Source organism: Streptomyces sp. NPDC056224, from assembly GCF_042267665.1.
Classification (GTDB): Bacteria; Actinomycetota; Actinomycetes; order Streptomycetales; family Streptomycetaceae; genus Streptomyces.
Map to the genome: position 1 here is coordinate 55,737 of NZ_JBHJTK010000016.1, position 100,099 is coordinate 155,835.

General features: G+C 71.9%; 85 protein-coding genes and 1 riboswitch (1 of these 86 running past the window's edge). Of the genes, 53 read left to right on the forward strand and 32 right to left on the reverse strand.

Translation table 11 applies throughout. The features are described 5' to 3' along the window. The 4 genes from ACFCZ1_RS20190 to ACFCZ1_RS20205 all read left to right on the forward strand — a co-directional run. Nucleotides 1-1,310: the 3' portion of a YifB family Mg chelatase-like AAA ATPase gene (locus tag ACFCZ1_RS20190; protein WP_376679632.1), read on the forward strand. It extends 313 nt beyond the left edge of the window; only the last 1,310 of its 1,623 coding nucleotides appear in the window; its start codon lies beyond the left edge, outside the window; the stop codon is at nucleotides 1,308-1,310. After that, entirely contained in the window at nucleotides 1,307-2,572 is a 1,266-nt protein-coding gene (gene dprA, locus ACFCZ1_RS20195; protein ID WP_376679633.1) for a DNA-processing protein DprA, read from the forward strand. Before ACFCZ1_RS20190 ends, dprA begins: the two co-directional genes overlap by 4 nt. 209 nt (nucleotides 2,573-2,781) lie before the next feature. Beyond that, nucleotides 2,782-3,618, forward strand: coding sequence for an RNA polymerase sigma factor WhiG (gene whiG, locus ACFCZ1_RS20200; RefSeq protein WP_376679634.1), 837 nt, complete (start codon nucleotides 2,782-2,784; stop codon nucleotides 3,616-3,618). Between the two features lie 52 nt (nucleotides 3,619-3,670). Then, nucleotides 3,671-4,228 carry a TetR/AcrR family transcriptional regulator gene (locus ACFCZ1_RS20205; RefSeq protein ID WP_376679705.1) on the forward strand — a complete coding sequence of 186 codons (558 nt, stop codon included), beginning with the start codon at nucleotides 3,671-3,673 and terminating at the stop codon, nucleotides 4,226-4,228. 27 nt (nucleotides 4,229-4,255) lie between these two features. Here the strand turns inward: ACFCZ1_RS20205 and ACFCZ1_RS20210 are convergent, their stop codons facing one another. Continuing rightward, on the reverse strand, nucleotides 4,256-4,717 hold the full coding sequence (locus ACFCZ1_RS20210; protein WP_376679635.1) for a murein hydrolase activator EnvC family protein: 462 nt from the start codon (nucleotides 4,715-4,717) through the stop codon (nucleotides 4,256-4,258). A gap of 249 nt (nucleotides 4,718-4,966) precedes the next feature. Between ACFCZ1_RS20210 and rpsB the strand changes: the two genes are divergently transcribed. The 9 genes from rpsB to ACFCZ1_RS20255 all read left to right on the forward strand — a co-directional run bounded on the left by rpsB (nucleotide 4,967) and on the right by ACFCZ1_RS20255 (nucleotide 14,817). Next, nucleotides 4,967-5,869 (forward strand): 30S ribosomal protein S2, encoded by a 903-nt coding sequence (rpsB, locus tag ACFCZ1_RS20215; protein WP_376679636.1) that lies wholly within the window; start codon nucleotides 4,967-4,969, stop codon nucleotides 5,867-5,869. 135 nt (nucleotides 5,870-6,004) lie between these two features. Next, a complete protein-coding gene (tsf, locus tag ACFCZ1_RS20220; protein ID WP_376679637.1) occupies nucleotides 6,005-6,841 on the forward strand; it encodes a translation elongation factor Ts in 837 nt (278 codons plus the stop codon). A 164-nt stretch (nucleotides 6,842-7,005) separates the two neighbouring features. Continuing rightward, a complete protein-coding gene (pyrH, locus tag ACFCZ1_RS20225) occupies nucleotides 7,006-7,785 on the forward strand; it encodes a UMP kinase (protein WP_073913371.1) in 780 nt (259 codons plus the stop codon). Nucleotides 7,786-7,870: 85 nt separating this feature from the next. Beyond that, on the forward strand, nucleotides 7,871-8,428 hold the full coding sequence (gene frr, locus ACFCZ1_RS20230) for a ribosome recycling factor (protein WP_030016386.1): 558 nt from the start codon (nucleotides 7,871-7,873) through the stop codon (nucleotides 8,426-8,428). Continuing rightward, nucleotides 8,428-9,501, forward strand: coding sequence for a phosphatidate cytidylyltransferase (locus tag ACFCZ1_RS20235; protein ID WP_376679638.1), 1,074 nt, complete (start codon nucleotides 8,428-8,430; stop codon nucleotides 9,499-9,501). Before frr ends, ACFCZ1_RS20235 begins: the two co-directional genes overlap by 1 nt. 94 nt (nucleotides 9,502-9,595) lie before the next feature. After that, nucleotides 9,596-10,708 carry a 23S rRNA (adenine(2503)-C(2))-methyltransferase RlmN gene (gene rlmN / locus ACFCZ1_RS20240; protein ID WP_376679639.1) on the forward strand — a complete coding sequence of 371 codons (1,113 nt, stop codon included), beginning with the start codon at nucleotides 9,596-9,598 and terminating at the stop codon, nucleotides 10,706-10,708. A 58-nt stretch (nucleotides 10,709-10,766) separates the two neighbouring features. Then, nucleotides 10,767-10,876, forward strand: a riboswitch (TPP riboswitch). Between the two features lie 85 nt (nucleotides 10,877-10,961). After that, nucleotides 10,962-12,059: a thiamine ABC transporter substrate binding subunit gene (locus ACFCZ1_RS20245; RefSeq protein WP_376679640.1), complete on the forward strand. Its 1,098-nt coding sequence runs from the start codon at nucleotides 10,962-10,964 to the stop codon at nucleotides 12,057-12,059. A 95-nt stretch (nucleotides 12,060-12,154) separates the two neighbouring features. After that, on the forward strand, nucleotides 12,155-13,771 hold the full coding sequence (locus ACFCZ1_RS20250) for an ABC transporter permease (RefSeq protein WP_376679706.1): 1,617 nt from the start codon (nucleotides 12,155-12,157) through the stop codon (nucleotides 13,769-13,771). Further along, on the forward strand, nucleotides 13,771-14,817 hold the full coding sequence (locus ACFCZ1_RS20255) for an ABC transporter ATP-binding protein (RefSeq protein ID WP_376679641.1): 1,047 nt from the start codon (nucleotides 13,771-13,773) through the stop codon (nucleotides 14,815-14,817). The genes ACFCZ1_RS20250 and ACFCZ1_RS20255 overlap by 1 nt, the downstream gene beginning before the upstream one ends. Nucleotides 14,818-14,845: 28 nt before the next feature. Here the strand turns inward: ACFCZ1_RS20255 and ACFCZ1_RS20260 are convergent, their stop codons facing one another. The 10 genes from ACFCZ1_RS20260 to ACFCZ1_RS20305 all read right to left on the reverse strand — a co-directional run bounded on the left by ACFCZ1_RS20260 (nucleotide 14,846) and on the right by ACFCZ1_RS20305 (nucleotide 24,593). Next, complete coding sequence (locus ACFCZ1_RS20260) at nucleotides 14,846-16,096, reverse strand: cytochrome P450 (protein ID WP_376679642.1); 1,251 nt, start codon at nucleotides 16,094-16,096, stop codon at nucleotides 14,846-14,848. Between the two features lie 39 nt (nucleotides 16,097-16,135). Further along, nucleotides 16,136-17,530: an NAD(P)/FAD-dependent oxidoreductase gene (locus ACFCZ1_RS20265; protein WP_376679643.1), complete on the reverse strand. Its 1,395-nt coding sequence runs from the start codon at nucleotides 17,528-17,530 to the stop codon at nucleotides 16,136-16,138. After that, a complete protein-coding gene (locus tag ACFCZ1_RS20270) occupies nucleotides 17,520-17,756 on the reverse strand; it encodes a ferredoxin (RefSeq protein ID WP_376679644.1) in 237 nt (78 codons plus the stop codon). The genes ACFCZ1_RS20265 and ACFCZ1_RS20270 overlap by 11 nt, the downstream gene beginning before the upstream one ends. Before the next feature lie 133 nt (nucleotides 17,757-17,889). After that, complete coding sequence (locus ACFCZ1_RS20275) at nucleotides 17,890-18,492, reverse strand: hypothetical protein (protein WP_376679645.1); 603 nt, start codon at nucleotides 18,490-18,492, stop codon at nucleotides 17,890-17,892. Between the two features lie 102 nt (nucleotides 18,493-18,594). Further along, complete coding sequence (locus ACFCZ1_RS20280; RefSeq protein ID WP_376679646.1) at nucleotides 18,595-19,500, reverse strand: hypothetical protein; 906 nt, start codon at nucleotides 19,498-19,500, stop codon at nucleotides 18,595-18,597. Nucleotides 19,501-19,580: 80 nt separating this feature from the next. Next, nucleotides 19,581-20,672: an LOG family protein gene (locus tag ACFCZ1_RS20285; RefSeq protein WP_376679647.1), complete on the reverse strand. Its 1,092-nt coding sequence runs from the start codon at nucleotides 20,670-20,672 to the stop codon at nucleotides 19,581-19,583. A gap of 25 nt (nucleotides 20,673-20,697) precedes the next feature. Continuing rightward, nucleotides 20,698-21,777, reverse strand: a complete 1,080-nt coding sequence (locus tag ACFCZ1_RS20290) for a hypothetical protein (protein WP_376679648.1) — start codon at nucleotides 21,775-21,777, stop codon at nucleotides 20,698-20,700. Then, complete coding sequence (locus tag ACFCZ1_RS20295; protein ID WP_376679649.1) at nucleotides 21,759-22,526, reverse strand: ABC transporter ATP-binding protein; 768 nt, start codon at nucleotides 22,524-22,526, stop codon at nucleotides 21,759-21,761. Before ACFCZ1_RS20295 ends, ACFCZ1_RS20290 begins: the two co-directional genes overlap by 19 nt. A 198-nt stretch (nucleotides 22,527-22,724) precedes the next feature. Then, nucleotides 22,725-24,086 (reverse strand): aspartate aminotransferase family protein, encoded by a 1,362-nt coding sequence (locus ACFCZ1_RS20300; protein WP_376679650.1) that lies wholly within the window; start codon nucleotides 24,084-24,086, stop codon nucleotides 22,725-22,727. A 3-nt stretch (nucleotides 24,087-24,089) separates the two neighbouring features. Beyond that, a complete protein-coding gene (locus tag ACFCZ1_RS20305; RefSeq protein ID WP_362131488.1) occupies nucleotides 24,090-24,593 on the reverse strand; it encodes an Lrp/AsnC family transcriptional regulator in 504 nt (167 codons plus the stop codon). 169 nt (nucleotides 24,594-24,762) lie between these two features. Here ACFCZ1_RS20305 and ACFCZ1_RS20310 point away from each other — a divergent pair, with 169 nt between their 5' ends. The 3 genes from ACFCZ1_RS20310 (at nucleotide 24,763) to ACFCZ1_RS20320 (ending at nucleotide 28,017) form a co-directional block, all read left to right on the forward strand. Next, complete coding sequence (locus ACFCZ1_RS20310; protein WP_376679651.1) at nucleotides 24,763-26,202, forward strand: gamma-aminobutyraldehyde dehydrogenase; 1,440 nt, start codon at nucleotides 24,763-24,765, stop codon at nucleotides 26,200-26,202. A 92-nt stretch (nucleotides 26,203-26,294) separates the two neighbouring features. After that, nucleotides 26,295-27,473 (forward strand): PotD/PotF family extracellular solute-binding protein, encoded by a 1,179-nt coding sequence (locus ACFCZ1_RS20315; RefSeq protein ID WP_376679652.1) that lies wholly within the window; start codon nucleotides 26,295-26,297, stop codon nucleotides 27,471-27,473. Between the two features lie 76 nt (nucleotides 27,474-27,549). After that, nucleotides 27,550-28,017: a hypothetical protein gene (locus ACFCZ1_RS20320; RefSeq protein ID WP_376679653.1), complete on the forward strand. Its 468-nt coding sequence runs from the start codon at nucleotides 27,550-27,552 to the stop codon at nucleotides 28,015-28,017. Here ACFCZ1_RS20320 and ACFCZ1_RS20325 read toward each other — a convergent pair. From ACFCZ1_RS20325 to ACFCZ1_RS20345, 5 genes are all read right to left on the reverse strand, one after another. After that, complete coding sequence (locus tag ACFCZ1_RS20325) at nucleotides 27,986-29,260, reverse strand: serine hydrolase domain-containing protein (protein ID WP_376679654.1); 1,275 nt, start codon at nucleotides 29,258-29,260, stop codon at nucleotides 27,986-27,988. The two genes, ACFCZ1_RS20320 and ACFCZ1_RS20325, sit on opposite strands and share 32 nt — an antisense overlap. A 147-nt stretch (nucleotides 29,261-29,407) precedes the next feature. Continuing rightward, a complete protein-coding gene (locus ACFCZ1_RS20330; RefSeq protein WP_376679655.1) occupies nucleotides 29,408-30,085 on the reverse strand; it encodes a response regulator in 678 nt (225 codons plus the stop codon). After that, entirely contained in the window at nucleotides 30,082-31,185 is a 1,104-nt protein-coding gene (locus ACFCZ1_RS20335) for a sensor histidine kinase (RefSeq protein WP_376679707.1), read from the reverse strand. Before ACFCZ1_RS20335 ends, ACFCZ1_RS20330 begins: the two co-directional genes overlap by 4 nt. A gap of 59 nt (nucleotides 31,186-31,244) precedes the next feature. Continuing rightward, nucleotides 31,245-31,940, reverse strand: a complete 696-nt coding sequence (locus ACFCZ1_RS20340; protein WP_376679656.1) for a glycerophosphodiester phosphodiesterase — start codon at nucleotides 31,938-31,940, stop codon at nucleotides 31,245-31,247. Nucleotides 31,941-31,975: 35 nt separating this feature from the next. Further along, nucleotides 31,976-33,001 (reverse strand): adenosine deaminase, encoded by a 1,026-nt coding sequence (locus tag ACFCZ1_RS20345; protein WP_376679657.1) that lies wholly within the window; start codon nucleotides 32,999-33,001, stop codon nucleotides 31,976-31,978. 110 nt (nucleotides 33,002-33,111) lie between these two features. On the opposite strand from ACFCZ1_RS20345, the gene ACFCZ1_RS20350 reads away from it, so the two are divergent. Further along, nucleotides 33,112-33,840 carry a DUF4190 domain-containing protein gene (locus tag ACFCZ1_RS20350; RefSeq protein ID WP_376679658.1) on the forward strand — a complete coding sequence of 243 codons (729 nt, stop codon included), beginning with the start codon at nucleotides 33,112-33,114 and terminating at the stop codon, nucleotides 33,838-33,840. A 14-nt stretch (nucleotides 33,841-33,854) separates the two neighbouring features. On the opposite strand, the gene ACFCZ1_RS20355 is transcribed toward ACFCZ1_RS20350, so the two are convergent. From ACFCZ1_RS20355 to ACFCZ1_RS20365, 3 genes are all read right to left on the reverse strand, one after another. Then, nucleotides 33,855-35,468: a TROVE domain-containing protein gene (locus ACFCZ1_RS20355; RefSeq protein ID WP_376679659.1), complete on the reverse strand. Its 1,614-nt coding sequence runs from the start codon at nucleotides 35,466-35,468 to the stop codon at nucleotides 33,855-33,857. A gap of 465 nt (nucleotides 35,469-35,933) precedes the next feature. Further along, nucleotides 35,934-36,347: an NUDIX domain-containing protein gene (locus ACFCZ1_RS20360; RefSeq protein WP_376679660.1), complete on the reverse strand. Its 414-nt coding sequence runs from the start codon at nucleotides 36,345-36,347 to the stop codon at nucleotides 35,934-35,936. Next, a complete protein-coding gene (locus ACFCZ1_RS20365; protein WP_376679661.1) occupies nucleotides 36,344-36,898 on the reverse strand; it encodes an NADAR family protein in 555 nt (184 codons plus the stop codon). Before ACFCZ1_RS20365 ends, ACFCZ1_RS20360 begins: the two co-directional genes overlap by 4 nt. Nucleotides 36,899-37,092: 194 nt before the next feature. Here ACFCZ1_RS20365 and ACFCZ1_RS20370 point away from each other — a divergent pair, with 194 nt between their 5' ends. The 6 genes from ACFCZ1_RS20370 to ACFCZ1_RS20395 all read left to right on the forward strand — a co-directional run bounded on the left by ACFCZ1_RS20370 (nucleotide 37,093) and on the right by ACFCZ1_RS20395 (nucleotide 44,322). Beyond that, complete coding sequence (locus tag ACFCZ1_RS20370; protein ID WP_376679708.1) at nucleotides 37,093-38,622, forward strand: gamma-aminobutyraldehyde dehydrogenase; 1,530 nt, start codon at nucleotides 37,093-37,095, stop codon at nucleotides 38,620-38,622. Between the two features lie 49 nt (nucleotides 38,623-38,671). Beyond that, the gene (locus tag ACFCZ1_RS20375) at nucleotides 38,672-39,922 is read left to right on the forward strand and encodes a spermidine/putrescine ABC transporter substrate-binding protein (protein ID WP_376679662.1); all 1,251 of its coding nucleotides are present in this window, start codon (nucleotides 38,672-38,674) and stop codon (nucleotides 39,920-39,922) included. Between the two features lie 65 nt (nucleotides 39,923-39,987). Then, nucleotides 39,988-41,139 carry an ABC transporter ATP-binding protein gene (locus ACFCZ1_RS20380; protein ID WP_376679663.1) on the forward strand — a complete coding sequence of 384 codons (1,152 nt, stop codon included), beginning with the start codon at nucleotides 39,988-39,990 and terminating at the stop codon, nucleotides 41,137-41,139. Beyond that, the gene (locus ACFCZ1_RS20385; RefSeq protein ID WP_376679664.1) at nucleotides 41,136-42,074 is read left to right on the forward strand and encodes an ABC transporter permease; all 939 of its coding nucleotides are present in this window, start codon (nucleotides 41,136-41,138) and stop codon (nucleotides 42,072-42,074) included. The genes ACFCZ1_RS20380 and ACFCZ1_RS20385 overlap by 4 nt, the downstream gene beginning before the upstream one ends. Continuing rightward, on the forward strand, nucleotides 42,074-42,880 hold the full coding sequence (locus ACFCZ1_RS20390) for an ABC transporter permease (protein ID WP_376679665.1): 807 nt from the start codon (nucleotides 42,074-42,076) through the stop codon (nucleotides 42,878-42,880). Before ACFCZ1_RS20385 ends, ACFCZ1_RS20390 begins: the two co-directional genes overlap by 1 nt. A gap of 23 nt (nucleotides 42,881-42,903) precedes the next feature. Further along, nucleotides 42,904-44,322 carry an NAD(P)/FAD-dependent oxidoreductase gene (locus ACFCZ1_RS20395; protein WP_376679666.1) on the forward strand — a complete coding sequence of 473 codons (1,419 nt, stop codon included), beginning with the start codon at nucleotides 42,904-42,906 and terminating at the stop codon, nucleotides 44,320-44,322. Nucleotides 44,323-44,490: 168 nt separating this feature from the next. Here the strand turns inward: ACFCZ1_RS20395 and ACFCZ1_RS20400 are convergent, their stop codons facing one another. Both ACFCZ1_RS20400 and gabT read right to left on the reverse strand, forming a co-directional pair. Beyond that, entirely contained in the window at nucleotides 44,491-45,297 is an 807-nt protein-coding gene (locus ACFCZ1_RS20400) for a phosphatase PAP2 family protein (protein ID WP_376679667.1), read from the reverse strand. Between the two features lie 142 nt (nucleotides 45,298-45,439). After that, entirely contained in the window at nucleotides 45,440-46,774 is a 1,335-nt protein-coding gene (gene gabT, locus ACFCZ1_RS20405; RefSeq protein ID WP_376679668.1) for a 4-aminobutyrate--2-oxoglutarate transaminase, read from the reverse strand. Nucleotides 46,775-47,010: 236 nt separating this feature from the next. Here gabT and ACFCZ1_RS20410 point away from each other — a divergent pair, with 236 nt between their 5' ends. From ACFCZ1_RS20410 to ACFCZ1_RS20420, 3 genes are all read left to right on the forward strand, one after another. Next, the gene (locus ACFCZ1_RS20410; protein WP_376679669.1) at nucleotides 47,011-49,146 is read left to right on the forward strand and encodes an ATP-binding protein; all 2,136 of its coding nucleotides are present in this window, start codon (nucleotides 47,011-47,013) and stop codon (nucleotides 49,144-49,146) included. 151 nt (nucleotides 49,147-49,297) lie between these two features. Then, on the forward strand, nucleotides 49,298-50,878 hold the full coding sequence (locus ACFCZ1_RS20415) for a PucR family transcriptional regulator (RefSeq protein ID WP_376679670.1): 1,581 nt from the start codon (nucleotides 49,298-49,300) through the stop codon (nucleotides 50,876-50,878). Between the two features lie 245 nt (nucleotides 50,879-51,123). Then, nucleotides 51,124-52,569 (forward strand): aldehyde dehydrogenase family protein, encoded by a 1,446-nt coding sequence (locus ACFCZ1_RS20420; RefSeq protein ID WP_376679671.1) that lies wholly within the window; start codon nucleotides 51,124-51,126, stop codon nucleotides 52,567-52,569. 139 nt (nucleotides 52,570-52,708) lie between these two features. Here the strand turns inward: ACFCZ1_RS20420 and ACFCZ1_RS20425 are convergent, their stop codons facing one another. Further along, complete coding sequence (locus ACFCZ1_RS20425; protein WP_376679672.1) at nucleotides 52,709-54,001, reverse strand: helix-turn-helix domain-containing protein; 1,293 nt, start codon at nucleotides 53,999-54,001, stop codon at nucleotides 52,709-52,711. 215 nt (nucleotides 54,002-54,216) lie between these two features. On the opposite strand from ACFCZ1_RS20425, the gene rfbB reads away from it, so the two are divergent. From rfbB to ACFCZ1_RS20445, 4 genes are read left to right on the forward strand one after another with little or no spacing between them, the layout of a single operon-like run. Beyond that, nucleotides 54,217-55,248: a dTDP-glucose 4,6-dehydratase gene (rfbB, locus tag ACFCZ1_RS20430; RefSeq protein ID WP_376679673.1), complete on the forward strand. Its 1,032-nt coding sequence runs from the start codon at nucleotides 54,217-54,219 to the stop codon at nucleotides 55,246-55,248. Further along, nucleotides 55,235-56,218 (forward strand): ATP-grasp domain-containing protein, encoded by a 984-nt coding sequence (locus ACFCZ1_RS20435; protein ID WP_376679674.1) that lies wholly within the window; start codon nucleotides 55,235-55,237, stop codon nucleotides 56,216-56,218. Before rfbB ends, ACFCZ1_RS20435 begins: the two co-directional genes overlap by 14 nt. Continuing rightward, nucleotides 56,215-57,354 carry a DegT/DnrJ/EryC1/StrS family aminotransferase gene (locus ACFCZ1_RS20440; protein WP_376679675.1) on the forward strand — a complete coding sequence of 380 codons (1,140 nt, stop codon included), beginning with the start codon at nucleotides 56,215-56,217 and terminating at the stop codon, nucleotides 57,352-57,354. The genes ACFCZ1_RS20435 and ACFCZ1_RS20440 overlap by 4 nt, the downstream gene beginning before the upstream one ends. Then, on the forward strand, nucleotides 57,351-57,782 hold the full coding sequence (locus ACFCZ1_RS20445; RefSeq protein ID WP_376679676.1) for a low molecular weight phosphotyrosine protein phosphatase: 432 nt from the start codon (nucleotides 57,351-57,353) through the stop codon (nucleotides 57,780-57,782). Before ACFCZ1_RS20440 ends, ACFCZ1_RS20445 begins: the two co-directional genes overlap by 4 nt. Nucleotides 57,783-57,792: 10 nt before the next feature. On the opposite strand, the gene ACFCZ1_RS20450 is transcribed toward ACFCZ1_RS20445, so the two are convergent. Next, a complete protein-coding gene (locus tag ACFCZ1_RS20450; protein ID WP_376679677.1) occupies nucleotides 57,793-58,998 on the reverse strand; it encodes a glycosyltransferase in 1,206 nt (401 codons plus the stop codon). A 278-nt stretch (nucleotides 58,999-59,276) separates the two neighbouring features. Between ACFCZ1_RS20450 and ACFCZ1_RS20455 the strand changes: the two genes are divergently transcribed. The 8 genes from ACFCZ1_RS20455 to ACFCZ1_RS20490 all read left to right on the forward strand — a co-directional run bounded on the left by ACFCZ1_RS20455 (nucleotide 59,277) and on the right by ACFCZ1_RS20490 (nucleotide 69,858). Beyond that, entirely contained in the window at nucleotides 59,277-61,229 is a 1,953-nt protein-coding gene (locus ACFCZ1_RS20455; protein ID WP_376679678.1) for an acyl-CoA dehydrogenase family protein, read from the forward strand. Between the two features lie 89 nt (nucleotides 61,230-61,318). Further along, nucleotides 61,319-62,620, forward strand: a complete 1,302-nt coding sequence (locus tag ACFCZ1_RS20460) for a hypothetical protein (protein WP_376679679.1) — start codon at nucleotides 61,319-61,321, stop codon at nucleotides 62,618-62,620. 20 nt (nucleotides 62,621-62,640) lie between these two features. Continuing rightward, nucleotides 62,641-63,894 carry a 1-deoxy-D-xylulose-5-phosphate reductoisomerase gene (gene dxr, locus ACFCZ1_RS20465; RefSeq protein ID WP_376679680.1) on the forward strand — a complete coding sequence of 418 codons (1,254 nt, stop codon included), beginning with the start codon at nucleotides 62,641-62,643 and terminating at the stop codon, nucleotides 63,892-63,894. Further along, a complete protein-coding gene (locus tag ACFCZ1_RS20470; protein WP_376679681.1) occupies nucleotides 63,891-65,192 on the forward strand; it encodes an RIP metalloprotease in 1,302 nt (433 codons plus the stop codon). Before dxr ends, ACFCZ1_RS20470 begins: the two co-directional genes overlap by 4 nt. A 175-nt stretch (nucleotides 65,193-65,367) precedes the next feature. Next, on the forward strand, nucleotides 65,368-66,525 hold the full coding sequence (gene ispG / locus ACFCZ1_RS20475; RefSeq protein ID WP_376679682.1) for a flavodoxin-dependent (E)-4-hydroxy-3-methylbut-2-enyl-diphosphate synthase: 1,158 nt from the start codon (nucleotides 65,368-65,370) through the stop codon (nucleotides 66,523-66,525). A gap of 142 nt (nucleotides 66,526-66,667) precedes the next feature. Further along, nucleotides 66,668-67,513, forward strand: a complete 846-nt coding sequence (locus ACFCZ1_RS20480; protein WP_376679683.1) for a GNAT family N-acetyltransferase — start codon at nucleotides 66,668-66,670, stop codon at nucleotides 67,511-67,513. 62 nt (nucleotides 67,514-67,575) lie between these two features. After that, nucleotides 67,576-68,118 (forward strand): GNAT family N-acetyltransferase, encoded by a 543-nt coding sequence (locus ACFCZ1_RS20485; RefSeq protein WP_376679684.1) that lies wholly within the window; start codon nucleotides 67,576-67,578, stop codon nucleotides 68,116-68,118. Between the two features lie 45 nt (nucleotides 68,119-68,163). Then, on the forward strand, nucleotides 68,164-69,858 hold the full coding sequence (locus ACFCZ1_RS20490) for a proline--tRNA ligase (RefSeq protein ID WP_376679685.1): 1,695 nt from the start codon (nucleotides 68,164-68,166) through the stop codon (nucleotides 69,856-69,858). Between the two features lie 27 nt (nucleotides 69,859-69,885). Here the strand turns inward: ACFCZ1_RS20490 and ACFCZ1_RS20495 are convergent, their stop codons facing one another. From ACFCZ1_RS20495 to ACFCZ1_RS20510, 4 genes are read right to left on the reverse strand one after another with little or no spacing between them, the layout of a single operon-like run. Continuing rightward, the gene (locus ACFCZ1_RS20495) at nucleotides 69,886-70,863 is read right to left on the reverse strand and encodes an SPFH domain-containing protein (protein WP_376679709.1); all 978 of its coding nucleotides are present in this window, start codon (nucleotides 70,861-70,863) and stop codon (nucleotides 69,886-69,888) included. Between the two features lie 44 nt (nucleotides 70,864-70,907). Continuing rightward, nucleotides 70,908-71,810 carry an aminoglycoside phosphotransferase family protein gene (locus tag ACFCZ1_RS20500; protein ID WP_376679686.1) on the reverse strand — a complete coding sequence of 301 codons (903 nt, stop codon included), beginning with the start codon at nucleotides 71,808-71,810 and terminating at the stop codon, nucleotides 70,908-70,910. A gap of 44 nt (nucleotides 71,811-71,854) precedes the next feature. Beyond that, nucleotides 71,855-72,295, reverse strand: a complete 441-nt coding sequence (locus tag ACFCZ1_RS20505; RefSeq protein WP_376679687.1) for a DUF4439 domain-containing protein — start codon at nucleotides 72,293-72,295, stop codon at nucleotides 71,855-71,857. Beyond that, nucleotides 72,292-72,885 carry a hypothetical protein gene (locus tag ACFCZ1_RS20510; RefSeq protein WP_376679688.1) on the reverse strand — a complete coding sequence of 198 codons (594 nt, stop codon included), beginning with the start codon at nucleotides 72,883-72,885 and terminating at the stop codon, nucleotides 72,292-72,294. Before ACFCZ1_RS20510 ends, ACFCZ1_RS20505 begins: the two co-directional genes overlap by 4 nt. 114 nt (nucleotides 72,886-72,999) lie before the next feature. On the opposite strand from ACFCZ1_RS20510, the gene rimP reads away from it, so the two are divergent. The 8 genes from rimP to ACFCZ1_RS20550 all read left to right on the forward strand — a co-directional run bounded on the left by rimP (nucleotide 73,000) and on the right by ACFCZ1_RS20550 (nucleotide 82,318). Further along, nucleotides 73,000-73,497, forward strand: a complete 498-nt coding sequence (rimP, locus tag ACFCZ1_RS20515; RefSeq protein ID WP_376679689.1) for a ribosome maturation factor RimP — start codon at nucleotides 73,000-73,002, stop codon at nucleotides 73,495-73,497. Between the two features lie 2 nt (nucleotides 73,498-73,499). Next, nucleotides 73,500-74,498 (forward strand): transcription termination factor NusA, encoded by a 999-nt coding sequence (gene nusA, locus ACFCZ1_RS20520; protein WP_376679690.1) that lies wholly within the window; start codon nucleotides 73,500-73,502, stop codon nucleotides 74,496-74,498. Between the two features lie 147 nt (nucleotides 74,499-74,645). After that, nucleotides 74,646-74,933: a YlxR family protein gene (locus ACFCZ1_RS20525; RefSeq protein WP_376679691.1), complete on the forward strand. Its 288-nt coding sequence runs from the start codon at nucleotides 74,646-74,648 to the stop codon at nucleotides 74,931-74,933. Nucleotides 74,934-75,081: 148 nt separating this feature from the next. Continuing rightward, complete coding sequence (gene infB, locus ACFCZ1_RS20530) at nucleotides 75,082-78,195, forward strand: translation initiation factor IF-2 (protein ID WP_376679692.1); 3,114 nt, start codon at nucleotides 75,082-75,084, stop codon at nucleotides 78,193-78,195. A gap of 185 nt (nucleotides 78,196-78,380) precedes the next feature. After that, nucleotides 78,381-78,674 (forward strand): DUF503 domain-containing protein, encoded by a 294-nt coding sequence (locus ACFCZ1_RS20535; RefSeq protein WP_030651158.1) that lies wholly within the window; start codon nucleotides 78,381-78,383, stop codon nucleotides 78,672-78,674. A gap of 40 nt (nucleotides 78,675-78,714) precedes the next feature. Then, entirely contained in the window at nucleotides 78,715-79,167 is a 453-nt protein-coding gene (gene rbfA / locus ACFCZ1_RS20540; protein ID WP_030298318.1) for a 30S ribosome-binding factor RbfA, read from the forward strand. Continuing rightward, entirely contained in the window at nucleotides 79,164-80,072 is a 909-nt protein-coding gene (gene truB / locus ACFCZ1_RS20545) for a tRNA pseudouridine(55) synthase TruB (protein ID WP_376679693.1), read from the forward strand. The genes rbfA and truB overlap by 4 nt, the downstream gene beginning before the upstream one ends. A gap of 1,289 nt (nucleotides 80,073-81,361) precedes the next feature. Beyond that, nucleotides 81,362-82,318, forward strand: coding sequence for a bifunctional riboflavin kinase/FAD synthetase (locus ACFCZ1_RS20550; protein ID WP_376679694.1), 957 nt, complete (start codon nucleotides 81,362-81,364; stop codon nucleotides 82,316-82,318). A 78-nt stretch (nucleotides 82,319-82,396) separates the two neighbouring features. On the opposite strand, the gene ACFCZ1_RS20555 is transcribed toward ACFCZ1_RS20550, so the two are convergent. The 3 genes from ACFCZ1_RS20555 to eccE form a co-directional block, all read right to left on the reverse strand. Beyond that, entirely contained in the window at nucleotides 82,397-84,766 is a 2,370-nt protein-coding gene (locus ACFCZ1_RS20555) for an SCO5717 family growth-regulating ATPase (protein ID WP_376679695.1), read from the reverse strand. 111 nt (nucleotides 84,767-84,877) lie between these two features. Then, entirely contained in the window at nucleotides 84,878-85,576 is a 699-nt protein-coding gene (locus ACFCZ1_RS20560; protein WP_376679696.1) for a hypothetical protein, read from the reverse strand. Continuing rightward, a complete protein-coding gene (eccE, locus tag ACFCZ1_RS20565) occupies nucleotides 85,573-86,844 on the reverse strand; it encodes a type VII secretion protein EccE (RefSeq protein WP_376679697.1) in 1,272 nt (423 codons plus the stop codon). Before eccE ends, ACFCZ1_RS20560 begins: the two co-directional genes overlap by 4 nt. Nucleotides 86,845-87,155: 311 nt before the next feature. Here eccE and eccB point away from each other — a divergent pair, with 311 nt between their 5' ends. From eccB to ACFCZ1_RS20585, 4 genes are all read left to right on the forward strand, one after another. Then, the gene (eccB, locus tag ACFCZ1_RS20570) at nucleotides 87,156-88,739 is read left to right on the forward strand and encodes a type VII secretion protein EccB (RefSeq protein ID WP_376679698.1); all 1,584 of its coding nucleotides are present in this window, start codon (nucleotides 87,156-87,158) and stop codon (nucleotides 88,737-88,739) included. Between the two features lie 11 nt (nucleotides 88,740-88,750). Next, nucleotides 88,751-90,016 (forward strand): type VII secretion-associated serine protease mycosin, encoded by a 1,266-nt coding sequence (mycP, locus tag ACFCZ1_RS20575; RefSeq protein ID WP_376679699.1) that lies wholly within the window; start codon nucleotides 88,751-88,753, stop codon nucleotides 90,014-90,016. Nucleotides 90,017-90,230: 214 nt separating this feature from the next. Then, the gene (locus ACFCZ1_RS20580) at nucleotides 90,231-90,581 is read left to right on the forward strand and encodes a hypothetical protein (RefSeq protein WP_376679700.1); all 351 of its coding nucleotides are present in this window, start codon (nucleotides 90,231-90,233) and stop codon (nucleotides 90,579-90,581) included. A 43-nt stretch (nucleotides 90,582-90,624) separates the two neighbouring features. Continuing rightward, nucleotides 90,625-90,933 (forward strand): WXG100 family type VII secretion target, encoded by a 309-nt coding sequence (locus ACFCZ1_RS20585; protein ID WP_362394312.1) that lies wholly within the window; start codon nucleotides 90,625-90,627, stop codon nucleotides 90,931-90,933. 94 nt (nucleotides 90,934-91,027) lie between these two features. Here ACFCZ1_RS20585 and ACFCZ1_RS20590 read toward each other — a convergent pair whose 3' ends face one another. Then, entirely contained in the window at nucleotides 91,028-91,288 is a 261-nt protein-coding gene (locus ACFCZ1_RS20590; protein WP_376679701.1) for a DUF397 domain-containing protein, read from the reverse strand. Nucleotides 91,289-91,363: 75 nt separating this feature from the next. After that, the gene (gene eccCa / locus ACFCZ1_RS20595; protein WP_376679702.1) at nucleotides 91,364-95,332 is read right to left on the reverse strand and encodes a type VII secretion protein EccCa; all 3,969 of its coding nucleotides are present in this window, start codon (nucleotides 95,330-95,332) and stop codon (nucleotides 91,364-91,366) included. 196 nt (nucleotides 95,333-95,528) lie between these two features. On the opposite strand from eccCa, the gene eccD reads away from it, so the two are divergent. The 3 genes from eccD (at nucleotide 95,529) to ACFCZ1_RS20610 (ending at nucleotide 100,050) form a co-directional block, all read left to right on the forward strand. After that, nucleotides 95,529-97,046 carry a type VII secretion integral membrane protein EccD gene (gene eccD, locus ACFCZ1_RS20600; RefSeq protein WP_376679703.1) on the forward strand — a complete coding sequence of 506 codons (1,518 nt, stop codon included), beginning with the start codon at nucleotides 95,529-95,531 and terminating at the stop codon, nucleotides 97,044-97,046. Between the two features lie 182 nt (nucleotides 97,047-97,228). Then, nucleotides 97,229-97,516: a 30S ribosomal protein S15 gene (gene rpsO, locus ACFCZ1_RS20605; protein ID WP_031143997.1), complete on the forward strand. Its 288-nt coding sequence runs from the start codon at nucleotides 97,229-97,231 to the stop codon at nucleotides 97,514-97,516. Between the two features lie 311 nt (nucleotides 97,517-97,827). Next, nucleotides 97,828-100,050: a polyribonucleotide nucleotidyltransferase gene (locus tag ACFCZ1_RS20610; RefSeq protein WP_376679710.1), complete on the forward strand. Its 2,223-nt coding sequence runs from the start codon at nucleotides 97,828-97,830 to the stop codon at nucleotides 100,048-100,050. Nucleotides 100,051-100,099: the final 49 nt, after the last annotated feature.

Consider the following 100,099-nt stretch of genomic DNA (forward strand, 5'->3'; position numbering starts at 1 on the left):
TGCTCATCGGGGAGCTCGGCCTGGACGGCCGGGTGCGGCCGGTCCGGGGGATCCTCCCGGCGGTGCTCGCGGCGGCCGAGGCCGGCTACCGGCAGGTGGTGGTGCCTCAGCAGTGCGCGGCCGAGGCCACACTCGTGCCGGACGTCTCGGTGCTCGGGGTGCGCAGCCTGCGCCAGCTCATCGCCGTACTGACCGACGGCGTGGTCCCCGAGGAGGAACCCCCCGACCCGCCGGGCCGCCCCGATCCGATGCTGGCCGGCCTGGTCCTGCCGGGCGCGGGCCTGGGGACGGGCCTGTCGGGCACCTCCGGCGGCTGGGAGGGAATGGACCTCGCAGACGTCGCCGGGCAGCGACCCGCGCGGCGGGGCCTGGAGGTCGCCGCGGCCGGGGGGCACCACATCCTGCTGAGCGGTCCGCCCGGGGCCGGCAAGACGCTGCTGGCCGAGCGGCTGCCGGGCATCATGCCCCCGCTCACCCGACAGGAGTCCCTGGAGGTCACGGCCGTCCACTCGGTCGCCGGGATCCTCCCGCCCGGCGAACCGCTGGTGACCGTCCCGCCCTACTGCGCCCCGCACCACTCGGCGACGATGCAGGCCCTGGTCGGAGGCGGCAGCGGGCTGCCGAGACCCGGGGCGGTATCGCTGGCCCACAAAGGGGTTCTCTTCCTCGACGAGGCACCCGAGTTCCGCCCCCAGGTGCTGGACGCGCTGAGACAGCCCCTCGAATCGGGGCACATCGTGGTGGCCCGGGCCGCCGGCGTGGTGCGCCTGCCCGCCCGGTTCCTGATGGTTCTCGCAGCCAATCCCTGCCCCTGCGGACGGCACACCCTGCACGGGGCCGGATGCGACTGCGCGCCCTCGTCGATCAGGCGGTACCAGGCACGGTTGTCCGGGCCCCTGCTGGACCGCGTCGACCTGCGCATCGAGGTCGAGCCCGTCACCCGGTCCGACCTGCTCGGCCTCAGCGGACGGGGGGAGACCAGCGACACCGTGGCCGAGCGGGTCGCCCTGGCCCGGGCGCGGGCGGCCCACCGGCTCGGCGACACCCCCTGGCGGATCAACTCCGAGGTCCCCGGGCGGGAGCTGCGCACACGCTGGCAGCCCGCCCCGGGTGCGCTGGCACAGGCCGAGAGGGATCTGGAGCGCGGGCTGCTCACCGCGCGCGGGCTGGACCGGGTCCTCAGGGTCGCCTGGACCGTTGCCGACCTGCGGGGGCGGGACCGGCCCGAGGCGCTGGACGTGGCCGTCGCCCTGGAACTGCGCACCGGAATCGCCCGTGGGGTGCCCCTGGCGGCGGGGGCCGGGTCATGACCGGGGCCGAGACGGGGACCGGGGCCGGGGGCGAGACGGGGGCCGGGTCCGGGGCCGGGGCCGTGGCCGGGGGCGGGGGCGAGGAAGGGGATCGGGAGTGGGAACGGGAACGGCTGGCGCGGGCCGCGCTGACGCGGGTGCTGGAGCCCGGCGAGGAGCGGGGCGGGCGGTGGCTGCGGGAGTACGGGGCGGTCGGGCTGATGCGGATGCTGACCGGGCCGGGGGCGAAGGCGGGCGCTCCCGCGGGGGTGGGGGCCGAGCGGCTCGCGGGGTACCGCAGACGGGCGGCGCTGGCCGACCCCCGGCGGGACCTGGAGCTGGCCGCCGGGTCGGGGGGCCGGTTCGTGTGCCCCGGCTCGGCGGAGTGGCCGACCCAGCTCGACGACCTCGGTGACGCGCGGCCCGTCGGGCTGTGGCTGCGGGGCCGGCCGAACCTGCGGACCTGGGCGCTGCGCTCGGTCGCCGTGGTGGGGGCCCGGGCCTGCACCCCGTACGGCGCGCACATGGCCCAGGCCCTGGCCGCCGGGCTCGCGGAGCGCGGCTGGGTCGTGGTCTCGGGGGCCGCGTACGGGATCGACGCCGCGGCGCACCGAGGGGCCCTCGCCTCGGGCGGCGCCACCGCCGCGGTGCTGGCCTGCGGGGTGGACGTCGCCTATCCCCGCGGACACGCCGGGCTCCTCGGCCGGATCGCCGGGCAGGGACTGGTCCTGGGCGAGCTGCCGCCCGGGAGCCATCCGACACCCAGCCGGTTCGTCCTGCGCAACCGGGTCATCGCGGCCCTCACCCGCGGCACCGTGGTCGTGGAGGCCGCCCACCGCAGCGGTTCCCTGGTCACAGCCCGGCGGGCCCAGCAGCTCGGGAGGTTCACGATAGGTGTCCCGGGCCCCGCCACCAGCGGGCTCTCGGCCGGGGTGCACGAACTGCTGCGGGGCGAGGCCGTGCTCGTCACCGACGCGGCGGAGGTGGCGGAACTGGTCGGCTCCATCGGGGAGCTGGCCCCCGAGCGGCGCGGCCCGGTGCTCGCCAGGGATCTGCTGGACCCGGACACGGCCCGCGTGCTCGAAGCACTGCCGGCCGGCCGCCCGGTCCACGTGGAGGAAGTGTCACTTGCCTCCGGCAACGGCGCCGATGAAGTCATCGGCAGACTGTACGAACTTCACTCTCTGGGGTTCGTCGAACGGCAGGGCGACGGCTGGCAGTTGAGCGGACGAACACCTGAAGGAGGCACACAAACCGGAACCGTCCGGCGAGGCGGTCGTTGACCTGGAGCGTTCCGGTGAAAGAGTGAAACCGATGAGAGACGCGGTCCTCCCGGTGGCAGTTGCCGGGACCGTGCGCCAGGCGCCGGTCCCGGGTCGCCCGCGCGAGCCGGGTCGCTCCTGCGCCCCCGTGCGATCCCGTACTCTTCGCGCACCGCGACACTCCCGTCACGCTACGCTCCCAAGGAATCCCGCTCCGGCAAAGGCGAAGCATGCCCCAGCACACCTCAGGGTCCGACCGCGCTGCGGTGCCCCCCGCTGCCCGAGGCAGCGGGCGGTCCACCGCGCCCTCGTCCCTGGAGGTGCTCTGGCGCTCGTACAAGGAGTCCGGTGACGAGCGGCTGCGGGAGCAGCTGATCCTGCACTACTCGCCGCTGGTCAAGTACGTCGCGGGCCGTGTCAGCGTGGGCCTGCCGCCCAATGTGGAACAGGCCGACTTCGTCTCCTCCGGCGTCTTCGGCCTGATCGACGCCATCGAGAAGTTCGACATCGACCGGTCGATCAAGTTCGAGACCTACGCCATCACCCGGATCCGCGGCGCGATGATCGACGAACTGCGGGCGCTGGACTGGATCCCGCGCTCGGTGCGGCAGAAGGCACGGGCCGTGGAGCGGGCCTACGCCACGCTGGAGGCGCAGCTGCGGCGCACCCCGACGGAGATCGAGGTGGCCGCGGAGATGGGGATCGGGGTGGAGGATCTCCACACGGTCTTCAGCCAGTTGTCCCTGGCCAACGTGGTCGCCCTGGAGGAGCTGCTGCACGTCGGCGGGGAGGGCGGCGACCGCCTCTCGCTGATGGACACGCTGGAGGACACCGCCGCCGACAACCCGGTGGCGGTGGCGGAGGACCGGGAGTTGCGGCGCCTGCTGGCGCGGGCCATCAACACCCTGCCCGAGCGGGAGAAGACGGTGGTCACCCTCTACTACTACGAGGGGCTCACGCTGGCCGAGATCGGCAACGTGCTGGGCGTCACCGAGAGCCGGGTCAGCCAGATCCACACCAAGTCCGTGCTGCAACTGCGGGCGAAGCTCGCGGATGTGGGGCGGTGAGCTTGCGGCACCTCCGTAGAGTGGACGTGTGCCCAGGATTCGAGCGGCCTCCGTGGCCGAGCACCGGTCGATGCAGCGCGGCGCCCTCTTGGACGCCGCACGCTCCCTGTTGTCCGAAGGCGGGACGGAGGCGCTGACCTTCCCCGCCCTCGCGGAGCGGACCGGGCTCGCCCGGTCCTCCGTTTACGAGTACTTCCGCTCCCGCGCGGCCGTGGTCGAAGAGCTGTGCACGGTGGACTTCCCCGTCTGGGCCGCCGAGATCGAGGCCGCGATGGAGCAGGCCGAATCGCCCGAGGCCAAGATCGAGGCCTATGTGCGGAGCCAGCTGGGGCTGGTCGGCGACCGGCGGCACCGCGCGGTCGTGGCGATCTCCGCGAGCGAGCTGGACGCCGGGGCGCGGGAGAAGATCCGTGCGGCCCACGGGGGTCTGGTGGCGATGATCGTCGAGGCGCTGAGCGCCGCGGGGCAGGCGGAGCCGAGGCTGGCCGCCATGCTGCTGCAAGGGGTCGTGGACGCCGCCGTCCGGCGGATCGAGCTCGGGGCCGCCGAGGATCCGGACGTCGTGACGGAGACGGCCGTCGCCATGGCCCTGCGGGGCGCGCGGGGCTGAGGCCCCGCGTCCGGCCTCCCTCCCGTCTCACCCCCCGCCGGGGTCCGGCAGGAGGCGGGGCGTCGGGCGGGGGAGCAGGGCGAGCGGGTTGAGGTAGGCCTCGCCCGCCAGCAGGCCCCAGTGCAGGCACGGGGCCGGACAGTGGGAGCCCTCGGTCAGGACCGCCACCACCTGGCCCGCCGCGACCTGCTCACCCTCCGAGACCAGCGGGCGCACCGGCTCGTACGTCGTGCGCAGTCCGTTCGGCAGGGCGATCGAGAGGACCCCGCGGCCGGCGACCGGGCCCGCGTGGTGGACCCGGCCGGCGGCGACCGCGCGGAGCTCGGCGCCCACCGGCGCGGACAGGTCCACCCCCCGGTGGCCGGCGGCGTAAGGGGTCGGGGGCGGGTCCCACCACCGGGCCACCGAGAGCGGCGCGGGCAGGGGCCGGACCCCGGGAACGGCCGCCTGGACCAGGGTCAGCAGCAGGCTGAGCAACAGTGTCGTCATGGTCTGAAGGGTCCCGGGCCACGCCGTCACGCGCGCGGCCCTGTGGACGGACCGGCCGATGTGGACGACGGCGTCACCCGGCATACCGCCGGGTCCCGTACACTTCTTGTGGCGATCCGGGTCACCGGGTCGACTTCGCACGCCCCAGCACCAAGCCGAAACGGCCAGGTGACAGCGTCTCTCGGTCCCCGATGGGGGCAGGGCGCGGCGGGGCGTCAGGAACCAAACCGAGAAACCAAGGAGATGGCCATGGCCGTCGTCACGATGCGGGAGCTGCTGGAAAGCGGCGTCCACTTCGGTCACCAGACCCGCCGTTGGAACCCGAAGATGAAGCGCTTCATCTTCACGGAGCGCAACGGCATCTACATCATCGACCTGCTGCAGTCGCTGTCGTACATCGACCGCGCCTACGAGTTCGTGAAGGAGACCGTCGCGCACGGTGGCTCCATCATGTTCGTCGGTACCAAGAAGCAGGCCCAGGAGGCCATCGCCGAGCAGGCGACGCGCGTTGGTATGCCGTACGTCAACCAGCGGTGGCTGGGTGGCATGCTCACCAACTTCTCCACCGTCTACAAGCGCCTCCAGCGTCTGAAGGAGCTTGAGGCGATCGACTTCGAGGACGTCGCCGCCTCGGGTCTCACCAAGAAGGAGCTCCTGGTCCTCTCCCGCGAGAAGACCAAGCTGGAGAAGACCCTCGGTGGTATCCGCGAGATGTCGAAGGTCCCCAGCGCCGTCTGGATCGTCGACACCAAGAAGGAGCACATCGCCGTCGGTGAGGCGCGCAAGCTCCACATCCCGGTCGTCGCGATCCTCGACACCAACTGTGACCCCGACGAGGTCGACTACAAGATCCCGGGCAACGACGACGCGATCCGCTCCGTCACCCTGCTCACCCGCGTGATCGCCGACGCCGTCGCCGAGGGCCTCATCGCCCGCTCCGGCGCTGCGACCGGCGACTCGAAGCCGGGCGAGAAGGCCGCCGCCGAGCCGCTCGCCGAGTGGGAGCGCGACCTGCTCGAGGGTGACAAGAAGGCCGACGTCGCCGAGGCCGCTCCGGCCGAGGCCGCCGCCGAGGCCCCGGCCGCCGAGGCCGCTGAGGCCCCGGCCGCCGAGGCCGCTGAGGCCCCGGCCGCCGACGCCGAGCAGGCCTGACCCACTGAGAGCGCCCGGCGTTCACGCGCCGGGCACTCACAGCACGGACGATGACGGCGGGGGAGCCGCGCCCACGGCGCGGCGCCTCCGCCGTTCACCCGTAGATCTACGACTTCGAGAGAGAATCACAGACTCATGGCGAACTACACCGCCGCTGACGTCAAGAAGCTCCGCGAGCTCACCGGCGCCGGCATGCTGGACTGCAAGAACGCGCTGGTCGAGGCTGACGGCGACGTCGAGAAGGCCCAGGAGGCCCTCCGCATCAAGGGTCAGAAGGGCGTCGCCAAGCGCGAGGGCCGTTCTGCCGAGAACGGTGCCGTCGTCTCCCTGATCGCCGATGACAACACCTCCGGTGTGCTCGTCGAGCTGAAGTGCGAGACGGACTTCGTCGCCAAGGGCGAGAAGTTCCTGGCCGTCGCCAACCAGCTGGCCGCGCACGTCGCCGCCACCTCCCCGGCCGACATCGAGGCGCTGCTCGCGTCCGAGATCGAGCCCGGCAAGACCGTCACGGCCTTCGTGGACGAGGCGAACGCCAACCTCGGCGAGAAGATCGTCCTGGACCGCTTCGCGCAGTTCTCCGGCGCCTACGTGGCGTCGTACATGCACCGCACGATGCCCGACCTGCCGTTCCAGATCGGTGTCCTGGTCGAGCTCGACAAGGAGAACGCCGAGGTCGCCCGCGGCATCGCGCAGCACATCGCGGCGTTCGCCCCGCAGTGGCTCTCCAAGGAAGACGTTCCGGCCGAGAAGGTCGAGTCCGAGCGTCGCATCGCCGAAGAGGTCACCCGCGCGGAGGGCAAGCCCGAGGCCGCCCTGCCGAAGATCGTCGAGGGTCGCATCAACGGCTTCTTCAGGGACGCCACCCTGCTGGGCCAGGCGTACGCTCTCGACAACAAGAAGTCCGTCCAGAAGGTTCTGGACGAGGCCGGTGTCACCCTGAAGCGCTTCAGCCGCATCAAGGTCGGCATCTGAGTCCGTCCGTACGCGAACGGACACCGGACCCCGGTAGGGTCTGAAGCAGTCGTCCGCGCTTGCGCGAGGCGACCGCAGATCTGACGAGGAGGCCATTGCCGCAGAGGGAACCGCGAGGACCCACCGGCAATGGCCTTCTTCGTATGTGCACGAGGAGATCTCCCATGAATCAGGGCGTGGACCCCCACACCGCATCCGACGACAAGAGCGACCAGGACAAGAAGGGCCGCCGCTTCATGCTGAAGCTGTCGGGCGAGGCCTTCTCCGGTGGCAGAGGACTGGGCGTCGACCCCGACGTCGTCCACGCCATCGCGCGCGAGATCGCCGCGGTGGTCCGTGACGGCGCGGAGATCGCCGTCGTGATCGGCGGCGGAAACTTCTTCCGCGGCGCCGAACTCCAGCAGCGCGGCATGGACCGGGCCCGGTCCGACTACATGGGCATGCTCGGCACGGTCATGAACTGCCTCGCCCTCCAGGACTTCCTGGAGAAGGAGGGCATCGACTCCCGCGTGCAGACCGCCATCACCATGGGTCAGGTCGCGGAGCCGTACATCCCGCTGCGCGCCGTGCGGCACCTGGAGAAGGGCCGCGTCGTCATCTTCGGCGCCGGCATGGGCATGCCGTACTTCTCCACCGACACCACGGCCGCCCAGCGCGCCCTGGAGATCGACGCCGAGGCCCTGCTCATGGGCAAGAACGGTGTCGACGGGGTCTACGACTCCGACCCGAAGAAGAACCCGGACGCGGTGAAGTTCGACGCGCTGGAGTACGGAGAGGTCCTCTCCCGCGACCTCAAGGTCGCGGACGCGACCGCCATCACGCTGTGCCGTGACAACAAGCTGCCGATCCTCGTCTTCGAGTTGCTCGCCGAGGGCAATATCGCGCGCGCCGTCAAGGGTGAGAAGATCGGCACGCTCGTCAGCGACCAGGGAACCCGGGCCTGAGCAGTCCGCTGCCGGACCGAGCCCGGACCGGACCCGTCCGCCCCGCCCGCCTGACCCATCCATTCAAGACATGCAGGAGCACGTGGTGACCGAAGAGATCCTCCTCGAGGCCGAGGAGAAGATGGAAAAGGCCGTCGTCGTCGCCAAGGAAGACTTCGCCGCGATTCGCACCGGCCGTGCGCACCCGGCGATGTTCAACAAGATCGTGGCGGAATACTACGGCGCCATCACGCCCATCAACCAGCTCGCGTCCTTCTCGGTGCCCGAGCCGCGCATGGCGATCGTGACCCCGTTCGACAAGAGCGCCCTGCGCAACATCGAGCAGGCCATCCGCGACTCCGACCTCGGTGTGAACCCGAGCAACGACGGCAGCATCATCCGGGTGACCTTCCCCGAGCTGACGCAGGACCGCCGCAAGGAGTACATCAAGGTCGCGCGCACCAAGGCCGAGGACTCCAAGATCTCCCTGCGCGCCGTCCGCCGCAAGGCGAAGGACGCCCTTGACAAGCTGGTCAAGGACAAGGAGGCCGGCGAGGACGAGGTGCGCCGCGCGGAGAAGGAGCTCGACGACACCACCGCGAAGTACGTCGCGCAGGTGGACGAGCTGCTCAAGCACAAGGAAGCCGAGCTGCTCGAAGTCTGATGAACGACTCTTCCTGGCAGCCGGAGCCAGTTCCGGCGGGTCCCGCATACGATGCGCAGGTGGGCCCGCACACTCGGCCCATGCCCATCGTGCCCGATGCCGCCGGCCGTGACTTCGACGACCGGGAAGCACGCGATCGGGGGGCCGTCCCGGACGGCGGCCTCCTCTTCCGCGCCGAGACGCCGCCGCAGGAGCCCATGCCCAGCCCCCCGCCCCCGCATGCCCCGCAGCCGCAGGACTCCTCGCCTCCGCCGAAGAAGCGGGCGGGGCGGGACCTGCGTGCCGCCATAGGGGTCGGCGTCGGCCTCGGCGCGGTCATCTTCGCCTCGCTGCTGATCGTCAAGGCGGTCTTCGTCGGCGTCATCGTCGTCGCGGTCGTCGTCGGTCTGTGGGAGCTCACCTCCCGGCTGCAGGAGAAGAAGGGCATCAAGGCCCCGCTGGTCCCGCTCGCCGTCGGTGGCGCGGCCATGGTCATCGCGGGATACGTCCGCGGTGCCGAGGGCGCCTGGGTGGCCATGGCCCTGACCGTGCTGGCGGCCTTGGTCTGGCGGATGACCGAGCCGCCGGAGGACTACCTCAAGGACGTCACGGCGGGTGCCTTCGCGGCGTTCTACGTGCCCTTCCTGGCCACGTTCGTCGCGATGCTGCTCACCGCCGACGACGGGCCGCAGCGGGTGATCACCTTCCTGCTGCTGACCGTGGTCAGCGACACCGGGGCCTACGCGGTCGGCTGGCGCTTCGGCAAGACCAAGCTCGCGCCGCGCATCAGCCCCGGAAAGACCCGCGAGGGCCTGCTCGGCGCGGTGGCGTTCGCGATGGCCGCCGGTGCGCTGTGCATGGAGTTCCTGATCGACGGCGGCTCCTGGTGGCAGGGCCTGCTGCTGGGGCTGGCGGTCGCGGTCAGCGCCACGCTGGGTGACCTCGGCGAGTCGATGATCAAGCGGGACCTGGGCATCAAGGACATGGGCACCCTGCTCCCGGGCCACGGCGGCATCATGGACCGGCTCGACTCGCTGCTGCCGACCGCTCCAGTGGTGTGGCTGCTGCTGGCCGCGTTCGTCGGTACGGGCTGACCTGCGGAAAGGCGTCGTAACACGCCGGGCGGTTTACTCTTGGAAGGCGCGCTGCTTCTGCGGCGCGCCTTTCGTCTTACAAGGAGTACCTGCCATGGCCCGCCCTGTTCCGGGAGAGCTCACCTTCGTCGCCCCGCGCGGAGCCAAGAAGCCGCCCCGGCACCTCGCCGACCTCACTCCCGAGGAGCGCCGTGAGGCGGTCGCCGCGATCGGCGAGAAGCCGTTCCGGGCCAAGCAGCTCTCCCAGCACTACTTCGCGCGCTACGCGCACGACCCGGCCGAGTGGACCGACATCCCCGCCGGGTCCCGCGAGAAGCTCCAGCAGGAGCTCCTCCCGGAGCTGATGAACGTCATCCGGCACATCAGCTGCGACGACGACACCACCCGCAAGACCCTGTGGAAGCTGCACGACGGCACGCTCGTCGAGTCCGTGCTGATGCGCTACCCCGACCGGGTCACCATGTGCATCTCCTCGCAGGCCGGGTGCGGCATGAACTGCCCGTTCTGCGCCACCGGCCAGGCGGGCCTGGACCGCAACCTGTCCACCGCCGAGATCGTGCACCAGATCGTCGACGGCATGCGCGCGCTGCGCGACGGCGAGGTCCCCGGCGGCCCGGCGCGGCTGTCGAACATCGTCTTCATGGGCATGGGTGAGCCGCTGGCGAACTACAACCGCGTGGTCGGTGCCATCCGCCGCCTCACCGACCCGGAGCCCGACGGCCTGGGCCTGTCGCAGCGCGGCATCACCGTCTCCACCGTCGGCCTGGTCCCGGCCATGCTGCGCTTCGCCGACGAGGGCTTCAAGTGCCGCCTCGCGGTCTCGCTGCACGCGCCCGACGACGAGCTGCGCGACACCCTGGTCCCCGTGAACACCCGCTGGAACGTCCGCGAGGTCCTCGGTGCGGCCTGGGAGTACGCGGAGAAGTCCGGCCGCCGGATCTCCATCGAGTACGCCCTGATCCGCGACATCAACGACCAGGCCTGGCGGGGCGACCTGCTGGGCAAGCTGCTCAAGGGCAAGCGCGTCCACGTCAACCTGATCCCGCTGAACCCGACGCCCGGCTCCAAGTGGACCGCCTCGCGGCCCGAGGACGAGAGGGCCTTCGTGGAGGCCATCGCCCGGCACGGGGTCCCCGTGACCGTCCGGGACACCCGCGGCCAGGAGATCGACGGCGCGTGCGGTCAGCTGGCCGCTTCGGAGCGCTAGGTTCCGGTTCTGACCGGTCACGATCGGTCACGGGGTACCCTGTGGCCGAACCAATTTCATATTCCGACAGGGGAGCGCCACAGCGCTGAGAGTGCGGTATCCGTCATCCGCAGACCCTCTGAACCTCGCCCCGGTCATTCGGGGTAGGAAGTTCGGTCACCACTCAAGCTGTTGCGCCCTGCCCGGCGTCCGCTCCCGCAGAGCGCCGGGCGGGGCCGCGTCTTCTCCTGGACATCCCAGGAGGAATTCACCAGTGAGCACCACCAAGAGGATCGCGGGCGCGGCGCTCGCGGCCGCGCTGGGCGTCGCCACGCTCAGCGCCTGCGGCGAGGACGCCAAGGACAAGCCCGCGGGCGCGAGCGACGCCCCGAAGTCCAAGACCGTCACGCTCGTCTCCCACGACTCCTTCAACGTGACCGACACGGTCCTCAAGGAGTTCGAGCAGCAGAGCGGCTACACCGTCAAGGTGCTGAAGTCGGGGGACGCAGGCGCGGCGCTCAACCAGGAGATCCTCACCAAGGGCACCCCTCGCGGCGACGTCTTCTTCGGCGTCGACAACACCCTGCTCTCGCGCGCCCTGGACAACGGCATCTTCACGCCGTACGAGGCCAAGGGCCTGGCCGGGGTCAAGCCGGAGTACGTGCTCGACAAGGAGCACCGGGTGACGCCGATCGACTCGGGTGACATCTGCGTCAACTACGACAAGGCCTACTTCGCCGACAAGAAGCTCGCCCCGCCGCAGACGCTGGACGACCTGGTCAAGCCCGAGTACAAGAACCTGCTGGTCACCGAGAACGCCGCGACCTCCTCGCCCGGCCTCGGTTTCCTGCTCGCCTCCGTCGGCAAGTACGGCGAGGAGGGCTGGAAGGACTACTGGAGCAAGCTCAAGGCCAACGGCGTCGAGGTCGTCGACGGCTGGGAGCAGGCCTACAACGAGCGCTTCTCCGGCTCCGCCGGCGGCAAGAAGGCCAAGGGCGACCGCCCGCTGGTCGTCTCCTACGCCTCCAGCCCGCCGGTCGAGGTGCTGTACGGCGAGCCGCAGCCGGCCGAGGCCCCGACGGGCGTCTCCACCGGCACCTGCTTCCGCCAGATCGAGTTCGCGGGTCTGCTGAAGGGGGCGAAGAACGAAGAGGGCGGCAAGGCGCTCGTGGACTTCCTGATCGGCAAGAAGTTCCAGGAGGACATGCCGCTGCAGATGTTCGTGAACCCGGTGGTGAAGGACGCTTCCCTGCCGGAGCTGTTCACCAAGCACGGTGTGGTGATCGAGAAGCCCGAGAACGTCGCTCCCGAGACCATCGCCAAGAACCGTGAGCAGTGGGTCAAGGCATGGACCGCACTGGTCGTGAAGTAAGCGGTACGAAGGTTCCGCGCGCGGCGCCGGGGGACGCCGCGCCGGTACCCGCCACCCGTGGGTCCGGCCGGGCCACGGCCTCGCACCTCGCCCTGATGGCCGTACCCCTCGTCTTCTTCGGCCTGTTCTTCGCCTATCCCGTCGCCGCGATCGTCGGGCGCGGGCTCAAGACCGACGAAGGCTGGCAGTTCGGCCGGATCGGCGAGGTGCTCGCCCGGCCCGACATCGCCGACGTGCTGTGGTTCACCACCTGGCAGGCGCTCGCCTCCACCGCGCTCACGCTGGTGATCGCACTCCCCGGCGCGTACGTCTTCGCGCGCTTCGACTTCCCCGGCAAACAGCTGCTGCGGGCGGTGGTCACCGTCCCCTTCGTGCTGCCGACCGTGGTGGTCGGTACGGCCTTCCTCGCGCTGGTCGGCCGGGGCGGGCTGCTGGACGAGCTGTGGGGCGTCCGGCTGGACACCACCGTGTGGGCGATCCTGCTGGCGCACGTCTTCTTCAACTACGCCGTCGTCGTCCGGACGGTCGGCGGGCTCTGGGCGCAGCTCGACCCGCGCCAGGAGGAGGCCGCCCGTGTGCTGGGCGCCGGACGGTTCGCCGCCTGGCGGCTGGTGACGCTGCCCGCGCTGGCCCCGGCGGTGGCGGCCGCCACGCTGATGGTGTTCCTGTTCACCTTCAGCTCCTTCGGCGTCGTTCAGATCCTGGGCGGGCCCTCCTACTCCACCCTGGAGGTGGAGGTCTACCGGCAGACCGCGCAGCTCCTGGACCTGTCCACGGCCGCCGTGCTGACGATGGTGCAGTTCGCGGCGATCGGCGGGATCCTCGCCGTGCACGCCCGGACGGTGCGCCGGCGGGAGACCGCGCTGCGGCTCGTGGACCCGGCGCGCACGGCCCACCCGCCGCGCGGTTGGGCGCAGCGCGCCCTGCTGGGCGGAGTGCTGCTGACGGTCGCGCTGCTGATCGTGCTGCCCCTGGGCGTCCTGGTGGAACGGTCCTTCGACGTTCCCGGCGGATACGGTTTCGGCTTCTACCGGGCACTGCAGGAGACGGGCGCCGGTGGCGGAACGTTCCTGGTGCCGCCGCTGGAGGCGGTCTGGAACTCGCTCCAGTACGCGCTCGCCGCCACCGCCATCGCCCTGACCGTCGGAGGCCTCGCCGCCGCCGCGCTGACCAGGCGCGCGGGCCGCTTCGTACGGGGCTTTGACGCGCTGCTGATGCTGCCGCTCGGGGTGTCCGCCGTGACGGTGGGGTTCGGCTTCCTGATCACCCTGGACGAGCCGCCGCTGGACCTGCGGACCTCGTGGATCCTGGTGCCGCTCGCGCAGGCGCTGGTGGGCGTGCCCTTCGTCGTGCGGACCATGCTGCCGGTCCTGCGCGCCGTCGACACGCGGCTGCGGGAGGCGGCCGCCGTCCTCGGCGCCTCCCCGCTGCGGGCGTGGCGGGAGGTGGACCTGCCGCTGGTGAGGCGGGCCCTGCTGATCGCGGCCGGGTTCGCCTTCGCGGTCTCACTGGGCGAGTTCGGCGCGACCGTCTTCATCGCCCGGCCCGACCGGCCGACGCTGCCGGTGGCCGTGGCGCGGCTGCTGGGACGGGCCGGCGAGCTGAACTACGGGCAGGCGATGGCCCTGAGCACGATTCTGATGCTGGTGTGCGCGGTGTCCCTGCTGGTGCTGGAGCGACTGCGACCCGACAAGACCTCCGGAGAATTCTGATGACGCTGCTTCAGCTGGAGGGGGTGTCGGTCCGCTTCGGTGAGCGGACGGGCGGGTACGCCCTGGACCGCGTGGACCTGCGGGTCGCCGCACACGAGATCGTGTGCGTGCTGGGGCCGAGCGGCAGCGGCAAGTCCACGCTGCTGCGGGTCGTCGCCGGTCTCCAGCGGGTGTCCGCGGGGCGGGTGCTGCTGGCGGGCGCGGACCAGGCGGCCGTGCCCGTGCACCGCCGGGGCGTCGGCCTGATGTTCCAGGACCACCAGCTCTTCCCGCACCGGGACGTCGGCGGGAACGTCGCCTTCGGGCTGCGGATGCGGGACTCCTCGAAGAGCGCCCGCGAGGACCGCGTCGCGGAGCTGCTGGAGCTGGTCGGGCTCCCCGGAGCCGGAAAGCGGGCGGTGGCCTCCCTGTCGGGCGGCGAGCAGCAACGGGTCGCGCTGGCCCGGGCGCTGGCCCCGTCCCCGCGGCTGCTGATGCTGGACGAGCCGCTGGGACAGCTGGACCGCGGGCTGCGCGAGCGCCTCGTGGTGGAGCTCCGGGGGCTGTTCTCCCGGCTGGGCACGACCGTGCTGGCCGTCACGCACGACCAGGGGGAGGCCTTCGCGCTGGCCGACCGGGTGGTGGTGATGCGCGACGGGCGGATCGCGCAGGCCGGTACCCCGCTGGAGGTGTGGCAGCGGCCCGCGTCGGAGTTCGTGGCGCGGTTCCTGGGCTTCGAGAACGTGGTGCCGGCCGTGGTGTCGGGCGGCGCGGCGGGGACCCCGTGGGGGAAGGTGCCGGTCCCCGCGGGGGAGGCGGACGGGGAGCGGCAGCTGCTGATCCGCCCGGCGGGGGTCGTGCTGGGGCCGGACGGCCTGCGGTGCGAGGTGGTCTCCCGGACCTTCCGCGGAACGCACGTCGCCCTGCGGCTGCGGCCGCAGACGGGTCCGGTGCTGGAGGCGGAGTGCGGGCTGGCGGGGGCGCCCGCCGTGGGGGACCGGGTCGCGGTGACCTTCGCCCCCGCGGAGGTGGTCGTACTCCCGGCGGACGCCCCGGGCTCCGGTTGACGCGGACGACCTGTCCGGACGACACCCCCTACGGGCGGATGCCGTCGCAGGAGACGGGCAGGTGACGCGGGCCGCGCAGGACCGCGTTCTGACGGTACGGGGGCGGGTCCTCCAGCAGCTGCGGGTTCTCCAGCCTGCGGGCCAGCTCGCTCAGCGCCAGCTGGGCCTCCAGCCGGGCCAGCGGAGCCCCGAAGCAACTGTGGATCCCGCTGCCCAGACCGAGGTGCTGGATGTCCCCGCGGTCCGGGTCGAAGCGGTCCGGGTGGTCGAACCGCTTGGGGTCGCGGTTCCCGGACGCGAGGATCAGCCAGAGCGACGCGCCCTTGGGGATGGTGACTCCGCCGACCTCGATCTCGGCGAGCGGGCTGCGCTGGGGCAGCAGCTGCACCGGCGGTTCGTAGCGGAGCAGTTCCTCGACGATGGGGACGGCCAGGCCCGGGTCCTCGCGCAGCCGCTGGAGGATCTCCGGGTGGCGCAGCAGGGTCAGCATCCCGTTGGTGATGAGGTTGACGGTGGTCTCGTGGCCCGCGATCAGCAGGAGGGCCGAGGTGCTGAGGATCTCCATCGTCGTCATCGTGCCGTCCGGGGTGTCCGCGGTCGCCAGGTGGGACAGCATGTCGTCGCCGGGGTTCTTGCGGCGCTCCTCGATCAGCCCGGCCAGGTACATGCCGAGCTCCATCCGGGTGTCCTGCGAGCCCTTGTGGCGCTGGGAGGGATCGGCGTCCGGGTCGGGGTCCAGGCTGGCCGCGAGGGTGTCGGCCCAGACGTGGAACCGCGGCTCGTCCTCGGGCGGCACACCGAGCAGCCGGCAGATCACCGAGACCGGGAAGGGGTAGGAGAACTGGTCGACCAGGTCGATCCGGTCCAGCCCGTCAGCCGCGACGATGCCGTCGACGAGCCCGGAGACGATGCCCTTGAGCTCGCCGCGCATGTCGTGGACCCGGTGCGGGGAGTGCGGCGGCCCGAAGGGCCGGTTCGTCATCCGGCGCAGCCGGTCGTGCTCCGGGGGGTCGAGGCCCAGGAAGGACGGCGGGAGGGCCGTCTCCCCCTCCTCCTCCCCGGTCTGGGCCAGCGGATCACCCGCCGTCGGCGTCAGGTTGCGCCGGTCGGAGCTGATGCGGGGGTCGTGCAGGAGGCTCTGGATCTCGTAGTACGTGCTGATGACGTACGGCCCGTCCCCGTCGTGGGACACCGGCGTCTTGCGGAGCTCCTCGTACAGCGGATACGGATCGGCGCGGTTCGCGTAGTCGATGATCTCCCGCAGGATGGCTTGTGTCATGACAGGTCCTCGTGGTCCTCGGGGGAGGGCGCGGCGCGGTCAGTGGCGCGCGGGGGTGAAGGTCATCTTCCGGTCGGCCGGCGAGTAGCCGCTGAGGGTGATGGTCGGGCCGTGCGTGGGCACCGACGGGTCGGGGAAGTCCGCGGGCATCGGCCTCTGCCCCTCCGGCCTGCGGTCCACGGTGGTGAACGGCGGCGGGAACGGTGCGGTGGTCTCGATCAGGTGCTGGTAGAACGGCAGCCAGCGGCAGTGGTCGAAGGTGACGCCGGCGATGACGCGCCCCTGGTACCCGTACACGGCGCTGAACCTGCGCTCGCCGCGCGAGCCCTGCGTGATGAGGATCTCCGTGCCCATCGGGGGGACGCCGACGGACTTGATGTTCACCCCGAACTGGGAGGACCAGAAGGCCGGGACCCACACGTGGGGGCGGCGGTCCATGCCCTCGCTGAGCATGTTGTGCGCCGCCGTCTCGGCCTGGGCGACCGCGTTGCCCCAGTGCTCCAGGGACAGGAACTGGTACCCGAAGAGCGCGTGCGGGGAGCGTGCCACGTCACCCGCCACATAGATGTCGTCGGTGACGATGCCCCAGATGTTGAAGGCCCGGCAGCCCGCGTCACAGGCGATGCCGCGGGGTCCCGCACCCAGTCCGGATCCGGCGAGCCATTCGGTGTTGCGCTGCGCACCGAGCGAGACGACCACCACGTCGGCCTCGACGGTGGCGCCGTCGGAGAGGTGGGCGGCGCGGACGCGCCCGGAGGGGTCGCCCTCCAGCCCGGTCACCATCACCCCGGTACGCAGGTCCACCCCGTGCTCGCGGTGCATCTCGGCCGCTACCTCCCCGATGACCCCGCCGAGCGCGCCGACCAGCGGGGCGTTGCCCCGCTCGGCGACGGTGACCGCCAGGCCCCGCTCGCGGCAGGCGGACGCGATCTCGGACCCGGTGAAACCGGCTCCGATGACCAGGACCCGGCGGGGACCGGCCGCGAGGCTGCGCTCCAGCGCGGCGCCGTCGTCGCGGGTGCGCAGGACGAAGACGCCGTCGAGCGCTCCCTCCTCCTCGTTCGGCCACGGCCGGGCCCGTACGCCGGTGGCGATGAGCAGGCGGTCGTACTCCACCTCGTCGCCGTCGGCGAGCCGGACCCGACGGCCCGCCATGTCCAGGCCGGTGGCGGGGACCCCGAGCCGCCACTTCGCGTCGATGTCGCGGCGACGGGGCAGGGCCGTGCGGTCCGCCCGCGCCATGCCCAGCAGGACCTGCTTGGACAGCGGGGGCCGGTCGTACGGCTCGTAGGGCTCGTCACCGATCATCGTGAGCGAACCGGTGAAGCCCTTCTCGCGCATGGTCTCGGCCGCCCGCAAGCCGGCCAGGGAGGCGCCGACGACGACGATGCGGCCGTCGCGCTTGAGGCGCTCCAGGCTTCCGTCACCGTTCACCGCGCACCTCCGCGGCGAGTACGGGCCCGTCCGGCGCGTCGTATTCGACGAGGATCGCCTGGACCGGGCAGGCGGCGACGGCACGCGCGACGTTCTCGCGCTGCTCCTCGTCCGCCTCCGGGTTGTACAGCAGCGACTCGTCCCCGTGCATGGCGAACACGTCGGGAGCGAGGAAGGCGCACTGCGCGTATCCCTGGCAGCGATTGAGGTCGACGACAAGTCTCATGAAAGACCCGCCCTTCCGTGGCCCGATCATCCGCGTGATTCCCGTCGTCCCCGAGCCCCCCGCCCCGTGCCCTCCCCTCATCCAGCATGCACGCGGGAGCCGGTGACGGCCTGCGGGACGGCAGACGCAAAGGTCAAGGCCGCCTTCGCAGGATGTGGACGCTGATGACGAGAGCCCAGGCCGGGAACACCAGCTCGGACCAGGGCACACCGGAGCCGATGACGATCAGGACCAGCGCGACGACGGTTCCGAACACGGCCAGCGGCCTGGGGAAGACCCCGAGCCGCCGCCCGATCGTCGAGGTCGCGAAGACGAAGACGGCGGCCATCCGCATGGAGTAGGTCGCGAGGATCGTGTACGCGTAGTGGCGGCCGAAGTCGGAGGGCGTGTTCTCCGCGAGCACGGTGCCCGCCGCCCCGGCGGCGACGAACAGGGTGGCGGCGAAGACGAACCCGCTGCCGAGGAACACGGTGGCGACGAACTTGTCCTCGGCCTCGCCGGTATGGGCGCGCAGGGCGCCCATGAACCAAAGGAAGAAGATCCCCGCGAAGGGCACGATCTCCAGGGCCACCCGTACCGCCCAGCGCCGGCCCGGATCGATCTCCGCGTCGGCCGCGTTCCCCGACGGGAGGGCGGTCCGCACCAGCACGATCGCCGTCGCGAGCAGCAGCGCGAAGCCGACTCCGGCCAGTCCCGCGGCGCGCGGGGTCCGCAGCCGCTCGGTCGTGGGTTCCATGAACCCTCGCTTTCTCCCCCGTCCAGCAAGCGGCAGGCGCGGCTCCGCCACCATCGGGGACCGGCCGACCGGGTGAACCGGCCGGCCGGTTGACCGGCCCGGCTACCCCACCGGCTCGGGGACCGGGGCGTCCGCCCCCACGTCGGAGCCCTCGTGCTTGCCGTACCAGGCGACGGCCACCGCGCCGGTCACGGCCAGGACGAAGCCCAGGGCCGCCAGCCAGGCGAGGCCCGGGCGGGAGGCGTCTCCGAGCCACAGGACGCCGATCGCGCCCGGCAGGACCGTCTCGCCGACGACCAGGGCCGCCGTCGCACCGTTCACCGAGCCGATCTGGAGGGCGACCGTGTGCAGGTACATGCCGCCGACGCCCGCCACCACGATGGCGTACAGCGCCGGGTCGAAGAGCATCGTGCCGAGGTCGAAGGGGTCGACGCCGTCCAGGATCCGGACGCCGACGCCCAGCGCGCCGAAGCCCAGGCCCGACAGCAGCCCCGCCAGGATCGCCGCCCCGCCGCCCAGCAGCCGCACGGCCACGGTGCCGCCCAGCATCAGCAGCAGGGTGATCCCCAGCAGCCACCAGTGCGTGGCCATCGGGGCGTGGTGGCCGCCCTCGTGGCCCGCCGCCGTGGCCAGCAGCACCAGCGCCGTGCAGACCACCCCGATGGAGGTCCACTCCTTGCGGCTCAGCCGGATGCCCAGCATCTTCACGCTCAGCACGGCCGTGATCACCAGATTGGCGCTGATCACGGTCTGGGAGAGGAACAGCGGCAGCATCCGGGCCGCGAGCGCGCCCAGCCCGAAGCCCACGAAGTCCAGGATCGTGCCGACGATGAACTCCCAGGTCATCGCCGCCTTGGCGGTGGACGAAAGGTTGGGGCCGCCGTGCGCCGTCACGCCGGCGGCGGACGGGGACATCCGGGCGGCGCGGCGTGATCCCACGGCTTGGAGGACGGATCCCGTCCCGTAGCAGATGGACGCCGCGACAGCGGTCAGCAGTCCTATGAGCACCAAGGGCTCCGTTCACGTCTGGCAGGTTTTGCGGTACCTCTGCCAGACGTGAGAACGGGCCGGGAAGTTGCCTCCGGAGCTCAGCTCATCGACGCGAGCGCGTCCGCAACCTCGTCGACCGAGTCCACCAGGGCGATCCTGGACTCCATCGCCCGGCCGCGCGCCAGCGTCCGCAGCAGGGGCCAGACCGGGAGGTGCTCGGTCCAGTGGTCCCGGTCGACCAGGACCATCGGCGCCGGTTCGCCCCGCGACGCGTAGTAGTTCGGCGTCGCGTTGTCGAAGACCTCCTGGACCGTGCCCGCCGCACCCGGCAGGAACACCACGCCCGCAGTGCACCGCGCCAGCAGCCCGTCCTCGCGCGTGGCGTTCGCGAAGTACTTCCCGATGTGGCCCGCGAAGGCGTTCGGCGGCTCGTGACCGTAGAACCAGGTCGGGATGCCCACCGAGTCGCCGCCACCGGGCCACCGGTCGCGCACGGCGAACGCCGCCTGCGCCCAGTCGGACACCGACGGGGCGAAGGACGGGGCCTTCGCCAGCAGCTCCAGGGCTTCGGCGAGGGCCTCGTCGGGGGCCGGTGCCAGGTACGCGCCGAGGTTGGCGGCCTCCATCGCGCCGGGGCCGCCGCCGGTGGTCACCGTGAAGCCGGCCCGGGCCAGCAGCCGGCCCAGTTCGGCCGCGCCCCGGTACTCCGCATTGCCCCGGGACACGGCGTGGCCGCCCATCACGCCGACCACCCGGGCACCGGCGAGGTGCTCGTCGAGGGCGTCGGAGACGGCGTCGTCGTGGAGGGAGCGCAGCATCGAGGAGAACAGGTCGCCGTCCGCCCTGGTCTCCTCGAACCACGCGTGGGTCTGGGCGTCGGGAGTGGCCTCGTACCCGCCGGGCAGCCCGGCGAACAACTCCTCGGGCGTGTACAGCAGGCTCCGGTACGGGTTGAACGGCAGGTCCGGCACGGGCGGGAAGACCAGGGCGCCGTCGGCTCGGACCTTCGCCGAGGCGTCGGGTTCCATCGCGCAGCCCAGGAAAACGGCTGCCGAGGTGTCCGCGGACAGCAGGGCGAAGGTCCGCTCCAGCAGGTTGACCGACTGGATCCGGTATCCGCCGAGCGAGCCGCGGGCCACGACCCGGTCGAATTCTGCGAGCGTCTCGATCTCGATGTCTGCTTTGACCATTCGGCCCACCCTAAGGGCTGCCCGTTCAGCGGGTCAGTGCCAGCGACGTCAGCTGTGCCACACCCCAGCTGACCGGTACGCAGACGGCGAGCAGGACGGTTGCCCGCAAACTCGCGGCCGTACGCAGGACCTTGGCGGGCGCGCCGAGGTCGAGCAGGGCCTCGCGGGCGGCGGCGCGGCGCTGCCGGGCCTCCACCGCGGATGTGAGAAGGGTCGCGGCGGCGCACGCGGCGACCAGGGCCGCGGCCGGCCCGGTCAGCGGCCCCAGCGGGACGAGCAGCGCGCCCCGGTCGGGCAGGGCCAGAGCGGTGAGGGCGCCCGCCCCGACCGCGCAGAGCACCCCGAGGGGCGGGCCGAGCCGGGGAGCCTCCTCCTGGAGGGCCCGCCCGGCCAGCAGCCGGAGCGCTCCCGGGCGCACGGCCTGGACCAGCGTGCCGCACGTGTAGGCCAGGCCGGGTCCGGCGAGGGCGAGGCCGGTCGCGGTCAGCGACCAGCCGGCGAGCATGCCCGGCCCGCTCCGCCCCGCGTACGCCTCGACGGCGAGGCCGCAGGCGGTCAGCGCGATGCCCCAGGGCAGCCCGGTCCGCGGGGCCGGCGAAGGGCGACGCCGGCGAAGGGCGTCGGCGGCGGCGCAGGCCGACGCGGTCAGCGGGAGCAGGACCAGGAGGGTCAGGGCAGCCGCCAGGGGCAGCGGCTGGTCGGCGTGGAGCAGCCCGGCCCCGGCTCCGTCGAAGGGCAGCCCGGCCAGATCGCCGCGCAGGTGGAGGAAGGCGGCCAGGGCCAGGGCGCTGCCCAGGGTGCAGGCGACGGCGGTGGAGAGCGCCGCGACCAGACCCAGCCGGACGGGCCCCAGCCCGGCGGCGTCCAGCCCCTCCCGGGGCCGGGTCGCCGGGTCGGTCCGGGCCACGGCGAGGGCGAAGTGGACCGTGGCGGCCAGCGGGACCAGGGCCCACAGCATGCGGGGGAACGATCCGGCGGGCCGGGCCACCGCCCCGGCGAGCACGTAGAGCAGCAGGAACCCGGTACCGGCCGAGGCCGCGGCGACGAGGAGCCGGCGCAGCTGGACGAGCGGGCGGGAGCCGCGGGCTAGGCGGAGAGCGAGCACGCGGCCTGGTCCTCCGTGGTCTCGGGGGCCAGGGGCCCCGCGGCCGCGTCGGTGCGGCCGTCGATCAGGGCCAGGCGGCGGTCGGCGACGGCCGCCGCCTCCTCGTCGTGGGTGGCCAGCAGCACGGTGATCTCGTGGGAGCGGGCCGCGGTGGTCAGCGTACGGAGCAGCAGCGCGCGCTCGGCCCGGTGCAGCGGAGCCGTGGGGTCGTCGGCGAAGATCACCGCGGGCACGCTGACCAGCGCCCGGGCCAGTGCCACTCGCTGGCACTCGGCCCGGGTCAGGGCGCCGGGGCGCTTGCGGGCGAAGCCGCCGATGTCGAGGCGGTCCAGCCATTCGCAGGCGGCGTGCTTGGCGGCGCGGTGGGAGGCGCCGGCGACCAGCAGCGGCAGGGCGGCGTTCTCCCACACCTTCAGCTCGGGCAGCAGCTGGGGCTCGGGGCCGATCCAGCCGAACCGCCCGCGGCGCAGCCGCTCGCGGGCCACGGTGCCCAGGGTGTGCACGGGGATGCTGTTGAACCAGACCTCGCCCTGCTCGGGCCGCAGCTGTCCGGAGAGGCAGCGCAGCAGCGTGGTCTTCCCGCTGCCGCGCGGGCCGGTCAGGGCCAGGATCTCGCCCTGGCGGACTCCGACGGAGACATCGGTGAGGCCGGGGGAACCGCTGTGGGAGTAGTGAAGGGAACGCGCCCAGAGCAGATCGTCTTGGGGCAGGGCGCTGTCGGGTGGGGCCGTGTCCCGTGGAGCCACCATGGCGTACACCTCCGTCCGGGGGGAACGAAGCGGAGCCCCTTCGGTCACTGGCGCCGCACTGAGATGTAAAGAGATGAACGTCTTGAATGCTGACAGCACACGGCCCGGACCCCCGCGTTCTCACTCGAACGGAGGATCCGGGCCGTGTGGTCGGACCATTGCGGCACCGGACGGCTCGACGCCCGGTCCGGCCACTGCCTAGAGCTTGGTCCACGCCTCGGTGAGCACCGAGCGCAGGATGCCTTCGATCTCGTCGAAGGTGCCCTGGTCGGCGATCAGCGGCGGGGCCAGCTGGATGACCGGGTCGCCGCGGTCGTCGGCCCGGCAGTACAGGCCGTTCTCGAAGAGCGCCTTGGAGAGGAAGCCGTAGAGCACGCGCTCCGTCTCCTCGTCCGTGAAGGACTCCTTGGTGACCTTGTCCTTGACGAGCTCGATGCCGTAGAAGAAGCCGTTGCCGCGGACGTCGCCGACGATCGGGAGGTCGTGCAGCTTTTTCAGCGTCGAGAAGAAGGCGTCCTCGTTGTCCAGCACGTGCTGGTTGAGGCCTTCCTTGTCGAAGATGTCGAGGTTGGCCAGCGCGACCGCCGAGGAGACCGGGTGGCCGCCGAAGGTGTAGCCGTGCAGGAAGGTGTTGTCGCCCTTGTAGAACGGCTCCGCGAGGCGGTCCGAGACGATGCAGGCACCGATCGGGGAGTAGCCCGAGGTCATGCCCTTGGCGCAGGTGATCATGTCCGGGACGTAGCCGAACTTGTCACAGGCGAACATCGTGCCGAGGCGGCCGAAGGCGCAGATCGTCTCGTCGGAGACGAGCAGCACGTCGTACTCGTCGCAGATCTCGCGGACCCGCTGGAAGTACCCGGGCGGCGGCGGGAAGCAGCCGCCGGCGTTCTGCACCGGCTCCAGGAAGACGGCGGCGACGGTGTCCGCGCCCTCGAAGAGGATCTCCTGCTCGATCTGGTCGGCGCACCAGCGGCCGAAGGCCTCGGGGTCGTCGCCGTAGATCGGGGCGCGGTAGATGTTGGTGTTCGGCACCTTGTGCGCGCCGGGGACCAGCGGCTCGAAGGGGGCCTTCAGGGCCGGCAGACCCGTGATGGACAGGGCGCCCTGCGGGGTGCCGTGGTAGGCGACCGCACGGGAGATGACCTTGTACTTGGTGTGCTTGCCCTGCAGCTTGAAGTACTGCTTGGCGAGCTTCCAGGCGGTCTCGACGGCCTCGCCGCCACCGGTGGTGAAGAAGACCTTGTTCAGGTCGCCCGGGGCGTAGTCGGCGAGGCGCTCGGCGAGCTCCACCGCCTTGGGGTGCGCGTACGACCAGATGGGGAAGAACGCGAGTTCCTGGGCCTGCTTGTAGGCGACCTCGGCCAGTTCCTTGCGGCCGTGACCCGCGTTGACCACGAACAGTCCGGCGAGACCGTCGAGGTAGCGCTTGCCCTTGTCGTCGAAGATGTAGGTGCCCTCACCACGCACGATGGTGGGGACGGGCGCGTTCTCGTAGGACGACATGCGGGTGAAGTGCATCCACAGGTGGTCGTACGCGGTTTTGGAGAGGTCCTGGCTCACGGGCTATCGAGTTCCCCACATGTAGGTCTGCTTCTTCAGCTTCAGGTAGACGAAGCTTTCGGTCGTCCGCACGCCGGGGAGCGTGCGGATCTTCTTGTTGATCGTTTCCAGCAGGTGGTCGTCGTCCTCGCAGACGATCTCCACCATCAGGTCGAACGAGCCCGCGGTCATCACCACGTACTCGCATTCGGCCATGGCGGTCAGGGCGTCGGCCACCGGGTCGAGGTCACCCTCGACGTTGATGCCGACCATGGCCTGGCGCCGCAGGCCCACGGTGAGGGGGTCGGTGACGGCGACGATCTGCATGACGCCCTGGTCGAGCAACTTCTGCACGCGCTGGCGCACAGCCGCCTCGGACAGGCCGACGGCCTTGCCGATCGACGCATATGGACGACGACCGTCCTCCTGCAGTTGCTCGATGATCGCCAGGGACACAGCATCGACCGAAGGGGACGGTTGTCTGTTCCTGGAATCTGCGCTTCGACTGACCACGACCTCACTGTGCACGAGGAGTCGTCTGTTCCGCAAGACGGAATCGATGAAATCCGTTGTCTGGCGACTCTGATCTCACTGATTTCGTAGGTCGTGGCATCCGGGTCTGTCGAAAGCGTCCGCCGAGAGGCTAGGCTTGGGATTCGTCTCAATCGTTGGACATGTGATCAGGAGTGTGGCTGTAGTGACCACCGAACTGCGTCGTCTGCGCAACTACATCGGCGGGGAGTTCAAGGACGCCGCCGACGGGCGGACCACCGAGGTGGTCAACCCGGCCACCGGCGAGGTGTACGCCACCGCCCCGCTCTCGGGCCAGGCCGATGTCGACGCCGCCATGGCCGCAGCCGCCGCGGCCTTCCCGGGCTGGCGTGACACCACGCCCTCGGAGCGCCAGAAGGCGCTGCTGAAGATCGCGGACGCCTTCGAGGCGCGCGCGGACGAGCTCGTCGCCGCGGAGTCGGAGAACACCGGCAAGCCGCTGGGCCTCACGGCCAGCGAGGAGCTGCCGCCGATGGTGGACCAGATCCGCTTCTTCGCCGGCGCCGCCCGGCTGCTGGAGGGCCGCTCGGCCGGCGAGTACATGGAGGGGATGACCTCGATCATCCGCCGTGAGCCGGTCGGTGTCTGCGCCCAGGTCGCGCCGTGGAACTACCCGATGATGATGGCCGTGTGGAAGTTCGCGCCGGCCATCGCCGCGGGCAACACCGTGGTGCTCAAGCCCTCGGACACCACTCCGGCCTCCACCGTCCTGATGGCGGAGATCATCGACTCCGTCCTGCCCAAGGGCGTCTTCAACGTCATCTGCGGTGACCGCGAGACCGGCAAGGCCATGGTCGAGCACTCCACCCCGGCGATGGCCTCCATCACCGGCTCGGTGCGCGCGGGCATGCAGGTCGCCGAGAGCGCCTCCAAGGACGTCAAGCGCGTTCACCTGGAGCTCGGCGGCAAGGCTCCGGTCGTGGTCTTCCAGGACGCCGATATCGCGAAGGCCGTCGAGGACATCGCGGTCGCCGGCTACTTCAACGCCGGCCAGGACTGCACCGCCGCCACCCGCGTGCTCGTGCACGAGTCGATCCACGACGAGTTCGTGGCCGCGCTCGCCAAGGCCGCCTCCGACACCAAGACCGGCCAGCCGGACGACGAGGACGTGCTGTACGGCCCGCTCAACAACCCGAACCAGCTCAAGCAGGTCGCGGGCTTCATCGAGCGCCTCCCCGCCCACGCCAAGGTCGAGGCGGGCGGCCACCAGGTCGGGGAGAAGGGCTACTTCTACGCCCCGACCGTGGTCTCCGGCCTCAAGCAGGACGACGAGATCATCCAGAACGAGGTCTTCGGCCCCGTCATCACCGTCCAGTCCTTCGCCGACGAGGCCCAGGCCCTGGAGTACGCGAACGGCGTCGAGTTCGCCCTCGCCTCCTCGGTGTGGACCAAGGACCACGGCCGGGCGATGCGGATGTCCAAGAGCCTCGACTTCGGCTGCGTGTGGATCAACACCCACATCCCGCTCGTCGCCGAGATGCCGCACGGCGGCTTCAAGAAGTCCGGCTACGGCAAGGACCTCTCCGCCTACGGCTTCGAGGACTACACGCGCATCAAGCACGTCATGACCTCGCTCGACGGCTGATCGGCCGCATCGGTCACAGCACAGCGTCGAAGGGGCGGGCAGTAGACAACATGTCTATTGCCCGCCCCTTCGCGTTCACCGAGGCTGAGCCCATGCCTGAACTCGCCTTCTCCCGCCGCGCGGCGCTGCGCGGCCTCGGTGCCACGGGCCTGCTGGCCGCCCTCACCGGCTGCGGGGTTCCCGCCGCCTACGTCCCCGAGGGCCGGCGCGAAGGCGTCGACCGGTCCGGCAGTGACCGGAGCGTCGTCTTCTCCAACTGGCCGCTGTACATCGACACCGACGAGGAGGACGAGGAGCGCCGTCCCACTCTGGAGGCCTTCTCCGGGAGGACGGGCATCGAGGTCCGGTACGCCGAGGAGATCAACGACAACGACGAGTTCTTCGGCAAGGTCAGCCCGGCCCTGATGAACCACCAGGAGACGGGCCACGACCTGATCGTGGTCAGCGACTGGATGGCCGCGCGCTTCGTCCACCTGGGCTGGGCCCAGAAGATGGACCGTTCGGCGCAGTCCAACGTGGCCGAGTACCTGGACCCGCAGCTGCGGTCCCCGGCCTTCGACGAGGGCCGGCTCCACACCGTCCCCTGGCAGTCGGGGATCACCGGCATCGCCTACAACCGCAAGGCCCTGGGCCGGGAGATCAAGTCGGTCGGGGACCTCTGGCAGCCGGACCTCGCGGGCAAGGTCACCCTCTTCTCCGGCCTCGACGAGTCCTTCGCGCTGCTGATGCAGGGCGAAGGGGTGGACGTCACCCGCTGGACGGAGTCCGACTTCCACCGGATGTGCGACCGGGTCGAGAGCCTGGTGGGCAAGAAGCACATCCGCCGCTTCACCGGCAACGACTACACCTCCGATCTGAGCAAGGGCGACGTCCTGGCCTGCCAGGCCTACTCCGGCGACGCCATCCAGTTGCAGGCCGACAACCCGGACATCGAGTTCGTGGTGCCGGAGGAGGGGGCCGAACTCTGGGCGGAGAGCCTCCTCGTGCCCAACCTGGCCCGGCACAAGGCCAATGCCGAGGCCTTGATCGACCACTACTACGACCCGGAGGTGGCGGCCGAGCTCGCCGCCTCCGTCAACTACGTCTGCCCGGTCCCGGCCGCCCGCGAGGTGCTGGCCGGCTCCGGCGACAAGGAGACCGCCGAACTGGCCGAGAATCCGCTGGTCTTCCCCGACGGCGACATGCGCAAGCGGCTCGTCGTGGCCAGGGACATCTCTTCGGCCGAGCGCCGCTCCCTCGCTCGGCGCTGGAACGCGATCGTGGGGCTCTGACCACGACCCGGCCGCCGAGTTGAACGCGTTCACAGAATGGCTGAACATGTTCAATTCTCGCTGTACGCTTCCTTCCATGAGCGAGAGAAGCGCCCTTCAGCGGCGGATCCGTGCCTGGCTGACCCTGTTCCTCGTCTGCCTCGTGCTGAGCGGACTCACGGCCTTCCCCCTGGTCAGCGAGCTCCACTGGGCCAACGCCCTGCTGGACAACGAGTGGCTGCGACGGGTGGGTGACGGACTGGACCGCGCCGACGCCGAATACCCCTTCCTCCTCTACGGGACCGACTGGCTCGCCTTCGCCCATCTCGTCATCGCCGTCTTCTTCTACGGCGTGTACCGGGACCCGGTCCGCAACATCTGGATCGTCGAGGCCGGCATGGTCGCCTGCGCCGGAATCATCCCGCTGGCGCTGATCTGCGGCCCGATCCGCGGCATACCCCTGTACTGGAGCGTCATCGACATGTCGTTCGGCGTCTTCGGGGTGATCCCGCTGCTGATCCTGCGCCGCATGATCAAGCGCCTTGAGGCGATGCCTGCTCAGTGAAGGCGGCCATCACGATGCCGAAGGTCACCTCGTTCATGTCCCGGCCCTTCGCGTCCGTGGAGTTGACCGAGTAGACCAGCGTGCGGGAGAGGTCGCGCGTCCCGCCGATCACGGTGCTGTAGCCGTACCGGGAGCCCGTCTTGCCGTAGGTCACCGTGCCGTCCGGCAACACCAGCCGCTTCAGCCCCGCCGTCTGCGCGGCGTCCTCGCCGGACTCGAAGTCCTTCACCCGGGGCACCGTGAACATCTCCTCCAGCTGCGCCTTCGGCACCACCCGGCCGCCGAACAGGGCCACGGTGAACCTCTCCAGGTCCGCGGTGGTCGATATCAGGTCCCCGGCGGCCCAGTTGGCGGAGGAGTTCCAGTCGGTCACGTCGACGAGCTCCCGCGAGCCGTCGGGCCGCGACACCGCCTGGTATCCGTGGTGGTGCGCGCCGGATATCCGGTTCTGCTCACGGGACGGCACCGAGGTGTGGTGCAGGCCCAGGGGCCTCAGTATCCGGGTGGTCAGAGCCCGCTCGTACGTCGTGCCCGTGACCTTCTCGATCAGCACGGCCAGGATCGTGTAGTCGATGTTGAGGTAGTGCTGCTTCTCGCCCGGCCGGAACTCCGGCCCCTTCGCCACGGCATTGGCGATCAGCGCGCGCGGATCGACCACATCGAACCGGTGGGCGTACTGCTCCTCGAAGGAGTCCCCCGGACCGTCGGCCGGTCGGATGCCGCTCGTGTAGTTCAGCAGCTGCCGCACGCTGACCGGCTCGAAATCCCCTGACAGCAGGCCCGGCAGGTACTCCTGTACCGGCCGGTCCAGATCCACCCTGCCCTCGGCGGCCAACTGCAGCACCACCGCCGCGGTGAAGGTCTTCGTCACCGAACCGGCCCGGAACCGGGCGCCTTCGACCGGCCCGCGCCCCGTACGGATGTCGGCCACGCCGGAACTGCCCTTCCAGCTGCCGCTCGTCCCACCCACGCGGACCAGCGCGGCCGTCGCGTAAGGATTCTGCGGACCGAGTCCCGCGATCGCCCGCTCCAGCGCCGCCGCGTTCGGCGGGGTCGGGACGGCCGGTGCGACGGCACCCACCGCCACGGGATCCGCCACGGGAGCCGGAGCCGGAGCCGGAGCCGGAGCCGGAGCGGGAGCGGGACCCGGAGCGGGACCCGGAGCGGCGTGGGCGACCGCCGGGCCGGACACGACACCGAGGACCAGAGCGGCGGCGATCAGCGTGCGCGCGGATGCGTTCATGATGTCTTCCCCCTGCGAGAGTGCGGGGCCCAGCTGCCCCGGTGACCTCAATGTTCCTGGTCGGAGGGGTGGTTGAGGATCACCACTGAGACGGGTCTTCACCAGTACGACAACTCAACCGCGCGAGGGAGGCGACACGCCGTCCACTCACTCCCCGGAGGGAGTACCCGCCGCGATCAGACCCGTCTCGTACGCGCAGATCACCGCCTGGATCCGGTCCCGCAGCCCCAGCTTGGCCAGCACGTTCCCCACGTGCGACTTCACCGTGTGCTCGCTCACCACCAGCGCCGCCGCGATCTCCGCGTTCGACAGCCCCCGCCCGAGATGCAGCAGCGTCTCCCGCTCCCGCGCCGTCAGCACCTCCAGCCGGTCCGCCGCGAAGGCCGGAAGGGAGGGACGCGCCGTCGCCGCCGTGTACTCCTCGATCAGCCGCCGCGCCACGGAAGGCGCCAGCAGCGACTCGCCCGCCGCCACCACCCGTACCGCATGCACCAGATCGTCCCGCCGCACGTCCTTCAGCAGGAACCCGCTCGCCCCCGCGTGCAGCGCCTCGTACACGTACTCGTCCGAGTCGAACGTCGTCAGCATCACCGTCCGGCACGCGCTCCGCGCCGTGATCGCCCGGCACGCCTCGATCCCGTCCAGCACCGGCATCCGGACGTCCAGCAGGGCCACGTCCGGCGAGAGCCGGGCCACCGCCTCCAGCGCCGCCGCGCCGTCCCCGACCTCCGCCACGACCTCGATGTCCTCCTGGACGTCCAGGATCATCGCGAACCCGCTGCGCACCAGCTCCTGGTCGTCGGCCACCACCACACGGATCGTCAATTCCCCACCCCCAGCGGCGAGGTTACAAGGACCACCCGCACCGAGAAGCCCTGCCCGCCCGGCCCCGGACCGGCCTCGGCCGTCCCGCCGTGGGCCGCCGCCCGCTCGCGGATCCCGATCAGGCCGAGCCCGCCCGAGGACGGGCCCGGCCCCCGGCCGTCGTCCGTGACCGTCACGGTCAGTGCCCGCGCCCCGTACTCCAGCCCGACCTCCACCGCCGAGGCCGCGGCGTGCTTCACGACGTTCGTCAGCGCCTCCTGCACCACCCGGTGCACGGTGGCCTCCAGTGCGGCGGGCAGCTCCCGCACCTCGCCCGTCCGCCCGTACGACACCCGCACCCCGCCGGCCCGCACCCGGTCCAGCAGCGTCGGCAGCGTCCCGATCCCGGGCTGCGGCGCACGCGGAGCCGCCTCCTGCGCACGCAGCACGCCCAGCATCGTGCGCAGTTGCGCCATCGCGTCCCGGCCCGTCTCCGCGATCGCCTCGAAGGCCGCCTCGGCCCGGGCCGGCGCCCTGCGGACCGCCACCGGACCGGCCTCCGCCTGCACGATCATGATGCTGACCGCGTGCGAGAGGACGTCGTGCATCTCCCGCGCGATCCGGGCCCGCTCCCGGGCCGCGGCCTGCTCCGCCTCGATCCGGTTCGCCCGCTCCAGCTGCGCCGCCCGGTCCTCGACGGCCGCCGTGTACGCCTGCCGGGTGGCCTGCAGCCTGCCCAGCGCGACCGCCGCGCCGAACACGAAGAGCGCGAACAACAGCTCCTTGGCCGTCGTCGTGTTGAGCGCCACGGAGCCCACGATGGCCACCGTCACGATCACCCCCATCACGAGCCGCACCCGCGCCGAGCACAGCAACGCGATGGTGTAGACGGCGATCAGCGCCGCGTACGGCAGCGGCTGCCCGGGACCGTCCAGCGACAGCCGGTACACCGAGCCGGCCGTGATCACCCCGAACATCACCCCCACCGGCGCCCGCCGGCGCCACACGAGCGGCACGTTGACCAGCGTGGTCAGCAGGTACGCCGGCCAGTCGGCCGGCGACTCGTCCGGAGCCCGGGGCACGACGAACGGAATCGTCGTGGCCACCTGCACCAGCAGCATCAGCCCCAGGTCCTGCCAGCGCGGGTCCGCGTGCCGGATCCGCTCCCCGAGGGCGCGTATCACCGGCCGAACTCGGCCCGTACGGCCGCCAGCGCGTCCACCCGGTTGGTGGTGATCGAGTCGACCCCGGCCCTGACGAGCCCCCGCATCGTCCGCCTGGTGTCCGCGGTCCAGGCCGAAACCAGCAGGCCGTCCCGGTGGAGCGCGTCCGTCAGCTCCCGGCCGACCAGCCCGAAGCGGTAGTTGAGCCAGCGCGGCGCGACCGCGTCGATCAGCACCCGCCGCGGCGGTGACAGCGTGGTCCAGGTCAGCGCGATCTCCGCGCCCGGATCGGCGGCCCGGACCGCCAGCATGGTGGCGGGGCCCGCGCAGTAGTAGGTGCGCTCGCGCGCCCCGCACTCGCGGACCTGACCCACCACGGTCCGTACCGCCTCGTACGAGGCACCCGGCAGGTCGAGCATCAGCCGGCCCGCCCCCACCCCCGCCGCCGTCAGCGCGTCGCGCAGCGTCGGGATCGCGCCCTGCGTCAGCTCCCCCAGCTGTGGGGCCGTGACGGCGTCCAGGCGCACGTCATGGCCCCACAACCGATGGAGCGTCTCGTCGTGGAGCAGGACCGGCACCCCGTCGCGGGTCAGCCGCACGTCGATCTCGACCGCGTCCGCCCCGCGCGCGAAGGCGGAGCGGATCGAGGACAGGGTGTTCTCACGGACACGGTAGGGATCGCCGCGGTGGCCGACGGCAGTCAGGGTGCGCATGGCCCCATTCTCACGGCCGCATGATCAAGCGGCCGTCAGCGCGCGAGCCATGCGGCCGTGTACGCGTCGATCTCCGCGGTGAGCCGGGCCTTGCCCGCCGCGTCGAGGAAGGAGGCCCCGACGGCGTTCTTGGCCAGCTGGGCGAGACCGGTCTCGTCGAGGTCGAGGAGGCGCGCGGCCACCGCGTACTCGTTGTTCAGGTCGGAGCCGAACATCGGCGGGTCGTCGCTGTTGATGGTGACGAGCACGCCCGCGGCGACCATCTCCTTGACGGGGTGCCGGTCGATGTCGGTGACCGCGCGGGTGGCGAGGTTGGAGGTCGGGCAGACCTCCAGCGCGATCCGGTGCTCGGCCAGGTAGGCGAGCAGTTCCGGGTCCTGGGTGGAGCTGGTGCCGTGGCCGATGCGCACGGCGCCCAGCTCGCGGATGGCGTCCCAGACGGTCTCGGGGCCGGTGGTCTCGCCGGCGTGCGGCACGCTGTGCAGGCCGGCGGCGCGAGCCCGGTCGAAGTACGGCTTGAACTGGGGCCGCGGGACGCCGATCTCGGGGCCGCCCAGGCCGAAGGAGACCAGGCCCTCGGGGCGCAGGTCCACGGCGAGGCGGGCGGTCTCGGCGGCGGCCTCCAGGCCGGCCTCACCGGGGATGTCGAAGCACCAGCGCAGGATGACGCCGAGCTCGGCCTCGGCCGCCTTGCGGGCGTCCTCGATGGCCTCCATGAAAGCCGTCTCGTCGATGCCGCGGCGCGTGGAGGAGTAGGGGGTGATGGTCAGTTCGGCGTAGCGGATGTTCTGCCGTGCCATGTCACGGGCGACCTCGAAGGTCAGCAGCCGGACGTCCTCGGGCGTGCGGACCAGGTCCACGACGGAGAGGTAGACGTCGATGAAGTGCGCGAAGTCGGTGAAGGTGAAGTAGTCGGCGAGGGCCCCGGGGTCGGTCGGGACCTTCGAGTCGGGGTGCCGGGAGGCGAGCTCGGCCACGATGCGCGGGGATGCCGAGCCGACGTGGTGGACGTGGAGTTCCGCCTTGGGCAGTCCCGCGATGAAGGGATGCAGGTCGGTCATGGAGGTGCCTCCGGGAGGACGCGGGTGCGGGCAGGTCGGCCTTCATCGTAGGCAGCACCGTGACTGTCGGTGGCAACGCTTAGCATGGCCGTACGAATGGGGGGAGCCGCATGACCGACCAGAGCCCTGAGGCGAGGGATCCGTGGGCGCCGCCGGAGCGGCCGGTGGTGGACCTCGGCAAGCAGCGGGGCACGCCGGGACCGCCGTCCGTGCACGACCATCAGACGGTTGCCGGGATGCCGGGGGCGCAGCCGCCGCCGCCCGATCCGGCACCGACGCCCGCGCAGCCGCCCGCGTACGGGTATCCGGCCCAGCCGGACGCGAGCGGGTACGGGTATCCGACGCCCACGCCCACGCCCACTCCCACGCCCATGCCGACCCCGCCGCTGACGCCGACCGCCGCCGTACCGGGCTACGGGTCCGCAGTACCGGGCTACGGGTACCCCGGTGACGCGGGATACCCCGGATACCCGGGGTACAACGGTTACCCGGGCAATGCCGGCTACCCGTTGTACGCGGCACCGAAGAGCAACGGCTTCGGCGTCACCGCCCTCGTCCTCGGCATCATCTCGGTCGTCGGCTGCATCACCAGCTTCATCGCGATCGCGCTCGGGATCGGAGCCATCGTCTTCGGCGCCCTCGGCAAGGGCAAGGCCACCCGCGGCGAGGCCGACAACGGCGGGATGGCACTGGCCGGCATCATCCTCGGAGCCATAGGCATCGTGCTGGGCGCCCTGATGCTCCTTGCCATGTTCGCCCCGTTCATGAACGGGGACTGGGAGGGCGACTCCGACTACGAGAGCCCGTACTCCAACTCGCGGGTGCGCGAGAAGATATGAGCCGGGGTTCAGGCTCAGGCTGAGGACGGCGCCGTCCACGGCCAGTCGGCGTCCCGGCCGCCCTCGATCAGGGACACCATGCGGAAGGCCGCGTCGGTGAGTCCGCCGAAGGTGTGCCGGTTCGCGGAGCCGGACGGCCCGTGGCCCACCCGGTAGCCCGCCAGGTTCCAGGTGTACACCGGCACCGTCGCCGGCACCTGGGCCGCCGGGTCACCGCCGTGGCCGTAGGAGGCGGCGGCCTGCTCGTCGGTGACGATCAGCACCCGGTCGTGGCCGCGGTAGTGCTCCCGCACGGCCTGCGCCGTGTAGGTGCCGCCGAGGTCCCCGAACCGCTCCAGCACCTTCAGTACGGATTCGCCCCGGCTGTACGTGACCGCCTGACTGGTCGAGCCGAACTGCACCAGGTCCGCGTCCTCGGCCCGCAGTGCGAGCGCCGCCCCGAACACGGCCGCCGCGTCGGCCCGGTTGAGCTGGGAGCGGTCCGACAGCGGGGACCACATCGACCCGGACCGGTCGACGAGGACCAGGGTCCGCCCGGGCAGCGCCGGTACGTTGCCCAGCGAGTGGCCGAGCGCCTGCTCCAGCGGGTACGCCCAGCGCAGCGAGGGCGCGTGCCGGTAGGCCGCCAGGTAGCGGAAGGGGAACTGCCGAGCCCGGGCGACGGCCTGCGGATCGCAGATCCTCGCCGCGACCCGCTCGGCCACCTCGTCCGAGACCCCGGCCTGGTCGAAGTTGCGCAGGTTGCGCAGCAGGGCCATCGCACCCATCGACGGGATGACCGCCTCCCAGGCGGCCGCGTCCATGGGTCCCTGCAGCCAGCCGGCCAGCGCCTCCCAGGTCATGCCCGCCTCCGCGAGCCGCTCGGCGCCGCCCGCCCCGGTGACCACGGCACGCCGGTCACCGACCGGCAGCTCCATCAGCGCCCGGTGGGCGGCGAGGGTGCGGTCGCCGGCCGGGATCCGCGCGCTCTCCGGGTGGTGGCGGCGGTCGAGGGCGTGGCGGAACAGTTCGCCCTGCCAGGCCTTCGCCGGGTCGGGGGAGGCGTGCACGAGGTTGAGGACGTCGCCGAAGCGGTACCCACGTCGAGCGGAGGCGGTGTCGTACTTCAGCAGCGAGGCGGCGGAGTAGAGCCTGCGCACGGCGTCGGCGATGCCGCGCTTGACGGGCTTGGGCACGTTCCGCCCGTACTTCGCCGTCCAGTAGGCCAGCAGCTCACCGGGTTCGTCCGCGCGCCGCAGTACGGAGTCCACGACCTGCCGGTTCGAAGGCCCGTCGGTGACGCCCGCGTCGAGCCGGGCCCTGACGTACTCGGCGGCGCCGACGAGCGAGGCGGTGCGCATGTTCGCGTCCCCGCGGAGCCAGCCCAGCAGGCCGGCGGTCCACGCGGGGTCCTCGACCGCGAGCCGCCGCACGAGCGTGCCGAAGTGGTCGTCGCGGTCCTCGCCGCTCTCGTAGAAGGTCTGCTGCGTCACGAAGTTGGCGACGGCGAGCAGGAACAGCTCGGAGCGCGCATCGCGTTCGTGACCCGGTCCGCCCTCACGGGTGCGGGCGCGGCGGGTCGAGCGCACGGGCGAAGCCGGCGGCGGGGCGGGCGCGGACGTGAGCGAGCGCAGGTTGAAACGAGCCATGGTGAATCCCCCCGAATTCAAAGGACGCGGGGGAGGCCTGGCGTGAGGGATGCCCGAGATCGAAGTCGGCTGCGGACTGTGTCGACTGCTCTACCGAACTGAGCTACCGGCCGTGGCCGGGCGGGATTCGAACCCGCGACCCGTTGATCCGGAAGTAGCCGCTGCCTGCGCACCGGGCATCCCCCACGCACCGCCTCCCGAGATCAAGGTGGCGGCGGCCTGGTGTCTTTGCAAAAGAAGGAGCCGCAGCCCGCGCACCGGGAGGTGCGTGACGTAGGTGTCCAGAGAACAAGGCCGGCGAAACCACGTGGTGCTCTGCCGACTGAGCTACACCGGCCCGAAGCCGGTGACGGGACTCGAACCCGCGACCTCCCCATTAACAGTGGAAGTAGGTCTCGCCTTCGCACCTGGACGAGGATCACATTAGGCGCCGGGTCCGGGCGCCGCCACGCAATTAACCGCCGGTCAGACCGTGGCCGCCATCAGCAGCGTCGGCACCATGACTTCGCCGTCGGCGCCGCCGCGCGACAGCGGGACCCAGATGAGCCCGACCATCCGCGGGCAGTCGCACACCAGATCCGGGTCGACACCGAGGACCGGCTCGCCGGGCTCGACGTCCACGCGGAAGCAGGAGGTCCAGCCCGACGGGTACGGCGAGTCGTACGCGTACCGCACGTCCAGGGCGCGCAGCCCCACCTCCTCGGCCACTTCCCGCCGGACCGCCTCCTCGGGCCGCTCGCCCGCTTCGAGCCCGCCACCCGGCAGGGTCCAGTACTCAGGCCCGTCGTGCCGGCCCGTGGGCCCCCGCCCGCGCTCGCGCACCATGAGTACGCGGCCCTCCCGGATGATCACCGCGGCCACCCGGCGCCGCTCCGTCACGCGGCGTCCGCGCGCAGCCGGTCCCGGGCCTCCATCAGGGCGAAGCCCAGCAGGTTCAGGCCACGCCAGCGCGCCGGGTCCAGGGCGCGCTCGTCGTCGGCCGACAGGCCGATGCCCCAGATCCGGTCCATCGGGCTGGCCTCGACCAGCACCCGGTTCCCGGTGGACAGCAGGTACGAGCGCAGCGCCGGGTCGGAGGCGAACTTGTGCACGCTGCCCTCCACCACGAGCGCGAACCGCTCCCGCTCCCAGACCGCGTCGTCGAAGCCGCGCACCAGCCGCCCGGCCTTCTTCGCCTCCGCCGCCGTGGCCGCCTCCAGGGCGGCGCGCTCGGCCTCCGCGTCCTGGAACAGGCGGGCCTTCCCGGCCATCATCCAGTGCTCCGCCGTGGCATAGCGGACATCACCCACAGTGAAGGCGGACGGCCACCACTGGCTCAGGCAGCTCGGTCCGAGCGTTCCGTCGGGCCGGGGGCGGTGCCCCCAGAACGGCAGGAACTTCACCCTGTCACCGTGGCTGACCTGCTTGATCAGTTCGTCGATCATGTCCATGCACGCGAGTCTGACAGTCGCCACTGACACTTCGTACGGGATTTCGGGTGTGCCTCGACACATGGTCGACCGATTCCGTCGCGTAATCAAAAGGCAACAACGGAATCACTTGGCCAAGGGGATGTCCTCTGTCAGGATCGGCACTCAATTCGGGCTGTAGCCCGAACTGTAGCTACGGAGAGCGTGAGAGCGTGATGGGCAACCGCTTCCAGGTCAGGGACCGCTTCGCGGACGGCGCGCAGTACATCGACGGGCGCCTCGGGTCCGGCACCTCCGGTCAGTCACACACAGTGGTCGATCCCGCCACCGGCGACGAGGTCCTCACCTATGAACTGGCGAGCACGGCGGACGTGGACGAGGCCGTCGCCGCCGCCAAGAGGGCCTTCCCGGCATGGTCCGGCGCCACCCCCGGGGAGCGTTCGGACGCCCTGCACCGGCTGGCCGCCGTACTGGCCGAGCAGGCGCAGGACTTCGCGTACGCCGAGTCCCTCCAGTGCGGGAAGCCGGTCAAGCTGTCCACGGAGTTCGACGTGCCGGGGACCATCGACAACACGGCCTTCTTCGCGGGCGCCGCCCGCCATCTCCAGGGGCAGGCGGCCGGCGAGTACTCCGGGGACCACACCTCCTGCGTACGACGCGAGGCCATCGGCGTCGTCGGCTCCATCGCGCCCTGGAACTATCCGCTCCAGATGGCCGCCTGGAAGATCCTCCCGGCGATCGCGGCGGGCAACACCATCGTCCTCAAGCCCGCCGAGCTCACCCCGCTGACCTCGCTGATGTTCGCGCAGGCGGCCAAGGAGGCGGGCCTGCCCGACGGCGTGATCAACATCGTCACCGGCGCCGGCCGCGAGGCCGGTGAGCACCTGGTCGGCCACCCCGACGTCGTCATGACCTCCTTCACCGGCTCCACGGCCGTCGGCAAGCGGGTCGCCGAGATCGCCACCGCCACCGTCAAGCGCCTCCACCTGGAGCTCGGCGGCAAGGCCCCCTTCCTGGTCTTCGACGACGCCGATCTGGAGGCCGCCGCGCACGGCGCCGTCGCCGCCTCCCTCATCAACACCGGCCAGGACTGCACCGCCGCCACCCGCGCCTACGTCCAGCGCACCCTGCACGACGCCTTCGTCGCCCGCGTCGCGGAGCTGATGGAGACCGTCCGCCTCGGTGACCCCTTCGCGGCCACCACCGACCTGGGACCGCTGGTCTCCCACGCCCAGCGCGACCGGGTCGCCGGCTTCGTCGAACGCGCCCGCGCGTACGCCACCGTCGTCACCGGAGGCGAGATCCCGCAGACCGGGGCGGACGGGAGCAGCCTCGCCGAGGGCGCGTACTACCGGCCCACCCTGATCACCGGCGCCGCCCAGGACAGCGAGGTCGTCCAGTCCGAGATCTTCGGCCCGGTCCTGGTCGTCCTGCCCTTCGACACCGACGACGAGGGCATCGAGCTCGCCAACGACACCCCGTACGGGCTCGCCGCCTCCGCCTGGAGCCGGGACCTCTACCGGGCGAACCGGGCCACGCGCGAGATCAAGGCGGGCTGCGTCTGGGTCAACGACCACATCCCGATCATCAGCGAGATGCCCCACGGCGGCTACAAGGCGAGCGGCTTCGGAAAGGACATGAGCGCCTACTCCTTCGAGGAGTACACGCAGGTCAAGCATGTGATGTATGACAACACCGCGGTGGCCGCGAAGGACTGGCACCGCACGATCTTCGGGGACCGGTAAGAAACCCACCGCCTGACCAGCGGCCCAACATTCCGAAAGGGCAACGCGCATGGAGCAGTTCGAGCCCGACCGCCTCTCGGCGGCGCAACTCGCCGCGATGCGGCGCAGCCTCACCAGCGGGCGCGGCGCCCTCACCCGCCGCTCGCTGCTGCGCGCCTCCGGAGTCGGAGCGCTCACCCTCGGAGGCCTGTCCACCCTCGCCGGGTGCGGCATCCCGCCCGCCAAACGCGCGGGCGAGGCGGCGGTGGCCTCCGACGACCACTCGGACCAGGAGAAGGAGATCAACTTCTCCAACTGGACCGAGTACATGGACACCAGTGACGACGAGAAGACCCGGCCCACCCTGGAGGACTTCACCAAGCGCACCGGGATCAAGGTCAAATACACCGAGGACATCAACGACAACGTCGAGTTCTTCGGGAAGATCCGCCCGCAGCTCGCCGCCGGCCAGGACACCGGCCGCGACCTGATCGTCGTCACCGACTGGCTCGCCGCCCGCATCATCCGCCTCGGCTGGGCGCAGAAGCTGGACCCCTCGCACCTCCCGCACGCCTACGCGAACCTGATCCCGCAGTTCCGCACCCCCGACTGGGACCCGGGCCGTGCGTACAGCTACCCGTGGACCGGCATCGACACCGTCATCGCCTACAACACCAAGGCCACCGACGGGAAGAAGGTCGACTCCGTCACCCAGCTGCTCGACGATCCCACCCTCAAGGGCCGGGTCGGCTTCCTCACCGAGATGCGCGACAGCGTCGGCATGACCCTGCTCGACCAGGGCAAGGATCCGGCGAACTTCACCACCGCGGACTTCGACGGGGCGATAGGCCGGCTGCAGAAGGGCGTGGACACCAAGCAGATCCGCCGCTTCACCGGCAACGACTACACCGCCGACCTCGACAAGGGCGACCTGGCCGCCTGCCTCGCCTGGGCGGGCGACGTCATCCAGCTCCAGGCCGGCAACCCGGACATCCAGTACGCGATCCCGGCACCCGGATACATCACCTCCAGCGACAACCTGCTGGTCCCGGCCCACGCCCGGCACAAGGCCAACGCCGAGAAGCTCATCGACTTCTACTACGAACCCGCGAACGCCGCCCAGCTGGCCGCCTTCATCAGCTACGTCTGCCCGGTCGAGGGCGTCAAGGACGAGCTGGCCAAGATCGATCCCGCCCTCGCCGACAACCCGCTGATCGTGCCGGACAAGGCGATGGCCGCGAAGGCGCACGCCTTCCGCTCGCTCAGCGCCGAGGAAGAGACGGCGTACGAAGAGAAGTTCGCCAAGCTGATCGGCGCGTAGCCGTACCGCCTCGCCGCGAACCCCTCCCTTGACCTCTTCGCCCCACCCAACCCCGGGACCCATCCATGACTGACAAGACCGCGGGCGGCGACGTCCGCCTCGCCGGGATCAGCAAGCACTACGGCTCCTTCACCGCCGTGCACCCGCTGGACCTCACCATCCCCCAGGGCTCCTTCTTCGCCCTGCTCGGCGCCTCCGGCTGCGGGAAGACCACCACCCTGCGCATGATCGCCGGCCTGGAGGAGCCCTCCACCGGCACGGTCCACCTCGGCGACCGGGCGGTCACCCACCTGCCGCCGTACAAGCGCCCGGTCAACACGGTCTTCCAGAGCTACGCCCTCTTCCCGCACCTGAACATCTACGAGAACGTCGCCTTCGGCCTGCGCCGCCGCGGCATCAAGTCGGTCAAGAAGCAGGTCGACGAGATGCTGGAGCTGGTCCAGCTCGGCCAGTTCGCCCAGCGCAAGCCGCACCAGCTCTCCGGCGGGCAGCAGCAGCGGGTCGCGGTCGCCCGCGCCCTGATCAACCACCCCCAGGTGCTCCTGCTCGACGAGCCGCTCGGCGCCCTCGACCTCAAGCTGCGCCGCCAGATGCAGCTGGAGCTCAAGCGCATCCAGACCGAGGTGGGCATCACCTTCGTGCACGTCACGCACGACCAGGAGGAGGCCATGACCATGGCCGACACGGTCGCCGTGATGAACGGCGGCCGCGTCGAGCAGCTGGGCGCGCCCGCCGAGCTGTACGAGAACCCGGGCACCACCTTCGTCGCCAACTTCCTCGGGACGTCCAACCTCATCGAGGCCGAGGTCCTGGAGGCAGGCGGCGCCGATGTCGTGGTCAGCTCGGCCGGGACGAAGCTGCGGCTGCCCGGGGCCCGCTGTTCGACCACCCCCAAGGCCGGCGGAAAGCTGCTGGTCGGGGTGCGCCCGGAGAAGATATCCGTGGTCCACGCCGACGAGGAGCACACCGTCGCGGCGGGCCGCAACAAGGTCCCGGGCCGGATCGCCGCCTCCTCCTTCATCGGCGTCTCCACCCAGTTCGTCGTCGACAGCCAGGTCTGCCCGGAGCTGGAGGTGTACGTCCAGAACATCGAGCGGGACGCCCGCCTGGTGCCGGGCGCCGAGGTGATCCTGCACTGGAACCCGGAGCACACCTTCGGCCTGGATGCCGCCCAGGACATCGACGCGGGCATCGAGACGGTCGAGGAGATCGCGTGACCGGCCCCGTTGCAGAGACAGCGCCGCCCCAGGCGCCCGCCCCGGCCGGACCCCCGGTGCACAAGCCGTCGGTACGCAAGCGGCTGGTCCCCTACTGGCTGCTGCTCCCCGGCATCCTGTGGCTGCTGGTCTTCTTCGTGCTGCCGATGGTCTACCAGGCCTCCACCTCGGTGCAGACCGGCTCCCTCGAGGAGGGCTTCCAGGTCACCTGGCACTTCCAGACCTACTGGGACGCCTTCACCGAGTACTACCCGCAGTTCCTGCGCTCCCTGCTGTACGCCGGCACCGCCACCGTGCTGTGCCTGCTGCTCGGGTACCCGCTGGCCTACCTGATCGCCTTCAGGGCGGGCCGCTGGCGCAACCTGCTGCTCGTCCTGGTCATCGCGCCGTTCTTCACCAGCTTCCTGATCCGCACGCTCGCCTGGAAGACGATCCTGGCCGACGGCGGCCCGGTCGTCGCCGTCCTCAACAAGATCGGCTTCCTGGACGTCACGAGCTGGCTCGGCATGACCCAGGGGGACCGGGTACTGGCCACGCCGCTCGCGGTCGTCTGCGGTCTGACGTACAACTTCCTCCCCTTCATGATCCTGCCGCTGTACTCCTCGCTGGAGCGCATCGACACCCGCCTCCACGAGGCGGCCGGGGACCTGTACGCCCACCCCGCCACGGTCTTCCGGAAGGTGACCTTCCCGCTGTCCATGCCGGGCGTGGTCTCCGGCACCCTGCTCACCTTCATCCCGGCGAGCGGCGACTACGTGAACGCCGAACTGCTCGGCTCCACGGACACCCGGATGATCGGCAACGTCATCCAGTCGCAGTACCTGCGGATCCTCGACTACCCGACGGCGGCCGCGCTGTCGTTCATCCTCATGGCCATCGTGCTGATCATGGTGACCATCTACATCCGCCGAGCGGGGACGGAGGACCTGGTCTGATGCGCACCCCCATCGCCTGGCTCCGGCGCAATCTGGTCGTCATCGCGGGCCTCGGCACGCTCGCGTACATGATCCTGCCGAACGTGGTCGTGACCGTCTTCTCCTTCAACAACCCCACCGGGCGGTTCAACTACGCCTGGCAGGAGTTCTCGCTCGACGCGTGGAAGGACCCCTGCGGGGTCGCCGACCTGTGCGGCTCCCTCTCGCTCTCCCTCCAGATCGCGCTGTGGGCCACCGTCGCCGCGACCGCGCTGGGCACCGCCATCGCCTTCGCGATGGTGCGCTACCGCTTCCGGGCGCGCGGCGCGGTCAACTCGCTGATCTTCCTGCCCATGGCCATGCCCGAGATCGTGATGGCGGCCTCCCTGCTCGCCCTCTTCCTCAACATGGGCATCCAGCTGGGCTTCTGGACGATCCTGATCGCCCACATCATGTTCTGCCTCAGCTTCGTCGTCGCCGCCGTCAAGGCGCGCGTCCTGTCCATGGACCCGCGGCTGGAAGAGGCCGCACGCGACCTCTACGCGGGCCCGGTGCAGACCTTCGTACGGGTCACCCTGCCGATCGCGGCACCCGGAATCGCGGCGGGCGCGCTGCTCTCCTTCGCGCTCTCGTTCGACGACTTCATCATCACCAACTTCAACTCGGGCAACACCGTCACCTTCCCCATGTTCGTGTGGGGTTCGGCCCAGCGCGGTACGCCCGTGCAGATCAACGTCATCGGCACGGCGATGTTCGTCATCGCGGTGCTGGTGGTCCTCGTCGGCCAGACGGTCGGCAACCGCCGCAAGAAGGCACAACCGAAGTAGACCCCTGTAGGGAGTTGGAAGCCATGGCCCCAGTCGCCATGCGTAGTGTTGCGAAATCCCTTTCCGAAGCGAAGCCGGTCTCGTACTGGCTGGACGACCCCGGCAAGCCCGCCGCGCAGCCGGCGCTCACCAGCGACGAGCGGTGCGACCTGCTGGTCGTCGGCGGCGGCTACAGCGGTCTGTGGACCGCGCTGCTCGCCAAGGAGCGCGACCCCGGACGGGACGTCGTCCTGATCGAGAGCAAGGAGGCGGGCTGGGCCGCCTCCGGGCGCAACGGCGGCTTCTGCGCCGCCTCCCTCACGCACGGCCTGGGCAACGGGATGGCCCGCTGGCCGCAGGAGCTCGCCAAGCTGGAGGAGCTGGGCGCCCGCAACCTCGACGCCATCGAGGAGGCGGTCGCCCGCTACGGCATCGACTGCGACTTCGAGCGCACCGGCGAGATCGACGTGGCCACCGAGCCCCACCAGGTCGAAGAGCTGCGGGAACTCCACGAGGAGGCCCGCCGCCTCGGCCTCGCGGGCGGCTCGGAGTGGCTGGAGGGCGACGCGCTGCGCGCCGAGGTCGACTCCCCGACCTTCCTCGCGGGCCTCTGGGACCGCGACGGCGTCGCCATGCTCAACCCCGCGAAGCTGGCCTGGGGCCTCAAGCAGACCTGCCTCGACCTCGGGGTGCGGATCTACGAGAACACCCGCGGCCTGAAGATGGCCCCGGCCGGCCCGGGGATGACCGTGCAGACCCCGTACGGGACGATCCTCGCGCGCCGGGTCGCCCTGGGCACCAACATCTTCCCCTCGCTGGTCCGCCGCATCCGCCCGTTCACCGTGCCGGTCTACGACTACGCGCTGATGACCGAGCCGCTGGACGAGGCGCAGCTCGCCGCCATCGGCTGGAAGAACCGGCAGGGCCTGGGCGACAGCGCGAACCAGTTCCACTACTTCCGGATCACCAGGGACCACCGGATCCTGTGGGGCGGCTACGACGCGGTCTACCCGTACCGGGGGAAGCTCGACTCCGAGTACGACCACCGTCCCGAGACCTACCTCAGGCTCGCGGAGCACTTCTTCACCTGCTTCCCGCAGCTGGAGGGGATCCGCTTCAGCCACGCGTGGGGCGGGGCGATCGACACCTGCTCGCGCTTCTCGGCCTTCTTCGGCACCGCGCACTCCGGGAAGGTGGCCTACGCGGCCGGCTACACCGGGCTCGGGGTGGGCGCCACCCGCTTCGGCGCGGACGTGATGCTGGACCTGCTCGACGGGATCTCCAGCGAGCGCACCCGGCTGGAGATGGTGAAGTCCAAGCCGATGCCGTTCCCGCCCGAGCCCTTCGCGTGGACCGGCATCACCCTCACCAAGTGGTCGCTGGCCCGCGCCGACCGCCGGGGCGGGCACCGCAACCTCTGGCTCAGGACGCTGGACCGCTTCGGCCTCGGCTTCGACAGCTGATCCGCCGACGCGCACGCCCCCGGCCGCATCCGCCCGCCGGCGCGTGATCCGCTGCACCACGCCGGAGTGACGCAGCCCGCGGCATGCTCCCGGCCCGGCCCTCTCCCGGTGCGAACCCTTCACCGGCACGGGACGAACGCGGGCCGGGACCGCTCCGGGGCCGGGAGTTCAGCCTGAGCGCCGACGGATACGCCGGACACCCCGCGGGTGCGGCCGGCCGGCCCACCGCACCGCCAGCAGCAGCGGGGCGCACACGAGGAGGCTGGCCAGTGCGTCCAGCGGCCAGTGCCAGCCCCGCAGGACCAGGCCGACGGCCGTCGCACCCGTCAGGACGAGGGCGACGGCCGCCGGCCATGCCCGGCGGGTGTACGGGGTGACGAGCAGGGCCGCCCCGAGGTAGGCGACGGCCGCGGTCGCGGTGTGGCCCGAGGGGAAGTAGCCGGCGGCCCAGGGCTCCAGCGGTCCGGGGCGGGCGGTCCACGCCTTCAGCGGGACGACCAGCGCCGGGACCAGCGCCATGGCCAGGGCCGCGGCCGCGGCGCCGAGCCGGTTGCCGCGCCACGCGGCGTACGCGACGGCGAGGAGGAGCACGGGCAGGGCGACCGGGACGTTGCCGAGGTCCGAGAGCCGTTCGGTGACGGCGTCGGGGACGCTGCGCACGAGGGTGCGGCTCAGGCGCGCGTCCGGGGACAGCAGCGGCCCCGACACCAGGACCTGCCAGGTGATCAGGGCGAAGGCCGTCAGGCAGAGCGCCGCCGCGACGGCGGCCTTGGGGAGAGTGGCCGGCCGTCCCGGAACAGGGGGGATGGTTCCGGGACGGCCGCCCGGATCGGGTCGCCGCACGCCCCGGGGGGTTTGGGGCGGTCGGCCGTCCGATCGGTGAGGAGTGTGCGCGAACGCATGCCCAGTACGGCGCTGGGGAAGCCCGGCACTGGTGTCGCCCACGGTTTCCCGGGAGCGGGGTGTCTCACTCATCTGCAGAAACCGTACGGCAGCGAAAGGGGGACCGACAGCAGGAACGCGCTCCCGCCATCGGCCCCCCACACGTTCTTCACAGCGCCCGACGGTTACCGCCGGTAGGGGCCCGGCGCTGCGCTCGCACGTTCTAGCCGTTCGATCAGATGCCCGCGAACGCGGCCTCGATGATGTCCAGGCCCTCGTTCAGCAGGTCCTCGCCGATGACGATCGGCGGCAGGAAGCGGAGCACGTTGCCGTAGGTGCCACAGGTGAGGACCATCAGACCCTCGGCGTGGCACGCCTTGGCGAGCGACGCGGCCGCCTCCGGGAACGGAGTCTTGGAGGCGGGGTCCTTGACCAGCTCGATCGCGATCATGGCGCCGCGGCCGCGGATGTCGCCGATGATCTCGTACTTCTCCTGCATGGCCGTCAGGCGGGCCTTCATGACGGACTCGATCTTCTTCGCCGCGGCGTTGAGGTCGAGCTCCTTCATGGTCTCGATGGAGCCGAGCGCACCGGCGCACGCCACCGGGTTGCCGCCGTAGGTGCCGCCCAGGCCGCCCGCGTGGGCGGCGTCCATGATCTCGGCGCGGCCGGTCACGGCGGCGAGCGGCAGACCGCCCGCGATGCCCTTGGCGGTGGTGATCAGGTCGGGGACGATGCCCTCGTCCTCGCACGCGAACCACTGGCCGGTGCGGCAGAAGCCGGACTGGATCTCGTCGGCCACGAAGACGATGCCGTTGTCGTTGGCGAACTTCACGAGCGCGGGCAGGAAGCCCTTGGCCGGCTCGATGAAGCCGCCCTCGCCGAGGACCGGCTCGATGACGATCGCGGCGACGTTGTCGGCGCCGATCTGCTTGGTGATCTGGTCGATGGCCTGCGCGGCGGCCTCGGGGCCGCAGTTCTCGGCGCCGGTGAGCCAGCGGTAGCCGTAGGCGACCGGGACGCGGTAGACCTCGGGCGCGAACGGACCGAAGCCCTGCTTGTACGGCATGTTCTTCGAGGTCAGCGCCATCGTCAGGTTCGTACGGCCGTGGTAGCCGTGGTCGAAGACGACGACGGCCTGGCGCTTGGTGTACGCACGGGCGATCTTGACGGCGTTCTCGACGGCCTCGGCGCCGGAGTTGAACAGGGCCGACTTCTTGGCGTGGTCACCGGGGGTCAGCTCGGCCAGGGCCTCGCAGACCTCGACGTAGCCCTCGTACGGCGTGACCATGAAGCAGGTGTGCGTGAAGTTCGCGAGCTGCGCGGAGGCGCGGCGCACGACGGCCTCGGCGGAGGCGCCGACCGAGGTCACGGCGATGCCGGAGCCGAAGTCGATCAGGCGGTTGCCGTCGACGTCCTCGATGATGCCGCCGCCCGCGCGGGCAGTGAAGACGGGGAGCACGGAGCCCACGCCGCCGGCCACCGTCTCGAGGCGGCGGGCCTGCAGCTCCTGCGACTTGGGGCCGGGGATCGCGGTGACGATGCGGCGCTCCTGCGGGACAGCGGTCATAGAGGGCTCCTGGGGGTGTTTTCGGACGCACTTGTGTCTTTGTCCGCAGGCTAGGCCCGGGGGACGGGGTACTGCATGCTCCGTTCGGGAGTGGTGCCCGCGTGTCCTTGTCCGTGACGGCCATAGGAAGGACGCGGGACGTGTCCCGCCGGTCATGGCGGGGTACGGCCCCAACGCCCGGGCCGGGCACTAGATTGAGCGCCGCAGCGCACGGCACGGGCAGGGGGCAGGGGTTCATGGACACCGAGGGCACGTACGACGGTCAGGAGACCCGTTCGGGTCGGGTACCGCGACCCGCCGGGCCCCCCGCACACCCCCCGGGCCCCCCGGGCCCCCCGGGCCTCCCCCCGAAGCCCTCCCACGCCCCCGCGGCCGGGCCGGCGCTGGGGGACTGGCTGCGCCATCCGCGCGCCTCCGACGGGCCGGGCGTCTGGACGTACGGGCACGTGCCCCGGGCCGCCGAGGAACCCGAGGTGAGCCCCACCCGCCAGCTGGTCAGCGGAGCGCTGATCGCCCTGCTGGCCGGGCTGCTCCTGTGGTCCCTGCTGTGGAACGGCTACCTCGGCGGTTTCTGGCTCTGGCCCCTCTACATGTTCACGCCCGACTCCTGGGCGGGGACGCTCCCGTCCGTCGTGGCGTCGTACGTCTGGTACGCCCTGGTCGCCGCCACCCTGACCATCGGTTTCGGGCGCCTCGGCCGCTGGCCCGAGCTGGCCCGCCGGGTGCTCGCCAGCCGCGCCGTCCGCGCCGTGCACGCAACTCGGGCCGCCGCCCCGGTCCGTCCCGAGGCGGGAGGCGCCGACGACCCCGCGCGCTGGCCGCAGTTGCGGGGCGCCGGGCTGGGGGACGCCGCCGAACGCCTCGAAGGGGAGGCCGGGGCCGGGCGCATGAACGACGTGGACTACGCGCGGATCCGGCGGGCGTGGGAGTCCGTGTGCGCGGACCCGTCGAGGCTGCGCGCCTTCGCCGACGCCGTGCGCGACAAGGGCGCCGGGGCCTGCGTACACCCGTCCGGGGAGCGGGACCTGCCCGTGCGCGCCGCCCGCCACGACCTGCTGGCCCGGCAGGTGCTGCTCGGCACCGTCGAGGACGGCCCGCGCAACCCGTACGCCCGCCGCGGCACCTCGCTCGCGCTCGACCCCGAAGTCCTCGGGACCTCGCTGCTCGCCGTCGGTCCGTCGGGATCAGGCAAGACCGGCCGGCTGGTGCGGCCCGTCGTCGAGTCCCTCGCGCTGCAGGCGCTCGCCGGCCAGGCCGCCGTCGTCGCCGTCGGCGCGGCCGGGGCCCGGCTCGGACCGGACGCCGCCTACGACGTCGTGGTCCGCGTCGGCGACCCCGAATCCGTCTACGACCTCGACCTCTACGGCGGCGCCACCGACCCCGACGAGGCCGCCACCCTGCTCGCCGAGGCCTTCGTCGGGGACGTGCCGGGGATCGAGGTGCGCCGGGCCGCGACCGCCCTCGCCCAGCTGCTGGGACCCTTCCGGGCGGCGTACGGGCGCTTCCCCACCGTGCCCGAACTGCGCGAGCTGCTCGACCGGGTGCCGGACGCCGTCGGCGGGCTGCGCCGGGACCTGGCCGACGCCGGCCAGCACACGATGCTCCGCGAGCTGGACGCCCGGGAACGGCAGCACGGGGCGCCCGCGGACCCCGGGCCGGCCCTCGCCGACCGCGTGGCGCTGCTCGACCGGCCCGCCTTCGCCTCCTTCTTCGACACCACCGGCCAGGGCCGGCCGTTCTCCCTGCGCACCCTCGAACACCCGATCCGGGTCCGCGTCGACCTGCCCGAGCGGGGGCACGCCGACGCCTCGCGGATGCTGGCCCGGCTGCTGCTCGCGCAGTTCAACGCCGCCGCGGCCGCCCGCACCGACCGCTCCCTCTTCGCCTTCCTCGCCTTCGACGACGCCTCGCACACCCTGACCCCGCAGACCGTCCGGGGCGTGCAGCGGCTGCGCTCGGCGAACGCCGGAGTCCTGCTCACGCTGCGCTCGCTGGACGACGTGCCGCAGGAGCTGCGGACCCCGCTGCTCGGTGCGGTCGGCTGCCGGATGGCCTTCTCCGGGGTGACCACCTGGGACGGCAAGCGCTTCGCCGAGACCTGGGGCACCGAGTGGGTGGAGACGCGCGACGTCACCCACCGCACCGTCTTCGCCGACCAGCCGCTGACCCGGCTGATCCACGCCTTCCGCAAGCTCGTCACCGGCAAGGCCGTCACCACCGACGCGGTCACCGTGCGGCAGGTGGAGCGCGAGCGGTGGTCCGCCTCCGACCTCGCCCACGACGTGCCGCCCGGGTACGCGGTGCTGTCGCTGACCTCGGTCCGTGGGGAGCGGGCGGCTCCCCTGCTGGTGCGGCTGGCCGCAGCCGCCTGAACCGGCGCAACGGCCGGAACGGACCCGTACGAGGTGGCAGAATCGAGGGGAGCCGTTCGTACGACACGGCGAAAAGTGGACGCGGCTCCTCCTGCTGCCCTTCTGCCGTTCCCCGTCCGCCGCCCCCTCCCGCTAAGGCCCCTGGTAACCGATGCCGCTCACCCTCGCCTCGCTCGTCCAGCACTCGGCGCTCAAGCTCAGCGTCCGGGCGGGGGAGGGCCGCCTCGACACCCCCGTGCGCTGGGCCCACGTCAGCGAGCTCGCCGACCCCGTGCCCTACATGGAGGGCGGCGAACTGCTCCTGATCACCGCGATGAAGCTGGACGCGGAGGATCCCGAGGAGATGGGCCGCTATGTACGCCGCCTCGCCGCGGCCGGGGTCGTCGGCATCGGCTTCGCGACCGGCGTGAACTACGAGTCGATCCCCGAGGCGCTGGTCGAGGCGGCGCGGACCGAGGACATGCCGCTGCTGGAGGTACCGCGGCGGACCCCGTTCCTCGCCATCAGCAAAGCCGTCTCCGCCGCGCTCGCGGCCGACCAGTACCGGGCCGTGACCGCCGGTTTCGAGGCGCAGCGGGAGCTGACGCGCGCCGCGCTCTCCGCCGACGGGCCCGCCGAGCTGCTGTCGAAGCTGGCCGCGCACGTGCACGGCTGGGCCGCGCTGTACGACACCTCGGGCGCGGTCGTCGCGGCCGCCCCCGACTGGGCCGCGCGGCGCGCCGCCCGGCTCACCCCGGACGTGGAGCGGCTGCGGGAGCGGCCCGCGCCCGCGAGCGCCGTGGTCGGCGGTTCGGAGGACCGGGTCGAGCTGCAGTCCCTGGGCACGGGCCGACGGGCCCGAGGCGCCCTCGCCGTCGGCACCGGGGCCCCGCTGGGCACGGCCGAGCGGTACGCGGTCCACTCCGCGGTCGCGCTCCTGACCCTCACCACCGAGCGTTCGCGTTCGCTGCACGACGCCGAGTCCCGGCTGGGGGCGGCGGTGCTGCGGATGCTGCTGGCGGGGGAGGCGGAGCACGCGCGGGCGGTGGCCGGGGACCTGTACGGGGCCCTGCTGGAGGCCCCGTTCCGGCTGATCGCGGCCGAACCGGCGCTGCCGGGCACCGCGCAGCCGGAGGGCCTGGCCCTGCTGGCCGACGCCGTGGAGTCGGCGGCCGCCCGCACCGGCGAGCCGCTGCTCGTGGTCCCGGAGCCGGGCCGACTCGTGGTCCTGGCCGCCGACGGGGGCTCGGCCGTACAGGCGTGCCTGGACCACGCGGAGGCGCTGGAGGCGCGGCGCGGCCGGGACGCCGCCGGTCCCGAGCCGGACGAACTCGTCGTCGGCCTGTCCGCGCCCGCCGGGCCGGGCGCCGTGGCGGCGGCCCTGAAACAGGCCGACCAGGCCATGGCGGTGGCCCGGCGGCGGGGACGGCCGCTGGTGGAGCACGAGGAGATGGCGGCCGGCTCGGTCCTGCCGCTCCTGGCCGACGACGCCGTACGGGCCTTCGCGGACGGCACGCTGCGCGCGCTGCGGGAGCACGACGAGACGGGGCGCGGCGACCTGGTGGCCTCGCTGCAGGCCTGGCTCTCCCGGCACGGCCAGTGGGACGCGGCCGCCGCCGACCTCGGTGTGCACCGGCACACGCTGCGCTACCGGATGAAGCGGGTCGAGGAGATCCTCGGCCGCTCCCTGGACGACCCGGACGTCCGCATGGAGCTGTGGCTCGCCCTGAAGGCCTCCCCGACGCCGTCGTAGCGGGTGCCGGTGCGGGAGCGGGGCGCCGGGCCGGGCCGGGGCCGCCGCGCGGGCGGTCCGGGCGAGTCCCGGCGGCGGACCCGCAGGGTGCGACAGTGACAAACCGGCGCAGCCCCGCCCTCAGGTACTACACCTCGGATAAACCGTGAAACCCCGACGGAGTCCTACGGTGGTGGGGACAACGACCTGCCCCCAGCTGCCGCTGGGAGGTCCTCCCCGCACACATTCGAAGGGCCGGGATTCGCATGACTTCCACCCACGCCTTCTGGCTCGCCGGCCGCCAGGCCACCGGCGAGGACAGCTTCGACGTCCACTCCCCGTGGGACGGCCGACTGGTCGGCACGGTCAGCGTGCCCACCGACGCCCAGGTCGAAGAGGCCGTGGCCGCGGCGCACGCCGTGACGGCGGAGTTCTCCGCGACCCCCGCCCACGTGCGCGCCGCCGCCCTGGACCACGTGTCCAAGCGACTGGCCGAGCGCACGGAGGAGATCGCCCAGCTGATCTCCGCCGAGAACGGCAAGCCCGTCAAGTGGGCCCGCGGTGAGGTCGGCCGTGCGGTGTCCGTGTTCCGCTTCGCCGCCGAAGAGGCCCGCCGCTTCAACGGCGGAGAGGCCCAGCGCCTCGACACCGACGCCGGTGGCGTCGGCCGCCTGGCGCTGACCCGCCGCTTCGTCAAGGGCCCGGTCCTCGGCATCGCGCCGTTCAACTTCCCGCTGAACCTGTGCGCCCACAAGGTGGCCCCGGCCATCGCCGTCGGCGCGCCGATCATCCTCAAGCCCGCCCCGGCCACCCCCCTGTCCGGGCTGATCCTGGGCGAGCTGCTCGCCGAGACCGACCTCCCGGCCGGCTCCTGGTCGGTCCTGCCGGTCGCGAACGAGAAGATGCCCGCCCTGGTCAAGGACGAGCGCCTGCCCGTCATCTCCTTCACCGGCTCCGACACCGTCGGCTACGCCATCCAGCAGTCGGTGCCCCACAAGCACTGCACGCTGGAGCTCGGCGGCAACGCCGCGGCCGTCGTCCTCGCCGACTGGGCCTCCGAGGCCGACCTCGACTGGGCCGCGACCCGCATCGCGACCTTCTCGAACTACCAGGCCGGCCAGTCCTGCATCTCGGTGCAGCGCGTGATCGCCGACGCCTCCGTCTACGACGCCCTCGTCGAGAAGGTCGTCGCGAAGGTCCAGGCCCAGGTCACCGGCGACCCGTCCGACTCCGCCACCGACGTCGGCCCCCTCGTCTCCGAGGACGCCGCCAAGCGGGTCGAGTCCTGGGTCGACGAGGCCGTGTCCGGCGGAGCCAAGCTGCTCACCGGCGGCAAGCGCGAGGGTGCCTCGTACGAGCCCACCGTCCTCGCGGACGTCCCGGCCGGCGTCAAGCTCGCCACCGAGGAGGTCTTCGGACCGGTCCTGACCCTGCAGAAGGTCGACGGCACCGACGAGGCCTTCGCCGCGGTGAACGACTCCAAGTTCGGTCTGCAGACCGGCGTCTTCACCCGCGACATCCAGACCGCGTTCCGCGCCCACCGCGAGCTCGAGGTCGGCGGCGTGGTCGTCGGCGACGCGCCGTCCTACCGCGCCGACCAGATGCCGTACGGCGGCGTCAAGCAGTCGGGTGTGGGGCGCGAGGGTGTCCGCTACGCGATGGATGACTACACGTACGAGCGAGTCCTGGTCCTGACCGGCCTCGACATCTGATCCCGTACGGCCAAAAAGCCGACGGCCGGAGCCCACTGTGCGGGGGCTCCGGCCGTCTTTCGTATCTGCGCTCTGACCTGCGAAAACAGTCGGATCCTGGCTGGTTCCCATGGCGCAGTGGGAACATGCTGGACCGTGGTCAGGCAGCCAGCGCCCCGGTACGGATCGCGAACTCACGAAGCCCGTGCACCCGGGCGGGCCCGTACAGCAGATCCGACGTCAAGGCCCGCAGCGCCGGACGCCGCACCTCCTGGGGCGCCTCCTGCTCCACCCGCCGCAGCGCCGCGAACGTCTGCGGTCCGTCGCCCAGGGCGTGCCACATACGGGCGGTGTCCGTCCATGCCCGGGCCCGGCGCTCCGGTGTCGGCATGACACCGATGTTCAGCCCGGCCGCGACCTTGACGCCTTCGTCCGGCGTCCCGAGCGCGTTGAGGACCCCGATCCGGTAGACGTCGACCTGGGCTCGGGTTGCCTCCACGGTGAAGAGGCCATGGACCTCCGGCAGGCGCTCGGTGTCTTCCTCCGCCTCGTCGAGCAGCGCGAGCGCTGTCGAGCGGTCCCCGCCGGAAGCCGCCGAGTACGCGGCCGTCAACAGCAACGTGGTCCGTACGGCCCCGGTGCGATCCTCGGATGGGTCCAACTCGGCTGCCTCGCGGGTGAGGAGGTTCACTGCGGACGACCACCGGCCCGAGCGGCGCATCGTGATCGCCAGCACCCGGGACGCCTCCCCGACTGGCACCGGCGACCCGCTGGCCCGGGCGGCGGTCAGCGCCCGGTCGGCAGCGACCCACGCCGCGTCGGAGTGCTGCTTCGTCGCCAGTTCCGCCGTGAGCACGTACGCCCGGGCCAGCACAGCGGCGGCCTGCTGCCGCGCCCGCCCGGTCGTGGCGTCCCGGGTCGCCTCGGCCGCAGCGAGCAGCCCTGGCAGCGAGTGGCCGAGATCGATGTACCGGGCCGCTTGGAAGGTCCGCCGCGCCGCAACCGTCTGCGCGGTCAGGACGGCCAGCGGCACCGCGTCGGCGGCCGGAAGCCGAAACAGGGTTTCCTCAAGATTGGCTGACGGGTCCCCGGATACGGCGGCGGCCGATGTCGCGCCGGCACCCACGATGGCCGTCGCCCCAGCGGCGAGCGCCCCGGCCAGAAGTTCCCTACGACGCACCGCATCCTCCTCGTCCGACTGCCGCTCGCTCGCCACCGTAGCGACCGCCGGACCGTGTGGCACAGCGGAACCACACAGCCGCTCGGGTGCGATGCCCAACACCTCGGCCATGAGCAGCATCGCAGAATGCTCCGGCCGCAGCTTGTTGGCCTCGATCCTGGAGATCGCCGACGCCGAGTAACCGCACTTGCCGCCTAACTGTGCCTGTGTCAGACGGGCGGCGCCCCGGGCACCGCGAATGAGGGCCCCGAGATCTTCCGTGCTGTGACCCATGGGTACCTCCTGCGCACCGACGGGACGGATGACGCTAGTGCTCTTCCTAACGAGGCGACAGGGCGCGCGGATGCACACCGTGTGCCGGTTCCGCACACCATGTGCGGGAGCGCCCCCGGCCAGTCCCACCGAGGCCACCGCGCAGCCATGGTGGTCCCCGCAGACGGGCGGCGAACCCAGCCGCTTCGCTGCTCGCACTCCCACCGGAGGCAACCATGGACAAAGTGCTCGTCACTGGCGGGGCCGGGTTCATCGGCTCGCACTTCGTCAAGCGCATCTTGCGGGCCGACGACGTCGCCGAAGTGACCGTGCTCGACGCCCTCACATACGCAGGGCACATCGAAAACCTCGGCGAGGCCTTCCTCAGCCCGAAGCTGCGGTTCGTCCACGGCAACATCATCGACGCCAAGCTGGTAGACGACCTGGTGCAGCAGCACACGGCGATCGTCCACTTCGCCGCCGAGTCCCACGTCGACCGCTCGTTCTTCGAGGCAGGCACTTTCCTGTCCACGAACGTGCTGGGCACCCAGACCCTCGCGGACGCCGCCATGCGACACGGCATCCAGAAGTTCGTCCACGTCTCCACGGACGAGGTCTACGGGCCCCTGCTCGAAGGGTCCGCCACCGAGGAGGACCCGGTCCGGCCGACCGTGCCCTACGCCGCGTCGAAGGCCGCCAGCGACTTCGTGGCGCTGAGCTACTTCCACACCTACGACGTCCCGGTGTGCGTCACGCGCAGCTCGAACAACTACGGGCCGTACCAGCACCCCGAGAAGATCATCCCGCTGTTCGTCACCCGCCTGTTCCGGGGCGACAAAGTCACCATCCACGGCCAGGGCCAGCACATCCGCAACTGGCTGCACGTCGAAGACAACTGCGCCGGCATCGAGCTGGTCCTGCGCGGCGGCGTCCCCGGCGAGGTCTACAACATCGGCGGCGGCACAAACTTCACCACCGTGGAGCTCACCGACATCCTCCTGCGCATGTGCGGCGCCGACTGGGACTCCGTGGTGTACGTGGCCGACCGGCGGTCGAACGACATGCGGTATTCGATGGTCTGCGACAAGATCGCCACCCAGCTCGGCTACCGGGCCGCACGTGACTTCGAAGACGGCCTTGCCGCCGCAGTGGAGTGGTACCGGCGCAACCCCGACCGGTGGGCCCCGCTGATGCGCAACCCGTACGCGCCCATGCCGAAGGGCGAGATCGCCGCCCCCACCGAGGAGGCCCCGCGTGTCGTCCACTGACGTGAAGAAGCGGCGCATCCTCGTGACCGGTGTCGGGGGAGCCCCCGGGTTCGACCTCGCCCGGAGCCTGCTCCGGCTCGGCTGCGACATCATCGCGGTGGACTCCAACCCGCTGGCCGCCGGCCTCCGCCTGCCGGACGTCACGCCGCGCACCACTGCCCCGGCCGCCGACCCGTCCTACCGGTCCAGCCTCCTGCGCGTGTGCGGCGAGCTTCGGCCGAACGCGATCCTTTCCACCGTCGAGCACGAGCTCGCCAAGCTCGCCGCACTGCGGCGCACCCTGGCCGACCTCGGCGTGACGACGTGGCTGCCGGACCCGGTTGCAATCGAAGCGTGCACCGACAAGGCCGCGTTCCACACAGCGCTCAGCAAGAACGACGTTCCCACGCCGCGCACCTTCCTACCCCCCGAGCTGGACCAAGTCCCCGACGGCACCTTGCTGGTCGTCAAGCCCCGGCGCGGGCAGGGTGCCCAGAACGTGCACTTTTGCCACACCAGGGAACAGGCGCGCGTGCTGTGCGAGCTCGTCCCCGACCCCATCGTCCAGGAGCGCGTGAACGGAGCCGAGTTCACCGCAGACTGCCTCGTCGACCGCTCCGGCCGGGCGTCGGTGATCCTGCGCCACCGGCTCCTCGTCAAGGGCCGGCTCGCCGTCGTGAGCCGCACGTTCCACGACCGGGAGGTGGCCGAGCGCGTCAAGGAGACCTTGTCCGCCGTCGGCGCCGCCGGCTCCTGCTGCGCCCAGGGCTTCATCACCGACGACGGCCCGAACCGGGTCGTGATGACCGAGGTCAACGCCCGCGTCGCCGGAGGCTTCCCCGCGAGCGAGGCGGCCGGGGCCGACCTCACCGATCAGCTCCTCGCCGGCCTGTTCAAGAACCCCGTCGACCACGACCGACTCCAGTACAAGCCGGACGTGTGCCTCACCAAGTACACCGAGACCCTGATCGTCGAGGAAGGCCAGCAATGACGACAACCATGGCGGCGGGCACGGCCAACAACGCGCGTCCCTTCCTGTACGGCCCCGAAGAGGCCGCGCTCGCCGAGGCCCTGCGCAGCGGGCATTACGGCCACACGGACGTCACCGACCAGTTCGAGGCCGACGTCGCCGCCTTCCTCGGCGTCCCCGACACAGTTGCGATCGCCTCCGGCACGTCCGCGCTCCATGTCGCCCTGCTCGCCGCCGGAGTCGGCCCGGGCCACGAGGTAATCGTCCCGTCCCTCACGTTCTGCGCCACGATTCAGGCGATCCTCGCCGTCGGCGCCCGGCCCCGGTTCGTCGAGGTCAACCCGCGCACCCTGTGCGTCGGCAGCGCGGAAGTGCTGGACGCGGTGACCGCCGACACCCGCGCGGTCATGCCCGTGCTGTACGGCGGCCGGGCCGTCGACCTGTCCGAGGCGCAGCCGGTGTTCGCCGAGCAAGGCATCACCGTCATCGAGGACGCGGCCCACGCCTTCGGCTCCTGCGCCGGCGAGCGGCGCGTCGGCGCGACCGGAGCGCTGACCTGTTTCAGCTTCGGGCCGATCAAGAACCTCACCTGCGGGCAGGGCGGTCTGATCGTCCCGCGCAACGCGCTGGAGGCGGAGGCCTGCCGGAAACTGCGTGGCCTGGGGATCGTCGAGTCGGCGGCCTGGCGCGCGGAGGCGACCGGCTACACCGTCGAAGGCTTCGGGCTGCGCGTACAGATGTCGTCGCTCAACGCGGCGATCGGCTGCGCCCAGCTCGGCCGGTTCCCGGAGGCCGAGGCCAAGCGCAAGGCGCTGTGGCGGGCGTACGCGACCGCTCTGCAGGGCGTCGAGGGCGTCACCGTCGTGGACGTCGACGTGGCACGCTCCGTGCCGCACCTGGTCGCGGTCCTCGTCCACGCGGACCGCGACCAGGTGTTCCGCACGCTGCGGGACCGGGGTGTCGGCGTCGGCACGCACTACCCGCCGAACCACCTGCAACCGGCCTTCGCCCCGTGGCACCTGTCCCTGCCGGTGACCGAGCGGGTAGGCCGCCAGATCATGACCCTGCCGTTCCACCAGCACCTGGCGGAGGGCGACGTCGAGCACGTCGCCTCCGAGGTCGTGAAGGCCGTCACCGAGACGGCAGTCGTCGGATGACGGCCCGGCCGCGACGTCTCCTGACGGTCTGCCTCGGCAACCACTGCCGCTCCCCGCTCGCCGCCGTCATCCTCGCCCAGCTCGGCCGGGACGCGGTCGAGGTGAGGTCGGCCGGCACCCGGGACAAGTGGCTCGGGCAGCCCGCCCGCGCCGAGATGGTCGCCGCCGCGGCGGCGCGCGGCTACGACATGCGCGCCCACCTCGGCGTGCACATCAGCAAGGAACTGCTGGACTGGGCCGACGTCGTCCTCGCCATGGACGCCGGCAACCTCGCCGCGCTCCGGGAGCTGGCCGACGAGCGCACCGTGCCCAAGCTGGCCCTGTACCTGGACGACCGCGACGTCCCCGACCCGTGGGGCAAGGACGCCGCCGCGTTCGCCGACGTCGTCACCCTCATTGAGGATGGCGCCGCCCGGCACCTCCCGTAGAACCCGCCGTTCAGCCTGACGCGGCGGACAGGACCACGTCCACGAGCCTGTTCGCCGCGTCCGGCCGTCCGAGAGCCCGCGCCCTCTCCGCCATCGCTTCCCGCCGTGCGGGATCGGAGAGGAGCGGGCCCACCGCGTCCCGCAGACTCCCCGCGGTCACCTCACCGAGTAGCGCGACGGCAGCCCCGGCGTCCTCCAGGTGCCGCGCGTTGTGCGCCTGCTCGTTTCCGGCCGAGGACGCGAGCGGGATGAACACCGCCGGCTTGCCCAGCGCGGTCAGCTCGGCGAGCGTCCCGGCGCCGCTCCGGGAGACCACGACGTCGGCCAGCGCCAGCACGTCGGGCAGCTCCGGGCCGACGAACCCGGCGAGGTAGTACCGGCCCGACAGCTCCGGCGGCAGTGCTGCCGCGTGGTGCCGCAGGCCTTCGACGTTGGCGGGCCCGCTCTGGTGAATCACGTTCGCCCGCTCCAGCAGCCACGGCAGTGCGTCCCGTACGACGTCGTTGATCTGCTGAGAGCCCTGCGCGCCGCCGGTTACGTAGATGGTTGGCAGACGCCGGTCGAAGCCATGCAGGGCCAGAGCCTCAACCGCCCTGTCCGCGTGTCCGGTCAGCACCTCGGGGCGGATGGGATTGCCGGTGACGACCGCAGCGCCACGCACCGACTCCGGCAGAAGCGGCAGCGACGACTCCGACGACACCGCGATCCGCGTCGCCGAGCTCGCGAGCTTCCGGTTGGCCAGGCCCAGGCGCACGGTCTGCTCGTGGAGGACCAGCGGGCGGCGGCACATGCGGGCGGCCAGGCCGGCGGGGACAGCCACGTATCCGCCCGTGGCGAGCACGACATCCGGCCGGAAGTCGGCGACGATCTTCCGTGCCTGGGCCACGCCGAGCGGTACGCGCGCCATGTCCTTCATGTTCGCCGGGCTCACCATCTTGAGCGGGTTGCTGGAGCGGCGGATCTTGCCCGTGGCCACGGTCTTGAAGGCGATGCCTTCGGCCGGTGCCACCCGAGCCTCCAAGCCGTCCGCCGTGCCGATCCACAGGACCTCGACCGCCCTGCCGTCCGCCGCCAGCCGATGCTGGAGCGTGCGGATCGCGGTCAACGCGGGATAGGTGTGCCCCCCGGTTCCTCCCCCCGTGACGATCAGGCGGAAGCTGGCCGGGAGACGAGAAGCGCTATTCACTCGGCGCACCCTACTGGGCCACGTCCCCATCCGGTTCATGGTCCGGTCCCAGCAGTGTTCCCACAGGAACACGAGCGATCGAGGATGCTGGTGGATTAGCACAGATGAGTGAAAATGAGGGCGGATGCGCCGCGGTGTCTACGCAGGTCAGCGAGAAACCGCAGGTCAGACCACCTGCGGGGAGCCCACTGTGCGGGGGCTCCGGCCGTCCCCCTTTTCCCGAGGGCGCGGACGGGGTACGACTCACAGGTAGCACCGGCTGGTGGTCCGGTGCACCACCCGACTCCGGCGGCGAGGTGAGCCCCCTCATGTCCGCAACACAACCCGCACAGCCCAAGGTGACCGAGCGCGAGGCACGGCAGGTCGCGGAAGCGGCCCGGGAGCAGGACTGGCGCAAGCCCAGCTTCGCCAAGGAACTCTTCCTGGGCCGGCTGAGGCTGGACCTGATCCACCCCCATCCGCTGCCCGCCGACGAGGACGTCCGGCGCGGCGAGGCCTTCCTGGCCAGACTGCGGGCCTTCTGCGAGACGCAGCTCGCAGAAGGGCTGGCTGCGCGCATCGAGCGCGAGGCGAAGATCCCCGACGAGACCGTGCGCGGGCTGAAAGAGCTCGGCGCCCTCGGCATGAAGATCGAACCCAAGTACGGCGGCCTCGGTCTCACCCAGGTCTACTACAACAGGGCGCTCGCCCTCGTCGGCTCCCTCAGCCCGGCCATCGGCGCCCTGCTCTCCGCCCACCAGTCCATCGGCGTCCCCCAACCGCTGAAGATCTTCGGCACGCAGGAGCAGAAGGACACCTACCTGCCGCGCTGCGCCACCACCGCCATCAGCGCCTTCCTGCTCACCGAGCCGGACGTGGGTTCCGACCCGGCGCGCCTGGCCACCACGGCGGTCCCGGACGGCGAGGACGCGTACCTCCTCGACGGCGTGAAGCTGTGGACCACCAACGGGGTCGTGGCCGACCTCCTCGTCGTCATGGCCCGCGTCCCCAAGAGCGAGAACCACCGCGGCGGGATCACCGCCTTCGTGGTGGAGGCCGATTCCCCGGGGATCACCGTCGAGCACCGCAACGCCTTCATGGGCCTGCGCGGTCTGGAGAACGGCGTCACCCGCTTCCACCAGGTCAGGGTGCCCGCGGTCCAGCGCATCGGCGCCGAGGGCGCCGGTCTCAAGATCGCGCTGACCACGCTCAACACCGGCCGGCTGTCGTTGCCCGCCATGTGCGTCGGCGCCGGGAAGTGGTGCCTGAAGATCGCCCGCGAGTGGTCCGGCGTACGCGAGCAGTGGGGCCGTCCCGTCGCGCGGCACGAGGCGGTGGGCGCCAAGATCTCCTTCATCGCCGCCACCACCTTCGCCCTCGAAGCGGTGGTCGACCTGGCCTCCCAGATGGCCGACGAGGACCGCAACGACATCCGCATCGAGGCGGCCCTCGCCAAACTCTACGGCTCCGAGATGGCCTGCCTGATGGCCGACGAGCTGGTCCAGATCCGCGGCGGCCGCGGCTTCGAGACGGCGCAGTCCCTGGCCGCCCGCGGCGAGCGCGCCGTCCCCGCCGAACAGATGCTGCGCGACCTGCGCATCAACCGGATCTTCGAGGGCTCCACCGAGATCATGCACCTGCTGATCGCCCGTGAGGCGGTCGACGCCCACCTGTCGGTCGCGGGCGACCTCATCGACCCCGACAAGGCACTCGGCGACAAGGCGAAGGCGGGCGCCCGGGCCGCCGGGTTCTACGCCCGCTGGCTGCCCCAGCTGGCCGCCGGAGCCGGCCAGCTCCCGGGCACCTACCGGGCCTTCCACCCGAGCGGCCACCCCGACCTCGCCACCCACCTGCGCTATGTGGAGCGCTGCGCCCGCAAACTCGCCCGTTCGACCTTCTACGCGATGTCGCGCTGGCAGGGCCGGATGGAGACCAAACAGGGCTTCCTGGGCCGGATCGTCGACATCGGCGCCGAGCTCTTCGCGATGAGCGCGGCCTGTGTCCGCGCCGAGCACCTGCGGGCGACCGGGGAGCACGGCCGCGAGGCCTACCAGCTCGCTGACGTCTTCTGCCGGCAGTCCCGGATCCGCGTCGAGGAGCTCTTCGGCCGGCTCTGGTCCAACACCGACGACATCGACCGCAAGGTCGTCGAGGGCGTCCTGACCGGCACCTACACCTGGCTGGAGGACGGCGTCATCGACCCCTCCGGCGACGGCCCCTGGATCGCGGACGCCGCCCCCGGCCCCTCCACTCAGGAAAACGTGCACCGTCCCATCCGCTGACCTGCGATCATCGCCGAACGTCGGACAGACGTACGAGGATGAGTACGAGTACCAGTACGCGTACGAGCACGGGCAAGGCGGGTCCAGCGATGCCGACGGCGGAAGACCGCAACAGCCGACGGCTGGCCTGGTGCGTGGCGCACCTCCTGCGCCACGCACCGGACCACGTCGTCACCGACCTGATCGGCCGGCTCGACGCGCCGACCCGCAAGTACCTGTGCCGCGACGAGTGGCTGTCGGCCTCGACCGTCACCCTGCTGCTGCGCCACGGCAGCGAGGCGGACCGGCAGTTCGTCGCCCGCAACCCCCACGTCGTCGGACGGCCCCTGCCCGGACTGCCCGGGCCGGCGCGGTACGCGGCCCGCCCCGGGCCCTCGCCGGAGCTGCTGCGGGAGGTCGGACCCGGGCCGTTTGCCCCCGACGAGCTGATCGCGCTGCTGCGGCGCCACGGCCGCAGGCCCCGGATCCCCCTCACCCTGCTGCGGATGCCGCACGAGCCCCTCGACCCGCAGGCGCTGCTCGCCGAGCACGCCCGGGCCCCGCTGCCGCCCGCCGCCGTCGAGGCCCTGCTGCTGGCCGGCGGACTGCCCCGGGAGACCTGCCAGGCGCTGCTGGACACCGGCGGGCAGGACACGTTCGGGCGCCAGTGGTACCGGCCCGCCGTACGGACCGTGCGCATGGGGCTGCTCACCTTCGACGAGCTCGTCGCGCACGTGGCGCCCGCGCACCGGACCCTGCTGCTCGCGCACCTCCCCGAGACCACCGGCCTGCGCTGGTCCCTGCCCGAGTGGACGGGCATGCGGACGGCCGTCGCCCGGGCGCTGCGCCCGCTGCGTGACGACCCCCGGCTGTGGGCGGAGCTGTACCGCCACGCCCACGGCTTCCGCGGCACCCTGCCGGTGCTCGTGGCCCGGATCGTCCGCGGCACCCTGGCCGGGCCCGCCGGCCCGCCGTCCGTCGACGGGCTCCCCGCGGCGCTCGACTCCCTGGCCCCGAAGACCGCCGAGCCCGTCGGGGGAGTGGACCGCGAACTGGCCCTGGCGAGCCTGGCGGTGCCCGTGGACTCCGTCGAGGAGGACATCCGGTGGGTGCGCGACTGCCTGGCCCGCGGGCTGCTGACCGGTGAGGACGTGATCCGGCACAAGGCGCCCGCCTGCTGGGCCCTGGACGAGGACCACTGGCTGGGGGACGTGCACCACCCCGACCGCCACGACTGGGCCGCGCCGGTGCTCGCCGCGCGGGCCGAGGCCGACCGGCTGTTCGCCGTATCCATCGGCGCCGATCCGGACGCCTGGTGGCGCGTCGCCGTGACCCTCCCGGACTTCGCCGGAACCCTCCCGCACCTGCTCCTGCGGGTCACGGAAGGGGGCTCCGTGTCGGGCCGCTCCTGACTTCCGGCAACAATGGGGGCATGAGCGACCGCCCAGCCCCCCTCGCCGATCCGCACCTCCTCTTCGACCCCGCGGCCGGCCCCCGGGACATCGTCATCCTCGGCTCCACCGGGTCCATCGGCACCCAGGCCATCGACCTCGCCCTGCGCAACCCGGACCGGTTCCGGGTGACCGCGCTGTCCGCCGCCGGCGGGCGGGTCGGGCTGCTGGCCGAGCAGGCCCGGCTGCTGCGGGTCAAGGCCGTGGCCGTCGCCCGCGAGGACGTCGTACCGGCCCTGAAAGAGGCGCTGAGCGCCCAGTTCGGTGCCACCGAGCCGCTGCCCGAGATCCTGGCCGGGCCCGACGCGGCGGCCGAGCTCGCCGCCTCCGAATGCCACACCGTCCTCAACGGCATCACGGGTTCCATCGGCCTCGCGCCCACCCTCGCCGCCCTGCGGGCGGGCCGGACCCTGGCCCTGGCCAACAAGGAGTCGCTGATCGTCGGCGGCCCTCTGGTCAAGGCCCTGGCGAAGCCGGGCCAGATCATCCCCGTGGACTCCGAGCACGCGGCGCTGTTCCAGGCGCTCGCCGCCGGCACCCGGGCCGACGTGCGCAAGCTCGTCGTCACCGCCTCCGGCGGGCCCTTCCGCGGCCGCACCCGCGAGGAGCTGGCAGGGGTCACGGTCAAGGACGCGCTCGCGCACCCCACCTGGGCCATGGGCCCGGTGATCACGGTGAACAGCGCCACCCTCGTCAACAAGGGGCTGGAGGTCATCGAGGCGCACCTGCTCTACGACATCCCCTTCGACCGCATCGAGGTCGTGGTCCACCCGCAGTCCTACGTGCACTCGATGGTCGAGTTCACGGACGGCTCCACCCTCGCCCAGGCCACCCCGCCGGACATGCGCGGCCCCATCGCGATCGGCCTGGGCTGGCCCCAGCGGATCCCGGACGCCGCCCCCGCCTTCGACTGGACCAAGGCGTCCACCTGGGAGTTCTTCCCGCTGGACACCGAGGCCTTCCCCGCGGTGGACCTCGCCCGGCACGTGGGCACGCTCAGCGGCACCGCCCCGGCCGTGTTCAACGCGGCCAACGAGGAGTGCGTCGAGGCGTTCCTGGCAGGTCGGCTGCCGTTCACAGCAATCATGGATACCGTCTCTGCCGTGGTCGACGAGCACGGGACACCGGACCCGGGAACTTCCCTGACGGTCCAGGACGTCCTTGAAGCAGAGGCCTGGGCCAGGGCCCGGGCGCGGGAGATGGCGGCTCGGGCCGCCGTGGAGGCGGGCGCATGACACTACTGATGACGGTGCTCGGGGTCGTGATCTTCGCGTTCGGCCTGCTGGTCTCCATCGCCTGGCACGAGCTGGGGCACCTTTCCACGGCCAAGCTGTTCGGCATCCGGGTGCCGCAGTACATGGTGGGCTTCGGGCCGACCATCTGGTCGCGGTGGAAGGGCGAGACCGAGTACGGGATCAAGGCCATCCCGATGGGCGGCTACATCCGCATGATCGGGATGTTCCCGCCCGGCGAGGACGGCAAGGTCACCGCCCGGTCGACGTCGCCCTTCCGGTCGATGATCGAGGACGCCCGCTCGGCGGCGTACGAGGAGCTCCAGCCCGGTGACGAGAGCCGGCTCTTCTACACGCGCAAGCCGTGGAAGCGCGTGATCGTGATGTTCGCCGGCCCGTTCATGAACCTGGTCCTGGCCGTGGCGATCTTCCTCACCACGCTCATGACCTTCGGGCTGAACACCCAGACGACCGTGGTCGGCTCGGTCTCGGACTGCGTCATCCAGCAGAGCGAGAAGCGCGACAAGTGCGCCGCGGGCGACCCGGCCGCCCCCGCCAAGGCGGCCGGTCTGCAGCAGAAGGACAAGATCGTCGCTTTCAACGGGCGCCCGGTCCAGGACTGGTCCGCGCTGCAGAAGGACATCCGCGCCACCGTGGGACCCGCCGTCATCACCGTCGAGCGGGCCGGCCGGCGGATCGACCTGAAGGCGAACCTGATCGAGAACAAGGTCGCCAAGACCGACGGCCACGGCAACTACGTCAAGGACCAGTACGTCACCGCCGGCTTCCTCGGCTTCGCCCCCGCCTCCGGCTACGTCCCGCAGTCCTTCGGCCAGTCCGTCACGCGCATGGGCGACATGATGCAGAGCGGCGTGGAGTCGCTGGTCGCGCTGCCCTCCAAGGTCCCGGACCTGTGGGACGCCGCGTTCAACGGGGCCGAGCGCAAGCAGGACAGCCCGATGGGCGTCGTCGGCGCGGCGCGGGTCAGCGGTGAGATCTTCACCCTCGACATCCCCGCCCAGCACCAGCTGGTGTTCTTCCTCAACCTGCTGGCCGGCTTCAACCTCTCGCTGTTCCTGTTCAACATGCTGCCGCTGCTCCCGCTCGACGGCGGGCACATCGCCGGCGCCCTGTGGGAGTCGGTCCGGCGCGCCGTGGCGCGGGTGTTCAGGCGCCCCGACCCCGGCCCGTTCGACGTGGCCAGGCTGATGCCCGTCGCGTACGTGGTGGCGGGGCTCTTCATCTGCTTCACGCTGCTGGTGATGGTGGCGGACGTGGTGAACCCGATCAAGATCACCTAGTCGTCCGCGGGCCGCACCCCGGACGTCCGGAGCCGGGCACGCATCGTGCCCGGCTCCCTGCGTTCGGGTGGCTCGCCCCCCGGGATGCGGGGGCACCGTGCTGGTTGGCGTAATCTCGAAGCCTGGAGCCCGCCGATCTCGGCACCTTGATCCACACCTTGGGGTTGTACAGCAGATGACTGCCATCTCTCTCGGAATGCCGGCCGTGCCGACGAAGCTTGCCGACCGCAGGGTCAGCCGCAAGATCCAGGTCGGGTCGGTGGCCGTCGGCGGCGACGCACCCATCTCGGTGCAGTCGATGACGACGACCCGCACCTCCGACGTCGGCGCCACGCTCCAGCAGATCGCCGAGCTGACCGCCTCCGGATGCAACATCGTCCGCGTGGCCTGCCCGACCCAGGACGACGCCGACGCCCTCGCCGTCATCGCGAAGAAGTCGCAGATCCCGGTCATCGCCGACATCCACTTCCAGCCCAAGTACGTGTTCGCCGCGATCGATGCCGGCTGCGCCGCCGTCCGCGTGAACCCGGGCAACATCAAGCAGTTCGACGACAAGGTCAAGGAGATCGCGCACGCCGCCAAGGCCGCGGGCACCCCGATCCGGATCGGCGTCAACGCGGGCTCGCTCGACGCCCGGCTGCTGAAGAAGTACGGCAAGGCCACCCCCGAGGCGCTGGTCGAGTCCGCGCTGTGGGAGGCCTCCCTCTTCGAGGAGCACGGCTTCGGCGACATCAAGATCTCGGTCAAGCACAACGACCCGGTCGTCATGGTCAACGCCTACCGCCAGCTGGCCGCCGCCTGCGACTACCCGCTGCACCTCGGCGTCACCGAGGCCGGCCCCGCCTTCCAGGGCACCATCAAGTCCGCCGTCGCCTTCGGCGCGCTGCTCTCCGAGGGCATCGGCGACACCATCCGCGTCTCCCTCTCCGCGCCTCCGGTCGAGGAGGTCAAGGTCGGCAACCAGATCCTGGAGTCGCTGAACCTCAAGCCGCGCCGCCTGGAGATCGTCTCCTGCCCGTCCTGCGGGCGGGCCCAGGTCGACGTCTACAAGCTGGCCGAAGAGGTCACGGCCGGCCTGGAGGGCATGGAGGTCCCGCTGCGCGTCGCGGTCATGGGCTGCGTCGTCAACGGCCCCGGCGAGGCCCGCGAGGCCGACCTCGGCGTCGCCTCCGGCAACGGCAAGGGCCAGATCTTCGTGAAGGGCGAGGTCATCAAGACCGTCCCCGAGTCGAAGATCGTGGAGACCCTCATCGAAGAGGCCATGAAGATCGCCGAGCAGATGGAGAAGGACGGCGTCATGTCGGGCGAGCCGACGGTCGCCATCGGCGTCTGACCCCTGCGAACGTCCGGCCCCGGCCCCGTTCCCGCAGCTCGCGGGCCGGGGCCGGGGCGCTTTCGTGACCTGGGGCACCGGGCATCCCCGGGTCCCGCCGGGTACAGTGCGGAGATCAGCAGACTTGCATGGTGAGGCCCCAGTGTTGACGCAGACCACCACCCGGGTCCTTGAGCCCAGTGATCTCGACGCCGCCCTCGAAGTCCTCGGACGCGAGCCGGTCGAGAACGCCTTCGTCACTTCCCGGGTCCAGGTCGCCGGACTCGACCCCTGGCGCCTGGGCGGCGAGATGTGGGGCTGGTACGCCGACGGCGAGCTGCGTTCCCTCTGCTACGCGGGCGCCAACCTGGTCCCCGTCTGCGCCACACCCGACGCCGTGCGCGCCTTCGCCGACCGTGCACGCCGCACGGGCCGCCGCTGCTCCTCCATCGTCGGCCCCGCCGAGGCCACCCGGCTGCTGTGGCACCTGCTGGAGCCCGGCTGGGGACCCGCCCGCGACGTGCGCTCCCACCAGCCCCTCATGGTCATGGAGGGCCCGTCCGCCACGGTCGAGGCCGACCCGCTGGTCCGCCGGGTCCGCAAGGACGAGATGGACCTGATCATGCCCGCCTGCGTGGCCATGTTCACCGAGGAGGTCGGCATCTCCCCGATGGCCGGCGACGGCGGGCTGCTCTACCAGGCCAGGGTCGCCGAACTCGTCGGGAGCGGCCGCTCGTTCGCCCGCGTCGAGGACGGCAGGATCGTCTTCAAGGCGGAGATCGGCGCCGCCACCTCCCGCGCCTGCCAGATCCAGGGCGTGTGGGTGGACCCGGAGTTCCGCGGCCGCGGCCACTCCGAGACCGGGATGGCCGCCGTCGTCGCCTACGCGCTGCGGGACGTCGCGCCCGTGGTCAGCCTCTACGTGAACGACTTCAACACCGCCGCGCGGGCCTCCTACCGACGGGTCGGCTTCCGCGAGGTCGGCGCCTTCATGAGCGTGCTGTTCTGAATCCGCGGGAGACCTTGCCGACGGCATACCGGGACGCCCCTACCGCACAGTAAGGTCGCCGCATGCTGCCTTCCGGACTCCGCATCGGCCCTCTCGACCTCGCCGCCCGCGTGGACGAGGCCCTGCGCGTGCAGGCCGTCGCCTTCGGCCTCAGCGAGGAGGAGGTCGGCATCCGTCGCTACATCGTCCAGCGCCACATGGCCTGCCGCGGCGCCCGCGCCCTCGGGGCCTTCGCCGAGGACGGCGCGCTCACCGGCTTCGTCTACGGGATGCCGAACGACCGCACGCACTGGTGGTCCACCGTCGTCGAGCCCTATCTGCGGGCCGGCGGCCACGACGACTGGCTCGACGACTCCTTCGTGATCACAGAGCTGCACGTCCACCCGGGATTCCAGGGCCACGGCGTCGGCCGCGCGCTGATCACCGGCATCACCGACGGTGCAGCCGAACCGCGCTCGATCCTCTCCGCCGTCGACACCGACAGCCCCGCCCGGGGGCTCTACCGGGCCCTCGGCTACAAGGACCTCGCCCGCCAGGTCCACTTCCCGAGCGCGAGCCTCCCGTACGCCGTCATGGGAGCCCCGCTGCCCCTGCTGAGGCCCTGAGAAAGACGTTTCCGCCGCCCGCACGGCGGCCGGTAGCCTCCGTACATGTCTACGCAACACGTGCAGCGCATGTCCCGCCTCATGGCCAAGACCCTCCGCGAGGACCCGGCCGACGCCGAAACCCTCAGCCACCGGATGCTGGTCCGCGCCGGGTACGTCCGGCGCAGCTCGGCCGGGGTGTGGACGTGGCTGCCGCTCGGCAAGCGGGTCCTGGACAACGTCTCGCGCGTCGTCCGCGAGGAGATGGACGCGATCGGGGCCCAGGAGGTGCTGCTCCCGGCGCTGCTGCCGAAGGAGCCGTACGAGGTCAGCGGACGCTGGTCGGAGTACGGAGACCTGCTGTTCCGGCTCAAGGACCGCAAGGGCGCGGACTACCTGCTCGGCCCGACCCACGAGGAGATCTTCACCCTGCTGGTGAAGGACCAGTGCACCTCGTACAAGGACCTGCCGGTCATGCTGTACCAGATCCAGACCAAGTACCGCGACGAGGCGCGGCCCCGGTCGGGGGTGCTGCGCGGGCGCGAGTTCCAGATGAAGGACTCGTACTCCTTCGACGTGTCCGACGAGGGCCTCGAGGAGTCGTACCGCCTCCACCGCGAGGCCTACGTGCGCATCTTCGAGCGGCTCGGCCTGGACCACCGGATCGTGTCGGCGGTGTCGGGGGCGATGGGCGGCTCGGCCTCCGAGGAGTTCCTGGCCCCGGCGGAGGCGGGCGAGGACACCTTCGTGGACTGCCCGTCCTGCGACTACGCCGCGAACACCGAGGCCGTGACGTTCGCCCTCGCCCCCGAGTCCGCGCAGCACCCGGCGCTGGAGGAGGTCGACACCCCGGACACCCCGACGATCGAGACCCTGGCCGCGCAGCTGGGGGTGCCCGCCTCGGCGACCTTGAAGAACCTCCTGGTGAAGGTCGACGGCGAGATCGTGGCGGTCGGTGTGCCCGGAGACCGCGAGGTCGACCTCGGCAAGCTCGGCGAACACCTCGCCCCGGCCGTCGTCGAGCTCGTCACGGCCGAGGACTTCGAGGGCCGGCCCGACCTCGTACGCGGCTACGTGGGCCCGCAGGGCCTGGAGAAGGTCCGCTACCTGGCCGACCCCCGGGTGGCGCCGGGCACGGCCTGGGTCACCGGCGCCAACCGGGTGGACACCCACGCACGCAACGTGGTCTGCGGCCGGGACTTCGAGGTGGACCGGTACCTGGACGTGGTCGTCGTGGAGCCGGGAGACCCCTGCCCGTCCTGCGGGGCGGGCCTGCGGCTCGACCGGGCGATCGAGATCGGGCACATCTTCCAGCTGGGCCGCAAGTACGCCGACGCGTTCGGGCTGGACGTGCTGGGCCGCGAGGGCAAGCCGGTGCGGGTCACGATGGGCTCGTACGGCATCGGGGTCTCCCGCGCCGTGGCCGCGCTGGCCGAGCAGACGGCGGACGCGCGCGGTCTGAACTGGCCGGCGGCGGTGGCCCCGGCCGACGTCCACGTGGTGGCGGCCGGCAAGGCCGTCCCGCTGGCGCTGGCGGAGCGGGCAGCCGCCGAGCTCGCCTCCTCGGGTCTCCGCGTCCTGCTGGACGACCGCCCCGGCCTTTCGCCGGGCGTGAAGCTCACGGACGCCGAGCTGATCGGCGTCCCGTGGATCCTGGTCGCGGGCCGCCGCTCGGCGGAGTCGGTGGTCGAACTCCAGCACCGCGCCTCGGGCACACGCGAGGAACTCCCCCTCGCCGAGGCCCTGGCCCGCCTGACGTAACGGGTGGCGGCGCCGCCCGGGCCCCGGCTAGCCGCACGGCTCGTCCGTGCCCGACGGGGGCGGCGGCGAGCCGTCCGGGGGCGGGCCGGGCGCGGGCGGCGGCGAGCCGTCCAGGGACAGCCCGGCGGGCGGGCCGGTCACCGCAGGGGGAGCCTCGGCGTCGTCCAAGGGGGGCGCCGAGGGGGCGGGAGTGACCGGCGCGGGACCGGGGGCGCCCGGGGTCCGGTCCCCCTCCGCGACCGGCGTCGGCGCCGCGCGTTCCAGGAAGCGCAGGAGCTCCACCGGGAACGGGAGCACGAGTGTCGAGTTCTTCTCCGCCGCCACCGCGACCACCGTCTGCAGCAGGCGCAGCTGCAGCGCCGCCGGCTGCTCCGACATGACCTCCGCCGCCTCGGCCAGCTTGTGCGAGGCCTGCAGCTCCGCGTCCGCGTTGATCACACGGGCCCGCCGCTCGCGGTCCGCCTCCGCCTGCCGGGCCATCGACCGCTTCATCGTCTCGGGCAGGGACACGTCCTTGATCTCGACCCGGTCGATCGCCACGCCCCAGCCCACGGCCGGACTGTCGATCATCAGCTCCAGGCCCTGGTTGAGCATCTCCCGGTTCGACAGCAGGTCGTCCAGGTCCGACTTGCCGATGATCGACCGCAGCGAGGTCTGCGCCATCTGCGAGACGGCGAAGCGGTAGTCCTCCACCGCCACGATCGCGTTCGCCGGGTCGACGACCTTGAAGTACACGACCGCGTCCACGCGCACCGTGACGTTGTCCCGCGTGATGCCCTCCTGCGCGGGCACCGGCAGCGTCACGATCTGCATGTTCACTTTTCTGAGCCGGTCGATCCCGGGCACGATCATCGCGAAGCCGGGCGGCCGGACCTCCTGGCGCAGCCTGCCGAAGCGGAAGACCAGGCCGCGCTCGTACTGCTTCACCACCCGGGCCGCGGCGCCCACGTAGACCGCGACGCCCACACCCACGGCGATTGCCGCTGTCAGCAGTTCTTCGACCATGACGGCCCCCTGCCGGACTGACATACCTATCTAAACGGTATGCCCTACAGCCAGGCCGCGAACTCCAGCAGCAGCTCCGCGTCCCGCCGCCGCCCGGCCGCCAGTGCCCGGTTGCCCGACTCCACCGCCCGGAACACCGTCCAGCCCCGCAGCCGCTCCCGGTCCACCTCCAGGGCGTCGGCCAGCTTGTTCACCCGGCGCCGGGCGCCCGCCGCGCCCGCCGAGGTGGCCATCTGGTCCTCCAGCCGGTCCCGGACCAGCCGTGCCAGGTCGTAGGCCCGCTCGCCGACCAGCGGGTCCGGGCCCACCGTCAGCCACGGGGCGCGCTCGCCGGCGAGAACCTTGCCCTGCCGGAAGTTGCCGTGCAGCAGCAGCTCCTCCGGCGGGGCCGCGATCAGCTCGTCGCGCACCGCCAGCGCCGTGTCGGCCAGCGGCCTGACCTCCGCCGGAGCCGCCTTCAGCGCCACCGACTGCTGCCCGGACCGCTCCGCCACCGTCTCCCAGGCATGCCCGGCCGGCGGCGCCACCCACAGCCTGCGCAGCGTGCCGCTGGCCTCCAGCAGCGCCTTCGCCTCCGGCAGCGACCGCAGGGAAACCTCCGGGTGCAGCCGCTCCAGCAGCAGCGCCCCGTCCTCCTCGTGGTGCCGCGAGTCGAGGACCCGTACGGCCCCGAAGCCGCCCCAGTGCGCCAGCGCGGCCAGCTCACGGTCGGGCCGGGCGTGCGGGGGAGCCAGTTTCAGAGCGGCCGGGGTCCCGTCGGCATACCGGACGAGGACGACCAGGCTGCTGCGGCCCCCCGGGGCCTGCACCCGCTGGGCCCGTACCCCACGCCGGTCCAGCGCGGCCTCGGTGATCCGCGGCAACTGGCGCAGCCAGTCCGCGTCCTGCGCCGATTCCGGCATCTCGCCGAGCGCCCGTACAAGCCGCTGCGGCGGTTCGAAAGCCATGCGTGCGTGGTCCCTTTCAGCTGTGCTGGGCCCGTCGTGCCACTTCAGCGCTTTTCCGCGAGCCCAGGGAAGGCTACGCCGACACCACGCCAGCGTGCCGCGCGCACGGCCGCCGCGCTCAGTGCGTCGGCCGCCATGCGGCGCAGCGGACCCTCCGCCGCCCGGACCAGGTCGGAGTAGGCGCCCGCCACCCGGTCCTCGATCTCGGCGGCCAGCCGCTCGGCGTCGGCGGGGGCGCGAACCTCGAACGGCAGGGCGTACGCCGCCTCCGACGGCCGGGGCGCGCCGCCGAGCTCCCGCACCGTGCGGGTGAGGGCGTCGCGCCGCGCGAGGTGGCCGGCGTACGCCTCGCGGGCCTCCGTCGACCGCGCCCCGGCGGTCCGGGCGCCGATCACCCCGTAGGCGTACGCGGCCGCGTGCTCGGCGGCCAGCGCGGCCTGCGCCGCTTCCAGGGCCTGGCCGGCGGTGCTGGGTTCGGGCTTCACGGCTTGGCTCCGGGGGTCGAGGTGAGCAGGTACGCGTGTACGGCGCCGCAGGCGGCCACCGAGGCCAGCAGCCGGGCCAGCTCCCCCGGGGCGCCGGCCAGGTCGATGGTCCGGGCCTCCGACAGGCTGCGCTCGGCGTCCGCGAGGGCGGTCACGGCCTCGGCGGGCGTCGCCGCCACCGGCTCCCCGCTCGGCGCCGGAGCGGCCGCCGCCCCCGTACCGCCGGACGGGGACGCCGAAGCGGACCGGGACGGTGCCCCCGCCGGGGCGGGGGACAGGGCCGCGGCGTGCGCGGCGACCGCGGAGCGCAGCGGGGCGAGCCGCTCGGCCAGGGCCGGATGGGCGACGGCGGTGGCGTCGTAACGTTCCAGCAGCCGCGCACTGTCACGAACGGCCGCTTCCCGCATCCGCTGTTCGAGTGGAATCCCGGAAGCGGTCTCGGGTGAACCGGCGCCGGAGCACCCGCTGAGCAGCGTGGCACCGGCCGCGCCGGCGGCTCCTGCGAGCAGGCTCCGGCGCGAGGGCCTCGGTGGGAGAGTCCAGGGCACGGCGACGTCCTCGGGGGTGATGGCGGGGCAGGGTGTGATCACGGTACCCGGGGCCCCGTCCACAGGGCTGACGGCAACACCCTCCGCGACCGGATACCCTTTGACCTGACACACGACGGAAACCACAACAGCACACGCGGCCGAGGAGTCACCCGGATGAGCACCACCCAGAGCGACAGGCTGCGCGGATTGCTGGAGCCGCTCGTCGCCGCCAAGGGCCTGGACCTCGAAGAGATCGAGACGTCCCGGGCGGGCAAGCGCCGGATGCTGCGCATCATCGTGGACTCCGACGAGGGCGTGGAGCTGGACGCGTGTGCCGAGCTGAGTCGTGAGGTCTCCGACCTGCTCGACGAGACCGACGTCATGGGCGAGGACGAGTACGTCCTCGAGGTGAGCTCGCCGGGCGCCGACCGCCCGCTGACCGAGCACCGTCACTACGTACGGGCGATCGGCCGTCTGGTGAAGTTCCAGCTGACCGAGGGCGGGGAACTGATCGCCCGCGTGTCCGAGGTCGACGACGAGGGACTGGACCTCGAAGTTCCGGGCGTGAAGGGCCGCAAGGCGACCGCCCGCCGTATTGCTTTCACCGACATCGCCAAGGCGCGTGTCGAGATCGAGTTCAGCCGCAAGGACAAGAAGGAAGAGGAGGCGTAGTCGTGGACATCGACATGAGTGCCCTGCGGGGTCTGGTCCGGGAGAAGGAGATCTCCTTCGACCTGCTCGTCGAGGCGATCGAGTCGGCCCTCCTCATCGCGTACCACCGGACCGAGGGGAGCTTCCGCCGCGCCCGCGTCGTGCTGGACCGCACCAACGGTCACGTGGTCGTGTGGGCGACGGAAGACCCGAGGGACCTCGAGGAGGGCCAGGAGCCCAAGGAGTTCGACGACACCCCGTCGGACTTCGGCCGGATCGCCGCGACGACCGCCAAGCAGGTGATCCTGCAGCGTCTGCGCGACGCCGAGGACGACCTGACCTTCGGCGAGTTCGCAGGCCGTGAGGGCGACGTCATCACCGGCGTCGTCCAGCAGGGCAAGGACCCCAAGAACGTCCTCGTCGACATCGGCAAGCTGGAGGCCATCCTGCCCGTGCAGGAGCAGGTCCCCGGTGAGGAGTACACGCACGGTCTGCGCCTGAAGGCGTACGTCGTGCGCGTGGCGAAGGGCGTCCGCGGTCCGTCCGTGACGCTGTCGCGGACCCACCCCAACCTCGTGAAGAAGCTCTTCCAGCTGGAGGTCCCGGAGATCGCCGACGGCAGCGTCGAGATCTCCGCGATCGCCCGTGAGGCGGGTCACCGCACCAAGATCGCCGTTCGGTCCACCCGCTCGGGCCTCAACCCGAAGGGCGCCTGCATCGGCCCGATGGGCAGCCGCGTGCGCAACGTGATGGCCGAGCTGCACGGCGAGAAGATCGACATCGTCGACTGGTCGGACGACCCGGCGGAGATGGTCGCGAACGCGCTGTCACCCGCCCGGGTGAGCCAGGTCGAGGTCGTCGACTGGGACACCCGCTCCGCCCGGGTGACCGTGCCCGACTACCAGCTGTCGCTGGCCATCGGCAAGGAGGGCCAGAACGCCCGCCTCGCCGCACGGCTCACCGGCTGGCGCATCGACATCCGTCCCGACACCGAGCAGCCTTCGGACGGCGGCGGGGAATAAACCGGTACCGCCCGGGGCTACCCGGACGGTAGACACAGACCACGAGGGGCCTTACACCGGCCCTGTGGATCATCACAACACAACAGCCGTTCGATTTTCGCCCGGAACTTGTCGGGGGAGGGTCGGTGCGGGGAGGTAGACTTAGGCGTGTCTGGCCGGACGCAAGCCCGCGCATGCCCCGAACGAACCTGTGTGGGGTGTCGGGAGCGAGCGGCCAAGAGCGATCTGCTGCGGATCGTGGCGATCGAGGACCAATGCGTCCCCGATCATCGCGGTACGCTGCCCGGCCGGGGTGCGTACGTGCACCCTGCCGTGGTCTGCCTCGACCAGGCGGTCCGCCGCCGGGCGTTCCCCCGGGCCCTGCGGTCCGCCGGAGCGCTCGACACGACGGAACTGGGCAATGTCCTGGCCGGTCAGGCCGAGGCGACACCGTAAGACGTAGAACGGCACGGATGCCCCGTGCGGTCAGGTACCTCGCGAGTTGGAAGTAGGTCGAGATTGCGATGAGCACTCGATGAGTACGCGATGAGTACGCCCATGAAGTAGCAACGGTCCGGCGTAACCCGGACCTAAAAGGAGCGAAGTGGCTAAGGTCCGGGTATACGAACTCGCCAAGGAGTTCGGGGTGGAGAGCAAGGTCGTCATGGCCAAGCTCCAAGAACTCGGTGAATTCGTCCGTTCGGCGTCCTCGACGATCGAGGCGCCGGTTGTACGCAAGTTGACTGACGCACTGCAGGGGCCCGGCGGCAACGCCGGCAAGTCCGCTGCGAAGCCCGGCGCGCCCCGCAAGGCCGCGCCCGCCAAGCCCGCAGCGCCCTCCCCGGCCGCTGCGGCACGTCCCGCTGCCCCGAAGCCCGGCGCACCGGTGGCTCCCAAGCCCGCCGCTGCCGAGGCTCCGGCCGTCAGCGCACCGGTGACTCCGGCCGCCTCCGGCCCGCGTCCCGGCCCGAAGGCTCCGGCCGCCCCGAAGCCCGCTCCGGCGGCGCCCGTGGCGACCGAGTTCTCCGCGCCTCCGGCGGCTCCGGCCGCCCCGGCGCGCACCGAGCGTCCCGCCGCGGCCCCCGGTCCCCGTCCGGCGCAGCAGCGTCCGGCGGCCCAGGGTGGCCAGGGCGGTGCCCGTCCGGGTGCCCCGCGTCCGGCCGGCACCACTCCCGGTGCCCAGGCCGCGCGCCCCGGCGGCGCGGCCCCGCGTCCGCAGGGCGCCCGTCCGGCGGGTCCCCGTCCGGGCAACAACCCGTTCACCTCTGGTGGCTCCACCGGTATGGCGCGCCCGCAGGCGCCCCGTCCGGCCGGCGCGCCCCGTCCCGGTGCCCCCGGCGCCGGCGGCGGCCAGGGTGCTCCCCGCCCGCAGGGCGGTCCCGGCGGCGCTCCGCGTCCGCAGGGCCAGGGTGCTGGTCGCCCGACCCCCGGCGGCATGCCCCGTCCGCAGGGCGGCGCCCCGCGTCCGGGCGGTGCCCCCGGCGGTAACCGTCCGAACCCGGGCATGATGCCGCAGCGTCCCGCTGCCGGTGGTCCCGGTCCCCGTCCCGGTGGCGGCCCCGGTGGCCGTGGTCCCGGTGCGGGCGGTCCGCGTCCCGGTGGCGCCGGTCGTCCCGCGGGCGGCGGCTTCGCCGGTCGTCCGGCCGGTCCGGGCTCGCGTCCCGGTGGCGGCGGCGGCTTCGGCGGCCCGCGTCCCGGTGGCGGCGGCTTCGGCGGCGGTCCGGCCGGTGCCGGTGGCGGCGGTCGTCCCGGCTTCGGTGGTCGTCCCGGCGGTCCCGGTGCCCGTGGTGGCACGCAGGGTGCCTTCGGCCGTCCCGGTGGTCCGGCCCGTCGTGGTCGCAAGTCCAAGCGTCAGAGGCGCCAGGAGTACGAGGCCATGCAGGCCCCGTCCGTCGGCGGCGTGATGCTGCCTCGCGGCCAGGGCGAGACCGTTCGCCTGTCGCGCGGTGCCTCCCTCACCGACTTCGCGGAGAAGATCAACGCCAACCCGGCGTCGCTCGTCGCCGTGATGATGAACCTCGGCGAGATGGTCACTGCCACGCAGTCCGTCTCCGACGAGACGCTCGAAATGCTGGCCGGCGAGATGAACTACGTCGTCCAGATCGTCAGCCCGGAGGAAGAGGACCGCGAGCTCCTCGAGGGCTTCGACATCGAGTTCGGCGAGGACGAGGGCGGCGAGGAATACCTCATGCCGCGTCCGCCGGTCGTGACCGTCATGGGTCACGTCGACCACGGTAAGACCCGACTGCTCGACGCCATCCGCAAGACGAACGTCGTTGCGGGCGAGGCCGGCGGCATCACGCAGCACATCGGTGCGTACCAGGTCTCCACCGAGGTGAACGACGAAGAGCGTCGCATCACCTTCATCGACACCCCGGGTCACGAGGCGTTCACCGCCATGCGTGCCCGTGGTGCCAAGTCGACCGACATCGCGATCCTCGTGGTCGCGGCCAACGACGGCGTCATGCCGCAGACGATCGAGGCGCTCAACCACGCCAAGGCCGCCGGCGTCCCGATCGTCGTCGCGGTCAACAAGATCGACGTCGAGGGTGCCGACCCGGTCAAGGTGCGCGGTCAGCTCACCGAGTTCGGTCTGGTCGCCGAGGAGTACGGCGGCGACACGATGTTCGTCGACATCTCCGCCAAGCAGGGTCTGCACATCGACTCCCTGCTCGAGGCCGTCGTCCTCACCGCCGACGCCTCGCTCGACCTCCGCGCCAACCCGGAGCAGGACGCTCAGGGTATTGCGATCGAGTCCCACCTCGACCGCGGCCGCGGTGCCGTTGCCACCGTCCTCGTCCAGCGCGGTACCCTCCGCGTCGGCGACACGATGGTCGTGGGCGACGCCTACGGCCGAGTGCGCGCCATGCTCGACGACAAGGGCAACAACGTCGAGGAAGCGGGTCCGTCGACCCCCGTCCTGGTCCTGGGTCTCACCAACGTCCCCGGCGCCGGCGACAACTTCCTCGTCGTCGACGAGGACCGCACGGCCCGTCAGATCGCCGAGAAGCGTGCGGCGCGTGAGCGCAACGCCAACTTCGCCAAGCGTGTCCGCCGGGTGTCCCTGGAAGACCTCGACTCGGTCCTCAAGGCCGGTCTGGTCCAGGAACTCAACCTCATCATCAAGGGCGACGCGTCCGGTGCGGTCGAGGCTCTCGAGTCCTCGCTGCTCCAGCTCGACGTCGGTGAAGAGGTCGACATCCGCGTCCTGCACCGCGGTGTGGGTGCGGTCACCGAGTCCGACATCTCGCTGGCGATGGGCTCCGACGCCATCGTCATCGGTTACAACGTCCGCGCGGCCGGCCGTGCCGCGCAGATGGCGGACCGCGAGGGCGTCGACGTTCGCTACTACTCGGTGATCTACCAGGCCATCGAGGAGATCGAGGCGGCCCTGAAGGGTCTCCTCAAGCCGGAGTACGAAGAGGTCGAGCTCGGTACGGCGGAGGTCCGCGAGATCTTCCGCTCGTCCAAGCTGGGCAACATCGCCGGTGTCCTCATCCGGTCCGGCGAGGTCAAGCGCAACACCAAGGCGCGGCTCATCCGCGATGGCAAGGTCATCGCGGAGAACCTCACCATCTCCGGTCTGCGCCGCTTCAAGGACGACGTCACCGAGATCCGCGAGGGCTTCGAGGGCGGTATCAACCTCGGTTCCTTCAACGACATCAAGATCGACGACGTCATCGCGACGTACGAGATGCGCGAGAAGCCCCGCGCGTAAGCGCGAGGCGGTTCGCACCGTGTCGTAACTCGTAACACCGGGGCCGGTCGGCGGAATATCCGTCGATCGGCCCCGGCCGTTGCGTGTACGGTTCTGGTGACCCGGCCGCGCGAGCGCCGGGTGATCCTTCCGGGTGACGGCCCGGCAGGCCACCGAACCCGCACCGGCGGGATATCCGGAACTGCATGTACGTGGGGACTCTGTCCTTCGACCTGCTCCTCGGCGACGTCCACTCGCTGAAGGAGAAACGCTCCGTCGTCCGGCCCATCGTCGCCGAGCTCCAACGAAAGTTCTCCGTGAGCGCGGCTGAAGTGGGCGACCAGGACCTGCACCGCAGGGCCCGTATAGGGGTCGCCCTGGTGAGTGGGGACGCGGGGTTCCTCTCGGACGTACTGGACCGCTGCGAGCGGCTGGTTGCGGCGCGTCCTGAAGTGGAGCTGCTGTCCGTACGACGGCGCCTCCACGGTGATGAAGACTGACTTATAGCTTGTCTGCAAGACAGAAGAAGGAGACGGACCAGTGGCCGACAATGCGCGGGCGAAGAAGCTGGCGGACCTCATCCGGGAGGTGGTGGCCGAGAAGCTGCTGCGCGGTGTCAAGGACCCCCGCCTCGGTACGCACGTGACCATCACGGACACCCGGGTCACCGGCGACCTGCGGGAGGCCACGGTCTTCTACACGGTCTACGGCGACGACGAGGACCGGGCCAGCGCGGCAGCGGGCCTGGAGAGCGCCAAGGGCGTACTGCGCTCCGCGGTCGGCCGGGCGGCGGGAACCAAGTTCACGCCCACCCTGACCTTCGTGGCGGACGCCCTCCCGGAGAACGCCAAGACCATCGAGGACCTCCTCGACAAGGCACGCTCCTCCGACGCCCAGGTGCGCGAGGTCTCCTCCGGCGCCCAGTACGCCGGCGACGCCGACCCGTACAAGAAGCCGGGCGAGGACGACGACGAGGACGCAGCCGCGGAATGAGCAGCAACGCAGGGAAGACTCCGGACGGCTTGGTCATCGTCGACAAGCCGTCCGGCTTCACTTCGCACGACGTGGTCGCCAAGATGCGCGGGATGGCCAGGACCCGCCGCGTCGGCCACGCCGGCACGCTGGACCCGATGGCGACGGGCGTGCTGGTCCTGGGCGTCGAGAAGGCCACCAAGCTCCTCGGCCACCTCGCGCTCACGGAGAAGGAGTACCTCGGTACCATCCGCCTCGGTCAGAACACCCTGACGGACGACGCGGAGGGTGAGATCACCTCCTCGGCGGACGCCTCCGCGGTCACCCGCGAGGCCGTGGACGAGGGCATCGCCAAGCTGTCCGGCGAGATCATGCAGGTCCCGTCGAAGGTCAGCGCCATCAAGATCAAGGGCGTGCGCTCCTACAAGCGCGCGCGGGACGGCGAGGACTTCGAGATCCCGGCGCGGCCGGTGACCATCTCGTCGTTCCAGGTGTACGACATGCGGGACGCGGAGGCCGAGGACGGCACCAAGGTCGTCGACCTCGTCGTCTCCGTGGTCTGCTCCAGCGGTACGTACATCCGCGCGCTCGCCCGCGACCTGGGTGCCGACCTGGGCGTCGGCGGCCACCTGACCGCGCTGCGGCGCACCCGGGTGGGGCCGTACAAGATCGACCGGGCGCGCACGCTGGACCAGCTCCAGGAGGAGCTGACCGTCATGCCGATCGGCGAGGCGGCGGCCGCCGCGTTCCCGCGCTGGGACCTGGACGCCCGGCGAGCCTCGCTGCTCGCCAACGGCGTGCGGATCGACATGCCGGAGGAGTACCAGGCCGGCCGGACCGTCGCCGTCTTCGGGCCGCAGGGGAACCTTCTCGGGCTCGTGGAGAGCAAGGGCGGCAAGGCGAAGGCCCTCGCGGTCTTCGCCTGACCACGCGTTGCCGGTGCCGTCCGGCGGCCCCGTCCGGCCGACGCTCCGCGTCCGGAGCCCGCCGACGTGGAGCGGTGAGCGCACGTGCTGTGCGGCTCACCGCTCCACGACCCCCCTCGGGTAGGTCTCTATCCACCCGGACCCTCGAATTCACCCGTCCGGGCAGGCGCTCGGAGTGAATGGAGGGAGCACAAGGGGGCGCGTTCGCCTCGCGTGCTTCCCGTGCTGATCTTCACCTGCCTACCGTCGTGAGCACGGGGCGTTGCGGGGGAGTGGTGTGGCCATGGCGGAGCTCGTCACCCGCTGCGATCCGGCAGGGCGGGCGCGCGGGGCGCGCGGCAGCGGATTCACCGCCGACGACCGCGGGACGGTGATCACCAGTCACCAGTCACCAGTCACCAGTCACCAGTCACCAATCACGAGTCACGAGTCACGAGGCCGGGGGCTCGCGCCGGCACTCGCACGGACCGACGGGCTCGAGGGGCGGCCGCTGCCGGTGGCCGTGCGCGCGGCGATCGCTCCGGGCGCGTACATGCGGCTGCCCGCGCGGGGAGGGCGGCAGGCGCGGGTCTGGGACGCGCGGCGGTCAGCCACCCGGCCACGGACCGGCTGCACGCCGTTCCCGCGAGTTCGGCGGTCGAGCCGGCGATCGGTACGGACGGGCGGGACGCGCTGAGCCTGGGTGGGGAGGCCTGCGGGGGTCCGGTCCTCGACACGCGCACCGGAGCGGTGCTCGCGGTACCGGGCACCGCTCTGCACGCGGAACACCGCTCCGGCGGCTTCGCGGTGGCCCTGCGGGCGCGGCCGGAGCCGACCCGGGCCGGCCCGCTCGCCCCACTGCTGGAACGCAACGCCGCGGCCCTGCCCGCGTACGGACCGGATCTGAACCCGGCCGGGGTCGCTGGCCCCCGCGGCCGGGGTCGCCGGCCGGTCCGGCGGACCGTGCGCGGGAGCTGCCGCGGCGCACCGGGCGGCAGTTGCGCGCGGCTCCGGGCGGGTCGGCGGTGTTCGAGCGGCGGACGGAGCCGGTCCGGCCCGTCCTCCGGCGGGCTCGTGGCGCGCCGGCCGGCCCGGGCGCAAAGGGGAGGCGGCGGCCCTGCCGGGCCCGAGCGCGCGACGGACGGTGGAGACCTTCGGCAGGCAGGCCGCGGACGTGACGTGGCGAGATGGGCCGGCGGCCGTCCGACGCAGATGCCGATGCGGGGCACCGGGCACCGGCATGGCAGTCTTAGACCTGTAATCGGCAATCATTACAAGGCCTAAACGGGTTCGGGCGAGGAGCGGTCACAGTGCAGCGCTGGCGTGGCTTGGAGGACATCCCCCAGGACTGGGGACGCAGCGTCGTCACCATCGGCTCCTACGACGGCGTGCACCGCGGTCATCAGCTGATCATCGGACGGGCCGTGGCCAGGGCGCGCGCGCTCGGCGTCCCGTCCGTCGTCGTCACCTTCAGCCCCCACCCCAGCGAGGTCGTCCGCCCGGGGAGCCACCCGCCGATCCTGGCGCCGTACGACCGGCGCGCCGAGCTGATGGCCGGGCTGGGTGTGGACGCGCTGCTGATCCTGCCCTTCACGGCCGAGTTCTCGCAGCTGTCCCCGGCCGACTTCATCGTGAAGGTGCTGGTCGACAAGTTGCACGCGCGGTCCGTCATCGAGGGCCCGAACTTCCGCTTCGGCCACCGGGCCGCCGGGAACGTCGACTTCCTTCGCGAGCTGGGTTCCACGTACGACTACGAGGTCGACGTCGTGGACCTGGTCGAGCGGGGCGAGGCGGGCGGCGGGGTGCCGTTCTCCTCGACGCTGGCGCGCAGGCTGGTCGCCGAGGGCGACATGGCGGGCGCGGCCGAGATCCTGGGGCGGCCGCACCGGGTCGAGGGCGTCGTGGTGCGCGGTGCGCAGCGCGGGCGTGAACTCGGCTATCCGACGGCGAACGTCGAGACCCAGCCGCACACGGCGATCCCGGCGGACGGGGTGTACGCGGGCTGGCTGACGGCCGACGGCGAGCGGATGCCCGCGGCGATCTCGGTCGGGACGAACGTGCAGTTCGACGCGACCGAGCGGACCGTGGAGGCGTACGCGATCGACCGGATCGGGCTGGACCTGTATGGGAAGCACGTGGCCGTCGACTTCCTCGCGTACGTGCGGGGGATGGCGAAGTTCGATTCGCTGGACGGGCTGCTGGAAGCGATCGCGGACGACGTGAAGCGGGCGCGGGTGCAGACGGACGCCTACGACGCGCATCGCTGACGGACGAACGGGCGAGGGCCCGTACCGTCCCGGATCTCGATCGATCCCGGGGCGGTACGGGCCCTTCGCGCTGTCGGCTCAGCCCAGGCGGGGGTCGCGCGGGGGCTGACCCGGCGGTTGCGGTTGCTGCGGTGCCGGGGGCTGCTGCCAGGGCTGGCCGGGCTGCGGGTAGGGCTGCCCGGGATGCTGGTAGGGCGGCTGCTGGTACGGGGGTTGGCCCTGGGGCTGGCCGTACGGCTGCTGCTGGGGCTGCTGGGGCTGCTGGGGGTAGGGCTGAGGCTGGTGCGGCTGCTGCGGCGCTCCCCAGTGGCCCTGCGGAGCCTGCTGCTGGGCCCGCAGGAAGTCCTCGGCCACCAGGGCGGAGAGGTTGAAGTACGCCTCGCGGGTCTTGGGCCGCATCATGTCGAGGTCGACCTCGGCGCCGGCCGCGAGGTGCTCGTCGAACGGCACCACGACGACACCGCGGCAGCGGGTCTCGAAGTGCTGCACGATGTCCTCGATCTTGATCATCTTGGCCGTCTCGCGGACCCCGGAGATGACGGTGAGGGAGCGGGAGACGAGATCGGCGTACCCGTGGGCGGAGAGCCAGTCGAGGGTGGTGCTGGCGCTGCTGGCGCCGTCCACGGACGGGGTCGAGATGATGATCAGCTGATCGGCCAGGTCCAGGACGCCGCGCATGGCCGAGTAGAGGAGGCCGGTGCCCGAGTCGGTGAGGATGATCGGGTACTGGCGGCCCAGCGTCTCTATGACGCGGCGGTAGTCCTCGTCGTTGAAGGTCGTGGAGACGGCCGGGTCCACGTCGTTGGCGATGATCTCCAGACCGGAGGGCGCCTGGGAGGTGAACCGGCGGATGTCCATGTACGAGTGCAGGTACGGGATCGCCTGGACCAGGTCCCGGATGGTGGCGCCGGTCTCGCGGCGGACGCGGCGGCCGAGGGTTCCGGCGTCGGGGTTCGCGTCGATGGCCAGGATCTTGTCCTGGCGCTCGGTGGCGAGGGTGGCGCCGAGGGCGGTGGTGGTCGTGGTCTTGCCGACGCCGCCCTTGAGGCTGATGACGGCGATGCGGTAGCAGGACATGACCGGGGTGCGGATCAGTTCCAGCTTGCGCTGGCGCTCCGCCTCGGCCGCCTTTCCGCCGAAGCGGAAACGGCCGCCGCCGTTGTTGTTGCCGGTCTTGGGCTTCTGCTTGTTGCGCAGCAGGCGGTCCGAGGACAGCTCGACGGCTGCCGTGTAACCGAGCGGCGCCCCGCCGGTGGTCTGGCCGGCCGAATAGCGGGGGTCGTGCGGCTGGGGCTGGGGCTGGGGCTGGGGCGGCTGGTGCTGCGGCTGCGGCTGCGGCTGGTGCTGGCCGGCGGGCCACTGGGCGCCGGAGCGGGGGTCGTGCTGCGGGGGCTGCGGCGCCGGCATCGGCTGCGGGGCGGGGGCCGGCGGCGGGAACGAGTACCCGTCGTGGTCCGCCCGGTCCGCCCGGTCCGCCTGCTCGGTGAACGAGGTCGGCAGCGACGGCAGTTCGCCAACAGGTCCCCCGAACGGGTGCTCCGCGGCGGGGACCGGTGCGTCCGTGGCGCTGACCGGCGCGGCCGCCGCCTGCTCGGCGGGGGGCAGCAGGGGGGTCCCCTCGGCGGGGGTGTCATGCGGACCGGCTCCGCCATCGGACGGCGTCGGCGCCGCCGCCTCGGCGGGTGCCGGGGCAGCATCGACCGGAGTCTCGGCCGGAGCGGGGGGACTGAACGGCTCGGGCGCAGGGGCCTCGACCGGTGCCGGAGCCCGGTACTGCGCAGGCGCGTCGACGGGCGCGGGCGTCGGGATCTCGACTGGTGCCGGCGGGCTGAACGGCGCGGGCGCCGGGGTCTCGGCCGGTGCCGGCGGGCTGAACGGCGCCGGCGGCAGAGTCTCGTGCGGTGCGGGGAGTGCGAACGGGTCGGGCGCGGGGGCCTCGACCGGTGCCGGAGCCCGGTACTGCACAGGCGCGTCGACGGGCGCCGGCGTCGGGGTCTCGGCCGGTGCCGGGGGGCTGAACGGTGCGGGCGCCGGGGCCTCGACCGGTGCCGGGAAGGCGAACGGCGCGGGCACCTCGACGGGCGCCGGAGCCGGAGCCGGTACGTCAACGGGAGCCGGAGCCGGAGCCGCGAACGGTGCGGGCGCCGGAGCATCGGCCGGCGCCGTGAAGGCCTCGGGCAGGTCCGCCTCGTCCGACGGGGTGCGCGGGCCCGGCGGAGCGATCCGCGCCGTCGGGGGCGGCGTCACGTCCGAAGGGCGGTGGGGCTCGAAGCCGCTGCCCTCGGGCAGCCCCGGTACCTGCGCGGACGGAGTCGCGCCCTGCGTGTACCAGGCCGGCGGGGTGTAGTCGATGGTGAACTCGCCCGTCATCTCGGGCTCCGCGTCGGACTGATCGTCCGTCGGGACGTCCCACGTCCCGCCGCGCCTCTCGTTCCGATCGCCGCTCACTGGTCCTCCTGGTCTGTCGAACACTGGTCCGGCGCCCACCTCGACGCCGCGCCCGGGCCCAGCCTAATCGCGGTCCGCTGCCGGTGTTCGCCCCCGTCGGCCCCGCCGACGTCAGTCGATCCGCCGCGCCGGGCCGAGCAGGCCCGTCTCCGCGTCCGTCCCCTGTGTCATCACGAACTGCCGGTCCCGTGGCGTACACCACAGGGTCACCCCGTCGCCCAGCGTGGGCAGGGATTCCACCGCAGGCCGCGGCAGGCTCATCAGGCGGCCGATCTGCTCGGCCTCGTCCGGCGACACCCGCTGCACACCCACCAGCGACGACTGCTGGAGCAGCCGCGGCGCCGTGGGGCTCAGGTACGGCAGCAACGTCAGCACCGACTGCCAGGGTCCGGCCACCACGCGCCCGCGCGGCGGCCGCATCCCGCAGTCGCGGATCACCAGCACCGGGCTGCCCGCCGACGCGCCCTGCGGCGGTACCCGGCCCACCTCGTGCAGGGTCACGCACTGCTGCCCGCCGCCCGCCGCCTGGGCCAGCCCGGACCACACCTGTCCGCGCCCGGTCTCCACCGCCACCCGCGCGCCCGTCGCCGCCGCGCGCAGCGCCAGCACCTGCGCCGTCCACAGACCGCCGATCAGCGTCACCTCGTACGGCGTCGGCCGGTTGACGCCGAGCACCGCCGGCCGTCCCTCCGCGTCCACACCGATGACGACCCCGTCGTCCCCGACGGGCAGCGCCAGCACGTCCAGGTCGACGGCGGGCACCACATGCCGCTCCCGCCGCGGGCCGACCAGCCCGAAACCGCCCCTCATCGCGCCCCTCCCAGCGGCAGCGAAGCCAGCAGCCCCGGTACCTGTTCCCGGTCGAGCCGGACCAGCCCGGTCTTCACGCCCCGCGCCGTCCGCTCCAACTCCCTTCTGGCCGAGACCAGTTCCTCATCGCTGCGGCCGGTCACCCGGACGTGCCCGGTCAGCGTCACGCCCTGGCGCTCCGCCGGGGCGATCGTCAGGCTGAAGTTCGTGGCCAGGGCGGGCAGCGAGGTCAGCAGCGCCACGAACTGCGGCAGCCCGGCCCCCGCGCCCCCCAACTGAGGCCAGCGGCCGATCCAGTACGTGGTGTGCCGCCGGTCGTCGCAGCGCCAGGTCCGCGGAGTCTCCTCCGTACGCCGCCCGGTGCTGGCGGAGCGCCCGGCCTGGGTGATCGCCATCGGGTTCGCGCACGAGGACGTGGCCAGGGCCGCCGTGAGCTCCTGCTCGGTCAGCACCGTGGCCTTGAACCCGGCGCCGGTCAGCCGGCTCGCCAGCTGGTCCGCCGCCCGCACCACGCACCGCTGGGCGCCCGGCAGTCCGCCGCCGCGCGCGGTGACCGCCTCGGGGCAGAGTTCCGGATCGAGCTTGAGGGCGATCCAGGTGAGCCGCACCGCCGGGGTGCCGGTCCGGGCCTGCAGCGGCGCGTAGTTGCGGGTGGCCATCGACTGGGCGGGCAGGTGCGGGGCCGGCGCGGGCTGGGTGTGCTGCACCAGCTGTGCGGACTCCAGCCGGATGCCGTCGACTTCGAGGATGTCCCGTACGACACCCAGCGGCAGCGGCCGCGCCCCCCGGTCGGGCCGCAGCGCGGTGGCGTCCGTGTCCACCTGGACGACCGCGGTGAGGAAGGTCCCGTCGCCGATCATTCCGACCGGCCGCCGGTCGCGGTCGCTGAACGTGAGCGTGCGCAGCGCGGGGTCGGCCTCGACGAGCGGAGCGAGCCCGGGCTCGGTGCCCGCGGGCACGGTCAGGGACGCGGCCCGGCGCCGCCGCGCGCGCAGCGCCAGCGCACCGCCGATCCACTCGGGCAGGGAACGCTGGTGCCTGCGGACGACCGCGAGCACCACGAGGACGAGCGCGAGCACACCGGCGGGAACCAGCAGCAGCGGTTCGACCACCCAGGCCACCAACAGGACGGCCGCGGCCACCTGGAGCAGTACGAGCTGTTGCAATCGGAACGGACCGAAGCGGCCGGGGCTCGACTTCGGATGCGGCGTCACGCCGCCGCGTGCGGGTGCGGCCGCGCCAGTCTGCGGCTGCGTCGCGGTGGCCATCACTCGCGCACCTCCCCTTTCTCCCCCAGCTACCTTCCCCGGACTCCGTCCGGGGGACCGCCAGGGAGGTGCCCCCAGGGCCGGACCCGTGAGTCCGGCGCTGCGCGACAGCCGGCGCAGGGCCCCGGAATCTTCTCGATCCACCCCAACAAGCCCTGATTACCCCGGTGCGGAAGGCACTGAGCGGCGATCTCACCCTACCCGGCCCCTGGGCACCCTCCGTCAAGAGGCATAGTAGGTGCCCGGTCCGACAATCGAGGCCCGGGGGACCGTACTCACCGACCGGGCCGTGCGGGGAGAAGCAGACGGTCATGGCATCACGACGTGATGAGCTCAACGCGTACACCTTTGCGAAGCGGCGCACGGTGGCCGCGTTCCTCCAGCCGTCCGCGACGGGGACCGAGGAGGGCGCGCCGCGCCCGCTGCGCGCGGTCGTGCCGGGGCTGATCGCCGCCGCGGTCGTGCTCGCCGGCTTCGGCGCCTGGGGCATGTTCAGGCCGACGGCCCCCAAGGGCTGGGCGGACCCGGGTACCCAGGTCATCGTCGGCAAGGACTCCACCACCCGCTACGTGGTCCTGACGACGAAGGTGAACGGCAAGGAGCAGACGCGGCTGCACCCGGTGCTGAACCTCGCCTCCGCCCGACTCCTGCTGGACCCCTCGAAGTTCAAGGTCATCCAGGTCGACGACAAGATCCTCGACAAGGGCCGGCCGCCGCGCGGGCCCATCATCGGCATCCCGTACGCCCCCGACCGGCTCCCCGCCAAGGCGGACGCGGCCAAGGCCAAGCGCTGGGCCGTCTGCCAGCAGCCGGGCGGCAACGGCCGCGGGGTGCAGACCGCCACCTTCGTCCTCGCCGACCGCGAGGCGCACCTGACGGACGATCAGCGCAGGCTGACCGAAACCCAGTCGCTGTACGTGCAGAGCACTGGCCCCGGCAAGGAGCGCTACCTGGTCGACGCGGCGGGCACGAAGTACAAGTTCCCCGAGGGCACCCCGGCCGCGGGCACGATGACCAACGCCCTGGTCGGCACCGGCGCCACCCCGCAGCAGGTCACGGAGCAGTGGCTGGGGACCCTCAACCCCGGCGACGACCTGTCCTTCCCGCAACTGCCCGCCAAAGCCGGTACGAACGCCGACGTCAAGGGCCTGATCACCGCCGACAACAAGGTCGGCATGGTGCTCACGGCCCAGACGGGATCCGGCACGCAGCACTACGTGGTCCTGCCGGGGAAGGTCGCGCCGGTGTCCGACTTCGTCGCCTGGCTGCTGATCTCGGCGCCCGCGACCGACGGCCTCAACATGCACGGCAAGGCCCGTGAGATCGACCTCCAGGCCATCAGCCCGGAGGCCACCCCGTTCGCGGGCGACCTCAAGTGGCCGCAGAGGAAGACCGAGCGGATCAACCAGAGCGCGCCGGCCGCCGGGACCGCGGCGGGCGCCCCCGCCGGCCGCGACACCGTCTGCAACGTGCTGCGCTCGGTCGACGGCCAGGGCGGCCAGACCCTGAGTACCTGGGCGGGCACCGGCTTCCCCATCGACATCACCGCCAGCGGCACGAGCGCCTACGTCACCCCGGGCTCGGGGCTGCTCTACACCCAGGTCCAGGGCAAGCAGACCACGGCCGGCGGCACCCTCTTCCTGGTCACCGACACCGGCCTGCGGTACGCGGTCCAGGCCAACGGCGACAGCGACGCCGAGCAGTCGAAGATCGGGGCCCCCGACCCGCAGGCCAAGGGCGGCGCCCCGGGAGGCGCCCCCGAGGCCAGCCAGGCGCAGATCCGGCTCGGCTACGCGGGCGTCACACCGGCCATGGTGCCCATCGCGTGGTCGGAGTTCCTCTCCAAGGGGCCGCGCCTGGACACCAACTCCGCCCGCCAGCCGCAGGGTTCGTGAGGAAGCCGCCGATGACCCAGTTCCCGAAGCGGCGGCGTGCGGTCCGCGCCGCCGCCTGGACCCTCGCGACGGTCGCCGCCGCCGCGCCCGCTGCCTCCGCCGCCGCGACCGGGGTCGTCGCCGCGCCGCAGCCCCCGTACACCCTGCGCCTCGACGGCGCCGGCGAGTGCACCTTCCCCATGAAGAAGCAGATCGCCGACCGCCCCTGGGCCCTGCAGCGGCTCCTCCTCGACGAGCTGTGGACCCACACCAAGGGCAAGGACAAGAACGGCAACAGCATCCGCGTCGCGGTCATCGACACCGGCGTGGACCGGGTGAACCCGCAGCTCAGCGGCGCCCTCGACACCGGCGCCGGCAAGGACTTCATCGACCCCAAGGGCGGCGACGGCACGAACGACACCGTCGGCCACGGCACCAAGGTCGCCGGACTGATCGCGGCCCGCCCCCAGGAGGGCACCGGCTTCGTCGGCCTGGCCCCGGACGCCACGATCATCCCCATCCGGCAGAACGACGGCCAGGGCAAGGGCAACGCGCTGTCCCTGAGCCAGGCGATCGACCACGCGGTGGCCAAGGGCGCCCAGGTGATCAACATCTCCCAGGACACCGACGTGCCGATGTCCCCGGACTCCGAGCTCGGCAAGTCGGTCCAGAAGGCCCTCGACGCCAAGGTCGTGGTGGTGGCCTCGGCGGGCAACGACGGCATGACCGGCGAGAAGCGCAAGACCTACCCGGCGGCCTTCCCCGGCGTGCTCGCGGTGGCCTCCTCGGACCGCAACAACGAACGGGCCGCGTTCTCCCAGCCCGGCGACTTCATCGGAGTGGCGGCGCCCGGCGTCGACATGGTCTCCACGGTCCCCGGATTCGGCCAGTGCATCGACAACGGCACCAGCTTCTCCGCCCCGTACGTCGCCGGAGTGGCCGCCCTGCTGCGCGCCAAGCACGGGGACTGGACGGTCGAGCAGATCGTCTGGCAGATCCAGAACACCGCGGAACGCTCCGTCAAGGGCCGTGACGACTACGTCGGTTGGGGCGTCGTCGACCCGGTGCGCGCGCTCAGCCAGGACCGCGAGGCGCCCAGGGCCCCCGTCCCGGATCCCGGCCCGCCCCCCGCGGCCGCCCCGCAGGCCGCCGCGCTCCAGCTCACCGAGACGGCGCAGGAGCGGCAGGAGCGGTACGGCACGTACGCTCTGGGCATCGGAGCCGTCCTCATCGCCGTCATCGCGGGCACCGCGACCGTCGTGCGGGACGCGCGGGGCCGTCGACGCCGTTTGCAGTGAACGGTCACAGTTCATCTACGGTGGCCACCCACCGGTGTTGGGCCCTGCGCATGAACTGGCTAGAGTGACAGCAGGCTTCACGAGTGTGATCGGGGGATCGCGTGAAGCGGAGGGGGACACCCAGGGCACGTGGCTCACTACCGCGCCGGGCCAGGTCCGCTCCGCCACGCAATCCGCCGGTTCTGCCGGCGAATTGAGAAGTGAGGAGCTTCGGATGAGCACGAACACGTTCGGACTTGCAGACGATCCGGTCGTCCAGGCGAAGAGCAAGATCGAGGAGACGGCCAACGCCGTCACCAGGCAGGCCCGCGAGCTGGCCGACATCCTCGCCACCGTGAGCGCCGGGTGGACCGGTGTGGGTGCCTCGGGGTTCATGTCCGCGCAGAGCGTCGTCAACGACGACCACGACGAGATCCGCAGGCTGCTCGGCGTCCTGCACAACGCCGTGGCGCAGACCAAGAACCTGAGCAACGCCCAGGACGACGACGTGCGCGCCGCGTTCAAGGCCGTCCAGGGCGCCGGTTCCGGCGGCGGCTCCAACAGTTCCGGCCTCAACGGCATCTGACAGCAGCCGTTTCCCAGTTTGCCGCAGCGAGAAGGAGAAGAACATGGCGGGTAACGACGGGCACACCCGGGTCCGGTATGAAACCGTTCAGCAGATGGCGGACCGTATCCGGGTCGTCTCCAAGAACATCATCACGGACCTGAACGAGATGGAGCAGGCCCTCAAGGTCGTCACCGACACCTGGGACGGTGAGGCGCACGGCCAGTACGTCCAGCTCCAGGCGAAGTACAAGGGCAAGGCCGACCACATGCAGAAGCAGCTGGAGCAGGTCGCCCAGCTCATCGAGCGCGGCAAGGGCGACTACCGCGCCACCGACGTGAAGGCCTCGCGCCTGTTCACCGAGGCCTACTGAGCCCGGTAGCCCACGTCATTCCGTACGCGCCGAAGGGGCGCGCCCGCACCGGGCGCGCCCCTTCGGCGTCTGGTCCGTCAGGTCTGCGGAACCCTCAGGCCTCCGGCTCCCCGGGGCTGCGGCGGTCCAGGTCGAACTCGCCGTCCCGGGCGCCGAGCACGAAGGCCTCCCACTCGGCGGCGGTGTACCGCAGCACGGTGTCCCGGTCCAGCGAGGACCGCATGGCCACCGCTCCCTCGGGCAGCCGCGCGATCTCGACCCGCTCCTCGTCGGGGCTGGTCCCGGGCGGGCCCTCCCACTCCACGCCGCTGATGTCGAGCGCGTACAGCTCGTCCTTCTCCTGCTGGGTGCCCATGTGCGGCCTTTCCCCTCGGTGGCGCGGTCTTCACGCCGATTATCGGTGCTGCGCCGCCGAGGGGAACCGGTTTCCTCACATCCCCGGCATCCGCCCCAGCTGCACCAGCGAGGTGCCCCGCCTGCGCGAGGCGAAGTAGGCCCGGCCCGGCGGCATCGGACGCGGCCGCACGCTGCCGACGAGGTCTCCCTCGGACGGGTCACCCGACAGGACGATGCCCTGCGCGCCCAGCTCCTTGATCCGCTGCATGAACGGCTCGTACATCGAACGCGAGGCACCCGCCGAGTTCCGCGCGATGATGAACCGCACGCCCGTGTCCCGGGCGAAGGGCAGGAAGTCCACCAGCGGAGCCAGCGGATTGCCCTGGCTGGTGGCCACCAGGTCGAAGTCGTCGATGACGATGAACACGTCCGGGCCCGTCCACCAGCTGCGGTCGCGCAGCTGCTGCGGAGTGACGTCGGGCGGCGGCTGCCGCCGCGAGAACACCCCGCCCAGCGCCTCCATGTGCATCTGCAGCGAGCTCGCCATCGGCGCGTACTCCAGCAGGTGCTCCTCCGGCAGCGCCCCGAGCAGGCCCCGCCGGTAGTCGCCCACCACGAGGCGCGCCTGGTCCGGCGTGTAGCGCTGGGAGATCTGCTGGGCGATGAGCCGCAGCAGGTTCGTCTTGCCCGACTCGCTCTCGCCGAAGACGAGGAGGAACGGGTCGGACTCGAAGTCGACGAACACCGGCTCCAGGTCGGTCTCGTCGATGCCGATCGCGATCCCGCGGCCGGGGAACTCCCCGCCCTTGGGCAGCTGGTCGGCGTGGAGCAGCCGCGGCAGCAGGCGCACCCCGGGGGCCGCCTGACCCTGCCAGTTCTGCTTCACGGCCTCCACGAAGGCGGCCGTGGCCTCCGACAGGTCCGCGGCGTCGTGCGAGCCGTCGATCCGCGGGAGCGCGCTCAGGAAGTGCAGCTTCTCCGGCACCTGGCCGCGCCCCGGCATCCCCGTGGGGACGTTCGCCGCGACCTTCCGGTCGAACTCGGAGTCCATGACGTCGCCGAGCCGCAGTTCCAGCCGGCTGAGCATCTGGTCCTTGAGCGCCGCGCGGACCTCCATGTACCGCGCCGCGGTGATCACCACGTGGATGCCGTAGCCCAGCCCGCGGGCGGCGATGTCCGTGACGATCTGCTCCAGGCCGTCGTACTCGCCGCGGAAACCGCCCCAGCCGTCGATCAGCAGGAACACGTCTCCCCACGGCTCACCGGGCAGCTCGCCCGCCGCCCGCCGGCGCCGGTAGGTGCCGATCGAGTCGATGTTGTTCGCGCGGAAGAACTCCTCGCGGCGGTTGAGGATGCCCCCCACCTCCGCGACGGTGCGCCGCACCCGCTCCGGGTCCAGACGCGAGGCGATCCCGCCCACGTGCGGCAGCTCGGCGACCGCCGAGAGGCTGCCACCGCCGAAGTCCAGCCCGTAGAACTGCACTTCGCGCGGGGTGTGCGTGAGCGCGAAGGAGGAGATCAGCGTCCGCATCAGCGTCGACTTGCCCGACTGCGGACCGCCGACCACCATCATGTGGCCCGCCGCACCCGAGAAGTCCCGGTACAGCACCTCGCGCCGCTGCTCGAACGGCTTGTCGATGAGGCCGAGCGGTACGACGAGCCCGCCGGGCCGCGTGTACCCGTCCGCGTGCAGCCCGCGCTCCGCGCTCGGCGCCAGCGCCGGGAGCAACTGGTCCAGCGGCGGAGCCTGGTCGAGCGGCGGCAGCCACACCTGGTGCGCCGGCACCCCCTGGCCCTCCAGCCGGCTCACGATCACGTCCAGCACCGTGTCGGCGAGCGCGTCGTCCTCCCGGGCGGACTGCGCTGCCAGGTAGGCCGGGTCCGGAGCCGCGTACACCACCGGCACCGGAGCCGCCGTGAACAGCACGGGCCGCCGCTCCACCGGGAAGAGGCCCACCGACAGGTCCGGGCCGCCCGAGCGGTAGGTGCCCGAGACGTACGCCGCCTTGAACCGCGTCATCTCGTCCGTACCGAACTTCAGATAGCCCGAACCCGGCACCGACGGCAGGTGGTAGGCGTCCGGTACACCGATCGCCGTCCGTGACTCCGCCGCCGAGAAGGTCCGCAGACCGATCCGGTACGAGAGGTACGTGTCCAGCCCGCGCAGCTTGCCCTCCTCCAGCCGCTGCGAGGCCAGGAGCAGGTGCACGCCCAGCGAGCGGCCGATGCGGCCGATCTGGATGAACATGTCGATGAAGTCGGGCTTGGCCGTCAGCAGCTCGCTGAACTCGTCGATGACCAGGACCAGCGAGGCCAGCGGCTCCAGCGGGGCGCCGGCCGCGCGCGCCTTCTCGTAGTCGTGGATGTTCGCGTAGTTCCCCGCCGAGCGCAGCAGCTCCTGCCGGCGCTGGAGCTCGCCGCGGATCGAGTCGCCCATGCGGTCCACGAGCGTGAGGTCGTCGGCCAGGTTGGTGATGACGGCCGCCACGTGCGGCATCTGCCCCATGCCGGTGAAGGTCGCACCGCCCTTGAAGTCGGCGAGCACGAAGTTCAGCGTCTCCGAGGTGTGCGTGACCGCCAGACCCAGTACCAGGGTGCGCAGCAGCTCCGACTTGCCGGAACCGGTCGCGCCCACGCACAGGCCGTGCGGACCCATGCCCTCCTGCGCGGCCTCCTTGAGGTCCAGCATGACCGGGGAGCCGCCCTCGCCGACACCGATCGGCACGCGCAGCCGCTCACCGGCCGACCGCGGCCGCCAGGTGCGCGCCACGTCCACCGCGGCCGCGTCACCCAGGTTCAGCAGGTCGGTGAAGTCCAGGTTCGCCAGCAGCGGCTCGTCGTCGTCGCCGCCGCCCGTGCGCAGCGGGGCCAGCTGGCGGGCCAGTGCCTCCGCCGCGGGCAGCGACAGCGTGTCCGGGGTGCCCTCGTAGGCGACCCCCGCGCCCGACTCCAGGCGCAGCCGGCCCGGCCGCACCACGACCGACAGCCCGCCGCGCGGCTCGTCCAGCTCGCCCGCGACCACCTCGACGATCGTGACGCCCTGCAGCCCCTCGGCCGCCGCGAACACCGAGTCCGGCGGCACCAGAGCACCGCGCGGTGAGTTGGTGTCGAGCACGACCACCAGGTGCGGCTGGTCCAGCACCGGGGACCCCTCGCGGCTGAACCGCGGACGCCCCTCCAGCCGGGGTGCCAGCAGCCCCTCCAGCTCACCGAGGTCGTCGCCGAACAGCCGCTTCGTACCCGCCCCGTCCACCTGGCCCGGCACCTGCGTGTGCGGCAACCACTTCGTCCAGTCCCACGAGGGCACCGCACCCGGCGACGCCACCACGGCCACCGTCAGGTCCTCGGGGGAGTGCAGCGTCGCCAGCTGCGCCACCAGCGCCCGCGCGGCACCGCGCGCCGACTCCGGCTCACCGGACACGGTCACGTGGTAGAAGGCCCGGATCGAGACCGCCATCGGCAGCCCGTCCAGCGAGGAGTGCACCTTCAGGAAGCGCTGCATCGCGCCCGCCGTCAGCGGCTCCAGCTCGTCCACCGGGGCCGTGTCCGGCGCCACCAGCGGGGTCTGCAGGCGTTGCGAGCCCAGCCCCAGCCGGGCCTGCCCGAAGTCCGGGTCGCTCACCCGCCGTTCCCACAGCCGTGACCCCTCGGCCACCACCGACCACAACTGCTCCGGGGCCGGGTGCAGGTACAGCTGCGCGTCGCGCTGCGCCCGCGCGGTCCGGCGTACCTGACGCCGCGTCTGCGCGAGGTATTTGAGGTAGTCCCGGCGCACATCGGCCATTTGCCCCTGCGTACCCCGCCGGTGCCGCACCAACTGCGCGACGACCATCGCCACGGTCGACACCATCATCAGCACACCCATGATGCGCATGAACGGCGCCGCACCCGGCATGAAGAAGAAGACGGCGGACGAGCCCATGCCGAGCATCGGCAGGAGCTGCATCAGCATGCCCTCCTGCTGTCCGCGGGGAAGCTCCGGAGGCGCCTCCAGCCGCACCTCGTCCGACGGCACTTCGGGCGGCAGGGACCGCGGCGGGCGTTTGACGACGATCTGGCTCACCGGAGCATCAATCCCTCGAAAACGGACGGGACGTCGTAACCGGCGCCCCCAAGTCCCGGGCGTGGAGGGGGTCTCCTCCACGCGTCGGTGATCCTACTTGCCGACTGTCAGGCAGGAGCCCGGTAGGGTGGCGCGCGCAGTATGCGCATCCGCGAATCGTCCGCCGCCGCGGGCGTCAACAAGGGGGGTCACGCAGGTGAGTACGGCCGCAACGACGGGGTTCTGCAGGGTCACCGTCGTGGCTCCGGACAGCCGGATCGACGTCGCCCTCCCCGAGGACATCGCCGTCGCCGACGTCTATCCCGAGCTGCTGCGCCTCACCGGCCAGACCCAGCCCGTCGGCGCCCCCACGGGATTCCACCTCGTACGCCGCTCCGGCACCGTCCTCGACGGCGCCCGCACCCTCGCCGCCCAGCAGGTCCTCGACGGCGAGGTGCTCAGCCTGCGCCCCTTCGCCGAGTCCCTGCCGCCCGCCGTCTTCGACGACGTCTCCGACGCCGTCGCCTCCGCCGTCGTCCGCGACCGGCACCGCTGGAGCGACGACATGCTGCGCGGCGCGGGCCTGGCCGGCGCCGCGGTGCTCCTCGTCATGCTGGGCTTCGTCCTCTGGTACGCCGACCCGCTGCGCCACGACATGCACGGCCTGCCCGGCATCCTCGCGGGCGCCGTCGGAGTCCTGCTCACCGCCGTGGCCGGGGTGCGCGCCCGGGTCTACCGCGACCGCGGATCCGCCGTCGCCCTCGGCCTCGCCGCCCTGCCGCAGCTGCTGATCGCCGGCTCCGGGATCATCGCCCCCGCCGCCGGCCAGGGCCCCGGCCGCCTCCAGTTCCTGCTCGGCTGCGTCTGCGTCCTCGTGGCCTCCGTCGCCCTGGTCGCACTCACGCCCAGCGGCGACGCCCCCTTCGTCGCGGCCACCTTCGTCGCCGCCACCGGCACCCTGGCCACCTTCACGGCCATCGCCACCGAGGCCTCCGCGACCGCGACCGCCGCCGTCTGCGCCCCCGTGGCCATCGGCCTCGTCGCCTTCCTGCCCGGTCTCTCCGCGCGCTTCGCCCGCCTGCCCATCGGCTACGCCGCCCCGCAGAGCGCCACGGACGAGTACACCGACTACACGGAGACCCCGGACCGCTACGACACCGAGCCGTACGGTGACCAGTCCGCCGCCGACCAGCACGACCAGGCCGCCACGCTCGACGCGGAGCAGATCGCCGCCCAGGCCCGGCGCGGCCACGAGATGCTGCTCGGCCTGGTCGGCGGCTGCGCGGCGGTCGCCGTCGGCGCCGCGGCCGTCCTCGGCTTCTCCGACAACACCTGGGGCCGCCTGCTCGCCCTCACCACCGGCCTCGCCATGCTGCTGCGCGCCCGCCTCTTCCGCTACACCTCCCAGGTGGTGTGCGCGCTGGTCGCCGGCCTCGCCGCCGTCGCGCTGCTGATCCTGGGCCTGGCCCTGCACCCGCCGGCCCACCTGCTCGAAGCGCTCCTCGTGAAGCACGACCACAGCGGCCTGGACCTCCGTACGATCTGGCTGACCGCCGCCGTCGCGGCCGGCGCGGCCCTCCTCGCCGGAATTGCGCTTGTCATTCCCCGCAAGGGCCTGTCACCCTTCTGGGGAAGGCTGCTCGACCTCACCGAGGCGGCGGTCCTGCTCAGCCTGGTCCCGCTGGCCCTGGCCGTGCTGGACGTCTACTCCCGGGCCCGCGCTCTCACCAGCTGAGACACCGACTCCCGGCAGCCTGGTACGCTGTGTGACGGCCGTTTGTGTACGCGTCCCCCGGATCCCCGACAGAGGGTCTGTGGACTGCGCTCAGCGGACCCCGCCTCCCGAGTTACGGAAGCTCCCCAGAGACTCAGACCTGGGGCACTCGGTGGCTACGAAGACCCAAACGAGGAGTACGCGTGCCGCTCGACGCCGCTACGAAGAAGCAGATCATCAGCGAGTTCGGTGCCAAGGAGGGCGACACCGGCTCTCCCGAGGTCCAGGTCGCGATGCTCTCCCGTCGCATCTCGGACCTGACCGAGCACCTCAAGACGCACAAGCACGACCACCACTCCCGTCGTGGTCTGCTGATCCTGGTCGGCCAGCGTCGCCGCCTGCTGCAGTACCTGGCCAAGAAGGACATCCAGCGCTTCCGTACGCTGGTCGAGCGCCTCGGCATCCGCCGCGGTGCGGCCGGCGCCAAGTAACACGCCGTGAAGGGAGCGGTTCCCACATCCGGGGGCCGCTCCCTTTGCTGTACGTGCGGACCGGACCGGACCCTTTGTAGTCTGGAAGGGACGCACGTGCGCGTCTGAGGACGCGCGAAGACGTGCACAACTGAAGAGGAGGAGCGCCCTCCCTACGCCGCCGGTCCTCGGTAGTGGCACCCGGAATGCCCCCACGGGCAACGGACCGGGTGCTTCGATCGAAGACCGGCCCCAGGCAAGGAGCGCTTCTCCGCAACCGTCCACCGCCACACGGGCGGCGGACGGAGACGACGAAAATGGAGAAAACGCTAGTGGAGAACGAGACCCACTACGCCGAGGCCGTCATTGACAACGGTTCCTTCGGCACCCGCACCATCCGCTTCGAGACGGGCCGTCTGGCCCGCCAGGCCGCCGGCTCCGCCGTTGCCTACCTGGACGACGACACGATGGTGCTTTCCGCCACCACCGCGTCGAAGAAGCCCAAGGACCAGCTCGACTTCTTCCCCCTGACGGTGGACGTCGAGGAGCGGCAGTACGCGGCCGGCAAGATCCCCGGCTCCTTCTTCCGCCGCGAGGGCCGGCCCTCCGAGGACGCGATCCTCACCTGCCGCCTGATCGACCGCCCGCTGCGCCCGTCCTTCAAGAAGGGCCTGCGCAACGAGATCCAGGTCGTCGCCACGATCATGGCGCTCAACCCGGACCACCTGTACGACGTCATCGCGATCAACGCCGCGTCCGCGTCCACCCAGCTCGCCGGCCTGCCCTTCTCCGGCCCGATCGGCGGCGTCCGCGTCGCGCTGATCCGCGGCCAGTGGGTGGCCTTCCCGACGCACACCGAGCTCGAGGACGCCGTCTTCGACATGGTCGTCGCGGGCCGCGTCCTGGAGGACGGCGACGTCGCGATCATGATGGTCGAGGCCGAGGCCACCGAGAAGACCATCGCCCTCGTCAAGGGCGGCGCCGAGGCGCCGACCGAGGAGATCGTCGCCTCGGGTCTGGACGCCGCGAAGCCGTTCATCAAGGTCCTCTGCAAGGCCCAGGCCGACCTGGCCGCCAAGGCCGCCAAGCCCGAGGGCGAGTTCCCGGTCTTCCTGGACTACCAGGACGACGTGTACGAGGCCCTCGCGGCCGCCGTCAAGGGCGACCTCTCCCAGGCGCTGACCATCGCGGGCAAGCAGGACCGCGAGGCCGAGCTGGACCGCGTCAAGGACATCGCCGCCGAGAAGCTCCTCCCGGCCTTCGAGGGTCGCGAGAAGGAGATCTCCGCCGCCTACCGCAGCCTGACCAAGGCCCTGGTGCGCGAGCGCGTCATCAAGGACAAGGTCCGCATCGACGGCCGCGGGATCACGGACATCCGTACCCTCGCCGCCGAGGTCGAGGCCATCCCGCGCGTGCACGGCTCGGCGCTGTTCGAGCGTGGCGAGACCCAGATCCTGGGCGTCACCACCCTCAACATGCTCCGCATGGAGCAGCAGCTGGACACCCTCTCCCCGGTGACCCGCAAGCGCTACATGCACAACTACAACTTCCCGCCGTACTCCGTCGGCGAGACCGGCCGCGTCGGTTCGCCGAAGCGCCGCGAGATCGGCCACGGCGCGCTCGCCGAGCGCGCGATCGTGCCGGTCCTCCCGACCCGCGAGGAGTTCCCCTACGCGATCCGTCAGGTGTCCGAGGCCCTCGGCTCCAACGGTTCGACGTCCATGGGCTCGGTCTGCGCCTCCACCATGTCGCTGCTGAACGCCGGTGTGCCCCTCAAGGCCCCCGTCGCCGGTATCGCCATGGGTCTGATCTCCCAGGAGATCGACGGCAAGACGCACTACGTCGCCCTCACCGACATCCTCGGTGCGGAGGACGCCTTCGGCGACATGGACTTCAAGGTCGCCGGCACCAAGGAGTTCGTCACCGCCCTCCAGCTGGACACCAAGCTGGACGGCATCCCGGCCTCCGTCCTGGCCGCGGCCCTGAAGCAGGCCCGCGACGCCCGCCTCCACATCCTCGACGTGATGATGGAAGCGATCGACACGCCGGACGAGATGTCCCCCAACGCCCCGCGGATCATCACCGTCAAGATCCCGGTGGACAAGATCGGTGAGGTCATCGGCCCCAAGGGCAAGATGATCAACCAGATCCAGGAGGACACCGGCGCCGAGATCACGATCGAGGACGACGGCACCATCTACATCGGTGCCGCCGACGGCCCGGCCGCCGAGGCCGCCCGCGCCACGATCAACGGCATCGCCAACCCGACCATGCCGGAGGTCGGCGAGCGCTACCTGGGTACGGTCGTCAAGACCACCACCTTCGGTGCCTTCGTCTCCCTGCTCCCGGGCAAGGACGGCCTGCTGCACATCTCGCAGATCCGCAAGCTCGCCGGTGGCAAGCGCGTGGAGAACGTCGAGGACGTGCTCGCGGTCGGCACCAAGGTCCAGGTGGAGATCGCCGAGATCGACCAGCGCGGCAAGCTCTCCCTGATCCCCGTGATCGACGGCGAGGCCGCCGGCGACGACGCTGACAAGGACGACTCCGACAAGTGATGTCGCGTAGTTCCCGTGTGACGGCCCGCCCCTCTTCGGAGGGGCGGGC

Bases quoted from the DNA above. Each gene is read 5' to 3' on its own strand.
- ACFCZ1_RS20365 (WP_376679661.1), bottom strand. From the start codon at position 36,898: ATGGACATGATCGACGAACTGATCAAGCAGGTCAGCCACGGTGACAGG.
- dxr (WP_376679680.1), top strand. From the start codon at position 62,641: ATGAGCGACCGCCCAGCCCCCCTCGCCGATCCGCACCTCCTCTTCGAC.
- ACFCZ1_RS20590 (WP_376679701.1), bottom strand. From the start codon at position 91,288: ATGGGCACCCAGCAGGAGAAGGACGAGCTGTACGCGCTCGACATCAGC.
- ACFCZ1_RS20535 (WP_030651158.1), top strand. From the start codon at position 78,381: ATGTACGTGGGGACTCTGTCCTTCGACCTGCTCCTCGGCGACGTCCAC.
- ACFCZ1_RS20580 (WP_376679700.1), top strand. From the start codon at position 90,231: ATGAGCACGAACACGTTCGGACTTGCAGACGATCCGGTCGTCCAGGCG.
- mycP (WP_376679699.1), top strand. From the start codon at position 88,751: ATGACCCAGTTCCCGAAGCGGCGGCGTGCGGTCCGCGCCGCCGCCTGG.
- ACFCZ1_RS20255 (WP_376679641.1), top strand. From the start codon at position 13,771: ATGACGCTGCTTCAGCTGGAGGGGGTGTCGGTCCGCTTCGGTGAGCGG.
- ACFCZ1_RS20400 (WP_376679667.1), bottom strand. From the start codon at position 45,297: ATGAGTGAGACACCCCGCTCCCGGGAAACCGTGGGCGACACCAGTGCC.
- ACFCZ1_RS20585 (WP_362394312.1), top strand. From the start codon at position 90,625: ATGGCGGGTAACGACGGGCACACCCGGGTCCGGTATGAAACCGTTCAG.
- ACFCZ1_RS20445 (WP_376679676.1), top strand. From the start codon at position 57,351: ATGACGGCCCGGCCGCGACGTCTCCTGACGGTCTGCCTCGGCAACCAC.
- ACFCZ1_RS20270 (WP_376679644.1), bottom strand. From the start codon at position 17,756: ATGAGACTTGTCGTCGACCTCAATCGCTGCCAGGGATACGCGCAGTGC.
- ACFCZ1_RS20380 (WP_376679663.1), top strand. From the start codon at position 39,988: ATGACTGACAAGACCGCGGGCGGCGACGTCCGCCTCGCCGGGATCAGC.
- ACFCZ1_RS20345 (WP_376679657.1), bottom strand. From the start codon at position 33,001: ATGACCGACCTGCATCCCTTCATCGCGGGACTGCCCAAGGCGGAACTC.
- eccB (WP_376679698.1), top strand. From the start codon at position 87,156: ATGGCATCACGACGTGATGAGCTCAACGCGTACACCTTTGCGAAGCGG.
- ACFCZ1_RS20370 (WP_376679708.1), top strand. From the start codon at position 37,093: ATGGGCAACCGCTTCCAGGTCAGGGACCGCTTCGCGGACGGCGCGCAG.
- truB (WP_376679693.1), top strand. From the start codon at position 79,164: ATGAGCAGCAACGCAGGGAAGACTCCGGACGGCTTGGTCATCGTCGAC.
- ACFCZ1_RS20285 (WP_376679647.1), bottom strand. From the start codon at position 20,672: ATGGTCAAAGCAGACATCGAGATCGAGACGCTCGCAGAATTCGACCGG.
- dprA (WP_376679633.1), top strand. From the start codon at position 1,307: ATGACCGGGGCCGAGACGGGGACCGGGGCCGGGGGCGAGACGGGGGCC.
- ACFCZ1_RS20470 (WP_376679681.1), top strand. From the start codon at position 63,891: ATGACACTACTGATGACGGTGCTCGGGGTCGTGATCTTCGCGTTCGGC.
- ACFCZ1_RS20460 (WP_376679679.1), top strand. From the start codon at position 61,319: ATGCCGACGGCGGAAGACCGCAACAGCCGACGGCTGGCCTGGTGCGTG.
- ACFCZ1_RS20425 (WP_376679672.1), bottom strand. From the start codon at position 54,001: ATGGGTCACAGCACGGAAGATCTCGGGGCCCTCATTCGCGGTGCCCGG.
- ACFCZ1_RS20295 (WP_376679649.1), bottom strand. From the start codon at position 22,526: ATGGTGGCTCCACGGGACACGGCCCCACCCGACAGCGCCCTGCCCCAA.
- ACFCZ1_RS20450 (WP_376679677.1), bottom strand. From the start codon at position 58,998: ATGGGGACGTGGCCCAGTAGGGTGCGCCGAGTGAATAGCGCTTCTCGT.
- ACFCZ1_RS20340 (WP_376679656.1), bottom strand. From the start codon at position 31,940: ATGCGCACCCTGACTGCCGTCGGCCACCGCGGCGATCCCTACCGTGTC.
- tsf (WP_376679637.1), top strand. From the start codon at position 6,005: ATGGCGAACTACACCGCCGCTGACGTCAAGAAGCTCCGCGAGCTCACC.
- ACFCZ1_RS20395 (WP_376679666.1), top strand. From the start codon at position 42,904: ATGGCCCCAGTCGCCATGCGTAGTGTTGCGAAATCCCTTTCCGAAGCG.
- ACFCZ1_RS20320 (WP_376679653.1), top strand. From the start codon at position 27,550: ATGAGCGAGAGAAGCGCCCTTCAGCGGCGGATCCGTGCCTGGCTGACC.
- rimP (WP_376679689.1), top strand. From the start codon at position 73,000: ATGAGCACCACCCAGAGCGACAGGCTGCGCGGATTGCTGGAGCCGCTC.
- ACFCZ1_RS20355 (WP_376679659.1), bottom strand. From the start codon at position 35,468: ATGGCTCGTTTCAACCTGCGCTCGCTCACGTCCGCGCCCGCCCCGCCG.
- ACFCZ1_RS20315 (WP_376679652.1), top strand. From the start codon at position 26,295: ATGCCTGAACTCGCCTTCTCCCGCCGCGCGGCGCTGCGCGGCCTCGGT.
- ACFCZ1_RS20420 (WP_376679671.1), top strand. From the start codon at position 51,124: ATGACTTCCACCCACGCCTTCTGGCTCGCCGGCCGCCAGGCCACCGGC.
- rlmN (WP_376679639.1), top strand. From the start codon at position 9,596: ATGGCCCGCCCTGTTCCGGGAGAGCTCACCTTCGTCGCCCCGCGCGGA.
- gabT (WP_376679668.1), bottom strand. From the start codon at position 46,774: ATGACCGCTGTCCCGCAGGAGCGCCGCATCGTCACCGCGATCCCCGGC.
- ACFCZ1_RS20325 (WP_376679654.1), bottom strand. From the start codon at position 29,260: ATGAACGCATCCGCGCGCACGCTGATCGCCGCCGCTCTGGTCCTCGGT.
- ACFCZ1_RS20440 (WP_376679675.1), top strand. From the start codon at position 56,215: ATGACGACAACCATGGCGGCGGGCACGGCCAACAACGCGCGTCCCTTC.
- ACFCZ1_RS20250 (WP_376679706.1), top strand. From the start codon at position 12,155: ATGGCCGTACCCCTCGTCTTCTTCGGCCTGTTCTTCGCCTATCCCGTC.
- rfbB (WP_376679673.1), top strand. From the start codon at position 54,217: ATGGACAAAGTGCTCGTCACTGGCGGGGCCGGGTTCATCGGCTCGCAC.
- ACFCZ1_RS20560 (WP_376679696.1), bottom strand. From the start codon at position 85,576: ATGAGGGGCGGTTTCGGGCTGGTCGGCCCGCGGCGGGAGCGGCATGTG.
- rpsB (WP_376679636.1), top strand. From the start codon at position 4,967: ATGGCCGTCGTCACGATGCGGGAGCTGCTGGAAAGCGGCGTCCACTTC.
- ACFCZ1_RS20375 (WP_376679662.1), top strand. From the start codon at position 38,672: ATGGAGCAGTTCGAGCCCGACCGCCTCTCGGCGGCGCAACTCGCCGCG.
- ACFCZ1_RS20500 (WP_376679686.1), bottom strand. From the start codon at position 71,810: ATGGCTTTCGAACCGCCGCAGCGGCTTGTACGGGCGCTCGGCGAGATG.
- ACFCZ1_RS20235 (WP_376679638.1), top strand. From the start codon at position 8,428: ATGAACGACTCTTCCTGGCAGCCGGAGCCAGTTCCGGCGGGTCCCGCA.
- ACFCZ1_RS20350 (WP_376679658.1), top strand. From the start codon at position 33,112: ATGACCGACCAGAGCCCTGAGGCGAGGGATCCGTGGGCGCCGCCGGAG.
- ACFCZ1_RS20260 (WP_376679642.1), bottom strand. From the start codon at position 16,096: ATGACACAAGCCATCCTGCGGGAGATCATCGACTACGCGAACCGCGCC.
- ispG (WP_376679682.1), top strand. From the start codon at position 65,368: ATGACTGCCATCTCTCTCGGAATGCCGGCCGTGCCGACGAAGCTTGCC.
- whiG (WP_376679634.1), top strand. From the start codon at position 2,782: ATGCCCCAGCACACCTCAGGGTCCGACCGCGCTGCGGTGCCCCCCGCT.
- ACFCZ1_RS20495 (WP_376679709.1), bottom strand. From the start codon at position 70,863: ATGGTCGAAGAACTGCTGACAGCGGCAATCGCCGTGGGTGTGGGCGTC.
- pyrH (WP_073913371.1), top strand. From the start codon at position 7,006: ATGAATCAGGGCGTGGACCCCCACACCGCATCCGACGACAAGAGCGAC.
- ACFCZ1_RS20455 (WP_376679678.1), top strand. From the start codon at position 59,277: ATGTCCGCAACACAACCCGCACAGCCCAAGGTGACCGAGCGCGAGGCA.
- ACFCZ1_RS20490 (WP_376679685.1), top strand. From the start codon at position 68,164: ATGTCTACGCAACACGTGCAGCGCATGTCCCGCCTCATGGCCAAGACC.
- ACFCZ1_RS20335 (WP_376679707.1), bottom strand. From the start codon at position 31,185: ATGCTGCTGGTGCAGGTGGCCACGACGATTCCGTTCGTCGTGCCCCGG.
- ACFCZ1_RS20415 (WP_376679670.1), top strand. From the start codon at position 49,298: ATGCCGCTCACCCTCGCCTCGCTCGTCCAGCACTCGGCGCTCAAGCTC.
- ACFCZ1_RS20410 (WP_376679669.1), top strand. From the start codon at position 47,011: ATGGACACCGAGGGCACGTACGACGGTCAGGAGACCCGTTCGGGTCGG.
- ACFCZ1_RS20210 (WP_376679635.1), bottom strand. From the start codon at position 4,717: ATGACGACACTGTTGCTCAGCCTGCTGCTGACCCTGGTCCAGGCGGCC.
- eccE (WP_376679697.1), bottom strand. From the start codon at position 86,844: ATGGCCACCGCGACGCAGCCGCAGACTGGCGCGGCCGCACCCGCACGC.
- ACFCZ1_RS20275 (WP_376679645.1), bottom strand. From the start codon at position 18,492: ATGGAACCCACGACCGAGCGGCTGCGGACCCCGCGCGCCGCGGGACTG.
- ACFCZ1_RS20485 (WP_376679684.1), top strand. From the start codon at position 67,576: ATGCTGCCTTCCGGACTCCGCATCGGCCCTCTCGACCTCGCCGCCCGC.
- ACFCZ1_RS20390 (WP_376679665.1), top strand. From the start codon at position 42,074: ATGCGCACCCCCATCGCCTGGCTCCGGCGCAATCTGGTCGTCATCGCG.